The sequence below is a fragment of the Leptolinea tardivitalis genome, assembly GCF_001050275.1.
GTDB classification, from domain to species: Bacteria; Chloroflexota; Anaerolineae; order Anaerolineales; family Anaerolineaceae; genus Leptolinea; species Leptolinea tardivitalis.
In genome coordinates this window covers 519,043-634,385 of the sequence record NZ_BBYA01000010.1, presented here as the reverse complement: position 1 = coordinate 634,385, position 115,343 = coordinate 519,043, and the positions used below count along the sequence as shown (strand labels likewise).

Genomic DNA, 115,343 nt, shown 5'->3' with positions numbered 1-115,343 from the left:
GGCTGATCAGTTGCACCCGATTCCACTGGGTGATTCGGATCAGGTGAAGGTGGGGCAGACGGTGGTTGCTATTGGCAATCCGTTTGGTCTGAACAACACGATGACCATGGGTATTATTTCAGCCAAAGGCCGCACCATGGATTCGCTACGTCAGACGAATGATGGCAACTATTATTCCACCGGCGATATGCTGCAAACTGATGCGTCCATCAATCCTGGCAATTCCGGCGGGCCCCTACTTAATTTGAATGGAGAAGTCGTCGGCCTGAACCGTTCTATCCGGACAACCGGCACCAATTCAGACGGGGAACCGGTTAATAGCGGTATTGGATTCGCCGTTTCGGTCAATATCATCAAACGGGTGGTTCCGGTACTTATTCAAAATGGATATTACGATTACCCCTATCTGGGGATATCCACCCCTCCGGGCGGTGACTTGAGTCTGCTCGAACGGGAGGAGTTAGGGCTCACATCTACCTCTGGCGCCTACCTGATTGACGTAATTTCCGGCAGTCCGGCAGATCAGGCTGGACTGATCGGGGGGCACACATCCACCCGCATTCGCGGATTGCAGGGCGGCGGCGACCTGATCATTGCCGTAGACGGTCGCCCGGTTAAGGTATTTGGCGACCTGATGAGCTATATTATGACCAACAAATCACCCGGCGATACGATTACCGTCCGGATCATTCGCGATAACCAGGAGAAGGAGTTAACGTTGACTCTGGGCAAACGCCCCTGACATATTGAGTGCACGCCGCACCCGATACAACTCAACCATCTCATTAAGAGGAGGCTGTCATGTTTACGGATAATCAATTGAAGGAATTGGCAGGAGTAACCACCAAATCACCCGCATTGACCGTGTACTTGAACACCGATCCTGCCATGGGAAGCGCAGAAACTATCAAGTTGAGGCTGCGCACTTTATTAAAAGAAGTAGAGTTGGAACAGGATGTCGCTGCTGTTCTGGATTACTTTGAAACTCACCACCCCTTTACCGCCAGGGGAATTGCTGTTTTTTCGTGTAAAGGTGATGGAATTTTCAGGACGATTTCACTGGGTGTTCCGGTTCGTGACCAGGTTTTTACCGGTGACCGTTTCAGTATCAAACCTTTGGCCGATATTTTTGATGTTTTTGGTGGGTATGGTGTTATTCTGGTAGACCGCCAGGGTGCACGGGTATTCCATTTTCACCTCGGTGATCTGGTGGAGCAGGAAGGCGTACTGGGGACTCTGGTAAAACACACCAAACGTGGCGGCGCTTCCAGCATTGCCGGTCAGCGCGGCGGAACAGCCGGGCAGACTGGCTACGAAGATGAAGTTGTTGAACGGAATATGAAAGAAATTGCCGCCTTTGCTGTGCATTTCTTTGAAGAAAAACATATCCGGCGTATCTTGATAGGCGGTACGGATGATAATATCTCGATGTTCAGGGCACAATTGCCAAAAACCTGGCAGAGTCTGATCATTGGGACTTTTGCCATGAGTATGACCGCCACACACGCGGATGTTCTGGCGCGCGCCATGCAGATTGGCAAAGAAGCGGAAGCCGCCCGCGATCTTAAGATGGTACGTGATATTCTCTCGCAGGCTGGCAAGGGAGTTGGTGCGGAAGTAGGTTTGGAAAAAACTCTGCAGGCAGTTTCCCAGAGCCGGGTGCAAACCCTGGTGGTGACCGAAGGCTTCCGGCAGCCGGCTCACCGCTGTACAGGCTGCGGCCGTTTGACCGTACACACCAATCCTTTGTGCAAAGATTGTGGCAGCAAAATCGTTCCGGTGGATGATGGTGTCGAACTGGCTGTTAATGCTGTCATGCGATCTGGAGGTGAGGTGGAGATTGTGGGAAACAATCCCGATTTTGTTAAAGCCGGTAATATTGGCGCCATCTTGCGGTATTAAGATCGGTGATTTATGAGCAAAATCCCCCGGGAGCTTTTTCCGGGGGATTTTTTTTGATAACAATCATGCGACTGCAAATCTTGTGCTGGTTGTTGGTGCGAGATTCTGGCAATCAGGGTCGTTGATATGAAACATACCGGCGATCAGTTTTTCCGATATGCTGGATGATCCAGGTGTAGGTGTCAGTCAATGCGGCACGAAAGGCAGATTCATCCAGAGAATCAATTTTGGGCAGGATTTCCTGCATGGTCTGTTTAAATCTCGCATGGATCAGCCGGTGTTCTTCCACTTGTGGAAAACCGATTCTTTCCATATAAGCTTCTTCATGGGTGAAATGCTCGTCAACATAATTTGCCAGCGTTTCTTTGAAATAGCGACGGGCTTCTTCTTTACTGCCAGAGCTGATCAGGTTATGAACGGTGTTAATCATATTCACCAGACAGGCATGTTCTTCATCAATTTCTCGAATACCCAATCTGAATTCCATTTCAAAATTGAAAAGATCACCGGGCATATAAATCTCCTTGATACCGCTAAGAATTATAGAGATGTTTGTAAGCAGCCATTATAACAATAACCATTTTCACCTCTAAATTGTCCGATTATGTAAAGATACTAAAAACCCTCTCAATCATGCAAGAAGGTTGAAAGCTATTCTTATATCTGTACGTTTCGAGCCATCAACCAGTCGAGCTGAAGATCATTCCCCAGTTGGTAGTCTTGCTCTCCAACTTTGACGAAGCCCCAACGCTCATAGAACGCAATGGCACGCGGGTTCTTTTCCCACACATCCAGCCAGATGACATCACATTCCCGGCGGCGGGCTTCTTCCAGGCAGGCGGTCATTAGAGCGGCGCCAATGCCGTGCCCGATCATATCTTTCACTGAATACAGGCGGACAATTTCAATGGGGTGCCGGCCGGTAATGCAATCGGGGGGTGGATCCTGCCGCAGGCGGGTGTATCCCACCGGCCGTCCATCCAGCTCGGCGATCAGAAACAGACTCCCCGGTTCAGCCAGTTCGGTTGACTGAATCTCAGGGCTGAAGGCTCCCGCCAGATACGCAGCCATGTCTTCGGCGGTGTTACCGGCGGCAAAAGTATCTGCATAGGTGCGGGCCCCCAGCTCTGCCAGAAGCTGACTATCAGATGGAGCGGCTTTACGAATGGTGACCTGTGATGGGATTTTTCCCTCCTGCGGAAGATCGTTTTTTAGGATTATAGTATTTCCGGTCCTTTTTTCCAGAACATTCGGATCAGGTTTTGGATCAGTTCAATACCGGTCACCACGATCAGCACAATGAACAGGGCTTTCAAACCGATACCGATTCCGGTGAAGATTCCGGCAATCTGTTGGCCGGTATACCCCATTTGATTCAGTTTGTCGGATGCATCCAATACAATGGAACGCCCGGTGACCATGACAAAAAGTAGAATGATGGAAGCGGTGTCTAGGGCTATCTGGAACCATCTGCTCCACGGCTGCCATTTTCCGGTACGGATCAGGGCAAAATTCAAACCCAGGCTGAGAACCCAGATGAGGTTGAACCAGGGCAGGTACGTGAAAAAGACGGGTGACAGGGCAGCCACGAACACAGGTTGACCGGCGGCATCGTTGAAGTAGGCGCCGAACTTCTGGGCGAACACATTGAATATCAGCAGGGCGACCAGTGTCAGAACGATATCGGGCACCTGGCTCCACGGTTTGACAATATCTCTGGAGGCTTCCCCAGAAAGACTGCGGGGGTCCCAGGTGTCTTCGTTTTCGGTTTTTGCCTGCGATAACGCCCATTCCACAATGGCAAAGACAAATACAAGATTCCCAAAAACAGACAACAGAGAACCAAGCAATTCAAGGAGCCTTTTCAGGGTAAATTCGATCCCGGATTCAATGGTGAACGGCTGCTGAGTCAATGCCACGGATGTGGTGATAATCCCTACAAGTGCCACAATCCCGAGGATGACCCTGGCCGCCAGGATAAATGTGGGGTACAACCGCGGGCCAATCAGATAGCGCGGAGGCAGGTAGGAAGCAGCCACCTTTCGCGGAGTGCCGAATTCTCTTAATACCTCAGCGATCATTTCATCATCCACAGGGCGGCCGGCGCTCTGACTGCGGTTTTCAAGGGTATCTTCCAGGATCGAGCGGATTTCTTTCTGGATATCGGCTCGATCCCGGGCGGGCAGGTTTTCCCCCACCCGTTCAATATACGTATCAATGAGACTCATTCTGACCTTCCAATCTTTGGTTAATTCGCTGCAGGGCCGAGACTATGTTGTTCCATTCTTCCTGCAATTGTGGCAGGGCTTTGCGTCCCTGGGAGCTGATCACATAGTAGCGGCGGGGACGAGCTTCTTCGACCCGCCAGGTGGATTCGAGCAAACCCTGACTTTCAAGCCGGCGTAACAGAGGATAAAGTGTTCCCTGGTCAACTTCCAGCCCGTTTTCGGAGAGGAGTTTCAGCACGGAATAACCGTATTGTTCTTCCTGGAGCAGGCTGAGAACGGCGAGTACGATAATGCCCCGGCGCATCTCGAGTGTGATATTTTCTGATCCAATATCATTCATCATATTGTATCCTTTATTGCATTATAGTGTGTATTACACAGTATGTCAAGTACATAAGTAAATTTCGATAAATTTGTAGATTACATTGTCTAATCGGAACTGTGTTTAGTCACTTGTTTCGACCATACTCTGGATGTATCAAAACCAATGCAGGGTTGAAGCAGGCGGTGATGATCATGGGAAACAGCATATTGAGCCTCCGCCTGCTTCAACCGCAGACATGTTGTACTTTCTGCCTGGTATTCTGCAGGTGAGAATTTGCCTGTAAAGTCATGACAGGAAAGCAATAATCTCAGTATTTCAATTCGTGTTTAAAAACTATACAATGGGAAAATGATTACCCATAAGGAGCAACTATGAAACAATTTGTCATGTGTTTCCTCATAGTCTTGATCCTGTCTGCCTGTACAATAGAAAATCCAACATCCGCCCCGGTGCAGAATACCAAACCATCTATGGCCACGTCCATCCCGGCCAGTTCAACGTCTGTCATGACCGGTGAACAACTGCTGACCGATCGTTGTGCTGACTGTCACAGCCCGGACAAAGTGAAACAATCTCCGCAAAACCGTGACGGGTGGGTTAAAACTGTTTCCCGCATGATGTCAAAAGGCGCTCAACTGACTGATACAGAAAAGCAAATTCTGGTTGATTACCTGGCCGCTACATACGGTAAATAATCTTTTCTAGCGGTACGTTTTTTTGAAGAATTAGCTCAACTCCCTCTGGAGGCTGAGCCAGTCGAAGTCCCGGAGGCTGAGCCGGTCGAAGCCCCCCGGACCGATGCCCTCGACAGGCTCGGGCAGCGGAATATGCTTTTTTTTCTTCCACAAATTACCCTTGCAGGGTTGAAGCAGGCGGGGAGGATCATTGGAATCAGCAAGTCGAGTCTCCGCCTGCTTCAACCGCTGACTGATGCAGGTTGAATCCATGCCTGCAAAGGCAATTCAAAATATCGCATCTCGAAGGCTTCCACCCTGACCGGGCATCTTCAAAAAATACGCGGTTGTTGAAATCATTGTCTTTGCCTGTTGCAGGAAGATACCCCGGCTCTAGACCGCATCCGGTAAATCCTGTTCCACATAACGAAGCGGCTTCATGGAATAACCCACAATACTGGTCACCAATCCGCCCAGAGCCGTACAGGCAAACATCAACCCCATGCCGGCGCCCGGACCAATCCCACTGATCCATCCGAATATCCCGGCAAGAGAGCCACCTGCTGCCATTCCCGGCTCAAATACATGGTCAGCCAGCGGACCAGCCGCCAGATACCCGATGGGAATAGTGATCATCTGCAGCATCCCGCGCAGCGCGAAAACCCGCCCCTGCAGCTCTGGTGGAGTTTTTGCCTGCCAGATAGCCTGGTTTGGTCCGCTGATAAACGGTACCGATAGATTCGAGATAAATCCGGCCAGCACCCAGAATGGCAAAGATCGCCCGAAGGCAAACGTACCATCCCCCATGATGAACGAAAGCCCCGTTATTAGCAGAAGGCCTTTGACCTTTTGCTTTGGTCCTCCCCACGCAGACAGGATCAACCCGCCGGCAATACCACCCAACCCCAGCGAGGCTTCCACCCAGCTTAATGCCAGGGTGCTGTTGCCTGACCGCGCCAGGATCATCGGGGAGATGATCGAATAATACGTCAGACCGGCAAAGAGGTTGATCAGGGCAAACAGAAATATCAGACAGATCAACCCGGGGCGAGTACGGATGAAATCCCAACCCGCCCGCAGACTGACTTGATTCTCCTTGAGATCCGATCCGTCTGCCTGCTCTGGCTGCGGAATGTGCGAAACGAGCAGCGTCCCAAAAGCAGCGAAGAACGTCAGCAGGTCCAGCATCAGCACGACCTTGAGGCCGGCAGCGGGCAGCAGCAAACCGGCCAGTACAGGTGCAATCACCCGGGCCGAAGATTCTGAGAGGCTATTTAGACTGCTGGTGCGGGTGAAGTCACTGCGAGGAACGAGCAATGTAATTGCTGCCTGATAAGCCGGGTACTGGAACGCCTCGAACATCCCGGTCATGGTCTCCAGAAGATAAAGATGCCAGATTTGCAGACGGCCTACGGTAAACAGATACAGGATAACGGCGCTCATCAGAGCGGCGCACGTATCAGAGAGCAGCATTACCGTTTTACGTTTTATGCGATCCACCACAACACCTGAAAAGGATGAGCAAAGTACGATGGCACCAAAGTTAAAGAATCCCAGCAGGGCCAGGGTGGTGGCGGAGCCGGTCTGCTGGTAAGCCCAGATCATCAGGGCAAAGCGGCTCATGGCTGTACCGACCAGCGACACAGTTTGTCCGCCCCAGATTCGATAAAAGGTTTTCCAACCCGAAGATGATGGAATATGGTTCATGATGTAATTCCTACGGCAACGATCGCCTGGTTATTTCAAAAAATGGACAAAAAAAGCGGGCGAATGTGATTTCGCCCGCTTTGTAATAGCAGAATAAAGACCGAATTCGTCTAATACTCAAAACGGGCACGTTTGTTCATCCCCTGTGCCCTGCTCATATTAATGGCGGCCTTCAAAAAATAAAAGAAATCCAACATGCGGGCGATTTTACCTTTCACCTGCCAGCCTGGCAAGGTTACAGATCCTCTTCCGTTTTGACAGACAGGCCGTTTTCCCGGCAAAGGGCGGCGAAGATACCATCTCCGGGTATCAGCCGGCCGGTGAAGGTGCCGTCATACACGCGGCCAACCCCGCAAGAGGGTGACCTGGCTTTCAATATGGCTGATGTTGCCCCGGCGAGCCGTGCCAGGTTTATTGCTTCCTGTGCCCCGCGTGTAAATGCCCCGGTGACGTCAGTTCCGTCGCGCATCCATACCCGTCCGTTTACAATCTCTGAAGATTGACGGGGTGTGGTCAACCCGCCGAGCTGCTCGGGGCAGACCGGAATGGCTTTACCTTCCGCCACCAGACGGATGACGGCTTCGCAGGGTTTGGCGTTGCCGTCGTACCGGCAGTGTACACCGGCCAGGCAGGCGCTTACGATAATCATGATTCGTTCTCCTTCTGAGAGCATAACGTTTTTTTATCCTATTTTCAACCTGATGTTTCATCCATGGTCATTGGTACATACGGAGAGGGTAAACAGGTATAGAATCATCTGGGAAATCAGTGTTTTAAGGGGAGAGAATAAATCCATGTGTTCCACTTTCATATTGGCAGTAATTTTGATTATTGCCATAATAGGTTGGGGTCTGCGCCGGGATGAACCTGATGAATCTGATGCCAATAACGAGGATCTCACGATAGAGGATATCGTTATGCTGGATATGATCGATGACGAATGGGATGAAGACCGGTAAACTCTCTTCATCCAACAAATCTCACACCATGTCCGCCCAATCTGACCAGGCCTCGTCCGATCCGGCGTAGGGGCGGACGGCCGTCCGCCCCTGCCATACCTGACACGAACCCTATCCACCCAAGTGTACGGCTTTAACTTCCTTTTTCCCGTGCAGCTCGTCCAATGATCCCAACACTTGACGGCCGAAGCGTGGATACGGGTTTAAGATACACATCATTCGACCAAAAAACATTATCCCGGTCCGGTTACGAACTTACTATGAGTATGTCAACCGCGATCAAATGGTTTTTTAAGGTTAATTTCCGATCTTTTTATCATTTCTTCCGGTAAACCTGACAATCCAGACTGATCACCTCACCCGCCTTTTTCCAGTGCAGACACCCGTTCCATCAACCGCGCGACGATACCGGCCAGTTCGTCAGCCTTCAGACCGCCTTTTGCCAGAACCGTCATGTCAGATTCCTCCTGCCGATGTTCACCTTCGCCTGCTGGTTTCAATCGGAAAACACCGCCGCTTTTCTCGATGGCAGACATCGCGGCTATTTTTACCGGCTTCATTCTTCCACCTCCACCACGCAGACGGCTTCACCGGCGGCGCAATAGGTTTTCCGGTCGACCGGCGCCAGGACGAATGTTCCGGCTGTCTCGCAGCTTAATGTCACGGCGCCCAGACCGTCTGTCAATGGGACGGATTCCACCATACCATTGATATTAATCTGCACAGATTCCTGCCCGGGGCATTCCACCTGCACGATCACCGTGCCGATGCCTGCCCGGGCTTTCACCAGTTCTCCGCCTCGGCCGTCCACCAGTAGACGCAGCCGATGGGCGTACTGCGTAAAGGGTGTGGCTATCTCCTCTATCGTCTCGCCGGTTTCCAGCACCGTACCGGCATCTTGTTCCATGAACGTTTTAATGTCTCCCTGTGCGTTGCGTATCACCACTGTCATTCTGCCTCCTTCACCGCCAGGCCTGTAAACGCCAGTAGCCAGAGCTGGATCCCCGGCGCATGTTCAGGCATGTGCCGTATCCGCTGTATGTTCCACTCTGGGCGTAAATATTGGTACTGTTCCAACCCAGGCACGATACGCCAAAACTGATGCTTACAGTGTTGACCAGAACCAGCTCATCGTTCACGCCCGGATTTGAGCTGGTAGCATGGAGAAGCACCACCAACCGCGGTGTCTGACCGAGATTATGCGCCTTGGTATAGGTGTTGCTGTCAGCCACAGCAAACCAGCCGGAATCATAGTCCGGCAGACCCAGTCCCTGGGCGGAGTAGGTGTTGACGGATGCCGCACTGACATTGCTGCCGTCCCAGTAGCATTGACCGATCAGACGCTGGTCGGTGCCTTCCACCGGACTGGTGTTGATTTCCAGTGTGAAGCTGGACGAACCGGGATTGCGCCGGGCAAAGATATACCATGTTGCCGCCAGCCCGGAAAAACAGCCTGCCGGCAGGTCCACATTGGCCGATGCCTGGCACATGTATCCGTTGATCATCAGGGTTGGCGGATTGGTGGTAACAAAGGGGATGCGCAGCCGGTTTGTGGCCAGGTATTCCAGACGCACCCCGCTGATGAAGCGGGCAAAAAACTGTCCGATCGTCCGAGCGTCTTCGGGAGCCGCCCCCAGGGTGAGGGCATCTTTACGCAGGTTGTTGTACTGTGAACTGGCGGTTGGCTGCCCGGGCGAAACCTCGCCGGATGATGGGTAAACAGGTGCACTCATAAATCACCTCCAGTAGGTGGTGGACCAGGTCATCTCGCCGGTGTAGACGGTTTGATCCACCCAGAAAGATTGGATGAAGCGGGTGACATCCACCGGATCAAACGCGCTGCCGGTGTTGCTCATCTGCACCGTTACCAGGGTGAGATCGGGGTAATGCACTTCAGTGGCGTAATGCCCTGAAGCGAACAACCCGCTGAACGTGCCAGATGATGTCAACAGAGCCAGCCCCGAGTGGCAGTTCAGATAACGCATCAGGGCTGCGTACATCTCCACCGCCGATTCTGTATGGATGGTGTTGTCGGGGTTGGGTAAACGGTCGCCCAGAATGACAGTAAAAAAGTACTTCTGGTTGTCAATGTACGAACCATCATCCTGTTGAACGGCTTCCCGTTGGATGGACACAGCCGGGCCGTCTTCTTTGCTGTCATCCAGCAGGAAGCCGCAGGGCAGGCCGTTGTTGATCTGGGGATGGCTGAGGGCAATATGACAATTAATTCCGGGAATGGCGGTGCTCATCAGTCCACTCCGTGAACCGGCTTATGGAACGGCCGGGTGTCTTTTTTAGGTGCCTCCCACCACAGGTGCCGGTCAGAGGCAGCAGACCGCGGCAGGCTGGCAGCCGGGCAGCGCGCAGGAAGGCGGGCACCCGGCCGTGGAACCAGGCGGTCTTCGGTGTAATCCACCCGCCACCGGCGCAGACCGTCTTTGTACATCATTTTCCGGAACAGGGCAGCATTGACCTCCAGGGGTAATTGAATGACAAATCTGGTTGGCAGATTGAGAGTGGGCTCCAGATGGCAGCGGCACCTGCCGCCGCATTGTAGACGGCTCGATCCGGGCATCACCGAATTTTGCCATTCGTCCAGTGTACGCACCTCTCCTTCCAGAGACAGACAGTCAGGGCAATGGCAGCCGTATCCATGACTGCCCAATACCCAGCGATGCGGGATGGCGTTTTCATCCAACCCATTGATCTGCAGCCACAGTTCATTGGTCATTGGCAGCGTCAGCAGCAATCCCATTGGTCCATCCTCCAAACTGTCCTGCCGGAGACAGGTAACTTTTGCCGGCGTAAACCCTCCAACTCCTGTTGAAAGCGTTCGAGAACGGCATTCCCCCAGGTTTGCAGCAGGGCGGGGTCGATGCGCCGGCTGCCGTAGCTGCGGTTTTCCACCTTATCGATCGCACGGAACAGGGCGGCGTATCCGGCAGCACCCCGTACCAGCAAGGCAGTATGCAATGGTGTGACGGTGCTGATGACAGCACCGTCCAATCCGTTAATGCTGTGACCGGTGGTGTAACGCACCATCAACCTGCTTCCATCGGTTGGCAGACTGCCGGGCAGGGTGCGCAGTTCGAGCACTGGTTTATCAAGGTCGCGCCAGCAGCGCCAACCGGTCACATGATTGATTGGCTGCAGGGCTTCTGCTTTCCCTTCGCTGTATGGCCAGCGGACAGCGACCACATCGACGAGCCCCGGCAGGCTGCTCAGGTTGATATCTCCTGTGGCAGGCATGTCCAGCACGGTTTCGTGCAGACAGGGAAAAGATTGTGAATAAGCAGACAGCGCCTGCCGGGTGGCTTCATCCAGCACATCCGTGGGCCAGATCTCTTCGCCGGTATCCATCAGCATCAGGGTGATACGGGTGTGTAATTCCGATAATGTCAGGGCCATAAGGCGGGATGCGCCCTCCAGAGGCGCTCAACTTTTTCTTGCAGGGTGGCAGCACGCTGGTTTTCCACCCGGGCGGCAGTCAGGCGGGCAAAGGTTTCCTCGCTGCACAGGTTCATATCCACCCCGCGTGAAGCACAGCCATAGTAACCGCCGTCACCGCTGTTGGTATGCTGCCAGAAGTAATACTCCGACCACGGCGAGGGGATGATCGGCTGGTTGATCCGGTAATTGGCGATCCACAGCGGGTAATCCGCCCAGGTTGGGTCGGCCGAGCCGTAGTTTTTCCAGAAATCCGGGCTGGTATAGACGGCCGGTTTGACACCCAGTCTATATTCCACAGCCTGAAGAAAACGTTTCAGCCGGTCTGCGGCATCTGCCGGAACACCGCTGCGTTCTTCAAAATCAGCGGCCGGAGGCAGTTCGCCGGGATCGTCTTTCAACAGGGAGCAGAAGGTATCCGCCTGTTCCAGAGGGTCGCGGTCCCACACCAGATAGTGGTATCCACCGCGAAGTAAACCGGCTGACCGGGCTGCCGGCCAGTTCTGCGGAAAGAGTTTGTCGGCATACAGGCGCTGGCTGACTTTGATATAGGCAAAACGTACACCGTTTCTGGCCGCCTTGGCCCAGTTGACCGTTCCCTGCCAGGCAGAGACATCCATACCGGTGATCATAGGCTGCGCTCCGTCCGTTTCTGAACCATCGGTTGCTGAGCCTGTCGAAGCAGTCTATCTTTCTCCGAATCACCAGATTCTGCCTTCAATCCAAATGAATCACGGGCATTCTCTAATTCCACGGGAGAGAAGATAAATTTCATGCCGTTGGGAGCCACTACAGCCAGGCTGCCGTCAGCCCGCAGGGAAGCTCCCCTGAGTTCATACGGCCGGCAATTCAAGATCAGCCCGGCCAGTTTGCGGTTTTGATCATCCATTATGATCTTCTCCTTTCCAAAAATAACCTTTGCAGGGTTGAAGCAGGCGGTATATGCTTCTTGACGTGATAGAACCCTGTCTCCGCCTGCTTCAACCGATGTGTCCGATCGGAACCATGTCATTCCGAAAGAGCTCCGGTGGGTGAGCTCGTCGAACCCCGGCGCATTGGCCCTCGACAGGCTCGGGCACCGGAACCAGCCCGGTGGGTGAGCCTGTCGAAACGCTCGGTCGTTGAGCCTGTCGAAACGAATACCTACCGGCTGATGGACTTCAACCCATCAGCGGCATTTGAAATGGCCGTCCCCAGAATATAGGCCGCCAGAACCGCCACCAGGTTGGTGATCTCCTCTTCACTGACGGGAAAATCCGGCCGGTAGGCCTTGAGGATGATCACTGCCAGCCCCACCAGGGCTGCCCAGAATTTCCGGGAAGACAATAAGTCGATCATTTTCTGCATCTGTTTCTCCTTGTTGTTTCTTTTATGGATGATTCAAGTTTTCTTGAACTCCAAGGGTCTCAAAGACCCTTGGAGTTTGGCAGAGGGAGAATTTCAATTACCCGGCTACATTTGACTTGTGCAGCGGGCGGAAGTCGTTCACCCACACAGCCAGGAAATGGCGCACTTTAAGGCGGTGTTCGTCATGCGTGAAGACGGCCGGACTGAGCTCATCACCCGCCAGGAAAATTTCAGGCATGATCCCGAACCGCTCGCCGATGAAAATTGCCGGTGCAATACGCGGGTCGCAGGCGGCCGCCCAGTTGGTGGCATCTGTCCATTCCGGCACGGTGATCACATCACCCGGTTGGCCGCGCTGCATATTCTCGCTGTAAATATTGGCGGTATTTTCCAATGATGGATAGAGAATCTTCATGGCGGCCAGCTGCAAAGCCCGGGGCACCAGCAAATACCGGGGGTTGACGGCCATGCGCGGACCAGCTCCGTAGGAGCCGGACGCGTTTTTAATCAGCATCGGCTGGTTGTAGACCGCCGTGCAGACGGCATCCCATTCGGCGGCAGTCAATGCACCGGTCAGCAGGTTCTTATGTCCGCCCGCCGTGGTAACAGCCGTGGCGTTGAACAATGCCCCGCCGTCAGCCAGGTTTGGACCGATTCCGCTGTTGGCCGTGAATACAGCTGAAACCAGGCTGGATATCTTGCGCAGACCCGCGGCGGCCAGTTCGCGCGGATAGGCTTTCAACTTGCGGGTTTCATCCCGGTCAATGAGTTCAAGCGTCAGCGGAATGTAACCGCCGTACTTCTTCCAATCGGCGGTTTCCGGTGAATCACCCACCACCAGTTCCTGGTACTCACCGCGTTCCGCCACCTCAGGCAGGTCGCCCACCGTACCGACCAGGGTTCCGGTGATCTGCTGCAGGCTGTCAAAGTGCTCCACACAGGAGATGCGCTGCCACCAGTCGTAACCGGCTTCACCCAGCTCCCGCCAGCGGTTGGCAATCACCTTGTTCATAGAATTCTTGACCAGCCCTGAAAAATCAGCGGTGGTGGCCAGACGGGTGCGTTCAGGGTAATACCCGCCGTGCATATCCACATCTCCGGTGAGGGTGAGGTACAGTTCACGAATACCGCTCAGGCGTGCAGGATTCAGCCCGGTCAGGCTTGGATCACGGTCGGCGCCGAACAGATCATCGGTGGCAGCCTGAAGCTGGTCACGTGTGTCATACATGGCGGTGATGCGCCCCGGTCCCTGCACCACGCTTCCACCGGATAATCCGGCCACCAGCTGCCGGGCGGATTCCACGGCTTCGTTCAGCTCTGCTGGATTGTAAACACGGTCTGCAAAACGCATGCGGATCTGTTCACAGGCCAGCATGGGCAGGGAACTGGCTGAAAGGCGGGCCTCCAGAAGGTTGCCGCAGAGATCAGTCAGGGTTGGCACAATGTCCGCCGGTTGGTTTTCTACTGCTGGTTCTTCTTTGTTCAAATTGACTCCTTCCTCCATACAGGATATAGGTAATCCCCCGCCGCTCAAGACTTGAAGAAATGCTCCTCCGCGCGCAGGGTTGTGGACCAGATCAACAGACAGAATTTTGATGATTTCCTGCACCTCCCTGATGCCTTCAAGATTGGCATCGCGGTTTCCACGCAGCACCAGATCAGCGGAAAAGCCGACCCTGGGTACTGTGACTCCGGGATGCTCCACCATCTCCCGCCCAACCGAACGGACCACACCAGCCGCCGGTCCGATGGGAGTTAATGTCAGACGGATGCCCTGTCGGGAATCTTCCCAGGCGGGGGACGAAAATACACCTCCCAGGTCGCGGATGGACCGGCTGCCAGATGGATCATCCCGGCTGGCATGGTCAATGAAGCACTCCACACCTTCCCACAGGGGGATTGACCGGCGGAGTACATCCGGGGGAAAATTCCATCCATTTCCCACACCTGCTGAAATGGCCAGAATAAGAAATCCCTCTGGTTCAGCCGATTCCGCCATTGGATTGATAATTTCCAGTGTTACGCGGGTTGTTTGATCTTCCTTTGGTGAAGGCATCTTCCTCCTTTTCATGAACGTTTTACACAGGTTCTCAACAAGAATTCCCCGGTTATGAACCGAATTCTGATTGTTTATCAACAGGGTTTTCCACAGATTTTGGATGGTTATCCACAGCCTGCTGTAATAAAGCAGGGATATCAACCACCTCACCGGCAAACCGATAGGCAAGCCGCAGCAGCTCGGCATCGTCGATCAGCCCGCGCGAATGCAGTTCGCTGAAAGCGGAAACAATCTGGGAGGCGGCTCCGGCCAACTCGCTGTTATCACGTGCCGAAATATCCGTCCCGCGAATTTCGATGGCGGCTTTCGGGTCAAGTGAACGACCGCAGCGTACGGCTCTCAGGCACACAGCCTGAAGCACGTCACGCAGCATCCAGAGGACAAATTCCTGTCGCTGCTCATAATGACGGAAAGTCGGTCCGCCGGCGCTTTCCGCCGTTGTGCGGGTGGAGCTTTCCGGCTCAGCCAGAAAGTGCAGTGGAATACCCGCTCCAGCCGCGATCATTTTCTTTAGAGCCAGTCCGTCTTCATTGGCGTCGGAAGATTCCAACCGCGGTGATAACGTCTCCCAGGTCTCCGCCTCATCCTTCACCAGCAGACTGCCGGGTGACGGCGGATTAAGATTGAGTTCGGCCTGCCGCTTGCGGCGCTCGACACTGGTAGAACCTTTCAATGTGACGGCATAGAGGAAAGTTGTGCGAAACCGATTTAACCGGGCGCGGTCTTCCAGCCAACCTGAATAACGCGCCAGCCACTTCAACAGGGGAGCCAGGTCGCTTTCTCCATGTAGAGCCCCCACCGGCCGGTTGATGGCGTAGTGTAGAATGAAAGGGGGTAATCCATTTGTGTCTGTCAAGGCAGATCGGCCTCTGTAAGAACGGCCGTCCTGCAGTACATACCTGGTTTCCTGCTCAAGGTCATTTTCTTCACAGGAGATTTCTGCCATATCTGTGGCTGGAATGGCGCGCACATAACTCATACCTGCCGGGTCGGTGGTGATCAGAATGAAGAGCTCACCGGAACGGGTCAATTCATCACACCATTCGATGATGCGGCTGTCCATGCGGTTGAGGGGATGTTCCCAGAATTCCTGCAGGAATAGCCGGGTGGTCTGATGCCGGCAATCAAGGCCAATTCCGCCGCCAACTACGTACTGTGAAGTCAATTCAACGATCCGCCGGGCAAGAGGATTGGTGCGCCAGGCTTCGAGCGACTGGCGGAGAAGGTCAAGCCGTTCGCCGTCAGGCCGGTCACGTGTATTACTTAAAGGTAGTGCGGCAAATATCGGTCTGAGCAGTCGGTCGCGGGTATCATCCAGGGCTGCCAGAGCCAGATCCACCCGATGGTTGATCTCACGATCGAAAAGACGGGCGGCCAGCCGGGAGGCAAGGGTAGTTCGGGGTTCTGTCATCAATATTCTCCTGAATCCAGATCAAATAGCGGATCCTGCCCTGGCACAAGCAGCGCCGGCTGCGGATCAAACCAGGCATAACCATCCAGTACGGCACACAGGGCGGCACTGATCAACAGGTCATCATGCAGCGGTTCACCGGTTAATGGGTCACGAGTGCCATCGGGCACGCTCCATTTCATCAGGCGGCCGGGACTGTCATCCACCCTGTACTGCGCGCCTTCCACCTGCCGCCAGAACAGGGCCTGCAGGGCAGACTGATCGTCAATCCCGCCGGTGTTCGGCTCCTGCCAGCGGCCGGAATCGCACACGCTGAGGAAATCCCATCCCAGCTTTGATTTGCTGACGTGGTTGAAAAGGAAAGGCAAGACCTTGTTGGGAAAGCGTTTTTGAAGAAAAGACGCCAGTCCTGCCCCGATACCGGTGGCGTCCATCACCACCACCTGCGGCTGCCAGGTTTCAATTAGCGCATGCAGTTGGCCGTACAGGGCGGTGTGTTTGATGCCGGTCCACAGACGGCGATGGACACAGCGATACGTGGGCGCCCGCAGAAGATCATCCTGCAGGGTCGAAAGATCCACCTGTACGATCGTCAGAGCGGTGGAATCCCGCCGCCGGTTGACCTGCCCGCTGCTGTCAGCTGATGCTGATTCGTCTTCGCCGGCCACATCGAGCAGCATGGCATAGATGCAGCCCGGCTGCGGCATTCCGCTGGCCGCATGCCTCCCGCCGCGCATCACCTGGCGGCGGGAGGGAGGGAACATGCCGCCTTCGGCATCGATCTCTTCAGAAAAAAACTGGGTTTTTACCAACGGATGGTCGCGTCCAAGGCGGGCGGTCTGTTCAGCTACGAAACGACCGTAGGCTTCCACTTCGGCTGCCACTTCACGAGCTGTGAGTACAAATGCCCGGCGAATGCCATCTGCCTGTTCAGACTGGCGGGCAGCTCGCAGCTCTCGTGCCAGCAGTGTTTTGCTCGTCCAGGCGGTGCCCCAGAAAACACGAGTGGCATTGGTCGAAGCGGCCATGGGGGCAATATCTTTGTCATATTTGATAATGGAAACATCCTGGGCTTCATCCACTTCCAGCAAGGTACTGGCGGTGGCTCCCACAATATTGGCTTCCGGAGCACCAGAAAAGAACATCATGCGGGCTGAACCCACCCGGTAGATGTAGCCGTTTTCCTTGCGCCATTGCCGTTGGACGATGCGATTCTGCTGCAGGACCCGTTCAAGCCGGCGCATGGCATTCTGCGATTGGGGTTTCCAGGTGGGCGATATCTTGACCAATTCTGCCGGTGTTTGTGAAAGAAGGGTCAAGAGGTAACATTCCAGTTGTGCCTGTAGTTCATTCTTGCCGGATTGACGCGGAAACATGATCACAAAGCTGAGACCCCGGTGAGCGAGCACCGATTTCAGTATGGCCAGCATGGGGCTGCATTGATATTCGCGCAGACGAATCCCGCCGGTGTATTCTGTAAAAGCTACCGGGTTGCGCAGCAGGGCTTTCAATGTATGGAGCGTGTGCGGCCGGATCATTATCCGCCTCCCAGAAAACTGCGGATCAGTGCCGCCAGGGCCATCAACCCTGATCCACCAGATGCCAGCCCTGCCCACATCTTGAATTGGGTTACCCCGTCTGTGTCTGCCCGAATGCGCATTTCATGGTCGTGCACAGCGGTTTCCAGACCGGTTAAGCGTAGATTGGCCATGTCGCGGTCATGGTTGTTTTGAACACGCAGAGAATCTACCTCCGCGCGGAGCAGGTCAAGTGCATGGCGCATTTGTTCAGCGAACAGGGCAGCCTGTTCTTCGGTGGAAATTTCAGGAGGATTCATGGTTTCCTGCTTTCTTTTTCGAAAGGGGCGGGTGTGAAACCCGCCCCTTTTATCGGCCGGTGCTGGCAGCGGCTCAGCGGGGATGGCGCAGGGATCCGTAGAAAGATGTGACATCCATCATGGTTCCGGTGAGCGGCCTGTCAATGTGCCATTTGGCCGGCGGATTACACAGCGGCATTTTTTCTCTTTTCTGTGCCGTCTCCCATCTCTTGAACGACTTCAGCCAGTGCCTGGTTGAGGAAATCTGCCAGATTCTCCCCTCCACCCAGCTGCTTCTGATTTTTCAACAGCAGGCTCAGGCGGTTGGATGTCTTGCCGACAGTTTCGAGAATTTGCAACAATTCCTTCAGGTTCTTGCCTTCATCTGCCAGGGCGACCACTCGTACCAGCAGGTCTTGCATCAATGTGATGGACGAATGCAATGCCTGGGCGGCGTTATCCTCGATAGATTCGTTCTTAAGAGCCGGGTTGCGCTGTGTTTTTGATCTGGGCATATTTTCTCCGCGAATGGAATATATGTTCTATATAGCACTATACATCCATCCAGAGAAAATTCAACCTGCCATTTTTGGAAGGTTTTAATGGGCAAAACTACCAAAATAGGTGGATACAACTAGAATAAATTGATATAAAATTAAAGGACAACAGGGAGGCTTTGCACTTTTGTTGGGTTCACGGTTTTTTTATTGACAATTCCTATAATCCGCTTTATCGTAGGATTGGACAAATTCCATCTTTTTCGGTTGTCGTTCCAGGGTAACCATGCGGTTATGTTAATTCAAAAATGGCGTGTGATCATTCAGGATAGGCAGAAAGCCCAATCGTTCGTAGAATTGGCGATAGTTTTGCCTGTTCTTTTATTGATTCTGCTGGGTCTTGTAGAGATTGCTTTTTTCATTGCCCGCTATCTGGATGTAATGGACCTTACGCGTGAAGCAGCCCGTGCCGCTTCTCTGCGTGATCCTCAGGTCCAGCAGGCGTATACATATACAAACGGTGCCTATCAATGCAACCGGACTCTTCCTTATAGTTTTTATTACACTTCCGCCTGTGTTTTTGCCCCGCCTGAAGGGTCAGCCGCCTGTTCGGCAGATCCGAAATTCTGCGGAGGTTTAAATCCGTTAATTTATGTAGATCATACGGTTGACGATGTACTCATTGAAGTGTTTACAGTCAAGGGGCATACGGTCGTAGATAAAGTGAATCCGCCGGCCGGTTACTGGGCGCTTTCCGATCACGATAGTGACTTGAGTCATAATGACAACTGGAAGAAAGATTGTAAAGGGAATCTCCTTTCACCTACTCCCCAACCTTACTATACGGCGGCAAAAGTAGAATCTGAATTAATTTCAACGTCTCCCATGAATAAGGGGTTTGTGGGTGTGGAATTTTATTATTGTTACCATCAGGTACTGGCAATACCATTTGCCAACCTGTTTGTTTCTGATCCTGCGAGGGTTCATGCGTATACGATTATGCCTCTCCCAATGGCTGTGCCCACCCCAACACCGGAACCCTGAAAATTCCTCGGGTCGGGGTCAGGTCATCGTTATTTTTGCGGTGACCCTGTTGGCCATGATCTTTTTTGCCGGCCTGGCAATCGACGCCGGTTCTTTGTATGTTACCTACGGTCAGCTTCGCCGTGCCATTGATGCTGCTGCTGTGGCGGCATCGAATGAGTACAAGGCAGAAGGTGTGAAAACCGCCGCTCACCCCACGAACCCTCCCCCATATAACCGGATGTTGGCTGCAGCCAAAGAAGTCATGGAATTGAACAACATTCAATTGTCAGCCAACCCTGATGATTTTCGGATGTATGTATGCGATAAAGATGGTGATGGATTGCGAGATCCAGAATCTACCATGCCGTCGGAATTTTACGTACAATGCCCGGATACCAGCCTGGCGCCGGATGGTTTTCCCAAAGAAAATGACCGCAAACTGGTGTGGATTGATGCCCGTGTTCCAGCCCCCCTGTATTTCTTATTCCTGCTGGGTTTCCAATCGGTCCCGCTGCGTGCTCACGCCATATCAGAAGCGGCGCCTATTGATCTGGTAATTGTGATTGATACATCTGAATCCATGGCTCACAGCGCAAATACCGTCCCAGCCTACACTGTTCCATACGATCCATCGTCATGTAATGCGGCAGATACCTGTTACCCATTAAAATCTGCCAAAACAGCAGCCAAAGCCCTTATCGATACGTTGTATGATGGCTATGATCATGTGGCTGTGGTTGGTTTTGATGTAACAGCTCCTGATCCCAGTACGGTTCCGATGCATATTAAGCTTTCGGAAGCCAAAGATGCAATTGATGCACTTAAGGTGCATGATGATCCGCCGTCAAATCTGATAAGAAACGATTGGTTTTCCCCAAGTCTGGTTACTATTGACGGTCTCCCAACTCTGGGGTTGAAGTTCAATCCCGTCTATCCAGAAGACCGCGACGGCGATGGGAAGGATGTGGATTCGACTCTCGGATCCTGTACGCCGGATGAATACCGTATGGATGGAACCACTCCATGCGACTCAAATAAACCCAATGCAGATTATCTGGATTCTTATGACTGGAATCCAAACAATGTTTACGATGCTGCTGACCAGACATATGCACGTAACTATCTAAATGCCAGAGGCTGTAATCCGGATGGCGACTATGATTCCTGTGCCTGGAAATACCTGACCCCGAACTCCACCTGCACAGGCTGTGGTATCAAGACCGGCGCAGATGTTCTGAAAAAGAACGGGCGTCCAAACTCCGTCTGGGTAATGGTTTTCCTCTCTGATGGTCTGGTCAACCTGAGCACCCCGACAACCGAGTTTCCTAACGGTTACTGCCAGGGTGGTTTGGGAAGTTTTATGTGGAGCAACGACTGTATCGATAGTAAAAAAACCTGGACACATATCCAGATCGATAAAAATGGCGACGGCGATTATGTGGATACCGGTGAGCGCGATTACTACGGTTTTGGCTCAACGCGTACCTGCCATAAAGACAAGCGGCCCAATATCTTAAATGGATTTAAAAACCAGTGTCCGCCTGATTCCAGAGGGAGCACAGATGCTCCTTCCGGTTGGAATATGGTGAATTATTCTGTCTATGATTATGCATTGGATATGATCGATGAAGCTGCCTTGTTGAAATCAGCCAACGATAATGAAGATATTAAAGGCTCTGATATGGCTATTTATTCTATCGGCCTCGGCGATGCTGGTGATTCTCCTGCCGGAGTCACCAACCGCCCGATCGGTGAATATTTGTTGCGTTATATGGCTTCAGTCGGTGATGATGGCAATCGTCTAACGGATGAATGCAGCAGCAATCCGGCAACTGGTTTGCCTTATCCCACCAAGCAATCCTGCGGCCAGTATTATTACACGGATGATGGGACGGATCTTCAGTCCATTTTCATTGATATTTCTTCTCGTATTTACACCCGGTTGACCAAGTGAGGCAATTATGAAAGCGAAAGATCGTAGCCTCGGATATAGAATTGTACGCCGATTTAAAAAGGCTCCAGCGCAGAGTATGGTGGAATTTGCCATGGCTCTACCGGTTCTCTTGCTGGCCACATTCGGCGTAGTAGAATTCGGCCGTTTATTACAGGCCTGGCTTGCCCTGGAAAATGGAGCCCGTATGGCTGTGCGTTATGCAGTCACCGGTGAATACAATCCAGACTACTGTGATGAGGCAGATGAAGCACTTGGTCTGACCGCAGAAGATGGCAACCATGACTGCAAGGTAGATGCGTTGGCCACGGCCTCCGAAGCAGAAAAGAAATTGGCACGCGACCGAACCCAGGCATTGCAGGATTGGGCCCGGCTTCCATCCATCCGAGATGCTGCAAAGTCGGGGGCCAGTGGAATTGCCTATGACGATTCTGTTTCTGGCAATTATCTGTTATACCTGAAGAATGCCCCTGCAAATGGGGCCACACTTGATACGTCAAATATGGGCGATCCGAGTAAGCCTGGTTTCTTCTATGTATCCATCTGTTCATCACGGTTTGTGGAAGATACCACCCGGCAGGCGGCACCCTTAAATGAAGCGAAGGATAAACAACATTTTTATACACAGATGTCTGATGTAAATCCTTACTATTTAACCGGTCATACTGGTCAGGCGAACTACCTGTATTATCCGTCAGTCTGTTCCATGTATACCAGTCCGGTTAAAGCTTTTATGGATGATGCCGGTGGGCCTGGCGACCGGGTGCGCATCACCATCACATATCGGCATAATATGATCATGCCGCTCATCAGCGAATGGTGGCCAACATTGCGCCTGAATACCACCCGCGATGGTTATGTGGAAAAATTCCGGATTTCGCGTGTCACCGGTCTGTCTGAAGGCAACCTGATCCCGGATACACCTACGTCTACATCCTCAAAGACTCCCACAAATACATTAACGCTTACTCCCACGGAGACGTTGACACCAACACCAACAAATACGCCTACTCATACCAAAACCTCAACGGCAACACTGGTTCCCTGCGAGAGCAACGGAAATGGAATCAGGGCGGAATATTTCAACTACACCAATTACCTTGATCCGTTTACCGGCAACAGTCCCATCACCGTATTAAATCTGAGTTATGTGGATGAAAATTGGGGTTCGGGTGGTCCGGCTAATGTGAATATTGATGCATTTGCCGGCCGCTACACAGCCCAGATTATGCCGTTGTATAACGAAGAATATACTTTCTATACAAAATCGGATGACGGAACAGTTTTATATGTCAATGGAAAGAAAGTGATTGACAACTGGGTTTACCAGGATGCTAAAGAAAAGTCTGGAAAAATAACGCTTGAACGTTGCAAGAAATATGATCTGGAACTTCAATATTTTGAAGGCGGTGGTAATGCGGTTAACAGATTGTCCTGGAAGAGTGCAAGTCAGGTTAAGGAGGTTATACCTAAGGCGGTTTTGTACCTGCCGACAAGCCCGGTAACCACAATCACGCTCACCAGAACATCTACGGTTACCATAACATCTACAATAACCCAAACACCGACGAGAACGCTTACCCCGACGAGAACGCTTACCCCGACGGTCACCCGCACGCCGACAATCACGCTTACCCCGACGGTCACCCGTACACCGACGGTCACCAGGACACCAACTAATTCACCTGTACCTCCTTCGCCCACGCATACCACACAGCCGCCACCTCCTCCAACACCCACTACGCCGGTGGCGCCGCCTACGGTGAAGCCGGCAACCGCTACGACCGAGGCGCCTCCAGCTCCTACAACGACACGAACGCCTTCAATAACTCCAACGAAGACGCCAAAGACCCCGATCGTAATCCCAACCCTGGGCGGATGATGTAAAAGAAAGAAACAGTAAAGTAGAGGTCAACCTTCTCAGGTTGGCCTCTATCTTTATCCCTTCTACGTGCTTCTTGCAGATCGGCAGGGTGAACGATAAAATCGGGGTATGAACTTTACCCTGCACACCGAATTCTCTGACCGCCTGAAAGTGGACTGGGATCAGCTTCTTGAGACAAATCTCGTTCAGGCTCCTTTTTTGGAATTTGATTATCAAAAACTCTGGTGGGAAACCCGCGGCGGGGGTGAATGGACTGACGCAGAATTAATGATCCTGGAAGCGCATCAGAATGGGGTTCCGGTCGGCATTGCCCCATTGTTCACCATACGCCAGCCAGATGGCTCAACGGCAGTTTTGAATGTGGGTTCTGTGGAGGTATCTGATTTCCTTGACCTGCTGGTCAGGCCAGAATTTCAGGAAGCCTTCATAGCAGCCCTGTTGAACAACCTTATCGCAATGCATATCCCAGGTTTAAAAATAGTTCAACTGTTTAACTTGCTGGATTCATCGCCGACTCTGCCGGTTTTACATTCCGCGGCCGGGAAAGCCGGATGGACCCTTTCGGTTGAACGATTGCAGCACAGTCCCTGTATTACCCTGGCGGGAGACTGGGAAACTTACCTCGCCGGGATTGATAAAAAGCAGCGCCATGAAATCCGCCGGAAAATGCGCCGGGCGGAAGAAGCGGATGTTTCGGTCAAGTGGTATTTTGCAGAAGATGAATCATCTTTGGATGCTGAAATTGATGGTTTCCTTGAATTGATGAAAAATGACGGTGACAAAGACTCTTTTCTTAAACCCCCCATGCAAGGTTTTCTCCGCCGGGTGGTTCATAACGCTTTTAACCACAAAAACCTTCAACTGGCTTTCCTGGAAGTGGATGGACACAAAGCGGCATCCTATCTGAGTTTTGATTACAGAAACAAGATCTGGGTCTACAATTCAGGTCTCAACCGTGATTTTCAGGCGCTTTCCCCTGGCTGGGTTTTACTCGGTCACCTGATTCAATGGTCCATTGAACACGGACGAACGGAATTTGATTTCATGCGCGGTGATGAAGAATACAAGTATCGCTTTGGTGCGGTAGACCGGTTTGTGATGCGGGCCGATCTCACCCCGCCGGCGTCATGATAAAGAGAAAAATCATTGAAATAACAGGCAGGAGGATTATTATGGAACTGTTAGCCATTCCCGTAGAAAAACCAGAGAATATCAACTTTATTCTCGGGCAGTCGCATTTCATCAAGACAGTGGAAGATATTCATGAAACCCTGGTAAGTGCAGTCCCAGGCATCCAATTTGGCCTGGCGTTTAATGAAGCCTCCGGAGCCTGCCTTGTTCGGTTCTCTGGTACGAACCCTGAAATGATTGAGCTGGCCAAAAAGAATGCCCTGGCTATTGGAGCCGGGCACAGCTTCATCATTTTCCTTGGGGAAGGATTCTTCCCCATCAATGTTCTGAATGCCGTGAAGAATATACCGGAGGTTTGCCATATCTTCTGTGCCACAGCCAACAATGTCAAAGTTCTGGTGGCTGATACCGGTGACAGTCGTGGGATCATCGGTGTGGCAGATGGAGCGAAACCTTCAGGTGTGGAAGCAGAAAAAGATATTGCCTGGCGCAAAGACTTCTTGAGGATGATCGGGTACAAAGCCTAGTCACGCGCAATCGGCATTAATCTTGCAACAACGCCTCTGGACGAATCTATTTGCCCCGCCCGGGAGGCAACTTATGCGAAAAGTACTTATCTTCATTACTCTTGTCAGTGTCATGATGGCCGGATGCAGTGTTATTCCAGCCGTTAAGCCGACCATGACCACATCGGAGATGGCAACCAGGGTTGCCCTCTTGTTGACAGCCATGCCTACAAACACTGGGGAACCGGCAACCGAAACTCCAACGGAAGATCTTAATCTTGCCACCCCCACCACGCCGCCTCTGGAAGAAGAGGAAATTGGTGCACTTGTAACACCCACTTCCGAAAATCCGGATGAAGGTTCTGTAACTCCAACAACCCAGGGGAAGACCGGCGATTTATCCACCCCCACGACGGATGTTACAGCTCTGGCTACTCTATTAAGCGCGGCCGCCACACAACTGCCCACCGTGATCACCAGTGCCACCTCCACCCCGCCGATTGCCATGCCGAGTGCTACACCAACAGCCACCGTGCCTCCAACACTTACCCCCGGTGGTACTCCACTTCCATCCATTCAATTGACGGCCACCTTCACAGCAGATGATCCGCGCAACAGGTTGCCTGTTCCAACCTGGACAGATACCATGGATAATGGCAAGAACTGGCCTCTTGGACCGGATGCTTATACAACGGTAGATTTTCAGAACGGCTACATGGTGTTAACCGGTCTGCAAAAAGATAATGGCTGGCGTTTAGCAAGCAACGAAGCGGATAATGTCTATATTGAAGCCACGGGCATGTTTGGTAATACCTGCCACGGTATGGATAAATGGGGCCTCATGTTCCGGTCTCCCGATCGTTCTACGGCCGATAGGGGATACTGGTTCAATATCACCTGTGATGGGAAATTCGCCTTCCAAAAATGGAATGCCAAACCGGGTGATAATGAGACGGCAGTCACCAATATCATTGCCTGGACGTCCAATTCCAATATCAAACCCGGCGCAAATGCCATCAATCGGATTGGTGTTCTAGCCAAAGGGAATCACTTTACCTTCTATATTAATGGATCCCAGATTGCCGAATCCACCGATGGAAGTTATGATAGCGGCGGCTACGGATTGTTGATCGGCGCCCGTGAAACCAGTCATCTGGTTCTTTATGTCGACGAACTCAGTGCCTGGTTGAATCCTCCGTTATAAATCAATCTTTGCTGTTTATGGTTATTGACAGACCCCGGGTATCTTCAACGGTACCTGGGGTTTCCTTTACTCATTTGAAGAAAATTTCCTTGAAAAAGAGTTATCTGGCAAGTCTCTTGCATCAATACGCAGATGAATACAAAACAGTTACTTTCATGCAGGGAGCCGAATCATGGTTAAACCTGTAACCAGAGTTGTAAAAAATGTTTCCAGCCCGGTTCGTCCCGGAAGGGCTACAAAAAAACCGGCACCACAGGTAAAAAAGAACAGTCACCGCCAGCCGCATGCTACAGTTCGCATGGTAAACGGTATGAAATCAGGCCGGTTATGGAATGGCATAAAAACGATCTGGGCTCAAATTCCAAAATGGAAAGACCTATCTCCAGATCGGCGTCTGGATATTGTCGGGGCAAGCTGTATTGTCATCGGTCTCCTGACATTGGTGTGTTTGATCACAGAACAGGATGCCGAAGTCTCAGCACAGTGGGTGGTGGTGATCAGCCGGTTGACCGGCTGGGGAATGTATGCCCTGCCATTCGGTCTGCTGATAGTTGGTTTCTGGCTGGTTCTTCGCAGTCTTGAAACCCTGCCGCCGCTCACAACCAGCCGCGCGGCGGGAATATTCTTTTTGTATATAAACCTGCTTTCATGGATACATCTTCTGGCCGGTGGTGGCTGGGAAATGGCTTTTGAAGGGCAAGGCGGTGGTTACCTCGGTGCGTTTTTTGAACGCTTGTTGACTGCCGGACTGGGACTTCCCGGTGCTCTATTGATTCTGATGGTCTGGATGCTGGTGGCCGGTTCTTTTGCCTTACAGCTTCCACCTCCTTTGTTCAAAGAAGTAATCTACCGGCTTCGCCAGCAGGTGCGTGATACCATCGATGCTTCACCCGTTTCTGCTGTTATGGAATCCGCCGGACTATCATCACAGCCGCAGCCTACCGTTGGATCCTCTGGACCTTTGCCTCCGGGTTTTCATCCTCTAAACAATCTGCCAAACCGAAAACCGGCTGTAAAAAAGGCTGTGACTCTAGCGGTCCGTCAGGTGGAAGAACGTGAGGATCACACACCGCCGCCGATGACACCGGTTGAGGCCTCAAAATCACCCTGGGTTTTGCCAAGAATTGATGATATTCTCGACCCGGCTGAACCGGTCTTCATCCAGGGTTATATTGATACAGATCGTGCGAACAAAATTGAAGAGACATTGCGTCTGTTCAGCGCCCCTGTGCATGTGGTCGATATTCAACGCGGTCCCACTGTCACCCAGTATGGTGTGGAACCCGATTTCATCGAAACTCGAAACGGCCGTACTCGTGTACGCGTTTCCAAAATCGTCAGTCTGGCTGATGACCTGGCACTGGCTCTTTCTGCCCAGCGTATCCGCATTCAGGCGCCGGTTCCCGGCCGCGGCTTTGTGGGGATAGAGATTCCGAATGAAGAAACCAGCAAGGTAGCACTTCATGAGCTGGTGGAAAGCGATGCCTTCAAAAAGATGCGCAGTCCATTGCGGATTGCCCTTGGAAAGGATGTTTCCGGCAAACCCATTGTTGCCGATCTGACATCCATGCCTCACCTGTTGATTGCCGGTACTACCGGTTCAGGTAAATCTGTCTGTGAGAATTCTATTCTCACCTGCCTGCTGTTGAACAACACTCCAGAGACCCTCCGGTTGGTATTGGTGGATCCAAAACGGGTGGAAATGAGCGGTTATAACCACCTGCCACATCTTCTTGCGCCAGTGATCACCGATGCTGCCAAGGTTCCAGCCGTCCTTCAGTGGATGATCCGCGAGATGGAAAGCCGTTATGAACGCTTTGCCAAATGCCGGGTGCGCAACATTGCCGAATATAACAACACAAATACCGATAAACTTCCGTATATCGTGGTAATGGTGGATGAACTGGCTGATTTGATGATGATCGCCGGTGAAGAAACGGAAAAAAGCATCACCCGGCTGGCACAACTGGCCCGTGCAACCGGAATTCATTTAATCCTGGCGACCCAGCGTCCATCTGTGAACGTAGTGACAGGTTTAATCAAGGCCAATTTTCCGGCCCGTATCGCCTTCACAGTGACATCAAATACAGACAGTCGGGTCATTTTGGACCAGCCCGGCGCCGAGCGTCTACTGGGCCGCGGTGATATGCTCTTCCTGGCTCCTGATGCTCCTGCGCCTGTTCGTTTGCAGGGTGTATATACGGCCGATGCCGAGATCAACCGTCTGGTGGATCATTGGAAGATGGCAGCCGCCGATGCGGCTGTGGAAGGCAGGTCAACAGCCCCGCTTTCTGTACCCATGCCGACTCTGCCTACCACTCCCCTTCGCCAGCCTGATTTATGGGATGATGGCAAGACACCATCATCCGACCCAATGTACGATGAAGCGGTGGATCTCGTTCGCACTCTCGGACGGGCATCCATATCCATGCTTCAGCGGCGATTGCGCATTGGTTACGGCCGGGCTGCCCGTCTGATTGATACCATGGAAGAGAGCGGCATCATCGGCCCTTCCCAACCAGGTAGTCAGGTTCGCGAGGTACTCGATTATGGACAGGCGGCTCCTCCGGTGGACGAGGAAAAGGACTGATCAAATGAAATTTTCCTCCATCTGCTGTTATTAATTTCGTGAATCCCACAAAAAAGACGTATAATACGCGGTATTAAGGATAAGGCGGATGCAGCCTGTCTGCATCCGCTTTCTTGTATAGAAAACAAATGCATAAAAATCCCATACAGATAAAATCTCTTACCCATACCCTGAAAGTCGCTATTCCTGTGCTGGTACTGCTTTCATCTTGCCAGCCGGCATCTACCCCGATTCCAACTTCTGTTGCGACAATCGGTGTTATCCCGACCTTCGTCATCCCAACAGCCACAGCAGCCGCACCAGCTGAGAAGAAACTGACAGTATGCCTGGCTCAGGAACCGGCTTCCCTTTATCCATATGCCAGCCCGGTACAATCAGCCTGGAGCGTCCTTGAAGCAGTTTACGATGGCCCCATAGATACCGTAAAATTCACGCCCACTCCGGTCATTCTGAAGAAATTGCCGTCTGTGGCAGATGGTGATGCGGTTATTGAAACCGTCACGCCAGTGGAAGGTGATCCAGTTTTGACCACCTCTAATGAAGTCAAGGCTCTGACCAAAGGGGTAACCGTTTATCCTACCGGCTGCCATTCAGCAGAATGTACAGTTACCTGGGACGGCCTTACAGAATTAAAGATGGACCGGTTGACAGCTACGTACCAGTTGAAGGACGGTCTGACCTGGTCAGATGGCACTCCCCTAAAAGCGGAAGATTCAGTATATTCCTACCAACTGGCGGCTGATACCTCCACTCCGGTAGACCATTATGTCACTGACCGTACAGCCACGTATGAAGCTGTGGATGCTTCCACAGTCAAGTGGACGGGTATCCCCGGTTATCTGGATGCCCTCTATCAGCAAAATTTCTTTCTTCCGTTGCCCAAACATGCCTGGGAAAATATCAAACCAGCCGATTTGCTTACCGCCCCTGAATCTTCTGAGAAACCAATGGGTTGGGGACCGTATGTAATTTCTGAATGGATCAAAGGTGATCACATCACCTTGAAGAAGAATCCGAAGTATTTCCGTGCTTCGGAAGGGCTTCCTAAATTTGATACCTTGACGTATAAATTCCTGGGAACTCAGGCGGATAACAATCTGGCGGCTCTTCAGAAGGGTGATTGTGACCTGGTTGATCCTTCTGCCGGCCTGGAAGCGATGCTCGAACAGGTTCTGGATGCCCAGAAAGCCGGCAAAATAAAAGCGTTTGTCGGTCAGGGTCCTGAATGGGAACAAATTGTCTTCAATATCGTTCCGGCTTCGTATGCCGATGGCATTTCCATAGCCACCGGCGACCGTGCAGACTTTTTTGGCGATGTTCGCACCCGGAAGGCTTTTGCCTACTGTTTTAATCGCGATAAGGCGGTTAACAAACAACTCCTGGAACAATCCATTATTCCAGATGGATTTATGCCGCCGGATAGCCCCCTGGCTGCCAAAGATCTGACACATTATCCGTATGATAGTGACGCTGGCTCCAAACTTCTTGATGAGGTTGGTTGGAAGGATGATGACTCGAATCCGTCTACACCGCGGGTGGCTTATTCCATTCCGGGTGTACCGGATGGCACCAAGTTGTCAGTCAATTATCTGGTGACCAATGCCTATCTCCGTCAAGAAATTGTGAAGGTACTGGCTGAATCGGCATCTGCCTGCGGTATCCAAATCAATGTGAAGACTGTGTCACCTGAAGAAATGTATGCAACAGCCCCCAATGGCGAATTATTTGGACGCAAGTTTGACCTTGCGCAAATCGCCTGGCAGGCTGGCCAACGTCTCCCATGTGATCTGTTCACCACCTCTCAGATACCCACAGCGGCAAACCAGTGGATGGGGATTAATTTAGGCGGTTATTCAAATACCACATTTGATACGAACTGCCAGATGGCGCGTTCAACCGGTACTGACCAGGCTGAAATTCAATCTGCAGTGGCAGCCGTTCAAAAACAATTCTCCGATGACCTTCCGGCCATTCCGTTATATTTTCATTTGAAGATTGCCGCCGCCCGCCCGGATTTTTGCGGGTTGGATATGGATGTTTCTTCCCGGTCTGCTCTGTATGGCATCGAATCATTTGATTATGGGCAGACTTGCCCCAGGTAAGGGAACAATATGGAAAATTCTGACCCTCTTTTACAGGTCAAAGACCTTCACACTTACTTCTACACAGATGATGGCGTGGTGAAGGCTGTTGATGGTGTTGATTTCGAAGTCTTTCCGGGGGAAATTTTAGGGTTGGTCGGGGAATCAGGTTGCGGCAAAAGCGTCACATCATTTTCGATTATGCGTCTGGTAGGCGTTCCTGGCAAAATCGTGTCTGGAGAAATTCTTTTTGAAGGCCAGGATTTGCTGAAAATGCCCGAAGCTGAAATGGTGAAAATGCGCGGCAACCGCCTGTCCATGATCTTCCAGCAACCTCAAACCAGTCTGAATCCGGTCTTTACGGCGGGTGATCAAGTATCTGAAGTCTTGGAAATTCACCAGAACATGCCCCATGAAAAGGCCTGGGAACGAGCCGTTGAACTTCTGAGGCTGGTTGGTATACCCGATCCGGCAAAAAAAGCCAGCGCTTTTCCTCATGAGATGTCAGGTGGACAGGCACAGCGCGTGATGATTGCCATGGGTCTGGCCTTGAATCCGCGCCTTTTAATTGCTGATGAACCCACAACGGCACTCGATGTAACCATTCAAGCGCAGATCCTTGATCTTATGCTTGATCTTCGTAAAAAGACCGGCGCATCCATCATTCTGATCACCCATGATCTGGGCGTAATCTCAGATATGGCTGATCGTGTGGCTGTCATGTATGCCGGTCAAATCGTTGAACAATGTAAAGTGGATGTACTTTTTGAAAAGCCATATCATCCATACTCTCAGGGATTGATCGGTTCCATTCCGGTGCTGGGAAGGGTGGCAGATCGCCTGGAAGTGATTCCTGGAAATGTTCCCAACCTGATTGATCTGCCGGCCGGCTGTCGTTTTGCCCCTCGCTGCCGCTTGAGAGAAAAATACAACCTGGATATTTGCTCACAACAGAAACCATCGTTGGAAGAAATTCAGCCAGGTCATCTTGTCCGCTGTTGGTTGTATCAATCTACAACCGGTCATCAAGCCCCTATTAAGATCAGTTAATTTGGAGAGACACATGGCAGAGCAGTCATATGCCGAAAGGCCTGATTTAATCCGGGTCGAGCATTTAACCAAACATTTTCCTGTACGGGGCGGAATCCTGCAACGTGAAGTTGCCTGCGTTCAGGCGGTAGACGATGTATCATTCACGATCAAACAGGGTGAGACTCTGGGTATGGTCGGCGAATCCGGCTGCGGGAAGACAACCATCGGACGTACCATTCTGCGTCTCACAGAACCAACTTCCGGCAGTATGTTTTTCAACGGTAAAGACGTTTTCAGCCTTAAAGGCCGTGATTTAAAAGAAATTCGGCGCAATATGCAGATCATCTTCCAGGACCCGTATGGTTCTCTCGATCCGCGTGTCCCCATTGGTGACTCTGTGATGGAGGGCTTGAAAATCCACAACATTGGTTCTGCCAAAGAGCAGTACGATGCCACCATCACCATGTTAAAACGGGTTGGTTTGGAAGAATATCATGCCCGCCGGTTTCCGCATGAATTTTCTGGCGGTCAACGCCAGCGGATTGGCATCGCCCGCGCTCTTGCACTTAACCCTCAATTTATTGTCTGTGATGAACCGGTTTCTGCGCTCGATGTGTCAATCCAATCGCAGGTATTAAACCTATTGCGTGATCTTCAACAGGAATTTGGTCTGACTTACCTGTTCATTGCTCATAATCTGAGTGTAGTAGAACACATTTCTGACCGCGTGGCGGTAATGTACCTTGGGAAGATGGTGGAACTCTCTGGCCGTGAAGACCTGTATCGTAGACCTTTGCATCCATATACCCAGGCATTACTTTCCGCCATCCCTATTCCGGGCGCCCGCGGCAAACGGGAGCGAATCATCCTTAAAGGTGATGTTCCCAGTCCGTTGAATCCGCCAACCGGGTGCCGATTCCATCCGCGCTGCCAGTTTGCCAAAGAAATCTGCAAAGAGAAAGAGCCTGCTTTTATTGAAACTGAACCAATGCATTGGGCAGCCTGCTGGCATGTAAACCCTTAATAAGGAAGTTCCAATATATAATTAAGATATGCAAACAAGGCGTATCCTCATAGTTGATGACGCTCCAGAATTCGCAAATCTGGTAAAAGACGCTCTTGCGACTATGCAAATCCCCCTGCAGGTGACGGTTTACCTCTCAGGAGAGGAAGCCTGGTTGGAAGTTCTGAAAACCCGTTTCGACCTGGTGATTACAGACCTGCGTCTACCAGGCATTTCCGGCACGGAATTAATCCGTCGTATTCGACAGCGTTTCCCGAAAATCAAGATCATCGCTGTGTCTGGTCTGGCCGAAGCTGGATTGACGGAGCGTACGCGCGCCGCTGGTGTTGATGCGTTCTACCGTAAACCAATTGAACTGCCACTCCTTATGACGAAGATAGACAATCTCTTATCTGACCTCAGTCAGGAGGAAACGGATGACCGCCCAACAAAGGCGCAGCTCGTCTCCCGCCTGGTAACAGCTCCGATTGGTCTTACACCTCCAGCCAGGGAATCTGCCCCCGAACCACAAAAACCTCCGAAAATTCCGGATGTTCCCAAGAGCCGAATTTCACCTGAAGATCTGGCATCCATGAAAGACCTGGAACAGCGCCTGCTTAAGCTTTTGAAGGAAAGCGGCGCCCAGGGCATGGCATTAACCACGATGACGGGTCAGATTCTGTATTCAAAAGGGATTGTGGAAGATTACAAATTCTCATCAGAACTGATCGATGCTTCTACAATTCTGATTGAATCGTTAAAACGGGTTGCCCACCAACCGGAGGAGACAACCACGCTGGGTATGCTGTCACTTTCGGGCCGGCTGGCAGATATGTTTATGATGCATATCGGCAAGTTTTTTGTCTGGTTGTTTTTCGCGAGTGGAATTCAATCGGCGGAAGCTGGCAAGGCTGCTGCTGCTTTCTATGGTTCACGAGACAGCCTTCAATTTATCCTGAATCTACTCGCCTTATTGCCGGTGCCGACAATTCCTCATCCACCGGTGGAAACAGAAGAAACGAGAAAAGAGAGATTGGCAACATTGAATACGGATGAATTAAAACTGGAAAAAGCCGCAAGTAAGCCGGCTGATAATAAATCTGTGGATGACTTCTGGGAAGCCGGAAGTGCAGAAAAAACAAAGGCGGAAAACCCGGAAACAATTGATTTCGATAAAGCCGCCAGTATGGGACTGATTCCATCTGAGCATCCCAAAAAATAGAAACTGTAAGGTTCGCATATCAGCTTTCCAGGCAGGCAGCCTAAACTTGTGATAAAATCCAGCCTACCGGGTAACCGGGCTGAATTGGGGCATAGTGCAACGGCAGCACACCAGACTTTGGATCTGTGGATCTTGGTTCGAATCCAGGTGCCCCAGCTAAGAATTTCCCATCAGCGCTTCGCGGTTGCCGCGGGGCATTTTTGACTTAAAAGGCAGACATCATGTGCAAATCAACAGTCATATCAGCGGTCATCCTGGCGGCAGGTCAGGGAACCCGTATGCGTTCCAGCCTTCCGAAAGTGCTTCATCCGCTTTCTGGAACACCGCTCATTAAATACTCGCTTGATGCTGTAGCTGGCCTGACGTCCAATCCACCTGTTGTAGTGATCGGTCACGGTGCAGATTCTGTTCGTGAGGTCGTTGGCAGCGCAGCCCGGTTTGTGGTTCAACAACCGCAGCTCGGAACCGCCCATGCTGTGATGACAGCGGAGCAATTGCTCAAAGAGGAAGCCGATTATCTCGTCGTGACCACGGCCGATATGCCGCTGATTCGTCCTGAAACACTAAAAACCCTGGTAGATGCTCAGATGTCCAACAATGGTCCCATCACTATGCTGACCGGATTCGCTGATGACCCGCGGGGTTTTGGCCGCATCATTCGAGCAAATGATAATTCTGTTCAAGCCATTGTAGAAGAAGCGGCTGCCACTCCAGCTCAATTGGCCATCCATGAATTAAATCTGAGTATTTATTGTTTTGAGGCTAAATGGCTTTGGGGTGCTTTGAAGCGCGTGAAAGTCTCTGCCAAAGGTGAATACTATCTTACAGATGTGGTGGCTATTGCCCGCGAAGACGGCCTTTCTGTAAAAGCCATTGTCCTGCCCGATTTTAGTGAAGCCATAGGTATCAATACCCGGGTTCACCTGGCTGAAGCGGAAGCCATATTACGCCAGAGAATCAACCGGCAGTGGATGGAATTTGGCGTTACTCTCACAGATCCGGCTTCCACCTACATCGGTCCTTCTGTAAAAATAGGACGTGATACAACGATTGGCCCTAATACCCACCTGCGAGGAAACACAGTGATTGGTGAGGAGACGGAGATTGGTCCAAATTGCATCATCGAAGATTCTACAATAGGCAGTCATTGTAAAATTCTGGCGGCTGTAATCGAAAAGGCTGTGGTAGAAGATAACGTCAGCATGGGGCCGTTTGCTCACCTGCGCAAGGGCGCCCACCTGATGAAGGGCGTCCATATGGGAAATTTTGGTGAAGTCAAAGATTCCACCCTTCACCCGGGTGTAAAAATGGGGCATTTCTCATATATTGGAAATGCGGATATTGGTGACGACACCAATATTGGCGCAGGGACGATCACCTGTAATTTTGATGGTGTACATAAAAATCCCACCGTAATTGGTAAAAATGTTTTTATCGGGTCAGATACCATGCTGGTGGCACCATTGAATATTGGTGAAAATGCCCGCACGGGGGCGGGTTCAGTGGTCACACATGATGTCCCCGCCGGAGAGGTCGTTGTCGGAGTTCCGGCAAGGCCGCATCATAAAAAAGTAGAGAAAAGTGGTTGAGTATTTCTGTATTGGCATAATTCTTCTTTTAGGGGCTGACTTTTTGGTCAGTGCTGCACTGGCGGCAGAATCATCTGCCAGTGTTTATTCTGTAAGTGATCCACAGGAAAAATCCGAATCGGTCATCAGCCTGACAAAAGGGGCGGATGAAACCGTATATGCTCTGCATATTTCACGCAGCTTCCTGTATTTTTTCCTGTCTGCCTTGATAGTTGGCTGGTTGATCTCTGAAAATGTAATGATCTGGTGGTCCGTTGTCCTCACAGCTGTTGTAGGGGCGGCTCTGGTTAATTTGATGGAAGTGATCACCAGCATCCTGGTCAGACGTAAACCATATATCTGGCTGGCGCGGCTTCAATTTGTGAGCCGGGCTGCTTTGTTTTGTTTCAAACCTCTGGTGATATTTAACCGGGGTGTTAAACCCGTTGATCCGCCTGATGAGCCGAGACAGACCCCGGTAACGGCGGAAGAATTGAAAACCTGGGCGGCGGCTGCCAACGAAACTGGTGGACTGGAACCTGAAGAACGCCGTATGATCCAATCGATCTTTGAATTTGGCGATATTCTTTGTCGAGAAGTTATGGTCCCACGCTTGGATGTCCGCTCGTTGGATGTTAATACGACGGTAAGCGATGCCATTGATGCCTTCATTCGCACCGGTCATTCTCGTATTCCGGTGTTTGAAGATGATCTGGATAACATTGTGGGTATTCTCTATGCTAAAGACCTTTTGCAGCATACCGATGAAATGGCACGGCAAAAATCTCTGGCCGGACTTGTACGCCCGGCATTCTTTGTCCCTGAAACAAAAAAAGTGGATGAATTGTTGCGCGAGATGCAGGAACGCGGAATTCACATTGCCATGGTAGTGGATGAATACGGCGGACTGGCTGGACTGGTTACCCTCGAAGATATTCTCGAAGAAATTATTGGTGAAATCCGAGATGAGTATGACCCGGCAGAAGAACGTCCATACCAAAAATTGGACGAAGACTATTATCTTGTTCAGGGTTGGATGCCGGTGGATGAATTCAATCCAGTTTTTGAAACACACCTGGACCCTGATCTGGCGGAGACCATTGGCGGTGTGATCGTTGCCCAACTGGGAAAAGTACCGGTCGGAGGTGAAAAACTGGATCTGGAACACTGGCAGGTTCAAGTAGAGCAGGTGAGCGGCCGCAGGGTACGAAAACTGCACCTTCACAGACTGTCGGAAGAAAAATCTGATACGGAGGCTGACTGATGGTATTAGATCAGGCAACAAAACTCAACCTGGTAAAACAGGCGAATGAGGTGCGTCGGTTTGCATATGCACCGTATTCCAAATATCCTGTGGGTGCTGCATTGTTAACCTCAACCGGTAAGATTTATACCGGAGTAAATATTGAAAATATCGATTTTACTGACGGTATTTGTGCCGAGCGGACGGCCATTTTCAAAGCGATATCAGAAGGCGAAAGATCATTTGAAGCCATTGCCGTAGTGACCAATAACGGCGGTACGCCTTGCGGTTCATGCCGTCAGGTAATGGCCGAATTTAATCTGAAAATGATAGTAATCATGGGCTCAGCCGATGGGGAAATTCTCAGTGAGATGACTGTGGAAGACCTCCTTCCTGCGGCTTTTGACCCTGGTAATTACCGATTGCCATAGGCTGTGCCCGTTCAGGCGCGTTCCCTAAAAACAGAGGCGGTTGTGCTTCGCCATAGCGAAATGGGCGAGGCTGATCGCTTATTAACCCTTTTCAGCCGCGAAGCCGGCATAATCCGCGCTGTGGCAAAAGGGGTGAGGCGGATCCATTCAAAAAAAGCCGGTCATCTTGAACCATTTACTCGTGTCAGCCTTATGCTGGCCAGGTCACATGAATTGTGGATTGTGACGCAAGCGGTGGCTCTTGATCTGTTCCTGCCTTTACATGAAGACCTGGTCTTAACCGGTGAAGCAGCCTATGTATTGGAATTGGTTGACCGATTTTCGTATGAAGAAGGTGAAAACCGCGATCTATACATGTTGCTGGTAGAAACGTTGGAACGGCTATCGCGCGGCGATCCGATTTTTCCAGCCGTCCATTTTTTTGAAATGCATCTGCTTGACTGCGTGGGCTTTCGTCCCCAGTTATTTAATTGCGTTCGGTGTAAAGAAGAAATCAAGCCAACTGATCAGTTTTTTTCGGTCGTGCAGGGTGGGGTAGTCTGTCCACGGTGCGGTAGTCAGGTTCCTGATGCCCGCCCCATCACAATGGAAGCCTTAAAATACCTGCGAAATTTCCAACGAACACCGTATCCCCGCCTCCTGCAGGCGGTTCCTGCAGCGCATGTGGAACGTGAAGTGGAAATCATTCTGCAGTATTACATCACATTCCTGTTGGAACGGAAATTGAACACACCCCAATTCATCAATGAAGTAAGAAAAAACCAGAAAATCTGAACGTTGTGCTTTTTCTGCCTATTTCACGTCTGTCTCTTCGTAGCGAAGACTTAAGGTCAGATTATCCGTTGAAATGACAGTTCCCTGGATAACCAGCTCTTTTTCCTGGTTGGGGACCCGGAAGGCCATGCTGAAGATTGTATCGGTGATATTTGTGAGCAAGTCATATTCGGTCAATCCGTTGGATTTGGCGTAATCGCGGTAAAACTTAACGGCATCATTGATGGTCAATGTAGTGGATGCAATTGTCATTTCTGGTGTGGATGAAATTATGTTGGCATCATCCGGTAGAGGGAAGGTAGATTCCAGCTTTTTTTCTGCGGATACTGTGGGTGCTTTACCCTGATTCACCTGCGCGACGGCTACCTTGCTTGGTTCAAGAATTGGTGCTTCAGCTTCTTTATTTTTTCCTCCTATAGAATTGCAGGCTGTAATAAGCAAGGCAATCACAAACCACACGGTAAATAACCTTCTCAAATTCATCATATTCCCCTTTCTTAGACTGAGGCTTTCCGATAATTTATTATCCTTTAAGTTCAACTCTCATACAACACACACTGACCTGACATACGAAAATTATTTCTTGAAAAAATCAGAAAACGCAGAGGCGATTCGAGCGGTATAATTCCCAGCCAATAATGTATTTATCTGGAGTCTGTATGTCAAAACCCCTCGATTTCCAATCGATCATGCTCGCCCTCGAGAAATTCTGGGCTGAAAAAGGCTGCCTGGTCTGGCAGCCGTATTACACCCAGGTGGGAGCGGGTACCATGAACCCGGCCACATATCTGCGTGTGTTGGGCCCTGAACCCTGGAATGTTGCCTATGTGGAACCTTCCGTCCGACCTGACGACGGCCGGTATGGAGAAAATCCCAACCGCCTGCAGCAGCATTATCAATTTCAGGTCATCCTGAAACCTGATCCAGGTAATCCACAGGAACTGTACCTTGATTCACTGAAAGCGTTGGGGATTGACCCTGCTGAACATGATATCCGTTTTGTGGAAGATAACTGGGAGTCACCCGCACTGGGTGCCTGGGGTTTAGGCTGGGAAGTCTGGCTTGACGGGCAGGAAATCACCCAGTTCACTTACTTCCAACAGGCAGGCGGTATAGTGCTCGACCCGAATGCCGTTGAGATCACCTACGGATTGGAACGTATTGCTATCGCATTGCAGAACGTCCGCAGTTTCCGTGAAATTCAGTGGAGTGCAGATCGTACATATGGCGAAGTGAACCTGCAGGCAGAACGGGAACACAGCAAGTATTACTTCGAAATTGCCGATGTTGACCGGCTGCGCCAGATGTATAACCTGTTTGAAGCCGAAGCGGAAGCGTCTCTGGAACAGGGTTTGGTATTGCCGGCGCATGATTATGTACTGAAGTGCTCACATACCTTCAACATTCTGGATACCCGCGGTGCCGTGGGTGTGACCGAACGTCAGGCGCTTTTTTCTCGTATGCGCGATCTTGCCCGGCGTGTGGCAGAAGCGTATGTCGCCCAGCGTCAGGAACTCGGTTTCCCCTGGGGCAAGGCAGACAGTGCTTCTATTAATAGCCAGAAGAAAACGTCTGTCATCGCATTGGATGCTGCAAAAGCGCCAGAAAAACCAGAGACTCTGTTACTTGAAATTGGTACCGAAGAATTACCCGCCGCCGATCTGCAGTTTGCTCTGGCCCAGTTAACCGAACGCATGCCGGCAGTGTTGAATGACCTGCGTCTGGAACATGGTGATATTCAGGTAACCGGTACTCCCCGCCGTCTGGTTGTTCGGGTGGAAAAAGTTTCCCCCCGCCAGCCGGATAAGACAAGCATCATCAAGGGCCCTCCGGCAGACCGCGCATTTGATGCCGATGGCAAACCCACTCCAGCCGCCACAGGATTTGCCCGTGGTAAGGGTTTGAAGCCGGAAGATTTGAAGGTTATGGAAATTGATGGCGGCCGTTATGCGGCAGCCGAAGTGCATGAAATCGGCAAACCGGCCGGTCAGGTTCTTCAATCAGCCCTGGCAGATCTGGTGGCTTCCATCAAATTTGATAAAACCATGCGCTGGAATGAAAGCCAGATTGGTTTCTCACGGCCGTTGCGCTGGTTCGTGGCTCTGATTGGCAGTCAGGTGATTCCCTTCCAGTATGCCGGTTTGACGGCTGGAAATATCACGCGTGGATTGCGGTTTGGTACAGCCCCTGAAGCCGTTGTCAATTCGGCAGACGCCTATGCCGATGTCTTAAAATCGCAGGGAATTCTACTTGATCCTGTCAAACGCCGGGCGGTTATTGCCGAACAGGTTTCCAGGCTGGCAGTCTCTGTAGGCGGAAATCCCGAGGTTGACGCGACTCTACTGGATGAGGTTAATAATCTGGTGGAACGTCCTACGGCATTGCTTGGTAAGTTTGACCCCGAATCGCTGAAACTTCCGGCTGAAGTATTAATTTCGGTTATGAAGAAACACCAGCGTTATTTCCCGGTGATTAAACCGGATGGCAGTCTGCTGCCGTATTTCATTGCGGTGCGCAATGGCGATGATCAAAAGATCGAAACGGTCACAGACGGCAATGAACAGGTTATCCGCGCCAGATTTGCCGATGCCGCTTTCTTCATTAATGAAGATATCCGATTCAAATTGGAAGATTTTGTTCCCCAGCTTTCCACCCTTGTTTTCCAGTTCAAATTAGGTTCCATGCTTGACCGCACCAACCGGATTGAAAAACTTGTTGCTGGATTAACAGGAACATTGGGTTTATCGCCGGACGATCAAAAAATATCCCGGCGTGCGGCCCATCTATGCAAAGCTGACCTGGCCACTCACATGGTGGTTGAGATGACATCGCTTCAAGGTGTGATGGGCGGATATTATGCCCGCCGCTCCGGTGAAGAAGAAGCGGTGGCCAAAGCCATTGTGGAGCATTACCTTCCCAAGAACACCGGAGATGCCGCTCCGTCCAGCAAAGCCGGGCTGGTTGTCAGTCTGGCGGACCGGTTGGATTTGCTGGCGGGCTTGTTTGCCGCCGGATTGGCTCCTACCGGAACAAAAGATCCGTATGCCCAGCGCCGGGCTGCCCTGGGTTTTGTGCAGTCTTTAATTGCCTGGAATCTTGACTTCGATACGATGGAAGGTTTGAAATTGGCGGCGGCCAACCTTCCAATTGCCATGTCGGAGGATTCATTGAAAGCGTGCCAGGAATTTATCACCGGCCGCCTCAAAGGTTACCTGACAGACCAGGGTTACCGTTATGATGTGGTTGATGCAGTCCTCGCCCGGCAGGGGAATAACCCGGCTGGAGCCGCCCGTGCCTGCCAGCAGCTCACTGCCTGGGTTCAACGCGATGACTGGAACACCATCTTGCCGGCTTTTTCTCGGTGTGTACGCATCACCCGCAGCCTGAAAGAAACCTTTTCAGTGCAATCGGACACTCTTAAAGAACCTTCCGAAAAAGACCTCTTTGCCCAGATCACCCGCATGGAAAGTGCCTTACAGGGTAAGGTGGCGGTGGATGATTTCCTCAATACATTCCTGCCGGCCATACCTGCCGTCAATGCGTTCTTTGATGCTGTTCTTGTCATGTCTGAAGATCTACAGGAAAAAGCCAACCGGTTAGGCATGCTTCAGCGCATTGCCCGCCTCCCGGAAAATATTGTTGATCTGTCTTTGCTGGAAGGCTTCTAGGCCAGGATAAAAATCGGAATGATGAACAGGGCAGCTTTTTAAGCTGTCCTGTTTGATTCTCCGGGCAGCCTGTCTCTCTCCAACCATCCCCATTTTGATTCCGAAAAAAAGAGGAAGCATAGTACTCGTTGGTAAATAAATATATTGTTTTCCCATGAAAGATGGGAAATGCGGGCATGGATTACTTTTTCTCCTTCTCAATCCTTCTAAATTGCCTATAATTCCCATCCCGAACTTTTAGCACCTTTCCTGAAAAAAGATAGAATCAGATTGATCCATGACTGCAGTTGATGAAATCAAAACCCGACTTCATATTGAAGATCTCGTCAATGAGATTCCTTCTGTAAAGTTGCGGAAATCCGGTAAAAACTATACCGGATTTTGCCCGTTCCATGAAAACAAGCGGACTCCCGCGTTTGTTGTTTTCCCTGATTCGGGAACCTGGCGCTGTTTTGGTCAGTGCAACGAAGGCGGTGACATTTTTAAGTTTGTCATGAAGCGCGATGGCTGTGATTTCTCGCAGGCGTTGAAAACACTGGCTGCCAAAGCCGGTGTAGATCTGGAACCTCTCACACCCCAGCGAAAAGAAGAGGATGAACACCAGAACCGGCTTCGGCAATTACTGGAAGAATCGGTTCTTTTCTATCAGCATTTCCTTACCAAAAATGAAATTGGTAAACCGGCATTGGACTATCTTGTCAAACGGGGCCTTACGATGGAAACATTGGCCTCCTTTGGTCTGGGGTATGCTCCGGAAGGCTGGGACACCCTGATGACCCATTTCACGGGCCGCGGATACACCGTGGATGAGCTTAAGGAAGCCGGTCTGGTCTCTGAAAATCCAGAAAAAGAACATATCTATGATCGTTTCCGCAACCGGATCATGATTCCGATTCGCGATGCGCAGGGACGTATGGCCGGATTTGGCGCCCGCATTCTGAATCCGAATGACAACCCGAAATTTCTGAATTCCCCACAAACCACCCTGTTTGATAAGGGCCGTCTGCTGTTTGGCATGGACCATGCCCGAAAATCGATACGTGAGAAAGATCAGGTGGTGATCGTAGAAGGCTATCTTGACGTGATCATCCTGCATCAGGCCGGGTTCACCAATACGGTTTCTCCTATGGGAACGGCATTGACGGAAGACCAGCTCCGTCAGTTGCAGCGGCTTACGCGCAAAATGATTCTGGCATTGGATGCCGATGCAGCCGGAGCCAAAGCTACCATGCGGGGCCTTGAAATTGCCCGCCAGTCATTGGATCGTGGCGATGAAATGATATTTGATGCCCGCGGCCTGCTGCACGAAGAATCACGTCTGCGGGCAGACCTGCGTGTGACAGCCATTCCCGAAGGTATGGATCCTGATGAAGTGGTTCTCCGTAATCCCGCTGAATGGGAATCTATACTCAAAGAAGCCCGCCCGATCGTTCAGCATGTGATGGATACACTGACATCCGGCCGGGATCTGGATGATCCCAAGGTGAAGGACGAAATCGCCCGCCAGATCATTCCGCTTATAGAAGACCTGGCCAGCCCCATCGAACGGGATACCTATCGTTCACGGTTGGCTGTGAAATTGCACATAAATGAAGAGTCTCTGATGCAATTGCAGAGTGGCGGGCAGATTAAAGGTCGGCAATCGCCACGCCGGCAGACAAAACCGGTCCGGCGTGAACCAGAAGGAACCGCCGGCTGGAAGGATCCTCTACGCCTGTTGGAGAATCATTGCCTGCGTCTGCTTTTATTCAAACCAGATTTGTTTTCGGTTGTGGAAGACGAATTGAAACAGAGGAACTTTCCGTTATTGAGTGTTGATGATTTCCAGTCTACAGAAGCACAGGAGGCATTTTTATTGCTGGTGGATGCCGTACAACAATTAGAAACCAGCGTCCATGATTACCTCCTTGACCATCAACCCGAATCACTTAATGAATTTATGCAGGCGGTTAATGCCGGGATCAGTCTGGAAAACACTCCGGATGATCGTATATTTGATGACCTGTATGACACGATCACCCGCTTACGGCTTATGCAAATTCGCGAAGCCATTGACACCATCCGCTTTCTGGTCACCGATCTTTCTCAATGGAAGGAGCAGCAGGTAGACGAACGAGAATCCCTGCGTGAATATAATAAAAAGATGACAGATCTAACAGGTGAACGTTTCAGGCTTGAAAAAGCCCTGCAACCGGAAATAAATTTCCAATAATCTCCTTATGGTATAGTTAACCCATGTCTCCTCGCCCAAAAATCTCGAAAGAAATGCCTGTATCAAAACCGGAAGGTACTTCAAAGACGCGTGCGAAGAAACCGGCAGTAGCGAAACCGTCCAATGGACGGAGAACCCGCCGAAATGGGGCGGATGATGGATTAGAGAAACCTATCCTCCAGCCTGGCGATGAAGATTTGATCAACCAGGAAGAACCGGATGATTCTGTGCTGGCTCAGACAGGTGATGAATGGTCTGAGTTTGCCCTTGAAGATCCGCTGAAAATCCTGGAAGATCCGGCGGTTGCGGTTGAACTTTCAGAAGATCCGGTTCGTTTGTATTTAAAAGAAATCGGTCAGATTCACCTGCTGGATGCCGACAGTGAATTTCGGCTGGCTGCTATGATTGAAGCGGAACGGCTGATGGAAACATTGCAGCAGCATGTCGGTTCTACAGACGCTGCATTGAACTGTGACGCCCTGTTTACCTGCCTGGCCGAACGGTCGATATTAAGCTGGAACCGTCTGATTGAAGATGCCCGCAGTTTCAACCAGGGCGATCCCCCCGATCTCAGCCTTATACTGGCGGAAGCCCAGCAGCTCAGACGCGGCTGGCAAATCGCTGAGCCTTCTTACCTGCGTCATTACCTCGACAACGGCCAGTGGGGCAAAGATTCTCTCTGGGACGCTCTGGCTCGTAATGCCTTTAACCTGTTTCTAACGTTGAATCTGATGCCAGGGGAAGAAGCCGCAAAATTGCTGGATGAAATCCGCAAGACCGGCCAGATGCCCTCCATCGATTTCTTTATAAACAACCTGCCACCTGTGGAAACCCTGAATGAAGAATTGGAAGGTATCAAGAACCGGGCGGAAGAAGCCAACCAGCAATTGATCCGGGCTAACCTGCGCCTCGTGGTCAGTATTGCCAAGCGGTATCTGGGACGCGGCATTTCATTCCTTGATCTGATTCAGGAAGGTAATCTGGGTTTGTTGCGTGCGGTGAACAAATTCGACTCCACCCGCGGTTTCAAATTCAGCACCTATGCCACCTGGTGGATTCGTCAATCTATCAGCCGGTATATTGCTGAACAGGCACGCACCATCCGCATTCCGGTGCATCTGTTTGAAGCCATCACCCGGTTGTTACGGGTGCAGCGCTCGCTGGTGCAAAAATTGGGCCGCGAACCAACCAATGAAGAACTGGTATTGGAATCAGATCAGTTGGATAAAAAAGATGTGGATGCCATCCGCAAATTCCTGGGTGGTGATGGTGCACTTGATCCTGATATCATGCGCCGCTGGGTGGCGGCTACTGCCAAGGTTCAACGTATATTGCAATCTGCCGAAGAACCAGTCTCTCTAGAGCGCCCGGTGGGTGATGAAGAAAGCAGCCAGCTGGGTGACTTTATCGAAGATGATGAAGCATTGGAACCTATGGATGCAGCCGCCCGCGAGATGCTCCGCGAACAGGTGCAGAGTGCCCTGGCGGCTCTTTCGGAGCGTGAGCGGCAGGTGTTGGAATTGCGTTTTGGTCTGATTGATGGCAAAGATCATACGCTGGAAGAAGTCAGCCGATATTTTAATGTGACCCGTGAGCGCATTCGTCAGATTGAAGCCAAGGCTTTGCGGAAATTGCGTCACCCAACCCGAAGCCGCAACCTGCGCGAATATCTGTCATAACGTCACGGTGATCTGGATATATCCTTAACGTTTCGTCAGGGACGGGTTTCAAACCCGCCCCTGTTGCTTTTTATATCATCCTGCTTCAACCCTGCAAGGAAAATTTCCAAACACCTTCTACAAACCTTGTGAAAAAACACACATACTTTTCCTGTATGCTATACTTACAAATAAGACTGAACTTGTAGGGATTAGCCATGCTCAATGATTACCTTCCCATAATCATCCTCCTTGTTCTGGCAACTGTGCTGGGTTTTCTGGTCCTGATTATTGGTGCCCTTTTCGGCCCCCGGCGGCCAACCCAACGTAAGGCGGCCCCTTATGAATCTGGAATGATTCCCTATGGCCCAGGCACCCGCCGCATATCCGTCCGTTATTATCTGGTGGCGGTTCTTTTTATCCTTTTTGATATTGAAACTGTGTTCTTCCTTCCCTGGGCGGTGGTATTCCGCCAGTTGGGTTGGTTTGCCCTTATCGAGATGCTGGTATTTATCGGTATTCTGCTTATCGGTTTTGTCTATGTTTGGAAGAAAGGAGCACTCGAATGGGAATAGAGCAAAAAGCCGGCAATCTGGGGATCGTTACCACCACGCTTGAACAGGTGGTCAACTGGTCAAGAACCGGTTCGATGTGGCCGATGCTTTTTGGACTGGCGTGTTGTGCCATCGAGATGATGTCAGCCCAGGCGGCGAATTATGATATGTCACGGTTTGGTATGGAGCTCATGCGAGCCAGCCCCCGTCAATCTGACCTGATGATTGTGGCCGGACGTGTGAGCCGTAAAATGGCTCCTGTCTTGCGCCAACTCTATGACCAGATGCCCGATCCAAAGTGGGTGATTGCCATGGGCGACTGTGCCTCATGCGGGGGCGTTTTTAATAACTACGCCATTCTGCAGGGTGTGGATGAAATCGTTCCAGTGGATGTTTATGTAGCCGGGTGCCCTCCGCGCCCCGAAGCATTGATCCACGGGGTGATGACGTTGCATGAAAAAGTTCGCGGTGAAAAACTAAAGACTTGGGCTTGAGATCTTCATCCGGGTCAGTTCAGGACGATAAAAACATGGATTCCCGTCTTCAAGATGTTGTGAATAACTTGAAAGCCCGTTATTCAGGGGTTGTTAGAGAGTTCCGTGGTGAAGTGACAGTTTTGCTTGAGCCGGAACATTTAATCCCAGCATTTACATGTATAAAGGATGAATTCGGGTTCGATATGCTGGAAGCGGAAACGGCTGTGGATTACTGGCCGCAAACCTCTCCACGTTTCCATGTGGTCTACCAGTTGTATTCCATGGAAAAGAATATCCAGCTTCGTATCCGTGTACCTCTGGATGGCAACGCTCCGACATTACCGACAATTGAGAGAATCTTTCCCAATGCCAACTGGCATGAACGCGAAATTTGGGATATGTTCGGCATCCGTTTTGATGGTCATTCTGACCCGCGCCGGCTTTTAATGCCGGCTGACTGGCAGGGGCATCCACTCCGGAAAGACTACCCCCTGGGTTACGAAGAAGTGCAATTTGACTTTAATGCCGAAGAGATCATGGTTCATAAACCCCGGCCGGAAAAATGAAAACAACCGGCATGTTCCACTATTTTACGATAGTCCTCTTTCAGGATTTGCTTTGAAACATAACCGTGTGATCCAACTATCAATGATTCTTACCATGTTCCTGCTGGTTTGCAGTTGTAAAACGTTGTCTATGGCTGTAACGCCGACAGATTTGCCTGCTGTTCCCACCGAAAGTTTTCAGGAGACTGCTCAGATACTTACTGACAATCAGGTAGGATCACAAAATCCACCGGGAAATGGAACTGTGGTTGAAAGTGCCCATGCATCTGTTCCTGTGAAATATGCGTCGGATGCCTGTCTGGTTGAATTGAAAAAGGATTTAGATGAAGCTTACGGTAATGAAGAATCTCCATCGAACGACAACCGACGCTCGATAAGCCGGAGTAAATCAAAACCAGATTCCGATGATGGATCAGTCACACTGGTTACGTATACGGTAAAAGGTGACAAAATCTCCTCCCCGGTTTTGGGGAAGAAGATTCCTTCTGAATATAAGAAGTACACAAAAGATTCAGAATTGCACAACCGCATCTGGAAATTGATTACAGATATCATTCCGCTTGATCAGCGAAAAGACCTCGATCAGTTTATTCTGTTCACAGATGGCCAAGACTCAATCACTGGCTCGGTCGGCGAAGGCAGCACTCCCGATACCTGGTCAGTCGAAATAGATGTGCTGGATTCTGAAAATCTGGCCACCCTGTCAACCACCCTGGTATATGAATTTGGACATATGCTGACGTTGGGTGCTTCACAGGTCAAGTATTATGCCGACACCTGCCAGTATTACATGGCTTCAGATGGATGCAGCAGGGAAGATTCTTATATCAACGGGTTTTATAACCAGTTCTGGTGGAATTTGTATGATGAGTGGAAATCCTACGCCAAACCCGATGAGAATGGCGAAGTCAATGAAGATGGCGCCTATGCCTTTTATGAAAAATACCCTGACCAGTTTGTCTCTGATTATGCTGCCACCCACCCGGAAGAGGATATTGCCGAATCATGGACGTATTTCATTTATTCTGATGTGCCAAAGGGCGATACGATTGCCGAACAGAAGATCCAATTTTTCTATATGTTCCCGGAGCTGGTCGAGATGCGCCGGCAAATGCAAAATAACCTGTGCAATTATTCAAAAGAATGACAGAGAAAACTTCCAACTACCGCGAAACGAATATTGATGAACTTCGGCATCTGGTAACCGGCCGTGCTCTAACCGGCGAGACGATGCTCCTCAACATGGGGCCGCAGCATCCCAGCACGCATGGTGTTCTCCGCCTGCTATTGGAGCTCGACGGCGAAATTGTTCTGAATTGCATACCGGATATCGGCTTCCTCCATACCGGTGTGGAAAAGAACATGGAATCGAAAACATACCAGAAAGCCGAAGTGATGACTGACCGGCTGGATTATCTTAACAATGTCGGGAATAACTTTGTGTACTGTATGGCCGTTGAAAAACTGGTGGATCTTGATGTGCCCGAACGGGCGCAGGCTGTGCGTGTCATTCTGGCTGAATTGACCCGCATCTCTTCACACCTTTTGTGGATCGGCACATCTGCACTGGATCTGGCGGCTATGTCTGTTTTTATGTATGCCATGCGCGAACGAGAGATGATCCTCGATATCATGGAAATGTGCTCCGGTCAGCGCATGATGACGACGTATATTCGTCCGGGTGGATTGTGGCGCGATGTTCCGGCTGAATTTGACGGTGCGGTGCGTAACTTTGTCAATATTTTTCCCCGTCGTTTGGATGAGTATGAATCTATGCTTACCAAAAATGCCCTTTTCCTTGAACGCACAGTGGGGATTGGCCCCATCAGTCAGGAAGATTGCATCCGGTATGGCATCACCGGACCGGTACTGAGGGCTTCAGGCAGAGCATTTGATTTGCGAAAAATTCGTCCATACAGTGGTTATGAGAAGTATGACTTTACCGTCCCCACTCAGACAGCCGGCGATGTGTATGCCCGTTATCTCGTTCGGGTTCAAGAAATGCGCGAGTCAATCAAGATTATTGACCAGGCCATCAACAAATTGCCGGGTGGACCAATCCGCAGCAGTAACCGAAAATTTGTCCCGCCACCGCGTTCAGAGATCGGCGTCAGTATGGAAGCACTGATCCATCATTTCAAACTCTGGACGGAAGGTTTCCCGGCTCCGGCGGAAAGTGTTTACGTTACAGCCGAATCCCCGCGCGGCGAGATCGGCGTATTTCTCGAAGGCGACGGTGGACCCAAACCCTGGCGCATTCATTACCGAACACCTTCATTGTTGAACCTGCAGGTGATGCCATTAATCACCCGCAACCATTTTGTGGCTGACCTGGTGGGTATTATTGGAAGCCTTGACGTTATCCTGGGAGATTCAGACCGGTGAACGAGTTCTTTGTGCAAAACACGGAAGCTATTCAGAAGATACTGTCTGCCTACCCGGCGGGCAATAAACGTCCGGCTGTTATGCCGCTGCTTTATCTGGCCCAGCGGACAAACGGCTTCATTCAGAAAAAAACGTTGGATGAAATTGCAGAAATTCTGGAAATCACTCCAACCGAAGTGGCATCCATAGTCGGGTTTTACACGTTGTATCATGATGAACCCGGCGGCCGTTATCATCTTCAGGTTTGCACAGATTTACCCTGTGCCCTGCGCGGAGCAGACCGTTTTCTTCAGGATCTTTGTGATAACCTGGGCATTAAAGTTGGGGAAACCACCGCCGATGGTTTGATTACCATCGAAGAAGTCAAATGCCTGGCCGGTTGTCATCATGCCCCGCTCTTTCAGGTTCAGGGCGACGGGGATATTTCATATCACGAAGATCAAACGGTGGATGCAGCGATGCAGCTTATCGCTGAGTTGAAGAAGAAAGCGGCGGAACGGGAGGGGACAAACGCATGAGCGCTTACATCCTGTACCGTCATCGTGATATTCCCAACCTGAACCAACTGGATGTGTATCAAAAGAACGGCGGATTTGAAGCCATTAAAAAGGCTATTAAAACCATGAGTCCGGCTGCCGTATTGAATGAAGTAAAAGATTCAGGATTGCGTGGACGCGGTGGGGCGGGGTTTCCCACTGGAATGAAATGGAGTTTTCTTCCCGGCAACCTGTGGCCGCATTATGTGGTGGCCAATGCCGATGAATCAGAGCCTGGTACGTTCAAAGACCGCGAAATCCTTGAATCTAATCCATTTCAGTTTCTTGAAGGTCTCATGCTCGCCGCTTATGCTGTGCAGGCCAATGATGCTTACATTTATCTGCGTGGAGAATTCTGGCAAATTGCCCGCCGGTTGGATACATGCATTGAAGAACTTTACGCTGAGGGATTGCTCGGTGATAAATTGTTTGGCACAAAATATTCACTGCGTTTGCACACTCATCTGGGTGCCGGAGCATATATCTGCGGTGAAGAGACTGCCCTGTTGGAATCTATAGAGGGGCATCTGGGACAACCGCGGCTGCGTCCGCCGTTTCCAGCAACCTTCGGTCTGTTTGGCAAACCAACCGTAATCAATAATGTAGAGACGCTCACCAACCTCCCGCCCATCATCGAAAAGGGAGCTGCCTGGTTCAAAACCCTTGGTACTGAAAAATCTCCCGGTGTGAAGATTTTCAGCCTTTCCGGTTGTGTCAATAAACCGGGTAATTATGAGCTTCCGCTCGGAACCACTTTTCGTGAATTGATTTTTACGCACGGCGGAGGAATCCCGGACGGGCGCACCATCAAAGCGATCATGTCGGCTGGAGCATCATCTGTCATCGTACCCGCCGATGACCGGGCGTTGGATACACCTATGGATTATGAATCCACCCAGGCAAACTTGAATGCCCCGTTGGGATCCGCTTCTGTCATCATTCTGGATGATTCGGTCAACATGGCCTGGCTGGTGAATAAAACGGTGCATTTCTTCCGGCACGAATCGTGTGGAAAGTGCACGCCCTGTCGTGAAGGCACCTACTGGATGAGCCATCTGACCCGGCGGATTGCGGCCGGAGAGGCTGCTCCGGATGATATTGATCTGTTGAACATCGTTGCCCGGCAGATGCAGGGTAAATGTCTGTGTGCTCTGGGTGAATTTTCCACCATGGCTGTCACTTCGGGTATTGAAAAATTTCGGGCTGATTTTGAGAAGCTGGTTAATCATTAGGGTCTATTGTTATTCGTGAAGAAGGATTTTGGAGCGCATGCCAAAAGATATTACCCTCACAATTGATGGACAGACAGTCACCGCCCCGGCAGGCACTTTGGTGGTGGATGCGGCAAAACGTATTGGGATTAATATTCCAGTATTTTGCTACCATCCCAAACTGGAACCGGTGGGGATGTGTCGTATGTGTCTGGTGGAAATCGGCCGCCCGGTGATTGACCGCACCACCAATAACCCTGTTTTTGAAGCTGATGGAAAGCCGAAGATCCAGTTTGGACCCAAGCTGGAAACGGCCTGTACCACACCCATCAGTGAAGGGATGGTGGTGGTAGGTTTGAGTGACAAAGTCAAAGCTGCCCGCAAGGATGTGCTGGAGTTTTTACTGACATCTCATCCACTTGATTGTCCGATTTGCGATAAAGGCGGGGAATGCCCGTTGCAAAATCAGACTCTGGAATATGGTTCTGCAGACAGCCGGTTTTTGCTGGATGAAAAAATGCGTCTGTCGAAACATGTTCCACTCGGCGATTTGATCTTCCTTGACCGTGAACGCTGTATCCAGTGTGCCCGTTGTGTGCGTTTTCAAACGGAAATTGTCGATGATCCCGTCATTGGTTTTTATAATCGCGGCCGCAAATTGGAGATTATCACTGACTCACAGCCCGGGTTTGATTCAATTTTCTCTGGCAATACCACGGATATCTGTCCGGTGGGTGCTTTAACCACGGCAGACTTCCGCTTTGGGGCGCGTCCCTGGGAGATGAACAATGCCGCCAGCCTCTGTACCCACTGCCCGGTAGGCTGCAACACCACCATTAATGTTCGTCGTGAAGCGAAAACCGGCGGAAATGTATCTATCAAGCGCATCATGCCGCGCCAGAACGAGACAGTTAACGAAATCTGGATGTGCGATAAAGGCCGTTTTGCCTATCATTTTGCTGACAGCCCTGACCGGCTGAAAAATCCGCTGATCCGCAAAGGCTCTGAACTATTTCAAACAACCTGGACCGAAGCCCTCTCGGCAGCGTCAGAAAAAATCAAGCAGGCCGGCAGTGGACTGGTCACCCTGGCCAGCGGCCGCCTGACGAATGAAGATATTTACAACCTGCGCAAACTGACCGAAACCCAGGGTGGTACTTTCATCGGGTACAGCCGTATGGCTGGCGGAGAGATCGTCAACCGGTTCGGCATGCTGCCCGGCAGCAACCTTGGAGACCTTGGAAAAGATTCAGTCATTGTTGTGGTTTCCAGTGATTTACATGAAGAAGCCCCAATCTGGTGGCTGCGAGTACGCGAAGCGGTGAAACGAGGTGCAGTCTTAATCAGTATCAGTATCCGTCCCACCCGGCTGGATAAAATTGCGGCAAAGACCCTTCGCGTGGAACCCGGCCGTGAAGCTCTGGCGGTAGATGCCATCCTTACTGGCGATATGGCGGATATTGTCAAACAGGCGAAACATCTGCTGGTTTTTTACGGCAGCGATGGTCTGGGGAGGAAAGCCACCGGACAGCTTGCGGCTGCCTGTGCCCGTCTGCTCGAAACCAGTGGCCATGCCCGCCGGATCAACAGCGGTCTGATCCCTGTCTGGGAACGGGGAAATACCCAGGGTCTATGGGATATGGGTGCCCATCCGGCGGATCAGATAGTGGAACGGATTGCTTCAGCCAGGGTGCTTCTGGTAGCCGGTGCTGATCCGGCCAATGACGATCCAATGATGGAACGGGCATTGGAAAAAACGGAATTTTTAATTGTGCAAGACCTTTTCGCCACTGCAACCGCCAGAAAGGCAGATATTGTTTTTCCGGTGTTGGCTTTTACCGAACGTGAGGGGACATATACCTCGGGTGAACGCCGGGTGCAGCGTTTCTATCCGGCAGTTCCGGCACCTGAAGGTCTGAAGGCCGATTATGAAATTGCCGCTGAGATGGGTGCGGAACTGGGCCTGGCTCTGGAATCGTCAGCGGCATCGTTGGTGTTTCAACAACTGGCAGCCGAGATACCCCAGTACAGCGGATTGACCTACCCATTACTGGCTAAGACATCCGATCAGTGGCCCATCGTTGGCCGCCCGGATGTGTATTTTGGCGGGACGTCTTATGCCAACAGGCAGGGATTGGGAATTCATCTCCCACTTCTTCCTCTGGAAGATTTCGAGATTCCATCTGGCGATCTTGACATGAGTTTGCATCCTGATGCCCATGAGTTGGCGGTTTACCCTGTAACCCGTTTGTTGGACCGAGGAATTACAGTAACCACGTCTCCGCTGCTGGCATCACGACTGGCGCAGGCAGACCTGTTCATCCATCCGGCTACGGCTCGAAAAATGTTCCTGAATGCGGATATGCAGGTGATGCTGCCTGTGGATGGTGCCGCCTACCCTGTGCGCATCGTTTTGGACGAAACGGTTCCGGAAGGAGCTGCCCTGATCCCGCGCTCTGCCGGGGTGCCCATTCATGAGCCGCAGGTGGCGCAGGTTGCCCCGCCGGTCGGCGATCATGCGTCGCGGGTGAGGTCATAATATGGATGCTGCATTGATCTGGGAATGGATTATCAAGTCGGTCGTCATATTGCTGGTGATGACAGGCGGTTTTGCTTATGTAACGCTGTATGAACGGCGGGTATTGGCAAGAATGCAGGTGCGCATCGGTCCCAACCGGGTGGGCTGGCAGGGTTTACTGCAGCCAGTGGCGGATGGAATCAAATTGATCTTTAAAGAGGAGTTGACTCCGGTTGGCGCTGACAGACTCATTTTCATCCTTGCCCCGGTGATCACTGTCATCCCTGCGCTCATCGTTACGGCCGTGGTCCCCTGGGGAACCGAGGTTAATCTGTTTGGACGCATCGTCCCGCTCCGGTTGGCTGATATCAATGTTGCCGTTTTATACATCCTTTCTGTTACATCCATATCAGTATATGGCATCACCCTGGCTGGATGGTCAAGCAATAATAAATATGCCATGCTGGGTGGACTGCGTGCCACAGCTCAGATGATCAGTTACGAGCTGGCTTTGGGTATGGCGTTTGTCGGCCCCATTTTGTGGACGGGTTCAATGAGCCTGGGTGACATTGTCAGTGCGCAAAAGAACCTGTGGTTTGTTGTCATCATGCCGCTGGGATTCATTATTTATGTGATCGCCAGTCTGGCAGAGGTCAACCGCTCTCCATTTGATATGCCCGAAGCCGAACAGGAGCTTACAGCCGGGTATCATACCGAGTACTCCGGGATGAAGTTCGCCCTCTTTTTCATGGCGGAATACATCAAAATGATCGGGGTTTCGATGATTGGAGCCACCCTGTTTTTGGGCGGCTACCAGGGTCCGTTCGTGGATGCGTATCCCTGGCTTGGTCCCATCTACCTGTTCATCAAAGTCGCCCTCTGGCTGTTCTTTATGATCTGGGTGCGTGCCACACTGCCACGGTTCCGCTATGACCGGCTGATGGCGTTTGGTTGGAAGGTGCTTCTTCCGTTATCCCTGCTGTATATTGTGGTTACAGCCGTATTGCGTTTACTGGTTGGAGGTTAATCCATGTTCCGCGGATTATGGACAACATTCAAGTCTATGTTTGAGAAACCGGTCACGGTTGCTTATCCTGAGCAAAAACGCCCGGTACGTGAACGATTTAAAGGGCGTCATGTGCTCAAACGTTATGATAACGGCCTTGAGAAGTGCATTGGTTGTGCGCTGTGTGCAGCTGCCTGCCCATCTGACGCCATTTTTGTGGAAGCCTCGGAGAATACCGATGAGCAACGCTATTCCCCCGGTGAACGGTATGCCAGCACATATGAGATCAACATGCTGCGCTGCATCTACTGCGGATTCTGCGAAGATGCCTGCCCCACAGAGGCCATTGTGCTGGGCGATAATTATGAGCTCTCCTTCACAGGTCGTAATCAGGCGATTTACGACAAAAACATGCTGCTTGAACCGGTTCCTTCAGGCGGGCTGCCTACCCCGCAGGTGACAGAACCTGGCCGTTTTACCCGGTCAGTGCCGGAAATGAAAGATCCTGTGGATTGACGAGGCGCAGATGATAACAGGAATCCTCTTTTTTGACGTTATGGCGGTTCTGGTAATTTCCACTTCCATTGGAATGCTGGTCAGCCGGAATGCTGTTTATTCTGCTCTGTTCCTGGTACTGAATTTTGCCAGTGTGGCGGTTTTGTATGTCACCCTGGGGGCGCCGTTTATTGCCATGGCACAGGTGACTGTTTACGCCGGGGCGATTATGATCCTCTTTCTGTTTGTTATCATGCTGCTGGGCGCAGAACGACTTGAAGGGGAGAGCACCATCCGTGGACAGCGTCTATTTGGTGGGTTGTTGGCTGTGATTTTGCTGGGCGAGCTCACCTGGATGGCTGTATTCCAGTCAGGCTTATCTCCTGCGGCGCTGACCATGCCAGCCAGTGATTTTGCCGGTCCAACACAAATTGGTCTCACACTTTTTAATACATACCTGCTACCGTTTGAGGTAACCTCATTCATCCTGCTGGTAGCCATTATCGGTGCCATTATATTGACGAAAACTGACAACATCGGAAAACGTATTATCCGGCCTGGAAAGGACTGAATCATGGCACCCATTTCATATTATCTGGTTCTTGCCATCATTATGTTTTTTATAGGCATTCTGGGAGTATTGATTCGCCGAAATGCTCTGATTGTCTTCATGTCCCTCGAATTGATGTTTAATGCCGCCAATCTGGTTTTCGTGGCTTTTTCCCGCCAGTATCAGGCATTAAATGGGCAGATTTCTGTCTTTTTTGTCATGACGGTAGCCGCGGCAGAAGTAGCCATCGGACTGGCATTGATGGTGACTATTTTCCGCACCAAACACAGTATTGATGTAGACCAGATGAACAACCTGAAAGGCTGAATGGTGAGCCGGTATGTTCTTGAGTGAAATATTTTCTGACCCTGCATTCTCCCTTGTACCCTGGGTGGTATTTTTTCCTCTCGCCGGGATAATCTTGAATTTGATTTTTAGCCGCCGGTGGGAAGAGAAGTTGACAGCTCTGACCGCGTGTCTGGCGGCAGGTGGAAGTTTTGTTATTTCCCTTCTGCTTATGTTGGCTCTCACACATCATCCAGAGGGCGCCACTATCACACTTCTGGAATGGATTAATACAGGGTCATTGCAGATCAACTGGGCTTTCCGGGTGGATACCCTGTCAGTTACCATGATGCTGGTGGTTTCAGGTGTGGGGACATTAATCCACATCTATGCCGCCGGGTATATGCACTATGATGTTCGGATTAACGGCGATCCATCCCGATACAGCCGGTTCTTCATATTTTTCAATCTTTTCATCCTGGCCATGATGCTTCTGGTTTCGGCAGACAACTATCTGATGTTGTTTGTCGGCTGGGAAGGGGTGGGGCTGTGTTCTTACCTGTTGATCGGATTCTGGTTTGAGAAAGGCGCTGATGGCATTGCCAATGCGCGTGCGGCAAAGAAAGCCTTCCTGGTCAACCGCATTGGCGATGTTGGACTTTTGATTGCCCTGTTCCTGATGTTTTGGAACTTCGGCAGCCTGCAATTTGATACGGTCTTTGCCCGGGCTCCCGAAGTGGCTGCAGCCACCCCCGCCGTTTTACTGGCGATGACTCTTTTCATGCTGCTGGGTGTGGCGGGAAAATCCGCTCAACTTCCACTGTATGTCTGGCTGCCCGATGCCATGGCCGGTCCAACCCCTGTTTCGGCGTTGATCCATGCGGCTACCATGGTAACGGCTGGTGTGTATCTGGTGGCGCGGTCTCATACCCTTTATTCCCTGGTTCCGGCTGCGCAGACAACCGTGGTGTGGCTGGGTGCTTTAACGGCACTCTTTGCTGCAACCATCGCTGTGGCACAGAATGACATCAAGAAGGTGCTGGCGTATTCCACCATCAGTCAGCTTGGTTTCATGGTGGCAGCCGTGGGCATGGGCGCTTTTACGGCTGGTTTGTTTCATCTGACCACCCATGCCTTCTTCAAGGCTTTGCTCTTTTTGGCCGCTGGTTCGGTCATTCTGGGTATGGAAGATGTCCGCAAACTCGATGAGACAAATCTGTCTGATAGTTTTCACCACAGTCATGTGGATCCACAGGATATGACCCTTATGGGCGGATTGCGGCGGAAGATGCCGGTCACTTTCTGGGTCTACCTGATGGGTGCTCTGGCTCTGGCGGGAATTGCACCGCTGGCCGGTTTCTTTTCAAAAGATGAAATCCTTGCGGCAGCCAGTCAGAACGGATTGCTTGTATTTCTGGTACTGCTGGCGGCGGCTTTCCTCACCGCTTTTTACATGGGACGTCAATTGTGGTTGGTATTCTTTGGAAAGCCCCGCAGTGAAAATGCTGAAAATGCCCGTGAGAATACGGCTTTGATTGTCCTGCCGTTGATTCTTCTGGCCGGTTTGACGGTTCTGGGCGGCCTGTTGAATTTCCCCGGAAGCCTGGCCCTCGAGGGATGGCTGGAACACACCCTCGGCAAAGGGATAAACGGCGAATTCAATAGCATGGTAGCCGGAATTTCTCTGATTGTATCAATAACAGGTCTGGTCACAGCCTGGTTTGTTTACAGCCGCTATTCCGGTGAAATTAAAAAACTGGATCCGTTGGAAGATATGTTCGGAGCGGTTTTCATTGGTGCAAGAAACAAATGGTATGTTGATGAACTTTATCACGCCATAATAGTTCGTCCTCTTGAAGGATTGTCGCAGCAACTGGCCCAGCCGGTTGATCAGGGTCTTATAGATGGAATTGCCGTTGGTTTCGGCTCATTGACCAAAGCAATTGCCCAGAGCTGGCGAAGTATTGAAAATGGATTTGTCCGCTCCTATGCCCTGGCACTTTTACTGGGGATCGTACTCATCTTTTCCTATCTGGTTATTCGATGATCAGGCGCTTTCTCATTAAGGAACACCTATGATATCTGGGATACATCCATTGTTGTTGGTAACCTTCTTCCCGCTGGCAGGGGTTTTATTCATTACCTTTTTCCGCGAAGAACAAAAAGGCGCAATCCGCTGGACAGCGTTGATCACCTCGCTGATCACGTTTGGCCTTTCGCTTATGGTGTTGGCCGGTTTTAAGACAGCCAATCCGGATATCCAGATGGAATTGCGGATCCCCTGGGTGAATATCAGTGGCCTTCCCATCGATTTCCATGCGGGAATTGATGGCATCAGTCTGCTGATGGTTCTCTTAACCACCCTGTTATCCTCTGTGGCCATCCTGTCAACCTGGACGGCAGTTCAAGACCGGGTAAAGAGTTTTATGCAGGTTTTCCTGCTGCTGGAAACTGGAATGCTGGGAGTGTTCATTTCCCTGGACCTGGTGCTCTTTTACATTTTCTGGGAATTTACATTAATTCCGATGTATTTTTTGATCGGCATCTGGGGTGGTGAACGGCGGTTATACGCTTCTTTCAAGTTCTTCCTGTTCACCATGGCCGGGTCGCTCATCATGCTGCTGGCCATCTTGTACATTGGTCTGACCGCCCATACCTTTGATTGGACGGAACTATCTCAATTATGGGCATTGTTTATACCGGCACAGACCTGGCTGTTTCTGGCATTTGCTCTGGCTTTTGCCATCAAAGTTCCCATGTTCCCCCTGCATACCTGGCTGCCCGATGCCCATGTGGAAGCTCCTACAGCCGGTTCTGTCATTCTGGCCGGTGTGATGCTGAAAATGGGCGCTTACGGTTTTCTGCGCTTCAACCTGCCGTTATTCCCGCAGGCGGCTGTACAGCTGGCACCGTGGATGGCCGTTCTGGCCGTGATCGGCATTATCTACGGTGCACTGGTAGCCTTTGCTCAGAAGGACGTCAAGAAACTGGTGGCGTATTCTTCTGTCAGTCATATGGGTTTTGTCATGCTGGGAATCTTTGCTTTCACACCGCAGGCACTTTCTGGTAGTGTTTTGCAGATGGTCAACCACGGCATTAGTACCGGAGGATTATTCCTGATTGTTGGTATGCTTTACGAAAGGCGGCACACCCGGCTGCTGGCTGACTTTGGCGGCCTGTGGAAAGTGGTTCCAATCCTGTCTGCCCTCACGTTGATTGTGGTACTTTCTTCTGCCGGTCTACCGGGCACCAACGGGTTTATCGGCGAATTTACCATTTTGCTGGGTTCCTTCGGGTCATCCGTACTCAAATCACCCTGGTTTGGCGGTCTGGCGGCTCTTGGTGTAATTCTGGCGGCGGTTTATCTGTTGACGATGTTTGAAAAAGTCTTTCTTGGACCGATTAGCGCGGAAGAAAACTTAAACCTTAAGGATATGTCCATTCGTGAAGTGTTTACTCTTTTACCCTTGATTATCCTGATTTTCTGGATCGGCTTGTACCCGGCGTTTTTCTATTCGCTGATTAACCCCACTGTTGAAAAACTGGCCAGCACCGTTTTAACGGCAGCGCAGGCTGTACATTAGGAGAGGATGACCATGCCCACCGTAAATGATTTTCTCCTCATCCTTCCTGAAGTTGTTCTGTTGATCTGGGCGCTGCTTATTTTGCTTATTGACCTGTGGATACCGGATACCAAGAAATATTACACGGCTGTTCTTTCGGCAGCCGGGCTGGTAATTTCCGCAGGATGTGCGTTTGCCCTTCTAGGGCGAACCGGTTCAGCATTCTCCAACATGGTTGTTCTGGATGGTTTCTCCAGTGTTCTTTCCATCCTGTTCCTGTTGAGCGGTCTGGCGGCTGTGGCTCTGGCCTATGATTATTTGAAACGTAATGCAGCCCAGCGCGGCGAGTATTACACTCTTCTGCTTTTTTCCATAGCCGGTATGATGTTGATGGCCTCAGCAAACGACCTGATCATGGTCTTCCTGTCTTTGGAACTGCTTTCCATTCCTTTGTACATTCTGGCGGGTTTCTTCCGTCCGCGGCTGGCATCTGAAGAAGCGGCCTTAAAGTATTTCCTGTTGGGGGCATTTTCATCCGCCATTTTGTTATTTGGCATTGCCTGGATCTATGGTTCCACCGGGCACACCGATTTTCCCGGTATTGTTGCATCAATTGACGGCGGACGAGCCAATTATTTACTCCTGTTGATCGGTGCGGGCTTGCTGCTGGTGGGATTCGGATTCAAGATCGGTGTTTTCCCCTTCCACATGTGGGTGCCTGATACCTACCAGGGTTCACCATCATCCATTGGCGCCTTTATGACGGTGGCTACCAAAGCGGCTGGTTTTGCGGCCTTGTTGCGTGTGTTTCTTGTTTTGTTCCCGGCGGAAGCGCCAATAATGGCAGGCATACTGTGGGGGCTTTCAGCAGCCAGCATGATATTTGGAAACACGGTGGCCATCGCACAGATGAACATGAAACGTTTACTGGCGTATTCCAGCATAGCCAATGCTGGGTACATCCTGATGGCTTTTGTACCTTACGGGAATCCTGTAATAGCACAGGAAGCTGTTTCCTCTGCATTGTTCTACCTGTTGGCCTACGCTCTCACCAGTTTCGGCGCCTGGGCGGTGATGATTGCCCTTGAACCCGCAGAGTCAGACGGTCTGCTTTTGCAGGATTTCTCTGGATTAGGCCGCAAGTACCCCTGGCTGGGGGCGGCGCTGCTGATCAGTATGCTGTCGTTTATCGGTGTGCCCCTCACCATGGGATTCTGGGGAAAATTTTATCTGTTCAAGACAGCCGTTGACGGCAGTCAGATTCCACTGGTGTTGATCGGTCTGCTGACTTCGCTGGTATCGGCATATTATTACCTGCGGATTGTAATGTTTGCTTATTTCAAACCCGGTGAACCGCAAATTCAACCGGGCAGATGGGCTTCTGTTGTTGCCGTCATTTGCGCTGCTGGAATATTTGTATTGAGTTTTATTCCAACACCGGTTTTTCAATTTGCCGCGCAGATGATAATGGGAATGAAGTAAGACCGAAGAATCCCATCCTAAAAGGTAAAATAAAGGGACGGGTTTCTTAACCCGTCCCAATTTATGTTTGAAATTATCACAATGATCAAAACTAATATTCAACCAAACCTCGGAAAGATACTTCGTATACCGCTGGCATTTCTGGTAATGGCAGCCACTTTTATCTTTTCCGCCTACAGTCATGTGCCGGTGGAAATTCGATCCCTCTCGGTTACCATACGATACAGCTTTGTATCCACATCAATATGTATTCTTTTACTGACCTATCTTGTTCTTCGATTGCCTGAACCTTGGCGATTGCCGGCTTCATTTACACTGGGCGGTGCACTGTTTGGCCTGGCATTGGGTGGATTGTGGGCCAGCGGTCAGAGTGAACCCTACGTGGTCAGCGGGTTGATCCCCTACAATGATGCGGCCACGTATTATGTTGATGCCAGCCGTCTTCTGGATGGTTCCGTCCTGTCTGATATATCATCCCGCCGGCCAATATCCATAGGTTTGCTGGGGGCATTGCTTGGCATTACCGGAAGAAATTTACAGAATGCCACGGCAATCCTGGTTTTCTTAGAGGCGGTAGCCTGTCTGTATCTGATGCTGGAAGTCCGCCAGGCTAAAGGCGCATTTGCCGGGTCCATCACGTTTTGGATTGTTTTTTTATTTGCCCGCCGATTCATGGGAACAACCATGACAGAAACACTGGGCGTTGCACTGGGCGCACTGGCACTGGCTTTTTTCTGCCGAGGCAGTTTTCGTAAATCGCTTCCATTTATCTTGCTGGGGTTGTTTGTACTTACCACAGCGTTGAATGTACGTGCCGGGGCTTTCTTTATCCTGCCGTTACTTGTATTATGGGTCGGCTGGTTATTCCGCGGAAAAGGCTGGTTGGCCTGGAAACCGACTTTACTGGCTGCGCTGGTGGTGGCGGCAGGTTTCGGTTTGAACTCACTGGTTCTGCGGTTGATTGGCAATCCCGAAGGGCTTTTGTTTGGCAACTTTGCTGAATCGCTCTACGGACTGGCTTCCGGCGGGGAACGCTGGTCGTATGTCTACACTCAATACTCTGAAACGCTCTCCCTGCCAGATAAAGAGCGCATGCAGCAGATCTATCAATTATCTTTCGACCTGATCCGCCAGAACCCGATGGGATTGGTCAGAGGGATTCTCCACCAGTGGGAATTGCTGTTTTCTGATACCTGGTTCAGCGTTTATGCCTATGTGGGCGGTGAAGATGTGGCTGCAAATCGTCCCCTTCATCTGGTTTTATATGCCCTTTGTCTGACGGCCCTGGTTCAACTGGTGCGGAAATGGAAGACACCTTTTTATTCCTTCCTGTTGATCGCCACCGTCGGGATCTTCCTTTCAGTACCGTTTGTGCCGCCGGGTGATGCCCACAAGATGCGCGCCTTCGCGGCGACCATTCCCATAATGGCGCTGCTGCCGGCTGTGGGTGTATCCGAATTATCCCATCTTTTTCCGTGGAAGCCTGCCAGAGATTTGCCCGTAGAAGAAAGATTGCCTGCCGGCCTTACCGGGTATACAACCCTGCTGCTCTTATTTATTGTGATCGCCCCTTACGTGGCTCTCAAAACAGCCGTACCCCCGGTAATAAAACCACCGGTATGCCCGGCTGGTGAAACAGCAGTCACCATGCACTACAATGCCGGTACATCTGTCCGCCTGATTCGTGAGAGCGTCTTGCAGCTTGACTGGCTGCCTGAGTTTCATTATGGGCGGTATAAGATTTTCATCCATAATTTGCCAAATGATGAGGCTATCAACATTTTAAGTCAGGTGGAACCACCCGCCACTTTGATGCTGGGATATGACATCACCACAGGCAAACGGGTCTGGCTGCTTTCACCCACCGACTTGATGCCCGGTGATTACGGCATCCTGCAGATATGCGGCAAATACTATGAAACGGACGATCCCGATATCAAACGCTACTGGTTCTTTTATCCGCAAGAAATCAAATTGCAGCCCTGATCAAGATCAGGGGGTGGTTGTTGGCGTTACTGATTGTGGAAGATTAGTGTAGGCATCTTCATTATCGTAAAAGACGCCCCACAGCCCCAGCCGGTTGGGTGTGGCTGTCAAAATACCGGTGGTGGTGTCCAACCGGGTGGACACATCTTTCCGCCATCGCTTGATGTCTGTGTCCCAGTAATACAGACTGAGTGCGCCGATTTGCCGTGTTGTCAAACCGGCGGTGTTGGCCTTAACTGTAATCGCATAGGGTTTGGCTGGTTTGATAATTGTTCCGTCATTCCAGGCACTGTTGCGGAAGAACGGTCCGACCTTTACAAGGGTAGGTTCCGGTCCTGTGGGTGTATTTATCCCCGGCAATGGTTCATGTTTAAAGTTGATTTCACTCTCAAATCCGTTTGACGGAATGGTCACACTGACCGCATCAGCCGTGGATTCAATAGAACCGCCTTCGGGAGGGATAGATTTCTCCACCGGTGGGTTGTACCGAAGCACAATCAACCCGTAAGGATAATCGGCCACATAAATATTGTTATCTTTTACTGCCACATCCCAGGCACCGCCGTAGGTATTATAGACTGCCAACGGTTTGGGATTGGAAGGATCGGCAATATTGACAATCCGGATTCCGGCATCTCTTTCGCATAGATATGCCAACCCGTCTTTAATTACAACACGCCGCAGGAAATCGCGGGTATCCAGGGTCGAGAGAATGGATGGTTTCGCCGGGTCTTTCAGATCTACAATCTGCATTCCACCCAGACCGAGCGCCAGATAACCGGTGCTGCCTTCGATAGCGGCGTTTTCTGCCTCTGCAGGTGTTGTGATTGTGGTGATCAGCCGGGGTGCTTCAGGAGTCGAAATATCCACCACGTGAACTCCAGCTTTTCCGGCCGCTACCAGAGCTATATTGCCGGAAACAGAAACCTGCTTTGAGAAACCATCCAATGCCAGTTGACCTATCACCGGCATATCGTAGGGTTTGGAGGTATCCAGTATGGTCAGGCCGTTTAAACCTGTAGTCACCAGTAAATTACTGCCTGAAAGGGCAAGGCCGTAGGCTCCACCCGAAATATCATGACTTGAAAATACGGTGGGAGTGGCTACCGTGATGTCAAAAACCCGTAATCCATTGGATTGTTGACCGGCAAACGCATACTGGCCCTTTACAACCAGGTCAAAAATATAATTGGTACGAAACTTATAAAAAAGCTTCAACGATTCGGGGTTCAGGTCAACCACACTCAGTGAACTGAATGTAGGGTACAGATACTGATCATCCATGGCCAGGTTATCTGCCTGGTAATTCGCGCTGGCCACCAGCCCGATGGTATCAGTAGCCGGTTGATTTTGAGGAGAAACGTCTGCTGCTTCCGCCGGATGAATGGACGAACCCAATAACACGGCTGCCGTGAGCAATGATAGGAAAAAGCCGGTAAATTTATTTCGTTTCATACTGTAAATTTTACTCCGGTATGCAAGAACATTTTATTGTTGTACAGCCTGTAAATTTGAGCTTGACTCCTGATGGATTTATGTCATAATAGAACATATATACTATATTCTGACACCTTCAATGACCCACCTTATCCTCATTCAACCTGATCAATCTTTTTCTTACCAACAGATCTCGATACCGGCCAAACAGGTTCAGCTTGATTTTCTGTTGAACGACCGTCTGCCGGATTATATCAAGACAGATGATCTGTTCCGTAATGCCGATGTAAATTATGCTGCGGTGGTGTGGCAGGATTGGGTGATTGCTCATCCGATGGAATCGGCGAATCGTCCTGTTTCATCGTCGCGCCTCACCAGGCGGCAATTGGATGTGTTGACGTCTTTTTCAGAGGGTATGACCGGAAAACAGATTGCCAACCGGTTGAATATCTCGCAGCGTTCCGTGAGTCTGCATGTCGCTGCCCTTAAGCAAAATTTACAGGCCAATACCATCGCAGAATGTGTTCAAAAAGCCGCCCGGCTGGGGATCCTCAAACCGGGCGGACGATGATTCTGTCTGATCGGGCTTAATGACCCAAACGCTTGCGTTCTTCTTCGATAATACTGGCATCCAACTTCTTGAATAACGGCTGCGGATTGACCAGTTCTTTCCCTGGTTCCAATTTGGATGGTTCCCATTTTCCTGATGCGCCGTCCGGGTCGTATCGCAGAGCGGCATGGGTTCCCAGATCATCTGAAATCGTATCAATATACTGTTTTCCAAATAATGGCCTGTCATTGCCAAAGAACCCGTTCAACCGTTCGCTGGTGAAGGGCAGGAAAGGCGCCAGCAGGATTTTCAACGAATCAATGGCTTTCAATGCGGTGTAGACAGAACGGGCAGCGGCAGCCTTGTCTGTCTTGATGGCGCTCCAGGGGGCTGTTTGATCAAGATACTTGTTGACCTCGGTAGCCAGCCGCATGCCTTCTGCAAGAGCAGCCCGCAGATGCACGGCATCCATTTCCGCTGCCACGGTTTCAAACCCCTTTTCCACCTGGGCGAGCAGGTCCTTATCCATATCCGTCAATTCTCCCGGATCGGGGACTTTGTTTTCCCAGTGTTTGCAGGTGAACGAAAGGACCCGGTTGGCCAGGTTTCCCCAGGTAGCCACCAATTCGTCGTTATTTCGGTGGAAGAAATCTTCCCAATCCCAGTCAGTATCCTTGGATTCCGGCATGTTGACCGTCAGATAATAGCGCAGAGGATCGGGATCATAACGGGTCAGGAAATCCCGTCCCCAGACTGCCCAGTTTCGGCTGCCGGAAATTTTCTGGTTTTCCAGATTCATGAACTCATTGGCCGGAACATCATATGGCAGGTTCAGGGGAGCCGGATTGGGTAATCCCATCAATTCATCAAATGCCTTGCCGCTTCCTGTCAACTGGGCCGGCCAGATGACGGCGTGGAAGGGAATGTTATCTTTGCCGATAAAGTAATACGCCTGAGATTGCGGTCCATGCCACCATTCCGTCCAGGCATCCGGTTTTCCAATAAGTTTGCTCCATTCGATGGACGCAGACAGGTACCCGATGACGGCTTCGAACCAGACATACAGGCATTTGCCGTCCCAGCCTTCCAGCGGAACGGGAATGCCCCAGTCAAGATCGCGGGTAATGGCCCGTCCGTGGAGATTATCCGCCAGGATCTGCCCGAGACTCTGGCGCAGCACATTCGGCCGCCAGTACGATTCGCGTTGTTTTAAGAACTCAACCACAGCTGGCTGCAATTTACCGAGATCCAGGTAGGTGTGTTCGGTTTCACGCAGTTCAGGAGTGGAACCGTCCACCTTGCTGCGCGGGTTAATCAACTGGGCAGGATCTAGCAGGTTGCCGCACTTATCGCATTGGTCGCTGCGGGCATTTTCAAAGCCGCAAATGTAGCAGGTACCTTCAACATAACGGTCAGGTAAAAAGCGTTTCTGGCTGGGAGCATACCATTGCAACTCGCGGTCGGTATACAGGTAGCCGTTCTTCTGAAGGGAAAGGAATATCTTTTGAGAGACATCAAAATGATTGGATGTATGTGTGCTGGTGAACAGGTCGTATGTCAGGCCAAGTTCCTTGAACAAATCGAGAAAGCTGTTATGGTAACGCTGGTAAACCTCAAGAGGCGTGGTCTTTTCCGCATCAGCCCGTACCGTAATGGGGGTACCATGAGAATCAGAACCGGAAACCATCAAGACTTTACGTCCGCGCAGGCGTTGGTAGCGGGCAAAAATATCTGCCGGCAGATAGGCGCCGGTGATGTTTCCCACGTGAATTTCAGCATTGGCGTACGGCCAGGCTACAGATACCAGTACATTTTCGATCATATTGTTCCTCGCGTGCTAAATATCAGGCGGATTGTAACACACAGCCGCGATCAATTATCAGCGGCTTGCCATACCGTTGCCTGATCCAGAATTTGAATTTCTTCCGGTTGAAGTCGTAATCCGACGGCGCCCAGGTTATCTGTCAACTGATCGATGGTTCGCGGTCCAATGATCGGGCAGGTAACCACCGGCTGGCTTAACAGCCATCCGAGAGCGACCTGTGAAACACTCTTGTCATGGTTTTTTGCCACGGTGTCCATAATATCAAGTAAATTCCAACTCCGATCATTGAAGTACTTTGACACATTCCGCTGGCTGCCGGTATCGGTTTCTCCCCGGCGGTATTTACCGGTAAGGAATCCTCCGGCTAATGGGCTGTATGGCATGACTCCCAGGTTATACCCTCTGCATATATCGGATAATCCTGATTCGAATTCTGCCCGCTTTAACAGGTGGTAGTGCGGCTGAAGGCTTTCATAGCGCGGCAGGTTGTAATGCTCCGCCACCCACAGAGATTCCATTAACCGCCAGGCGGGAATGTTGGAACAACCGATGTAACGCACCTTCCCCATGTGGATCAGATCGCCCAGGGTGGAGAGTGTTTCTTCGATAGGTGTGTTTTCATCAAACCAGTGTGACTGGTAGAGATCAATATAATCGGTTTGAAGCCGGCGCAGTGAATCGTCAACCGCTTTCATGATATGAACACGCGACAAACCTTCGTCATTCACACCGGGGCCCATGGAACCGCGTACTTTGGTGGCAATCACCAGATCGCTGCGGGGAATGCCCGTTTTCTTGAGCCAATCACCGATGATCTGTTCGGAGACTCCACCCGGATTCCCTTTTGCCCAGCGTGAATAGATATCGGCTGTGTCAATAAAATTAATCCCAGCATCCACAGCAGCTGTAAGGATTTGAAAAGCCGTGTCTTCATCAGCCGTCCAGCCGAATTGCATACTTCCCAGGCACAACTCAGAGACTCTTAATCCGGTTCTTCCCAGGCTCCTGTATTCCATGGTGCCTCCATAATCATCAATTTGTATTCAACCTTTATTATATAAACCCCGTACAAACCTGCTCTGTTCTATGATTTTCCCCAACGGGTTGATTTTGATACAATCTATCTTGGTGTCCAATGGTTATTCAACTTCTGATTGCCTTCACCATCCTTCTATTATTCATGGCCGCCGTCATGTTGATTGCGGCTGTCCGTTTTGCCCGTCCGCTGCCCGATTACCCCGTAGTGGAACTGGAAGAGGTGGATGGAGATGTGTTGGCCGAACATCTTTCAGAGGTGATCCGCTGCCGAACCATTGCTGCCGACGAACTGACCACTACCATGCGGGACGATTACTTCAACCTTCACCGTGTGTTGTTGAAACAGTTTCCCAGGGTTCACACCACACTGGAGGTCCGCTCAAGTCAGGATCTTTCACTGTTGTATATCTGGCCGGGACGTAATCCCAAGTTGCCCGGTGTTTTATTAAGCGGGCATTATGATGTGCCGCCGGTTGACCCGAAAACTGTGGATAAATGGAAGGTTCCGCCGTTTTCAGGCCAGGTGAAGGATGGATTTATCTGGGGTCGGGGAACACTACAGGGTAAGGGCCAGATGGTGGCCATCCTTCAGGCGGTGGAGACAATGCTGCGGAATGGGTATAAACCGGAAAGGACAGTTTACCTGTCATTCGGGCATGACTGCCTTACCGGCGGCAAGATGGGAGCCTGCCGTACGGCAGCATACCTGAAAAAAGCGGGGGTCCGGCTTGAAGTGGTGTTGGATGAAGGCGATTGGATCGCCGGAGATTATTTCCCTGGAATGACCGGTTCGGCGGCTGTCATTGGTGTATCAGAACGCGGACACATCCGATTTGATTTCACAACTCAAAACACCAAACGTACCGATAACAAACTGGATATCCTTTCACATGCCCTTTCCCGTCTGGCAGATCATCCTTTGCCAGCTTCCTTAAAAGAAATCCGCGAGTCATACAGGGGACTGGTCGGGGCAATCAGTTATACTCAGCAGGTCATTTTTGCCAATACCTGGCTGCTTTCCTGGCTGGCGCATTCTTTGATATTAAAACACCCCGAAGCTCAGATGCGTTCCACCACACAGTTTATCCCTGTGCTGTTCAATGGATCGCTTGAACAGGCACATGCTGAGGTAGATGTATTCCTCATGCCGGGTGAATCCATTGCAGCCGTAAGCGACCATATCCGCAAGGCTGTTCAGGATGAACGGGTGCTTTTTCAGGCGGAATCTGACCGTGCCTGGGAGGCGCCCAAACCATCCTCTCCAGATTCAGCGGCGTATCAGACCATCGAACGGGCTGTGTTAGAAGTGTACGATGGCATTCCTGTTGCCCCGGTAGTGCAGCCCTGGCCGGGCGATGCCCGTTTTTACACGTCTATCTGTCGAAATGTTTTCCGCTTTACCCCGCTGCTGGTTCCACCAGAAGACGACCTGGAACTTGATGGGATTAATGAACGCATCCGGGTGAAATCCCTGGTCAAGATGACACAGTTTTACATCCGGTTGCTGCAGATATGGGGTGTATCAACGATCAGTTGAATTCCCAGAGTTCCACATTTTGGAATGTGCAACGGGTCCCAAAACTATTGTTGGAACCGGAAGCCACGGCAAAAGCCAACCCGCCGCCATTCAAATGGTCATCCTTGAACCGCAGGATTTGTTTGCCATCTACAAAAAAGGTGATCCACTGGTAATCTACCACCAGCATAATTTTCGCAGAATCAGCCGGATAGTCAAATTTGCCGGCGTAATTGGCTTTCAGGTCAGAAATGACTCTTTTCTCCATACGGTAATTTCGTACATACCCGTCCATCGATAAGAAGGATAGGTGGAGGTTGTCGGGGCCGTTTTCATGAAACACAAAGCCACATCCGGCTTTGGATGGATTGGCATTGGGTATTGCAGTTTCCCAGTTAACATCCGCCCGGATAGCAAAGTTAGTCGGTTTACGATTTAAAGGCCACCAGTGGTAATATGCCAGTTTGGCCCATTCACCCGTAAAATCCTGTACGGAGTAATACTTTCCTGCGGCGCTGCTGACCAGTCTATCGTACGCCAGTTTTTCCATATCCTTCTGCATGCTTTCAATTTTTGGGGAAATCGTTGGCGTTGGTAATGGTGTCGCTGTTTTCATAACGAAAGTATTAAATTCTTCCGTTTCCGAAATCAGAGTACTTTGAGGAGTATCGGTGGTTTGGACGGATACAGTGGGTGACGCAGAAGTACAGGCAGTCAAAATGCTTACTGCCATTAAAAAAACGAGAAGAAATCTATAAATAAAAGTGGTTTGCATAAAAAAATCCCGACTGTTCTGTCGGGATGATTATAACCAATCCGTGGACGTTTTCGACTATTCCGGTAATTCCCAGAGTTCCACGTTTTTCATAATACAGCGGGTTCCGAAATCTTTGTTCGTTCCCGATGCGAGTGTAAGGGCCAGTTTTCCTCCCTGGAGCTTTGTATCTTGAAAGTGAACGACCTTCTTTTCATTCACATAAACAGTAATCCACTGGTTGTCAACAACCAGAGTCATATGAGCTTTATCTTTGGGTGTGTTGAACCGGCCGGCATTCCCACCTTTTAGTGTGGTCCAATTGTTGTTTACCGCCCGGTATGTTTGAACTTTGCCATCCATCATCAGGAAAGTGGCATGATGGTCGCCGGCGTCTTCGGTGTGGTAAACAAAACCGCATCCCGAATCACCAAAATTGGCTGTTTTACTGGCCGATTCCCATTCCATATCTGCCTGAATTATGAAATTCGACGGACTGTAATCGGTATACCACCATTGGTAATAATACAATTGCGCCCATTCTTCATCGAAATCGTCGAGATGATGATATTCTCCTTCTGTACTCGTAATGATTTTGTCTTCGTAGAGCTTTTTTACCAGTTTTTCCATCCCCGCCGATTCGCTTGTGGGCGTAAGCGTTGGAATCGCTGTCTGGGTGGGTACCTGGGTCTCTGTAGGCTTGAGAGTCTCCGTAGCGGCCGCGGTTGGTGCAACTGTTGTCATTATTGCTTCAGGCGTGCTGGTGGGTGTGGGTGCCGGATTGGCGGAGCAGGCACAGGCCATGAAGACCCAGACCATTAATATGGCAATTGCGGTTCTATGGTGTTTCACATTCCCTCCTAGGTGTGATGAAGTTTTTTTTATTATGCATCATTTTTTTAAGTATTGGAAGGAAAGAAGTGCTAAAACCATTGGGAATAATTAGACGCAGTTTTTCTAGGGTAAAATTGAATGTCACAGTTGAAAGGGTCATTTATTGTTTGAGATAATCTTCCTGGGCACATCGGCATCAGCACCGTCAGCCCGTAGAAACTTGCCTTCCCTGGTTGTAAAGCATGATGACCAGCGTTATCTGGTGGATTGTGGTGAAGGGACCCAGCGTCAGATACTTCAGAGTGGAATTGGTTTCAAACGGCTGAACCGGATACTGATCACTCACAGTCACCTTGACCATATTCTCGGTCTGGCTGGTCTGCTTTCCACCTATATGCGTTGGGAAACCATTGACCAGCTGGAAATTTACGGGGGCAAGAATGCCCTCGACCGCATTCACGATTTGCTCTATAGTGTCGTTCTGCGTGGAGCTTCCGCGCCCATGCCCATAAAATTCATCCCGGTGACCAGCGGTGTAATTATTGAAGAAAATGATCTGACCGTATCGGCTTTCAACGTTCAACACCGTGGTCCCGACTGCCTGGGTTTTGTGTTTGAAGAAAAAGGCCACAAGCCGTTTCTACCTGAAAAGGCAGAGGCGCTGGGAATTCCTCCTGGTCCGTGGCGGCGGGATCTGGTGGCCGGTAATCCTGTCACCTTGCCGGATGGAAGAACGATTGACCCTGCCAGTGTACTGGGTGACTATAAACCGGGTACTCGTCTGGTGGTGGTGGGGGATGTCGGCGAAGTAGACAGTCTGGTAGACATCTGCCGGGGCGCCGATGCTCTGGTGATTGAAGCCACCTATCTGGAAGAAGAAGCAGACATGGCCCGTGAGTTTTCTCATATGACCGCCAAACGATCGGCTGAATTGGCCTTGAAAGCCGGGGTACGCTCTGTTTATCTAACACATATTTCCCGGCGCTACCGGGAAAAGGATGTCATTGCAGAGGCACAATCTGTCTTTACAGAAGCCGTTGTTGCCCGTGATTTTGATACCTTTCAGGTAAAACATTTAGAGTAGATTGGAGAAACATTATGGAAATGGTGATTGATTTTTCCGGCGGCACAAAGGTAGACGCGCATTTCAGCGGGTTTACCATTCCAACCGACCAACCGGTTGCCGGCGGTGGTGAGAATTCAGCTCCATCCCCGTTTCTGGTTTTTCTGGCGTCACTCGGAACCTGTGCCGGGTATTATGTCATGAGTTTTTGCAAACAGCATAACCTGCCGGTTGAAGGTATCCGCCTGGTGCAAACCATGGAATCTGATCGAGCAACCGGTCATCTCGAAAAAGTCTCCATCGAAATCCAGGTTCCGCCGTCTTTTCCTGAAAAATACCACGACGCTCTTATTCGTTCAGCGGATCAATGCAAAGTGAAAAAGACCATTGAAAACCCGCCGGTGTTTGATGTTCACACGAAAGTAGTTGGATAAAACAATAAAAAAGAGAAGCCTCGGCTTCTCTTTTTTGTAATTTGGCTGAATGATTTATTTAATCGCCATGCCGGATTTTAATTGGGTGAGCACCTTGTTTTCGGCTTCTGTGAGCGTTTGTCCGCCGGGGCCTTTGTATCCACCTTCTTTATTGGCGCAGGCGGCTTTTTCAGCCGCAAAAGCCACAAGATAGCGGTATTGTTTGGCTTCCGCAGAGCTGGCGATGGCATCCACCACTCTCGACTGCCACTGGACATTTTGCACCAGGCGGCCGGGTTCCTCCACGAAGGTTACTTCGCCACGGTCATACTGCAATTTTCCATCGGCCAGAGCCTTGAATCCATCTGCCAGATCACGGATTGTAGAACAGGGAAATAATTCACGGGCCTCTTCGAGAGATCCGATGGTGGCAATGACGTCTTTTTCATTGATGGCAGATTTCGCTGGATCGGAGGCGCGCATCATCAGGTAACCGGCGCCAAGTACAGGCAAAAGCAAGTTCTTTAATTCATCCGAGGGATACTGTCCCATGATATTTCCTTTCAATACGCTAATCGAATGATAAGTAACATTTTTTACTACAGTAAATTATTTTACTGCGACTTGCTTCAGGGCGCTTCCATATTACTGATGATTCTTCCGATCTTTTTTCTGATTGTATTCTCGTAATTTCTGCCATAGCGATATGTTATCAAACGAAAATCAGCCATTTTTCTGCTCTGAGGTAATTGCATACTGGTAACACGGGTTGCTATCTTGAGAATTTCTGCATTATGATTGGTGATGTATGGTGCCTGGAATGAACAAAGTAGAAGGAGTCAGGTATGCCCGTCCGATTTTGTGAAGATAAAGACCTTCCAGCTGTTGTTGAGCTCATTAATCAGCTTTCAGAAGCTTCCGGCATTCAGAAGGAATTTCAACTAAGCCATTTTTGGAAATTATTTAATACCATGATTGACCATCCAGATATGTATGCCAATTTTGTTTACGATTCTGATGGCAAAGTAACTGGATTTATTTCAATTGTTTTTTACAAAACGTTTTTCCACCGGGTCGGAACCGCCCAGGTGAATGAGCTTGTGGTAGACAAAAACTATCGCGGGCAGGGAATCGGGCATGCATTGATGAAAGCAGCCGAAGAAGAAGCCCGCCGCAGAAATATGGATGAACTTGAGGTGGGAACAGAAAATGAAAACCACCTTGCTCAAAAATTCTACCGGAAATATGGCTTTAACGAGGAGTACGTTCTTTTCGGGATGGAATTTGAATAACCTGAATTAACCGCCGGCCAGAGGAGAGAAGAAATCCAGCGTATCCTCTGCCGTAAGAAGGGTCTGCAATCCCTCCGGGTAGGTGTAAATATCCTTACCATTAAGCACCACAAAGACGTGTTCAGACAATCCGTTATCCTCTGTAATCCAGTATTTTCGTAATGCCGGATACAGGGCAACGATTTGCAGAATTGCTTTTCCGGCTGGTGTTCCTTCAGGAATATCCAGTCGAAATTTCTTAACCCCGGTTTCCACGCTGAAAACGGCATGGAGATTTATATTGACCATCCTGTTATTATAAATTTGCCGGAACGATGAACGGACTCTTATCCTGTCCATCCAGCGGGATAGACCGCAGGGGAACATTAAAGGCCGGACTAAGAGTATCGGGTGTCATTACATCCATCGGGGTTCCCACAGATTGGATACTGCCTTTGACCATTACAGCCACCTGGTCGGCATACCGGCCTACCAGATTCAAATCATGCAGGGTAAGGATCACGGTCAAATGAGCGTCAGAATTGGCCAAACCGCCGTGGTTGACAAGGTCACGGATCAGATTAAGCAGGTTTAACTGGTATTGCAGGTCAAGATGGGTGGTTGGTTCGTCCAGCAGTAATATTGGAGCGGTTTGAGCAAGGGCGCGCGCCAGCAAGACCCGCTGTTGTTCGCCGCCTGATAGCTCGCCGATCAAACGGTCCGCCATATCCAGTGTGCCGGTGCGCCGCATGGCTTCAACAGCCAGGCGACGGTCACGTTCTTCAAAATGTCCCAACCAGTTCAAATGGGGAGTGCGACCCATCAATACAGTTTCTTTGCAGGTATAAGCTCCCGGCAACCGACGGGCCTGTTGAACTACAGCGATTTGCCTGGCCCGTTCCAATATCGATAATTTAGACAGATCTTTTCCACGAAATGTGATCTTCCCATCTGATAGTGGTATCGTTCCGCTGATCGCCCGCAACAGGGTGGTTTTACCGGCGCCATTTGGACCGATAACCCCCAGTATTGATTCTTCGGGAACAGACAGGTTGACCTGTTTTATGATTGATTTGCCCCCCAGGCGGATGGATACATCTTCCATGGTCAGCATAATTACCACACATTCTGGCGCCGGGATCGGCGCAAAACGAATAAAAAGAAGGGAGCTCCGGTAAGGGCGGTGATGATTCCCACCGGAACTTCCTGCGGGGCGGCTATCCGCCGGGCAATGATATCTGCTGCGAGTAGAAATGCGGCGCCCCCCAGGATGGAAAGTGGAATGAGTTTTCTATAATCGGATCCCCACAGCATACGGATGAGATGCGGTACGATCAGTCCGACAAATCCGATGATACCGCTGAACGAAACGGCTGCTGCTGCTGTAAGTGTGGCGGCAAAAATCACCAGCAGACGGATGCGTTTGACATCCATCCCCAGCTGTTGGGCCTGCTCTTCTCCAAACTGCAGCACATTCAGGGCGTATCCACAGGTTAATAAAATACCCAACCCGATCACGGTATACGGCAGCATGGCTGTCACCGGGTCCCAGCCGCTCATAGAGGCGCCGCCCATCAGCCAGGCCAGTGCCCGGTGGAGTTCACGGTTGGAATACAGCATTAGATATGACGTAAGGGCGGTGGCAAAACTGCTGACGGCCACACCCGCCAGGATCAGATTGGTGGACGGCAGACTGTTGCCTGATTTAGCCAGAAAGTACGCCGTCCATACAGTGATCAATGCTCCGGCGAAAGACGCCAGAGGAATGAACAACATGCTGCTAATTTGTTGCGGCCATGAAATGGTCATGGCCATCACAGCTCCCAGACCGGCACCGGATGCGACGCCAATCAGGTACGGGTCTGCCAGTGGATTACGGAAGAGTCCCTGATAGGCAGCCCCGCTTCCGGCTAGGGCAGCACCTGTTAAGGCGATAAGAACGGTTCTTGGAAACCGCAGGGAAAAGAGAATGGTCACCAGCGGCTGTAATGTCAGGGGTACTGTCTGACCGCTCAATACCGAACCGATGATCGTGAAAAAGGATGTCAGGTCAATGGAAACACTACCTATCACGGCTGAAAGCATCAGGCAAACGGCTAAAACAAGACTGGCGATCAGGAAAGGCGAAGTTTTGCGCATTCTATTTAAAAAGCTCGGGATGAATGGCTTGAGCCAATGCTTCCAACCCATCCACCAGGCGTGGACCAGGCCGGCTGGCCAGGTCGTCGTTAAAAGAAATAATATTATCGTTCTTGACAGCTTTAATGGCTTCCCATCCGGCACGTTTCTTCACCATTTCAGCAGACGTTCCATATTTGGCATCTCCCAGAAGAATCAGATCAGGATCCTGAACAATCAATTCTTCCTGGCTGATCTGTGCCCATTGAATCGGTAGACCAGCGCCGGCGTTCTGGCCGCCCGCACGGATGATCATCTTATCCATAAATGAACCCGGACCGGTCGTCCAGGGTTTGGCGGGATCGGTTCCGTCCACTTCATAAAACACTTTCGGTTTGGATGCCGCTTTGGCTATTTTATTATCAACGGCCGTCACCCGGTTTTTCAAGGATTCCACCAAAACGGCGGCTTCCTTTTCATGACCCGTCAATTGGCCAACGGTTTCCAGGTTGGTATACAGGTCGGTAATCTCTTTAGGATTGGTCAAGTAAAAAATGGTAAAACCGAGTTTTTCAAATTCTGCCACCTGTTCGGCTGAATTAATCTCTGCAGCCAGGATCAGGTCGGGTTGCAATTTGGTGATCATCTCCATGCTGCTGCCAAAGGAGGGACCGCCGATATCCTGAATAGTCTTGGCTTCCTCTGGGTAATCGCTGTAACTGTCTCGTCCTACGATCAAACTTCCAGCTCCAATGGCAAACAAAATCTCAGTATTTGAGGGTGCCAGGGAAATAATGCGGTTCGGGGTGTGTGGCAGTGTCACTGTACGACCCAGTCCGTCTTTCATGGAAATGGAACTGGCTGTTGGCAAGATGGTTGGTGCTGGGGTCAGGGTCGGTTGTGCAGGTGCTGCAGGAGGGGTGGTAACCGCAGGCGAGCAGGCAGATAACAGACTGGTGGCTAGTAAGAAGAGGGTGAATAATCGCCGGTGGAAAAATTTCATTTTGTTCGCTCCGTAAAAATAAAAAAAGACCTGCCGCAATGGCAGGTTAGAGAAATCAAACGGGCTTGTCAGCCAGTTCACGTATCCTATCTGCGAGGTTGCGGTGAACAATTCATGGACGGCGACCTGGCTTGTCAGAATCACTGACCTACAGTTGCGCAACAGCACCGGACTGGCTCGTAAGCGTCACCGGTTTCGCTTTTTCAGCCTGCCCATCCGGGGGTCAGGCTTCCATGAAGTACACACCGATTCTAGTGTGACTTGATTGAATAGTCAATCATCCAGAACATTATCCAGAAATATTAAGAAATTCTTCATTGACTCTACAAATCCGATTGCCTATACTACAAATAGGAAAATTCATATCATTATGCGAGAAGTTTTTTTCATCCCGATGTAGTGAACCAAAGGCACGCCTGATTTCGCGTGCCTTTTTCTTATCCTGTTTGTCGAAAGGATTTGCCCCATGGACTATGGAATGATCGGAAAAATTGAAAAAGCCAAACGATATGCGCAGGAACGAACTCGCATACATTTTGATGCTCTTACTGTTACACTTGAAGGTGAAAACAATCCGCATACCGTGATGTATGATCACGGTACCTGGACATGCGATTGTGATTTCTTCCACTCTCGCGGCCGCTGCAGCCACACGATGGCCATTGAAATGGTCCTCGAAGGCATGCTTCCGGTTACCGAAAAAGTATAAATTCTTCTAATAAACCGAATTATTAATTCTTCCATGAGAGGTGAGTCTATTCACCTCTGGTTTTCCATGGAAGAATTTCTTCTTAATATTTGAATCTGTTCAGAAAAATGTTGATTAACCTGTCAGGCAGGGGGATTTTGTTTTGAAATACAAACGCTTCACAGGTGAAAAGGAATTGGATTCCCGATAGCAAAATCTGGTTCTGAAACTATTTCATCCTTGACATAGTATGAAATAGATGCTATTATCAAGTTACTACTACCAAGTAATCAATAGTACGGTTTTCAAATACTGGAGATTTTCTGCTGTAACTTGATTTTATGAAAGGAAAAGAAATTGTCAGAATTGGATTCATTGGATAAAAAGTTCCAAAAAGAATTGCACGCCGGCATTACCTCGTTGATTCTGCTTGCCGTATTGGACAAAACGCAAGAACCAATGTATGGGTATCAGATTGCCAAAGTTCTGGGTGACGAACAAAGCGATACAACGGTCAAACAGGGTGTCTTGTATCCGGCATTGAGATCGCTTGAAAGCAGCGGATTGCTTTCAAGCCTGGTTGAGCCATCTGTCTCCGGGCCGCCAAGACGCTATTACCAGATCACAGATATGGGACGGGAGGCATTGAACCGGTGGAGACAAATATGGGGAAAAACCCGTATATATGTTGAGAATATATTGCAGGAAAACAGGGACGTTTCTCCTGGAGACTCCAGGAAGTAGAAGGGTATTGGAATGATAACAAGTGTGGATGAATATCTCTATCAATTAAAGAAAAATCTGGAAGGCTGTGATTCTGCCACTGTGCAGGATGCGCTGTCAGATGCCGAAGAATATCTGCGTAACAGCCTTGAAACAATCCGGCAGAGTGGAGGCGGAAGTAATGAAACTGATGCTCTGGCCGGTATCATTGAAGAATTCGGATCGCCAGAGGAATTTGCGGCAGATTACCGAAAAATCGAAGCGCGTGTGCATCCTGCGTATGTACCGAAGGTGTCTTCATCAGGGAAGAATTCATTCTTCAATCGGTTTTTCGGCGTATTTGCCGACCCATCAGCCTGGAGCTCACTGGTGTACATGCTGGTTTCGTTGATTACCGGTATCCTGTATTTCACCTGGGCTATGACCGGCCTGTCTCTTTCTGCCGGATTGCTGGTATTGATCATCAGTCTGCCATTTATTGGTCTGTTTTTACTCTCCATACAGGGCATCGGTCTGGTGGAAGGTCGGATTGTGGAAGCGCTTCTGGGTGTGCGAATGCCGCGCCGGCCAGTTTTTGTTGATGCCAATCTTGGCTGGTGGGCACGTTTTAAAATGCTGGTTTCAAGCCGGCACACCTGGTTGACAATCCTCTATATGATCCTGATGCTTCCGCTGGGGTTGATTTATTTCAGTCTGTTTATTATCTTGATTGCCCTCTCTCTGGGGTTAATTGCAGCTCCGCTGGCTCAACTTTTTATTCCCTTTCCAATCATGACCATTGGGTATTCACAGTACTATGTCGATCCTGTATTGGGACTGGTTTCCAGCCTTATTGGAATTCTGATAGCGATTGGAACGTTGAATCTGGCCAGAATAATTGGCCGTTGGCACGGGGGATTGGCCAAAACCATGTTGGTTATTGAATAAAGAAATTTTACTTAAGCAGGAGATAGTTTGTGAATAAAAAATTGATTTCGGTATTTTGTCTTATTTTGATGGCATTCGGTCTTTCCGCCTGCGGGACAACGATCGTCAGGGGTTCTGGAAATATAATTACAGAAAATCGAGATGTCAGCCACTTTAATTCAATGGCTTTTTCCGTTCCGGGCGATTTGATTATCACCCAGGGAAACGAAGAATCATTGAAAATAGAAGCGGAAGATAACCTGGTTCCCTATATCATCACGGAAGTACGCGGCAATACGCTTCATATCTATGCGGATCCCAGAAAACTGGCGTTCCTCAATCCCAGGAAACCGATGCGTTTTGAAGTGACTCTCAAAGAATTGAAAAGCTTAGACCTTTCAGGATCGGGATCCATTTCATCAAAGGAAATCAAAACGGATACGCTAGACGCCAACATCAGCGGCTCAGGTCGCATGGATTTTGAGAACCTGACTGCAAATACATTAAATATCGATTTGTCTGGATCGGGCGTTGTTGCACTCAAAGGAAACGTTGAAACAGAAAGCCTCGATGTGAGTGGCTCTGGAGATTGTGATCTGAGTGGATTGACCAGTAAGTCGGCTTCCATCAATATCAGCGGATCAGGAAAAACGAGTGTCAATGCCACCGATAATTTGGATCTAAATATATCCGGCAGCGGCAACCTGACGTATACCGGCAATCCACACATCACTCAGTCCATTTCTGGTTCAGGAAAGATCATTTCGAAATAATTACTTCAGCCAGGGTACATTCCAGTAGTCATTAATATAAAAATCCCAGGAGTTTTTAAAACCCCTGGGGTTTGTTATTTAATCAGAGGATGAAGTCTGCCCGCGCTCTGAAAGAGTGGGATTCAAACCCGAAAAGAGTATTTAACAAAAGGCGGAGAGGGCTGCCCGCGCTCTGAAAGAGTGGGATTCGAACCCGAAAAGAGTATTTAACAAAAGGCGAAGAGGGCTGCCCGCGCTCTGAAAGAGTGGGATTCGAACCCAAAAAGAGTATTAAACAAAAGGCGGAGAGGGCTGCCCGCGCTCTGAAAGAGTGGGATTCAAACCAGAAAAGAGTATTAAACAAAAGGCGGAGAGGGTGGGATTCGAACCCACGGTGACCACAAGGGCCACAACGGTTTTCGAGACCGCCCCGATCGGCCACTCCGGCACCTCTCCGCAAGAATGCCAATTATAGCAGGAAAAAACTACGGCAAATCAATGAATGAACCTTCCATCGGGTATTCCACCGGGGCAAAATTATTTTCTGTAAATTTCTGCACCAGTGCACTTTCAGCATCCTGCTCGCCGTGCACCAGAATAATCTTTTTGACATTTGATCCGGCAGCCCGGGCATACCGCACCAGCATATCCTGGCCGGCATGGGCAGACAGGCCGCCAATGGTGGCTATTTCTGCCCGGCGTTGATACTCTTCCCCGAAAATCTTCACCTCACGTTCACGGTCAGCCAGACGCCTTCCCAGGGTGTAGGGTGCCTGCCAGCCGACAATCGTCACGGTGTTTTTGGCGTCTTCGATATTATTGGCCAGATGATGCAGAATGCGGCCATTTTCTGCCATGCCAGATGCACTGATAATGATCATCGGGTCGCGGCGTTCATTCAGTTTCTTGGATTCATCCACCGACTGGATATAAGTCAGCATTGGAAAATCCAGCGCCGGGTGGTTGCCCTGATGGATGAACTTCTGGGTTTCATCGTCAAAGTATTCTGTATGTTCACGGAATATCTTGGAGGCATTCACAGCCAGCGGGCTGTCAACAAACACCGGTACGGGCTTTAACTCGCCGTCACTGAACATGCGGTTAAGGCTGTAAACAATTTCCTGGGTGCGGCCAACAGCAAAAGCCGGAATAATTACTTTCCCGCCGCGTTTGATGGTTCGAGCCACAACATCGCGAAATTCACGGTAGGCTTCTTCCGGGTCAGAATGGGGTTTATCGCCGTATGTGCATTCCATCATCAGGTAATCCGGATTGTCTGGCATAACCGGATCGTTAAGAAGGGGCAGATTATCACGGCCGATATCGCCTGAGAACCAGAAGCGGTATTTTTTCCCGTTTTCTTGAACATCCAGAACCACAGCCGCTGAGCCAAGAATGTGACCGGCATCCACCAGATGGGCGGTTACACCATCAATGGGAGAAAAGGATTGATTGTATTCTTTCACCTCAAAATGGCTGGCAACGTGTTTAGCTTCTTCCTGTGTGTAAATGGGTTCGATGGGCGGTTCACCTTTACGCGCCCGTTTGGTATTCACATATTCGGCGTCAGCTTCCTGAATGTGCCCTGAATCCTGCAGCATGATATCCGCCAGCAGGCCAGTGGCCGGAGTGGCATAGATTTTTCCTTCATAGCCTTTCTTGATCAGGTTAGGAAGGTTACCGCTGTGATCAATATGGGCATGGGAGAGGATCACCGCATCCACTGTGGTGGGATTGAAAGGAAACTTGAGATTCTTTTCATAGGTTTCTCCACGTTTCCCCTGGAAGAAACCGCATTCCAGTAATAAATGCCTGCCATTTACCTCAATCAGATATTTTGAACCGGTTACGGTTTGAGCTGCACCAAAAAAGTGGATTCTCATTCGAGCTCCTTGGGCTTCAATGTTTCTAAGATGTCTTTTCCATAGCGTTGCAGCCGCCACGGAAAATTGGCCATCAGGGCAGCCAGTTCACTGTATGTTCGGGGATTAACACCGGCGATCTGTTCCACGATTTCTCGCGGCAGCACCACATCTGATTCTACATGCAGGTCTGCCGCCGTCTTTTTTCGCCAGCTTTTTAATGAATCGAGACGCTGGATCAACTCGTCATCCTTCCGGCCGTTAGACGGCCTCCGGGGCGGGTCGCTGTGCAGACCATGGGATACGCTTTCTAATAAGCCTTTTCCATACCGGTCGATCAACCGCGGTGAAAGTCCCTTGATGTCGGTCAGTTCTTCCATTTTTGAAGGGCAAACCTGGGCAACAGCCACAAGTGTGTCGTTAGACATGATCTTGAAAGGGGGTAGATTGGCACGCCGGGCCTGTTCTTCACGGTAATCGCATAACCGGTACAGCACAGATACCTGTTTGTTGCTCATATCCTTCCGGTTTGCCAGTTTCCAGCAGTTCTCTTTTTCTGTGTTTATCTGTGGGATGGGGGTACGTTCCAGGCGGTGAAAATCTTCATCCGCCAGTTCAAGACGGTCAGCATCCTCCAATTCCTGTCTTAAACGGTTCCGGAGAGGGATCAAGAAATGCGAATCCATTCGGGCATATGCCAATTGGGCTGGCGGGATGGGGCGGATGCCCCAGTTGGCTCGCTGCCATTTTTTATCCAGCGTAATTCCAAATTCCAACTCCAACATGGCAGAAAGTCCAATTACCTCTCGACCCAGAATGCGTCCGGCAATCATTGTGTCGAAAAGGTTGTGGAATTCAAATCCATAATCCCGTTTAAGACAGATCAAATCATACTCACCGGCATGGAAAACCTTTTCAATTTTTTCACTGGCAAACAATGGACCCAGAGGAGACATGTCATGTAGAACGAGTGGATCAATGATGTAATCTTCTTCGAGGGTCGAAATTTGAATAAGGCATACCTGCTCGCGATAAGCAAACAGGCTGTTGGATTCGGTATCAACAGCAAAAACAGGTACACCGCTCAATCTGGCGGCCAGAAAACTCAGCTTTTCTGCTGTATCCACATATATTGGATCTGGTAAATCATTGGTTAACATGCCGATGATTATAGCCTCAATCAGTTAAAACGCCTTCTCCCTGACTGCGATCAGGGAGAAGGAAAGCGAGGAAATAAGAAGAAGGTGGTAGGTATCAGTATTCAAAAATCATTTGATGCAGGAGTCTTCCAACGTGATTGTTGGGACGCGGTGACAGAGTATTTATCCTCGCATATTTTAGCGGTTTGGCTGGATTCTCATTCCAAACAGCCCATCCCAGCATTCTCAGGAGGTATCGGGGTATATAAGACGTCAGTACCTGCATTCCTCCCAGGTTTTTATTCATCACCACTCGCGTTTGCCGTTGCTTTAACGCCAGACGCAAATCCATCACAGAACCGCCAGGGTAATATGTGGCTCCCTGACCGATCATTGAAAGGATATGGGCATCGCTGTTGCCCAGACAGGCAAGCGGGAGATTGTTTGATTCAACCGCGGCTGGAATATTGCTGCGGGTATATACCAGTCCGCCATTGAATGCTTCAACCCCTACCAGAATCTGGCTGGCAAAGGGATGATTACAGGCTTCTTGAATATCCTTATATGTTAGACTGCTGGTTCCACGGGCTTCCGGATGGGCGGCAACAGCCAATCCCCCCTGTTCACCGATGAGAAGAAGCGTATCAATCAATGAAAGCCCGGTTGGAATGCGATTTTTAATGAACAATGCCAGTACATGCCCCTGCGCAGAGGTGACTTCGCACCCCGGGATAACATTCAAACCATAAAGTGGAGCCAGTTCTTCCGCCTGCTTTACGCCTTCCATACTGTCATGGTCGGTGATGGCAATCATGTCGAGATCGGTGTTATCAGAAACATGTTTCAAAATGGCCGGTATGGTTGATGTACCGTCGTAACTATGAATGCTGTGAATGTGAAGGTCAGCGAGTCCCATTTGATTTCACCTTTGGATAAAAATCTTCCATTAGAGGGTACATCGCGAATGTTTACTGCTTAATAAGGCTGTGTAAAGATTGTGTTATCCGGGTGCATCAAAATGTTAACAGGAACTGCTGCAGTAATGTAAGAAAGAATGTAAGCTGTCATGAAATAGAGGTGACATACGTCATAAAGTACTTGACTCTGGTTTTAAAAAAACTATACTAAGTATGAGAGCGCTCCCAATTGGATGCATTGCTGAATCTCATAAGGTTTACCACTTTACCCGCAAGGGTAAAATTTTGCCCACTTTATGAGAGCGCTCCCAACCCCCAAAAAACCATGACACTCACCCTAGAAGACATTGCCAGAATAGCCGGTTGCTCCCGTTCCACGGTTTCCCGTGTGATCAACGGTGATGTCAACGTGAGTGTTTCCACCCGGCAGCGGGTAAAGAAGGTGATTACGGAGCTGAATTTCCAGCCCAATCTCGCGGCCCGCGGTCTGGCCTCCGGGCAGACTCACATTCTCGGCTTGATCATCCCCCTGGGAGTTGTCTCCCTGTTTACAGACCCGTTTTATCCACAATTGATCCAGAGTATCTCTTCTGCCTGCAGCCAGCGTGACTATTCCATCATGCTCTGGCTGGCGACTCCAGAATTTGAACGCCGCATGATCCATCAGATTTTATTCAACGGCCTGATTGATGGGGTGATTGTTGCGTCCATGTCACTGAATGATTCGATCATTCAATCGCTGGCGGAAAGCAAACTCCCCTTTGTGGCCGTTGGCCGAAATCCCAATGATGAGACTACCTGTTATGTAGATGTGGATAACTACAATGGGGCCCGCATGGCTATTGAGTACCTGTATAAAATGGGACGCCGCCGCATTGCAACCATCGCAGGTCCCAGCGATGTGATTGTGGGTGTTGACCGCCTGCGTGGTTATAAAGCTGCCCTGGCTGAACTCGGCCTGCCCTATGATCCCTCCCTGGTTGTAACCAGCGATTTCTCGGATGAAAGCGGCTATGCGGCCATGCAGAAGTTGATCGAATACAAACCAGATGCTGTTTTCGCCAACAGTGATGTCATGGCGGTGGCGGCCATTCGAGCCCTCCACGATGCCGGTTTTTCTGTACCCGAAGATGTAGCGATTGTTGGTTTTGATGACATTACCCTGGCTGCCCGTTCCACCCCTCCGTTGACGACTATTCGGCAGCCAATTGATCTGATAGGTGCTGGAGTGGTCAATATGCTTATTGATTTGATAGAACATCCGGCCACAGCACAACGAAGTCTTGTTTTACCCACAGAATTGATCATCCGATCTTCCTGTGGTGAAGATCTCCTCAAAAATTCAGAATGATGATTTTCAAAGTGATCTTCAAGAGATTGTTTGAATTACCAGAGATATCCGCATTTTTCTTTATTTGGAGACAGGCATTAAATGGCAATTGATCCAACCTTACATTTCCTTCCCTGGGAAGACCGTCCCGCCGGCTGTTCAGATGTTGTCTGGCGTTACAGTCAGAACCCGATCATTCCCCGTGATCTGATCCCTTCGTCCAATAGCATTTTCAACAGTGCCGTTGTTCCGTTTAATGGAGAATTCCGGGGTGTCTTCCGCGTAGACAATAAAAAACGCGAAATGAACCTGCACAGCGGTTCCAGCAAAGACGGTCTTCATTTCACCCTTAAAAACGATCCCATCGAATGGATTCATACTGATCCTGAACTGGCAAAATTCGAATACCGTTATGATCCCCGGGTAACCTGGATTGAAGACCGCTACTATGTGAGCTGGTGCAACGGATTCTACGGCCCTACCATTGGACTGGGTTATACCTACGATTTTGAAAAATTCTATTTTCTTGAAAATGCCCTGCTGCCATACAACCGAAATGGGGTGTTATTCCCCCGCCGGATCAATGGCAAATATGTCATGTTCAGCCGCCCCAGCGATAACGGTCATACACCCTTTGGCAATATTTACCTGAGCCAGAGCCCCGATATGATCCACTGGGGGGAACACCGTTTTGTCATGGGGACGAAAGACGGCTGGCAGAGCACCAAAATTGGCGCTGGTCCGACACCCATTGAAACAAAAGAAGGCTGGCTGCTCTTCTATCATGGTGTCATCACATCTTGCAACGGCTTTGTGTACAGCTTTGGGGCTGCTTTGCTTGATCTTGACCAACCCTGGAAAGTCATTTATCGCAGCGCCCCCTATCTGCTTTCACCGCAGACGATCTATGAATGCGTGGGTGATGTTCCCAATGTGGCTTTCCCCTGCGCGTCGCTTTACCAGGAAAGCACCGGCAAAATTGCCATTTACTACGGTGGAGCCGATACGGTAACAGCCCTGGCTTTTTGTAAAGTTGACGAGGTTCTAGATTTTCTTAAGAAAAACTCAGAACTATAAAATAATCTGGTCTAAAAGGAGGTGGTTATTTTAGTCCCGTAGACATTTAGTTCGGGCAATGGTAAGAGAAAAGGATAAGGAAGAGGGATACATGTTGTGTAGAAAAAAGGCGCTGAATTCCTCTGGAAAAGAATCAGCGCCCCGTCGGCGGAAACCTGACCAGGCCGAATCCTGAGGTCGGGTCTCCAAAATAATCATACTATAGATGATTTATTTGACTATAGGAGAAGATGTGATGCAGAAACTACCGAAGACTTTGATTTTCATCGTTGTAGCGCTTTCCATGGTTTTGACCGCTTTCCTCCCGGCTGCTCCCGCCGCGGTTGAATATCCTCGCAATGAGACCCTGTACACAAGCGGTACTCAATGGGGCGCTCCCTCCAGCTGGAACCCGTTGAATGGTGGCGGATATGCTACCGGTACAATCGGTTTGGTTTATGAAACCCTGTTCATCTATGATCCTCTGGCTGATAAATTCACTCCCTACCTTGCTGAATCAGCCAACTGGACTGATGCGACCACCTACGAAGTGAAAATCCGCCAGGGCGTCAAATGGACCAATGGACAGCCTCTGACCGCTGATGATGTTAAATTCACCTTCGACATTGCCAACCCCAATGGCGATACCAAAGCCGGCCTCGGTTACTCCGCTTTGTGGAAATTCCTTGATAACATCGAAATCAAAGATGCCAACACGGTTGTCTTCAAATTCAAGGAAAATCCTGCCTACCAGGAAATTGGTTTCTACTTCTACTTTGCCCCCATCCTCAACAAAGCCATCTGGAGCAAGATGAAGTTGGAAGATATCACCGGTGGCGCCAACAAGAATCCCGTTGGTACCGGCCCCTACAAATTCCAGGCTGCTGATCAGGACCGCATGGTCTGGGTTCGCAATGATGCCTGGTGGGGTAAAGATGTCTTTGGCAAACTGCCCGCCCCGAAATACATTGTGGATATCGTCAATGGCAGCAACAACGTTGCTTTAGGTAAAATGCTTCAGGGTGGTCTAGACCTCAGCAACAACTTCCTGCCCGGTGTGGCTTCTCTCGTGAACGGTGGTTACGGTATTAAAACCTACTACAAAGAAGCACCGTACATGCTCTCTGCCAATGTTGCCTCACTGTTGATCAACGAACAGAAGAAACCCATGGACGATGTTAAATTCCGCACCGCCCTGGCCTGGATGATCAACATCAACGACATCGTTGAAAAAGATTACACCGGTATTGTTAAAGCCGCCGATCCCACCGGTCTGCTCCCCATCTGGGATAAATACATTGACAAGGACCAGGTGAAAGAACTCGGTTGGTCTTATGATCCCGAAAAAGCCAAGAAGATCCTGGCCGATGCCGGTTACAAAGATGTTGATGGCGATAAATTCCTGGAAGCCCCCGATGGTTCCAAGATTGCTCTGAAAGTCACCTGCCCCTCCGGCTGGACTGACTGGATGGCTGCCATTCAGATCATCTCCCGCGATGCCAAAGCCATTGGACTGAACATCGAACCCGATTACCCGGATTACGGCCCCTGGCGCGATGCCCAGTTGAAGGGCACCTTTGATCTGACCCTGCAGAACGAAGCCCAGATGAGCTCCACCGTCTGGTCATACTACAGTTGGATCTTCCAGAATCCTCTGGACAAAATCGCCACTGCCCAGTACGGCAACTACGGCCGCTACGACAACAAAGAAGCTTTCGCCCTGGTAGATCAGCTTGACAAAGTCAAACTTGGTGACGATGCTGCCATCAAAGAAATCACCACCAAACTGCAGAAGATCACCATGACCGAAATGCCGACCATCCCGTTGTGGTACAACGGTTTGTGGGCTCAGTACAATGAGTCTGTTTGGACCAACTGGCCTTCCGCTGACGGCGAGAATCATGCTCTGCCCGCCATGTGGCGCGGTTATGTGAACATGTCTGGTATCCAGATGCTCCTCAATCTCGAACCCGCTGCAAAGAAGTAATCTCTAGCTTTTACACCCCTCCTTCATCGGTGTTTCAGGGTGAAGGAGGGGTGGTTTTTTATACGGTTTCAGGAGATAAGAGGAGGTTCCGTGAAGCGCTATTTTGGAAGAAAACTGCTGATCTATGCGCTCACCTTTTTTATAGCGGTGACGATCAACTGGATGATTCCGCGTTTTATGCCAGGCAACCCGGTGGATATTATGATCTCACGGGCCGGCCTGCGTGGATCAGCCGTAACGCAGATGTATTCATATTATATGGATGCTTTCGGGTTGGATCAGCCCATCTGGAAGCAATACCTGAACTTTTGGATTGCCATTTTCCACGGGGATCTGGGTACCAGTATCTTCCTTTTCCCCACACCTGTGATTCAAGTCATCAAAGACGCTCTTCCGTATGATGTTGCATTACTGTTGCCCTCAATTTTATTGAGCTGGTTTGCGGGCAATAAATTCGGAGCTCTGGCGGCCCGGAATAAAAACCTGGATAACACTCTGTTACCCATCGGGTACATTCTTACAGCAGTACCGTACATGTGGCTTGGTATTCTTTTGGCCTGGGTTTTTTGTATTGTCATTCGCATATTCCCGCTTGGCGGCGGATACGATTTTTCCATGCAACCCAGTTACACGTGGGATTTCTATTGGAGTCTTTTCAATCACTGGGTTCTGCCATTCCTTTCATTATTTATCGTTCAATTTGGCGGCTGGGCGATCGGCATGCGCAACCTGATTATTTATGAACTCGAGGCAGATTACTCTCATTTCCTTGAAGCGCTGGGCGCCCCCCGAAAGCTGATTCGCAATTATGCCTACAACAATGCCATTCTGCCGCAGGTAACCGGTGTGGCTTTGCAGATTGGGGTGATTGTCACCGGCGCTCTGGCAACCGAGGTTGTATTTGCTTATCCCGGTATTGGATACCTGATCCTTCAGGCTATTCATAACCAGGATTATTTCCTTCTTCAGGGATGCTTCCTCTTTGTGGTCATCGGTGTATTGATAGCCAACTTTGTAGTAGATATTGCCTATATCCTGATTGATCCGCGCACCCGCGCCGGCATGACTGGAGGAGCGGAATGAAAAAGAAAAACGAGCTTCTCTATTTTGCCTTACGCAATACAAAACTGCGCATCGGCATGGCCGTCCTTTTATTCTTCTTGCTGCTAATGATCATCGGCCCGCATCTTACCCCATACAAACCGGCGGATTTTGTAGGTCCGTCTTCTGCTCCCCCATCGAAGGAATTCTGGTTCGGAACCACAACCTTTGGTGAAGATGTATTTACCCAGTTTGTCTATGGTCTGGCTCCCACCTTCCTCGTAGGGATCGTGGGCGGCGTTATTGGCACATTGCTCGGAATGTTGATCGGATTTGTAGCCGGTTATCGCGGCGGTGCCGTGGATGAAGTCCTTAACATCTTGACAAATGTTGTGCTGACCATTCCCGTACTGGCCTTGCTCCTCGTTCTGGTGGCGTACATTCCCGTGCGCGGTGTACTGATTGAAGCAGTGTTCATCGGCCTGACCTCCTGGCCGTGGGCGGCGCGCGCCATCCGTTCACAAACGTTTTCCTTGCGGACGCGCGACTTTGTCGGGCTGGCAAAAATGAGCGGTATGAGCTCGATGAAGATCATCTTCACAGAGATTGCCCCCAACATGGCATCCTACCTGTTCATGACCTTCATCCTGATGTTCGGTAATTCCATCTTAAATGCTGCCACACTGGACTTCCTCGGGCTTGGCCCGACGGAAGGCGTTTCCATGGGTACCATGATGAACCTGGCAGTTCAGTGGAGCGCTCTGATGCTTGGTGTCTGGTGGTGGTTCATTCCACCAGGTATTGCCATCACGTGTATTGTTGGGAGTCTGTATGTGATGAACGTAGGGCTCGATGAAGTGTTCAACCCCAAACTTCGGGAGATGTAATCATGAGCCTGAAAATAGAAAATCTCACGATTTATTATCAAACAATCGCCGGAAATGTACGTGCGTTAGAAGACGCCAGCTTTTCTCTGGCAGACGGTGAAATCATGGGTGTGGCCGGTGAATCTGGCTGCGGGAAATCCACCCTCAGCAACAGTCTGATTTACCTCCATGCTCCCATGAAATACATCCGTGGACGTGTCTTCCTGGATGGGGAAGAGCTTCCCATTCATGATACCCAGAAGATGAATCCCTTCCGCTACAAAAAGATTTCCGTCATTCCACAATATGCCATGAATGCCATGAATCCCACCAAGAAGATTGGCCGCATGGTGGAAGATTTATTAAAATCCCGCGGTGAGAACTATAAAGAAATCCTCCCCGAAGTTAAAAACCGCCTTGAATTGGTTAAGCTTTCTCCGGACGTTCTGAACATGTATCCGTTCGAACTTTCCGGCGGTATGAAACAACGCATGGTCATGGTGATTTCGACGCTGCTCGATCCTTCTCTTTTACTGGCGGATGAAGTCACCTCGGCGTTGGATGTTTCGAGCCAGAAGGCTGTGGCTGAAATGCTGGTTGGTTTCCGCGATAAAAAGATCGTTAAAAGTATCATGCTCATCACCCATGATATTTCCATCCTGTATCAAACCGCCAATACCATCATGGTCATGTATGCCGGTCAACTGGCTGAAAAGGCTTCGACAGAAACTATCATTAAGGCGCCGCGGCATCCATATACAAAATTGCTCATTTCTTCTCTTCCTACAGTGGGAGTAAGGATCAGTGAGAACCGATTGGCGGGCATTCCAGGGAATCCTCCTTTGCTCCTGAACCCTCCCACAGGATGCCGGTTCCGCGACCGCTGCCCGGTGGCATTTGCCAAATGCGCTGAGGTTCCGCCGTTTGTCGAAATTGAGAAAGGTCACTTCCTTGCCTGCTGGAAGGAGGGAAAAGCTCATGCTTAAAATCGAAGATATCACCAAAACCTACAAAACGGGAACGTTCGGCGGCAAAGATTTAAAAGCAGTCAAAAATGTCAGCTTTGATATCCATGATGGCGAAATTGTCTCCTTGATTGGAGAAAGCGGCAGCGGAAAAAGCACTATTGGAAAGATGATCCTGCGGTTGATCTCCACCACTTCCGGAAAAATCTATTTCAATGATAAAGATGTGTCACTGTTGAAAGACAGTGAATTGAAAGAATACTACCGCCATGTTCAGGGTGTCTTCCAGGATCCGTTCAGCACCTATAACCCCATCTTCAAAGCGGATCGAATTTTCTCCGTTTTGCATGAAGAGTTCTTCCCGCATATTCCGGCATCGGAATGGAAAGGCAGGGTGGATACTGCCTTGAAATCGGTGGGTATGAATCCGGCACATGTGCTGAATAAATTCCCCCACCAGCTCAGCGGCGGACAGCTCCAGCGTTTCCTCATTGCCCGTGCCCTTCTTCTGGATACCAAGTTCCTGGTGGCAGATGAAATCATCAGTATGCTGGATGCATCTACCCGCATTGATGTGTTGAATCTACTGTCTGATTTACGCTCCAAAGGATTGTCTGTTCTCTTTATCACCCATGACCTCTCGCTGGGGTATTACATCAGTGAAAGGGCTGTTATCCTGTATAAGGGGAGCGTCGTCGAGATCGGTGAGACCAAGAAAATCTTTGACAACCCGGTGCATCCTTACACCCGTATGCTGATGAGCTGCGTTCCAAGGCTCGATAAGAAATGGCAGGATGTGGAAGTTGAATTGACCGAAAAGAAACCGATGACCGCCAATGGATGTGTTTTCTATGAACGCTGTCATTCAGAGTACAAGCTGGATGAATGCGCCCATCAATCACCGGCGCTGGTTGAAGTGGAACCGAATCATTCGGTGGCGTGCGTTTGTTGTAAGGGATAGCGCCATCTTTTTTTGAACTCTGGAGTCTGACTGAAACAGGCTCCAGAGCTCTGCACTTATTCCATCATTTTAGAAAAACTCTGAATTTGAAAGGGCTGAATATCCCATAGAGTAAAAATTGCGTTGGTATAAAAGTGATCGTTGTGATATCTATGCTGCCGGAACACAGGCCGGTTTATGGTTCAACAGATCGGTTAATCCCGATACTGTGAGTAGAAGTTGACTCAATTACACTTCACCTGTAGAAATCCGAGGAGGACTTCATGCGTTACGGATATTTTGATGACAAAACCCGTGAATATGTCATCACTCGTCCAGATACTCCCTTGCCGTGGTTTAACTATCTGGGCTGCGAAGAATATTTTGGTTTGATATCTCATACCGCCGGCGGCTATTCTTTTTATAAAGATGCCCGTTTGAGACGCCTCATCCGCTATCGTTATAACAATGCGCCCATGGATATTGGCGGCCGGTATATTTATTTACGTGATAAAGCCACCGGAACCTATTGGTCTCCCACCTGGATGCCGGTTCGCAGACAGCTTGATACTTTCACCTGTCGGCACGGCATTGGAACAACCACCATTGCTTCCACCTTTGTTGGAATCTCTGCCGAAGTGCTTTACTTTGTTCCGATGGGGCAGAACCTTGAAATCTGGCGTCTGCGGGTAAAAAACCTGCGTGATACTCCAGCCAACCTGATGTCATTTGCTTCAGTGGAATTCTGCCTGTGGGATGCCAATGACGATGCCACCAACTTCCAGCGAAATTATAATGTAGGCGAAGTCGAAGTCCTCGATAATGTGATTTATCACAAAACAGAATACCGCGAGCGCCGCAACCATTTTGCCTATTTCACCTCATCGGCACCCATGAAAGCCTTTGACACTCAGCGTGAAAACTTCCTGGGTGTTTTCAATGGCTGGGATTCCCCTCAGGCTGTGGCCAAAGGAGCCTGTTCCAACAGTATTGCTCACGGATGGGCACCGGTGGGTGTCATTCAGAGCGAACTCATTCTGGCCCCCGGCGAAGAGCGTGAGGTGATCTTCCTGCTCGGCTATATGGAAAACCCGAATGAAGAGAAATTTGAAGACCAGGCAAAACAAGTCATTAACAAGAGCCGGGCATTACCGCTGATCAAACAATTTACCCAGGCTGGTGAAGTTCAATCCGCGTTGGAAAATCTGCATCATTACTGGGATGCCCTGTTCTCCCGCTTCCAGGTGACCACTCCAGATGAACATGCCAACCGCATGATCAACATCTGGAACGCCTACCAGTGCATGGTTACATTCAACATGTCTCGGTCAGCCAGCGGATTTGAAACCGGAATTGGCCGCGGAATGGGTTTCCGTGATTCGACCCAGGATCTGTTTGGATTTGTCCACATGGTTCCCGAACGCGCCCGCCAGCGTCTGCTGGACATTGCCGCAACCCAATTGGAAACTGGAGGTGCCTATCACCAGTATCAGCCGTTGACCAAACGCGGCAATGACGCCGTTGGCAGCAACTTCAATGATGATCCATTGTGGCTGATATTGTCTGTATGTGCCTATATCAAAGAGACCGGAGACCGCGGCGTTCTGGACGAACTGGTTTCTTATGACAGCAAACCCGGCAGTGAGCAACCACTTTACGAACACTTGCAGCGCGCCATTCAATACATCCTGGAACGTACCGGGCCGCATGGTTTGCCGTTGATCGGTCGGGCGGACTGGAATGATTGCCTCAACCTGAATTGCTTCTCCTCAGAACCGGGAGAATCTTTCCAGACAACCACAGGAAAAGACGGTAAGGTGGCTGAATCCGTTTTTATCGGCGGTATGTTGGTTCTGGCTGCCCATGAAATGGCTGAATTGGCCGACTATCTGGGCAACAAAAAAGACGTTGATTTCTATAATAAGGTAGCTGCCGACATGGAACCCATCGTGACCAGCCACGGCTGGGATGGTGAATGGTTCCGTCGAGCCTATGATGACTACGGTAATCCCGTAGGTTCTGCTACCTGCAAGGAAGGTCAGATTTTCATTGAACCGCAGGGTATGTGTGTAATGGCGGGTATTGGCCTGAAAGATGGCAAAGCGGAAAAAGCCCTGCAATCTGTCGAAAAACGACTGGCTACCGAACACGGAATAGTGGTCAATAATCCCGGGTATACGCAGTATTACCTGCATCTGGGTGAAATCTCCTCTTACCCGCCCGGCTATAAAGAAAATGGCAGCGTATTCTGTCACACCAATCCCTGGATTATGATTTCAGAGACAAAACTCGGGCACGGTGACAAAGCTTTCGATTATTACAAACGTATCTGCCCATCCGTTCGAGAAGCCATCAGCGAAGTGCATCGTACGGAACCGTATGTGTATGCCCAGACGATAGCCGGAAAAGAAGCTCCGACAAAGGGAGAGGCTAAGAATTCCTGGCTGACCGGAACGGCAGCCTGGAACTTTGTGGCCATCACCCAATATATTCTGGGTATCCGTCCGACCTTCACGGGTCTGTCTGTTCAACCGGTATTCCCCGAATCTTGGAAAGAGGTTACTGCCTCACGCCTGTTCCGCGATGTGAAATATGACATCCATATTCAGAGAGTTGGGCCGGGCAATGCCGTAGAAACCTTTGTGGAAGGCAGGAAGATCGAAACACCTGTCATCCCCCTGCCTCCACCGGGAACGGCCTGTGTAAAAGTTGAAGTAAAAGTTGGTAGTCCGAAATAATTGGATGTGATGATCGTTGGCAGCACCAGGCTTCACGGAAGGCACAATTCCGGGAGCCTGGTGCTGCTATTTAATCTGTTTGAATATGCATGGAAATTGGTTCAGATGTTAGCACGAAAGTTGCTCTCTTTATGAAACGCATGTCCCGAAAAACAGTAGAATAAAAGGAGCAACTCTACTAAGAGGAAAATATGACAGAAGAAGATCCCCGCATTACTCGTCTCAGAGAATGGCGCAAGAAAGCATTACAGGCAGGCGGAGCGGATAGGATTTCCCGTCAACATGCCAGAGGCAAGATGACGGCACGAGAACGTCTGGATTTGCTTCTCGATGCCGGAACTTTTTCTGAATTGGAACCTTTTATCACGGCACGACCGGATGGTGGCACAGAATCCCCAGAGGTTTTCCTGGGAGACGGCGTGGTGACCGGCTACGGCCGGGTGGATGGCCGCCCTGTGTATGTATACGCCCAGGATTTCACCATTCAAGGCGGAGCGCTGGGTGAAATGCAAAGTCATAAAATATGCCGGGTGATGGATCTGGCTGCCCAGAGTGGTGCACCGATCATCGGCTTGATCGATTCTGGTGGTGCACGTATTCAAGAGGGAGTGCGCAGTCTGGCTGGTTACGCCGAAATCTTCCGACGAAATGCCCTGTATTCCGGGATCATCCCGCAGATCAGTCTGATCATGGGTCCATGTGCCGGAGGGGCAGCCTATTCGCCTGCTCTGACAGACCTGATCATTATGGTAGAAAAACAATCTTTCATGTTCCTCACCGGACCTGATGTCATCAAGTCAGTCACTGGCGAAATTGTGGATTCAGAAGTGCTGGGTGGTGCGGATACGCATTTGAATATCAGCGGTCTGGCTCACCTGACAACCCCGGATGAACGGTCTGCCCTGGACCTGTGCCGCCGCGTACTCGGGTACCTTCCCTCAAATCATTTGGAAAATCCACCGGTTGGTAAATCGGACGATCCCTTGCGGTTATGTCCGGCACTGAACTTGCTTGTACCAATGGATGCTTCAGAGCCCTATGTGATGCGCTCGGCGATTGAACAGATTGTGGACGAAGGATCATTCCTGGAAATGCAAACTGGATTTGCCCGCAATGTAATTGTCGGCCTGGCCCGTATGGGCGGTCAGGTGGTCGGAATCATTGCCCAGGAGCCGTCTGTCATGGCGGGAGTTGTGGATATCGATGCGGCGGATAAAATGTGCCGCTTCATCCGTTGGTGCGATTGTTTCAATATCCCATTGGTGACACTGGTCGATTCCCCTGGTTTCCTGCCGGGGCTCGATCAGGAACATCGTGGGATTATCCGGCATGGGGCAAAAGTACTGTATGCCTATTCTGAGGCAACTGTCCCGAAGGTGAGCATTATCACCCGCAAGGCTTATGGCGGTGCCTATGTAGTCATGTCCAGCAAATATCTGGGTACGGATATCACCTATGCCTGGCCGAGTGCTGAAATTGCCGTCATGGGTCCTGAAGGTGCTGTCAATATCCTTTACCGCAAACAGGTGGAAGCGGCGGATGATCCGACCGCTGAACGTAAACGTCTGACACAGGAATACCGCGAGACATATCTGAATCCCTACACCGCGGCTTCTCTCGGCACAATAGATGAGGTGATTGAACCTCAGGAAACCCGGCAGAAAGTAATTGCCGCATTACAGGCTCTGCAAACGAAAGCTGTCAGTCACCCGATCCGGCGTCACGGCAATATACCGGTATAGAAGGACGACCATGGCTAACGATATCATTCCCGGATTAATTATTACGGCTATTGGAATGGGACTGGTTTTTGCGGCCATCGTTCTTCTCTGGGGTTTGATGGCCGGGATGGTCCGTCTGGATGCCCGATTCCAGCCAAAAGAAGAAACAACATCGGTCGTTGAATCTTCTGAAGAAACAGACCATTCTGCATTAGATAATCACCGCAAAGCGGCTGCGGCAGCTCTGGCCGTGGCATTGGCACAACGTGATTTACGCAAGAAGACAAATACCCGGCCGGTGATTCAACCGGGCAATTCCTGGCAGTCTGTGCAACGGGCACAGGTATTGCAGGATAAATCGCGGATAATTTCACACCGCTCCTTGCGGAGGGACTGACGTATGCGCTATTCCATCAAGATTGGTGAACAAACGTACTCGGTTGAATTGGACAATCTGGAGGCACGTCCGGTTGTGGCAATGGTGAATGGCGAGAAAATCGAGGTCTGGCCTGAAGAAGAAACGCCGGTTGCCTTGCCCGAAAAACCAGCCGATCAGTCATCCTTACGTCAATCGGACAATCGTCCGTCAGAAATACCTTTGGGTATGCCACCGGCTTCTTCCCGCGGCGTTGCCGCGCCTATTCCCGGTGTGATCATTGAGATTAAAGTAGCTGCCGGGCAGTCCGTCAACCGGGGTGATGAGTTGTGTGTGCTGGAAGCCATGAAGATGAAGAACTCCATCCGGGCCGGACGCAGCGGCGTGATTGGCCATATTCTGGTCAGTACTGGAGATCAGGTACGCCACAATCAGATTCTGATGGAATTCACTGATTGACGGGGTCATATGGACTTAAGCGGACTTTTTGCTGAAATTTCCCGCGGTTTTGGCTCATTTACCATTGGCAATGCTGTGATGATTACGGCCGGTGCCATATTGATCTATCTGGCTGTAAAAAAGGAATATGAACCAGTTCTCTTACTGCCGATTGGTTTTGGCTGCATTCTGGCCAACCTGGGTATGTCAAACGAGAACGGCATGTTCAAAATTCTATATGATGCCGGAATCAAAACAGAACTTTTTCCGTTGTTAATTTTTATCGGTGTAGGTGCGATGATCGATTTCAGTCCTTTGCTGGCACAGCCGAAAATGGTTTTGCTCGGGGCTGCCGGTCAATTTGGTATTTACGCCACTCTTCTTCTGGCCATTCTTTTGAAGTTTCCATTAAATCAGGCAGCGTCCATAGGTGTAATTGGGGCCATTGATGGCCCCACAGCCATATTTGTGGCAACCAAATTGGCACCGGAATTGCTGGCTCCCATTGCCGTGGCGGCCTATTCGTATATGAGCCTCATTCCCATCATTCAACCGCCTATCATGAAGCTGATGACCACACGCCGTGAACGGCTTGTACGCATGGAATATGCTCCCCGGCCTGTTTCACAACGTGTCCGGGTCATTTTCCCGATTGTGGTAACGGTAATTGTCAGCCTGTTGGCTCCGGATGCCGCACCTTTGATTGCCACTCTGATGTTAGGCAACCTGCTTCGCGAGAGCGGTGTGGTTGACCGGCTCAGCAAGGCAGCCCAAAATGAGATCATCAACATCGCCACTCTGTTCCTTGGTCTGACGATCGGTTCAACCATGACGGCTTCCAGCTTTCTGAATGTTCAAACCGGTTTTGTTCTGATTCTGGGTCTGCTGGCCTTTGTAATTGACACAGTGGCTGGTTTGTTGTTTGGAAAGCTGATGTGCTGGATCAGCGGATATACAATCAATCCGTTAATTGGCGCTTGCGGAATCAGTGCATTCCCCATGGCTGCCCGTTTATCTGCCAAAATGGCACAGGAAGAAGATTTTGAAAACTTCATCTTGATGCATGCAATGGGTTCCAATACAGCCGGTCAACTTGGCAGTGTTATTGCAGGGGGATTGCTGTTGGCTCTGGTAATGGCGTTTCATTAGTGTAAGGGGATCTGTATGCCCGTTTTACCATCAGGAAAAAGTATTGAACTCATCCCGCAGATGCGGCAGATCAACTTCATCAATTCTCTGCCCGCCCCTGGCTGTTTTTGGATTGATTCTTCCCGAGATTTACAGGATTATTCCACCTTACCGGGTGAAGTGGAAAACAGCCGTCCTATGAAACAGGTGCCGCTTCCAGAATCGCTGGAAGATTTTAAAAAATATATTTCCATTGTAGTCGTGGATGAGTTTGGATATCCTGAAATTACCGATTTCAACTTAAAAAGTTTTCCACCAGATGGATACCTTAATTCTCAAGACCTGGTCACCTGGAACAATTGGATAACCAGTGAACCGGTTCAACTCTATCTCGAATTACGTATGCAAGATTGTTTCGATCAGGTAGATTACCTGACAAGGTTGAGCCGATGGGAGGCGGAAAAGAACTTGAAGGAGTTGGAACAATCCAGCTTTATCAAACGATATGATCTCTTCTTACAAAATGAACCACCTGATGAAAAGAAAAAACGCCATGAGCTGAAAATTCAGCATGCCCAACAAGCAATTAACCGTCTGACAGCCATGACGGTCAAGGACCCCAATGCCCAGGTCACCTGGGTGGATCTTCTCCTTGAACAATTTGATGTGACAAAAAAATGGTCTGATGGAGAGGAAATCCTGTTCCAACGGTATGCCAAAGACCCAGAACAGACAGCGTATCATGTAGGTTATCTGAAATGCCTGTTCAATCAACAGAAATATGCAGATACAGAGACTCAAGCGTGGGAAGCCGTCAAACAATATCCGCAGAATATTGAATACTGGTTGATATTAATCAAGGTGTTTTATTACCGGCAGCAATATGACGAGGCTTTGCAGATCGTAACCAGTGCATTAGCCATCAATCCCGGTAATCAAGAATTACTGGACTTTCAATTCAAAATCGAGACAGCTATCAATAAATAGGAACAATAATGATCGCTAGAATTTGGCATGGTTATACTACACAGGAAAACGCAGATATTTATGAAAAACTACTGAGAGAAGAGATCTTTGTTGGAATTGGTGAACGTCAAATCACCGGTTATCAGGGAATTCAACTCTTACGTCGGAATGTTGGGGAAGACGTGGAGTTTATCACGATCATGTGGTTTGATCACCTGGATGCGGTACGGGTATTTGCCGGCGAAGATTATGAAGTCTCTGTGGTCCCACCTAAAGCCCGGGCGGTTTTGAAACGGTTTGACGATCGGGCGCAGCACTACGAAGTAAAGGCATCACACTAAAAAAACACCACCGGTTTGGATAGTTTCATCCACCGGCGGTTTTTTTATCTGACAGAGACAGGCTGTTTCTTTGATAAAACTTGACGCAACTTTTTGAAACCTGCACGGAAGAGCACAATGACAAAAGTGATGGCAGCAATTATTCCCATATTCTTGAGAACCTCAATCGAGCCAATTACCCCTGGATTTTGCTGATCGTGTTCTCGAAATCCTTCAGGTGGTAGATTCGTTCCCGGCTGTGTTGTTGATGGGCTGGTAGAGAATGATGGGTTTGGTGCAATCCCTTCGGATCTGTCATCTGATGATATCAGGGAATATCCTGCGGAAGTGTTTACTATGGCGATTAATGCGGCCGCCAGTAACCCGATGATGGCTGTGAGTATCAGAATTCTTACGATTACTTTTTTCATTTTTCTGTCTTCCTCTCAATCATTCATTCCTGGATGATCTGCAACGGAGATTGACCGGGCAGAGTTCTTTTGAAAAATAGACAATACCGGTTTGATAACATACGTCTTGATCATTCGGACGACGAGGCTCCAATTCAGGGCGAAGTGGATCCCGGTCAAAATCACAGCAGCATTCGAAGTTATGGAATGGATTGGTTTCCAGGCATGAGAGGGTGTTAATGGTATGCCCAGCGTGCTCATTACGATTTTAGACATCATCAGTCCGCTGGTAATCAATATCAGGAAGGCGGTAAAAACACCGACATCCACAATGAATTGAAGACGCGACACTTGCCATAATTTCTTGAAATAATTTGCTCCAACAGAAATGATCCATTCCCAGTGCATTAAGATATGAACAATCAATGTTACCGCCAGTGCGGTACCCAGCCATTCGTGAATGGTGTTGCCGGTAAAATGAGGTGCGGTAGATAGTAAGAAACCAATCAGAATGGCGGTATCTACCAGCAAGTTTTTTCTTTTCATCAATCCATCTCCTCTAAACCTGAACTTGATTAGAACTCCCGCGTTTAAATTTTCGGAGGTTACAGGTCTATATTAGTAAGTATTTGTTTACTATTTATTCAGGTTTCATAATGAGAGGGAAAAGGTTTTCGGAAAAATGTAAAGAAATTTGTTGAACGATCTGAATAAAATCTATACAAATGCGTGATAATCTAATCACCGGATATAGAATGGGTTCAGGTATCTGTTTTGGAGTAAGAGTATGTCGAATAAAATTCTGGTAGTGGATGATCAGGCCAGCGTTCGTCAATTGTTGCAGGATTATCTATCAGAGCAGGGATTTAAAGTAATCACCGCGACAGATGGACAAAATGCTATTTACACAGCTCGCCATGAAGAGCCGGATTTAATTTTGCTGGATATTATGATGCCGCGCATGGATGGCTATGACTTCTTGCGCCAGTACCGGCAAGAGCGCCAGACTCCGGTCATCATCATCACTGCTCGTGAAGAAGAAACGGATGCGGTGGTTGGTCTGGAGCTGGGTGCAGATGACTATGTCATCAAACCATTTCGTATGCGTGAGCTGGTGGCACGCATCCATGCTGTGTTAAGACGCAAAGATGAAGCCTCAGAGAAATTTGCCCTCTACCGTGAAGGTGATCTCGTTCTGGATGAGCGAACGCATACCATTACCATGAAAAATACCCCTGTTTCTTTGACCCCGATTGAGTTTGACCTTTTGCGCATGCTGATGCGGTCTCCCGGGCGGGTATTTTCGCGTTCCGAGTTGATCGATCAGCTGGCCGACAGCGGATTTACAGGACTGGACAGCACATTGAATGTTCACATCCGGAATCTGCGTACCAAAATTGAACCGGATCCAGCCAAACCTTTATATATTGATACCGTTTTTGGGGTGGGGTATCGCTTTATGAAAGCCGAATGAACGTAACAAGTAAATCTCTTTATTGGAAGTTGACACTGGCTTTTATCGTGGTGGCTTTTTCGGCTACTGCCATGGCAGCCATTTTTGTGCGGGTGACAACCAACAACAGTCTGGCTCAATTCATCATTGATCAGCAGCGCAGCAACATGGTGCAATCCCTCAGTAATTACTACATCGAACATGGTTCATGGGACGGTGTGGATAAAGTTTGGGAAGACATGCAGAGGCAGACCATCCCTACACCCAATCCTTCTGAACCCACCAAGGTGCCGGGTCCGGAACCTGGTAAACCGTATGAAGAGCGTTTTCACAGGAATTTATTCGGCCTGGCCGATCCGAACGGGGTTGTGATTGTCTCTGTGGATCAGGATTTTCCAGTGGGGGCTCAATTGCCGTCAGAATTGTATTCGAATAATGACGTTATTAAAGCCAATGGCGCTGTTGTCGGCACCATCCTGACGGCCAAACGTATTTCCCGGTACAGTCCGGAGGAATCTCTCTTTCTGGAGCGCACTAATCAGGCGCTTCTTATAGCCATTGTCACCGGATTGCTGGTGGCGGTGATCATCGGTATCATACTGGCTCGCACACTCACCCTGCCATTGCGGGACCTGACCCGGGCAGCCCAGAGCATTGCAGAAGGTCATTTAGAACAGGAAGTCAAAGTTACATCGCATGATGAGATCGGGCAACTGGCGGAAGCATTCAATGAAATGAGCCGTGAAGTATCGCGGGTTAATGCCTCACGAAAACAGATGACGGCCGATATAGCCCATGACTTGCGAACACCGTTGACCGTAATTGCCGGGTACATTGAGTCAATGCAAGAAGGGGTATTGCAGCCCACCCCGGAACGCTTTGCCCTGATCTACAAAGAAATTGAACGGCTGCAAAATCTGGTAGGCGACTTGCGAATGCTCTCTCAGGCCGATGCCGGTGAGCTTACTCTTCACCCACAGAATCTCAATCCAAAAACTTTACTGGATCAGGCATCCGCCCTGTTCCAGCATCATGCCGCCCGGCAATCTGTTACTATTGGCGTGGAAGCCGGGGCTGACTTGCCCGAAATTCATGTGGATGAAGCCCGCATGTTGCAGGTATTTGATAACCTTATCAGCAATGCCCTCCGGTATACACCGGAAGGCGGCCGGATTACCCTGAGAGGAACAAAGGTAAATGGGCAGGTTGAATTAAGTGTCGCCGACAATGGCAGCGGTATTGTCCCGGAGGAATTGCCTTTGATTTTTGATCGTTTCCACCGGGCAGATAAATCCCGCCACAACGACACGGATGAAGGAAAATCCGGCCTGGGGCTGGCTATTGTCAAGGCACTGGTGGAAAGCCAGGGAGGCAAGGTTTGGGCAGAATCTGAAGTGGATAAGGGAACGATCATCAAGATGCGATTTTGATCTAAATCTCGCAAAGATCAAAACATTTCTAAAAGAATCTTGTAAAGGGAAGAAGCAGTTGGCAGTGATTTTGGCAAGTAATTGAACCAGTTCTCCACCTGGTGTCTTCCGGCTTTTGTTATTTGAAGCCTCGATTATCTCGGCACAAAATAGCCCTGATCATGGTAGAAATGAAGCAAGGCACATTCTTTAGACGAAACAAATTAAAAAAAGTGTTACGTTCTGTCTGAACTTCTCTTGAAATGAGAAAGATTAGAGTGGTAGATTAGAAATCTTAACATTTCAGATAATTTAAACTTAGGATCAAGTTCAATTTGTTGCAGATGATTATAATGTTCTAAAGCCTTGTGGAACCAGCCTGTCGTAGGCGGTTGAAATAGCAGGGAAAGTCCAGTGCAATTCTGGCACTGTCGCGCAACGGTGAAAGTCCGAATGCCTGTCCACAAGTTATCACACCCTTCGCGTCAAAGGGTTGAGCAACCTACGAGTGGTACATCTCTTTTTCGTAAGTAGCTCATCCTGTTTCAAGGGTGAGCTTATTTTTTACGAAAAGGAGATTTGATATGTCTGTCACAGCTTTACCGGGTTTCCCCCGAATTGGGGCGCATCGTGAATTGAAATTTGCCCTTGAGAAATATTGGAAGGGTAAGATTTCTCAACAAGAGCTAATCGCTACAGGGGTGCAATTGCGGGGCGAACATTGGCGGATGCAAAAAGAGAGAGGGATTGAGGTCATTCCATCCAACGATTTTTCTTTTTATGATCAGGTTTTGGATATGACCTGTATGGTGGGAGCAATTCCCGAAAGATTTGAAATCTTGAGATCTCATCTCAATGATCTCGATTTGTATTTTGCTATGGCTCGCGGTTACCAGAAGGGTACTGAGCAAATCCCTGCCATGGAAATGACGAAATGGTTTGATACAAATTACCACTATATTGTTCCTGAATTAAGTTCCGATCAGCATTTCACCCTTCGGTCAACCAAACCTGTTGATGAGTTTATTGAGGCCAGAGAAGCAGGGTTAATTACGCGCCCGGTCTTATTAGGGCCTGTATCATATTTACTTCTTAGTAAATCTTCAGCGCCTGCAACGAAAACGATTTCCTTATTAACAAACCTTCTTCCAGTTTATGCTGAAATCTTGGAAAAGTTGATTTCCGCAGGAGCAGAATGGGTTCAAATGGATGAGCCATGTCTGGTTACGGACATTGATTCTGACGTCCAGGGAGCATACCAGACAGCCTATCAATACTTTAAAAATTATCAAATCAAAATTATGTTGACAACATATTTTGACGGATTGACCGACGTGCTTGATATGGCGGTCAAATTACCTGTGGCAGGATTGCACATTGATCTGGTTAAATCACCAGAACAGCTTGAGAGAGTACTATCTGCAACTGCACCTGATAAAGTTCTTTCATTAGGGTTGATAGATGGACGAAATGTCTGGAAAGCAGATTTAAATTCGGTTCTTCAAATAGCACAAAAAGCCGCTGCCCGATGGGATACAACAAAGCTCCAAATTTCAACAAATTGTTCACTTCTTTTTTGCCCATATGACCTGACTCAGGAAGAAAACCTGAATCCTGAACTAAAAACATGGTTATCGTTTGCCATTCAAAAACTTGATGAACTCACAGCCATCAACATGGCAGTCAACGGGAAAATTGACCAGGTACAGGAATATTTTGCAAACAATACGAAAGCCTGTGAAGATCGAAGAACATCAAAGGCAATCGTTGATCAGAATGTCCAGAAAAGGGTAAAGAGCATCCAATCTTCTGATTACAACAGACAGAGCGATTATTGCCTGCGGCGAAAAAAACAATCGCAGGTAGTGCCTCTGCCCGTTCTTCCGACTACAACGATCGGATCATTTCCTCAAACAATCGAGGTTCGAAAACAACGAGCTGCATTCAATTCAGGAATGATTCTTGAGAATCAATACAAAGAATTTGTCAAACGTGAGATTTCAAATGCAATCCAAATTCAGGAAGAATTGAATTTGGACGTTCTGGTGCATGGTGAATTTGAACGTACTGATATGGTTGAATTTTTTGCCGAAAAATTGAATGGATTCGCGTTCACTGAAAATGGATGGGTTCAGAGTTATGGATCCCGATGTGTCAGACCGCCAATTATTTATGGAGATGTTTCCCGGCCAAAACCCATGACCGTTGAGTGGACTACCTTCGCACAATCATTAACAAAAAAACCAGTCAAAGGGATGTTGACCGGACCAATTACTATATTATTCTGGTCATTTGTCCGGAATGATCAACCTCTAGATGTCACTGGTACACAAATTGCACTTTGTCTGCGTGATGAGGTTAATGATCTTGAATCAGCCGGAATCAAGATCATTCAAATCGATGAACCTGCTTTGCGAGAAGGTTTACCATTACATAAATCTGCCCAAAACCAGTATCTTCAATGGGCTGTCAATTGTTTTCGATTGGCATGTGGGGGAGCAGACGATCGAACACAAATCCATACCCATATGTGTTACGGCGAATTTGCCGACATTATGAAGGCAATTGTCCAGATGGATGCGGATGTAATTTCTATCGAAGCTTCGCGATCTGGAATGGAATTGCTAAAACATTTTAGTGATTTTTCATACCCGAATGAAATCGGTCCGGGTATCTATGATATTCACTCACCTCGTATTCCAACCGTAGAGGAATATATAAACTTGATTACAAAGGCTCTTAAGGTTCTTCCAGCGGAGAAATTATGGATCAATCCGGATTGTGGATTGAAAACCCGGAATTGGGATGAGGTAATTCCGGCATTAAAGAACATGATTGAAGCGACAACACAAACCAGGAAAAAGTTATTTCAATAAAAAAAGCATCCAATTTTGGAACGAAAATCACTCGGAGAAATAATGAAGATTGCGTACTATTGGGAAGACATTAAAGGAAAAGAGGGAAAAATATGAACTCAGATATGTCACGTTCGATTCTTGTGGATGAAACACATCCAGAGACGATAAAACCAGTAAACGCTCATTATTTCAAGTCCATCCAGAAACGGGATGGACGGGTAGATGATTTTGACCTTGAAAAGATCGTGATGGCTATTTACAAAGCGGCCGAAGCCGTAGGCGGGCATGATATGGATACAGCCCGCCGCCTCGCTAACCTGGTGGTGGTCTACCTGCGCGATGAGAAGAAAATTGTATTGCCGGCTGTGGAAGAAGTGCAGGATGCTGTTGAAAAGATACTGATCGAAAATGGACATGCCAAAACAGCCAAGGCATACATCCTCTACCGCGACCGCCGCACCCGTATCCGTGAGGGGAAATCAGAACTGATGGACGCCGTGGCAGAGACACTGGTGGAAACCAACCGTGAGAATGCCAATGTGGGCAATTCTCCCTCTGCCAAGATGTTGCAAATCGCTTCGGCCGCCAGCCGACAGTACTACCTGTCTCGGCTCATCCCCGAAGATATCGCCCAGGCGCATATTAATGGCGATATCCACATTCATGACCTTGACTTTTATGCCAAAACGCTGACCTGTGTTCAAATCCCGCTCGGACGGCTGCTGCATACCGGGTTTGATACCGGGCATGGTTATATCCGTCCACCCAAACGGCCCTCATCGGCGGCGGCTCTGGCGGCCATTATTCTGCAAAGTTCACAAAATGACATGCACGGTGGTCAATCGTTTGCCTTCTTTGACCGTGATATGGCAGACTTTGTCGATGGCGCCGACGAAAATGAGGTCTATCAGGCAATGGAAGGACTGGTCTATAACCTGAATTCTATGCACAGCCGGGCCGGGGCACAGGTGCCTTTCAGCTCGATCAACCTGGGGTGTGACACCTCGGAAGCCGGCCGGCTGGTGACCCGTAGTCTCCTTCAGGCATATGCCAGAGGATTGGGCCGGGGTGAAACACCCATTTTTCCCAATATCATCTTCCGGGTGAAATCAGGCGTCAACCTTAACCCCGGTGATCCAAATTATGATCTGTTCCAACTGGCTATTCAGACAGCCGCCACACGGATGAACCCGACCTTCTCCTTCATGGATGCGCCGCACAATAAACCATTTAACGGCGAGGTGGCGTATATGGGCTGCCGCACCCGTGTGATTGCTGACCGGCACGGTAATGCCGTCAGTGATGGTCGGGGCAATCTGTCATTCACGTCCATCAATCTGCCGCGCATCGCCTTGAAATCCAATGGTGATGTCAACCAGTTCTACCGTCTACTGGAAGAAACCCTCACCCTGGTTGCCCGTCAATTAATGCATCGTTACCAGATTCAGGCACACCTTAAAGTAAAAGATATGCCCTTCCTGATGGGGCAGGCATTGTATGTTGAATCGGATCAATTGCAGCCATACGATGAAATCGCCCGGGCTATCCGTCATGGCACCCTTTCTATCGGGTTCATTGGCCTGGCGGAAACCCTTACTGTCTTGACCGGCGCCAATCAGGCTCAATCACAGGCTTCCCGGCAGTTGGGGCTCGAGATCGTCCGTTTTATGCGCCGTATGACCGATTTCTTTGCTGATCAGTATGACCTGAATTTCACCCTCCTGGCTACCCCGGCAGAAGGTCTGTCCGGACGCTTCCTGGGCATTGATAAAAAAGTCTATGGAATTATCCCCGGAGTTACTGATAAAGATTACTATACCAACAGCTTCCATGTGCCGGTGAGCAGCGATGTGACGGCGTATGAAAAGATGTCCATAGAAGCCCCGTACCATGAAATGACCAACGCCGGTCACATCAGTTATGTAGAATTGGATGCACCTCCGGTCAACAATCTGGCTGCCTTTGAAACTGTAATTCGCACCATGGGACAACTGGGTGTAGGCTATGGTGGAATCAACTTCCCCATTGATGAGTGTCGTATCTGTGGATACAGAGGTCTGATTGATGAGGAATGCCCCACCTGTGGTTCACAGGATATCCGCCGCATTCGCCGCATTACCGGTTATCTTTCAACAGTCGACCGGTTTAATGCCGCCAAACAGTCTGAATTGCATGACCGGCATGCCCACTTGCATTAACCGATTGACTCAATGAACGTCAGGCTGGCTGGTATTACCCGTGAAAGTGTCACCGACGGACCGGGCATGCGCATCACCGTCTTTTTTCAGGGCTGTGAGCATCATTGCCCGGGCTGTCATAACCCCGAAACCTGGGATCGTGAAGGCGGGGTGGCATATGAACTGGACGACGTCTTTAGGCTCATGCATGATTCCCCGTTGATCACCGGTGTGACCTTGAGCGGCGGCGAACCATTCCTGCAGCCTGATGCAGCGGCGGTCATAGCGGCAGAATTTCATGCCCGGCAAAAATCAGTGTGGGCATACACCGGTTTTTTATGGGATTTTCTGTTGAAAGAAAACGACCCCTTGCGCATGAATTTACTCCGCCAGTGTGATGTTCTGGTGGATGGCCCCTTCCGGCAGGAGGAACGCCAGCCGGGCCTGTTTTTCCGCGGCTCAGCCAATCAACGGTTTATTCGGGTTAAAGACAGCCTGGAACAGGCACGTGTGGTGGAATGGTCTGCACCGGCAGGTTAAGATCAGATCTGAGCGACGTTTTTTTCTTACAACGTCAGACTGCCTTCCAGGAATTCCAGATAATCCTGCGTGGCGTTTTCCAGATTGGCGTAGTATCCCCGATAGGCTGGCGGTAATAATGCGGCAATCTGGTACATGATCTCCGCGGTCATTTTGCTGCGTTCGTCGCGGGTGGGCAGTACCCCGTCATATTTCAGGCGGAACGGCCGTCCCACACGGATCGTAAACGGCGTGCGGTTCAACCCGCGGATATTCTTCCAAAAACCTTCGGCGCCAAAATATGCCACCGGCAATATGGGAGCACCTGATTTGATGGCCAGCGGCACCATTCCCGGCTGCCCTTGCTGTAAAATGCCGGTGCCGCTGCGGGTTCCTTCCGGTGCAATAGCCAGCATCTTGCCTTCTTTTAGAACACGCAGCGCCTCTCGGAAGGCATTCATATCAGCTTCCCCCCGGCGGATGGGTATGGATTTCCAGGTGCTGAACAGCAGTCCCAGCGCCGGGTTGTTCCAGGTCTCATATTTGACCAGTGCCACCACCTGCCGCGGCTGCAAATGGGAAAGCAGAATGGGAGCGTCAAGAAAGTTTACGTGGTTGCCTACCAGGATCAACGGCCCGTGGGATGGAATCCGCGACAATTCCATGTCATCCACCTGGCAGATGGTGCGGGTAATCCCGCGAATCGTGAAATTCACTATCCCGGCTACGGTCATTTCAGTTTCTCAATCCCGGCTGGTAGACCATTTCCAACTTCTGGGGGATAAGTTCAATGCGGATGGAGGACCCTTTTTCACAAACCGTTTCGCCGTCTGCATGCGCCGGAATGGTACCATCCACCGCATGTATTTCAAGTTGATGGGTATGCAGAAAAGTAACAGCCGGATCGCCCTTCTGGGAACCTTTTGTAAATTTGTTAACCAGAGGAAGCAATTCACGCCTCTTTACCTGATTGACCACACAGAGGTCAAAGTGGTTGTCGGTTGGGTTACCCTCCGGCGCCATATAAAAGCCACCGCCCATGCGGATGCCATTCATGATAGAGACCATCAGATAGCGGCCGTTATGTTCACCTTCCGGAGTCACCAGTCGAAGTTTCGGTGCATCGAAATACAGCAATGTGGTTTTTAAGGCAGCCACGATATAAGAGGCAAAACCGGTCAGCAATTTCATCTTGAGCGATTCAAAACCGACAACGGCATCAAACCCCACGCCCACCCCGTTGCCGAAATATCGGCCGTTTGGAAAGTTCTCACCGTACACCCGTCCGGTATCCACTTTGCGGCGGTGATTGGCTGTGATGCACTGGCACGCTTCGGGAATGCTTGCCGGTATGCCCATGCTGTAGGCAAAGTCATTCCCCCGTCCAACAGGGATGACCGCCATGGCGGGCTGGGAACCGTTTTGATGGTCCGCTTCCAGTATGCCATTCAAGACTTCGTTTACCGTACCATCGCCCCCGGCAGCAATGATCACATCAAAACCATTGGCCTGACGAGCCAGTTCCATAGCATGACCTGAGTATTCTGTCCGTCGAATCTCATAGTCCAGGTTGGCTGCTTTAAATTGAGCTTCAATTTCAGGAATTGACCGTTCACCATGTCCACGCCCGGAAATGGGATTGACTATCAGATAATATTTCAAGATCGTCTCCGTTGGAAACTGGAATGGTGTATCTATTTTATTAAATAATACGCGGGATACTCCATTATACAGGGATTGTCAGATTTTCTCTTTTATTAATATTTTTAACCCCTCAAGTTCATCTTGGTTTCAATGAATCTGATTGATAAAAACTCCCTCTTGTAATTGAATAATGAATTTCGTACAATAATGCCTAAATACATACCCGAAATTCAAATTGTCTATTTGTGTGACGGGTACTCTCTATCCCCCTGCATTCATAAAAAATAGAAACAACTCCAGGATTGGTTGCTATGCATTATAGACCAATTGAATTTGCTGTACCTGCTTCCGGCGTATTCTGTTCATCAGTTGAATCTGGCATGGAGGTCTTTTACCAGATCATCAGTTTTATACATGAACCAGTTTCCTCTGTGGAAACACCAATAAATATTACCCATTTGGGTACTATGGAAAACGGACAGTCTGGATATAATGCGACCACTGGTTTTTCAACCAGCAAGGGTTTTATTTACCCAATTGGTCGTAAATGTTTCGTCCTTATGCTTCCTGATGCCGCAAGTTCCTTTCTGAAAATTCGCAACCTTCCTGTTGTTTTTCGTGGCGGTGGGTTCGCCGGCCGTGCCGGGTTACTTTTTCAAGGGCTGCGGTTCCTCTCGTCTTCCAACTGACGTTCCCCAAACCGAGCCATAGTTCATCTGACTGTCCACTGGCGGGCAGTTTTCTTTCCTCTTTTCGTCTGACAGCCTGGAGGCTGTCTTTGGTACAACTGTATCACCAGGATGTGAACCATGATCGAACCCACCCAACAACCCCAAATCGGGCTTCCCCCCAGACAAGGCCTGTACGATCCATCATTTGAACACGATTCTTGCGGCACAGGTTTCGTGGTCAACATCAAGGGGATTCCCTCTCATGAGATCATTTCTTATGCTTTAACAATTCTGGATAATCTGTATCACCGTGGTGCCAGTGGTTCAGAATCGAATACCGGCGATGGAGCCGGTGTGTTGATTCAAACTCCGCACAGGTTCCTGCAACGAGAGTGTAGATACGCCGGGTTTAACCTTCCCGGTCCCCGGTATTATGGTGTTGGGATGCTTTTCATGCCTGTGGATGACGCCCAGCGCGACGCCATGGAAAGGCGTTTTGAAGAAATTGTTTTAGAAGAGGGTCAGCAGGTGTTGGGTTGGCGGACGGTTCCAACAGATGGCAGTCTGCTGGGTGCTACGGCTCGGGCTGCCCAGCCGGTGGTAAGGCAGGTTTTTATCGAACGCAGTCCATACCTTAAAGACCGCATGTCTTTTGAACGCAAGTTGTATGTCATTCGCAAACGTGCAGAACAGATTCTCCGCTATGGAGACATGCCCGGCCACCAGCAATTCTACATATGCAGCCTTTCGTACAAGACTCTGGTGTATAAAGGCATGTTGACCTCTACCCAGGTGCGCCATTTTTACCCTGAACTCTCCGATCCGCTTATGGAAACCGCCCTGGCTATGGTGCATTCCCGTTTTAGCACCAACACCTTCCCTTCGTGGGATCGCGCTCACCCTTGCCGCTATCTGGCACACAATGGAGAGATCAACACCCTGCGTGCGAACATGAACAGTGTAGATGCCGAACAAAGCCATTTTCAGAGCCCCTTGTTTGGCAGCGACATGCCCAAAATTCTGCCTGTTATCAATGCCGATGGGTCAGACTCGGCCATCTTTGACAATGTTCTTGAATTGCTGGTACTCACCGGCCGTTCACTGCCGCATGCCATCATGATGATGATCCCCGAACCCTGGTCACGCCATGAGACCATGAGTGAAGAAAAAAAAGCATTTTATGAATACCACAGCTCCATGATGGAACCGTGGGACGGCCCGGCTTCTATGGTATTCACCGATGGTAACGGCATCGGAGCCACCCTGGACCGCAACGGATTGCGACCTTCCCGGTATTATGTCACCAACAACGATCTGGTCATTCTGGCATCCGAGGTGGGTGTGCTGGACCTGCCCCCTGAATCCATCATCAAAAAAGGCCGATTAGAGCCGGGGCGTATGCTCTGGATTGATACAGAAGACGGCCGCATTGTCAGTGATGAAGAGATCAAACATGAAGTGGCCACCATTCGGCCGTACCGCAAGTGGTTGAATAAATACATGGTGGATCTGGAAGATCTACCTGATCCACAGATGCCGCCCCTAAGCGGCATCGGATTGGAACAGCAGGAAAAGGAACGCCAGCGAAAAGTCCGCCAGTATCAACATGCCTTTGGATATACCTTTGAAGACTTACGCACCATTCTGGCGCCCATGGCCCGCAACGCTATGGAACCGATTGGTTCCATGGGAAACGATACTCCGCTGGCGGTCCTTTCGGATAAACCGCAGTTACTTTACAACTATTTCAAACAACTATTTGCCCAGGTGACCAACCCTCCCATTGATGCCATCCGCGAGGAAATCGTCACTTCCACGGAAGTGATGCTGGGTTCGGAACAAAACCTGTTGGAACCGCGGCCTGAAAACTGCCGCATGATCAAGCTGAAATCTCCCATCATTGATAATGAGGAATTGGAAAAGATCCGCCAACTCAACCGGTTGTATTTCCGAACCGTCACTTTGCCTATCCTGTTCAATCCGGAGGAAGATGGACGGGGTCTTGAAAAGGCATTGGATGACCTGTATAAACGGGTGGATGAGATAATCGCCAATGACGAAGCTAATATCGTCATTCTCTCTGACCGGGGGATCGATGAAAGCCATGCCCCCATTCCGGCCTTGCTGGCTGTTTCCGGGCTTCATCACCACCTTCTGCGCCGGGGCACCCGCACACAGATCGGTCTGGTGGTTGAATCGGCCGAACCGCGGGAAGTACATCATTTTGCCATGCTGATCGGCTATGGAACACTGGCCATTAATCCCTATCTGGCGTATGCCAGTATTGAAGATATGATCAGTCAGGGATTGCTGAGCGGAATCGATTACCACACGGCAGCCCACAATTACACCAAAGCCATCGTTAAAGGTGTTGTCAAGGTAATCTCCAAGATGGGGATTTCGACTATTGCCTCCTATTTTGGATCACAGATCTTCGAAGCCATCGGTCTGAGCAGGGAATTTGTTGACCGATACTTCACATCCACACCATCACGGATTGGCGGTATCGGTATTGACGTGGTTTCGCGCGAAGTGGCCATGCGGCATGCCCATGCCTTCCCCGATCGGGCGGTAAACGGGCGCACTCTGGATTCTGGAGGAAATTACCAGTGGCGGGCAGATGGAGAGCATCACCTGTTCAATCCAGAGACAATCTACAAACTCCAGCAGGCGGTCCGCAATAATGATTATGCCGCTTATAAGGCATATGCCGAATTGATCAATAACCAGGCTGATGGTTTGGCCACATTGCGAGACCTGCTGAAATTTAAATTTGCGGATCAGCCCATACCGCTGGATGAGGTCGAGCCTATTGAATCGATCGTCCACCGTTTTAAGACCGGAGCCATGTCTTACGGTTCCATCAGCAAAGAGGCACACGAAGCATTGGCCATTGCCATGAACCGCATTGGCGGCAAGAGCAATACCGGTGAGGGCGGAGAAGACCCGTCCAGATATGAACCGGACGACTCGGGAGATTCCCGCAACAGTGCCATCAAACAGGTGGCTTCTGCCCGGTTCGGGGTGACCAGCAACTACCTGATCCATGCTAAAGAATTGCAGATTAAAATGGCGCAGGGCGCCAAACCCGGTGAAGGCGGTCAACTGCCGGGAAAGAAGGTTTATCCCTGGATTGCAAAGGTACGTCATTCCACTCCCGGAGTAGGTTTGATATCCCCTCCACCGCATCATGATATCTATTCCATCGAAGACCTTGCTGAATTAATCACTGATCTGAAAAACGCAAACCCTCAGGCGCGCATCAATGTCAAGCTGGTTTCGGAAGTTGGCGTGGGTACCATTGCCGCTGGAGTGGCAAAAGCCCATGCCGATGTCATTTTAATCAGCGGGCATGACGGCGGTACAGGAGCGTCGCCGCTCTCCAGCATCAAACATACCGGTCTTCCCTGGGAATTGGGGCTGGCGGAAACCCACCAGACTCTGGTAATGAACAATTTACGCAGCCGGGTGGTGCTTGAAACAGATGGACAGTTAAAAACTGGCCGCGATGTGGTCATGGCAGCTTTGCTGGGTGCGGAAGAATTCGGTTTCGCCACCGGTCCGTTGGTGGCTCTTGGTTGTGTGATGATGCGTGTCTGTCAGCAGGATACCTGCCCGACGGGTATCGCTACTCAGAACCCTGAACTCCGTAAGAATTTCAAAGGCGATCCACAGCATGTGGTTAATTTCATGTATTTCATTGCCCGTGAAATGCGCGAGATCATGGCGCAGTTAGGCTTCCGCACCGTAGATGAAATGATTGGACGGGTGGATAAACTGGAACCCCGGAAAGATATCAATCACTGGAAAGCCAAATATGTTGATCTCTCTCCACTGCTGCACATGCCTCAGGTTTCTGTAGACACGGATCGGTATGGAACTATCGAACAGAAACATAATCTGGAAAAAGCCCTGGATCGCAAGGTTTTGCTCGATCTTTGTCAACCGGCACTGGAAAAAGGAGAGCGGGTCACGATAGATATGCCCATCCGCAATGTCAACCGGGTTGTGGGAACACAGGTCGGCAGTGAGGTAACCCGCCGGTATGGTCCAGATGGCTTACCGGATGACACCATTCATATGACCTTCCATGGTTCAGCCGGGTTAAGTTTTGGGGCGTTCATCCCGAAAGGGATTACGCTTGTACTCGAAGGAGATTCCAATGACTATATCGGCAAAGGACTTTCCGGTGGAAGGGTGATTGTGCGCCCGCCTGCCGGTTCGCCGTTTGCGCCGGAAGAAAATATCATCATTGGCAATGTGGCTTTCTATGGTGCCACATCGGGCGAAGCGTATGTGAGCGGAGTTGCCGGAGAGCGGTTTGCCGTGCGCAACAGCGGTATGACAGCCG

General features: G+C 50.0%; 106 protein-coding genes, 2 tRNA genes and 1 riboswitch (2 of these 109 only partly in view). Of the genes, 69 read left to right on the top strand and 39 right to left on the bottom strand.

Translation table 11 applies throughout. The features are described from left to right. Nucleotides 1-742 carry the 3' portion of a trypsin-like peptidase domain-containing protein gene (locus LTAR_RS12395; protein WP_062422551.1) on the top strand. The gene continues 431 nt to the left of window position 1, outside the view, so 742 of the gene's 1,173 nt are visible here — the last part of the coding sequence; its start codon lies off the left edge, out of view; it ends in the stop codon at nucleotides 740-742. 59 nt (nucleotides 743-801) lie between these two features. Further along, nucleotides 802-1,902, top strand: coding sequence for a baeRF10 domain-containing protein (locus LTAR_RS12390; protein WP_062422550.1), 1,101 nt, complete (start codon nucleotides 802-804; stop codon nucleotides 1,900-1,902). 112 nt (nucleotides 1,903-2,014) lie between these two features. Here the strand turns inward: LTAR_RS12390 and LTAR_RS12385 are convergent, their stop codons facing one another. From LTAR_RS12385 to LTAR_RS12370, 4 genes are all read right to left on the bottom strand, one after another. Further along, nucleotides 2,015-2,416 carry a bacteriohemerythrin gene (locus LTAR_RS12385; RefSeq protein ID WP_062422548.1) on the bottom strand — a complete coding sequence of 134 codons (402 nt, stop codon included), beginning with the start codon at nucleotides 2,414-2,416 and terminating at the stop codon, nucleotides 2,015-2,017. Between the two features lie 143 nt (nucleotides 2,417-2,559). Then, complete coding sequence (locus LTAR_RS12380; protein ID WP_062422546.1) at nucleotides 2,560-2,973, bottom strand: GNAT family N-acetyltransferase; 414 nt, start codon at nucleotides 2,971-2,973, stop codon at nucleotides 2,560-2,562. Between the two features lie 146 nt (nucleotides 2,974-3,119). Continuing rightward, nucleotides 3,120-4,130, bottom strand: a complete 1,011-nt coding sequence (locus tag LTAR_RS12375; protein WP_062422545.1) for an HAAS signaling domain-containing protein — start codon at nucleotides 4,128-4,130, stop codon at nucleotides 3,120-3,122. After that, nucleotides 4,117-4,473, bottom strand: a complete 357-nt coding sequence (locus tag LTAR_RS12370) for a PadR family transcriptional regulator (protein ID WP_201775986.1) — start codon at nucleotides 4,471-4,473, stop codon at nucleotides 4,117-4,119. Before LTAR_RS12370 ends, LTAR_RS12375 begins: the two co-directional genes overlap by 14 nt. 353 nt (nucleotides 4,474-4,826) lie before the next feature. Between LTAR_RS12370 and LTAR_RS12365 the strand changes: the two genes are divergently transcribed. After that, nucleotides 4,827-5,150, top strand: a complete 324-nt coding sequence (locus LTAR_RS12365; RefSeq protein WP_062422544.1) for a hypothetical protein — start codon at nucleotides 4,827-4,829, stop codon at nucleotides 5,148-5,150. Between the two features lie 372 nt (nucleotides 5,151-5,522). On the opposite strand, the gene LTAR_RS12355 is transcribed toward LTAR_RS12365, so the two are convergent. Together LTAR_RS12355 and LTAR_RS12350 are read right to left on the bottom strand one after the other, a co-directional pair. Further along, nucleotides 5,523-6,836: an MFS transporter gene (locus LTAR_RS12355; RefSeq protein WP_062422542.1), complete on the bottom strand. Its 1,314-nt coding sequence runs from the start codon at nucleotides 6,834-6,836 to the stop codon at nucleotides 5,523-5,525. 235 nt (nucleotides 6,837-7,071) lie between these two features. After that, nucleotides 7,072-7,485: a 2-thiouracil desulfurase family protein gene (locus LTAR_RS12350; protein ID WP_173426732.1), complete on the bottom strand. Its 414-nt coding sequence runs from the start codon at nucleotides 7,483-7,485 to the stop codon at nucleotides 7,072-7,074. A gap of 145 nt (nucleotides 7,486-7,630) precedes the next feature. On the opposite strand from LTAR_RS12350, the gene LTAR_RS17160 reads away from it, so the two are divergent. Continuing rightward, nucleotides 7,631-7,795 carry a hypothetical protein gene (locus LTAR_RS17160; protein ID WP_158423441.1) on the top strand — a complete coding sequence of 55 codons (165 nt, stop codon included), beginning with the start codon at nucleotides 7,631-7,633 and terminating at the stop codon, nucleotides 7,793-7,795. A gap of 356 nt (nucleotides 7,796-8,151) precedes the next feature. Here LTAR_RS17160 and LTAR_RS12345 read toward each other — a convergent pair whose 3' ends face one another. From LTAR_RS12345 to LTAR_RS12280, 14 genes are all read right to left on the bottom strand, one after another. Further along, nucleotides 8,152-8,355, bottom strand: a complete 204-nt coding sequence (locus tag LTAR_RS12345; protein ID WP_062422541.1) for a hypothetical protein — start codon at nucleotides 8,353-8,355, stop codon at nucleotides 8,152-8,154. After that, the gene (locus LTAR_RS12340) at nucleotides 8,352-8,747 is read right to left on the bottom strand and encodes a hypothetical protein (RefSeq protein WP_062422540.1); all 396 of its coding nucleotides are present in this window, start codon (nucleotides 8,745-8,747) and stop codon (nucleotides 8,352-8,354) included. Before LTAR_RS12340 ends, LTAR_RS12345 begins: the two co-directional genes overlap by 4 nt. A 10-nt stretch (nucleotides 8,748-8,757) precedes the next feature. Then, nucleotides 8,758-9,528 carry a hypothetical protein gene (locus tag LTAR_RS12335; protein WP_062422539.1) on the bottom strand — a complete coding sequence of 257 codons (771 nt, stop codon included), beginning with the start codon at nucleotides 9,526-9,528 and terminating at the stop codon, nucleotides 8,758-8,760. Nucleotides 9,529-9,531: 3 nt separating this feature from the next. Then, nucleotides 9,532-10,044 carry a hypothetical protein gene (locus LTAR_RS12330; RefSeq protein WP_062422538.1) on the bottom strand — a complete coding sequence of 171 codons (513 nt, stop codon included), beginning with the start codon at nucleotides 10,042-10,044 and terminating at the stop codon, nucleotides 9,532-9,534. Beyond that, complete coding sequence (locus tag LTAR_RS12325; RefSeq protein WP_062422537.1) at nucleotides 10,044-10,550, bottom strand: hypothetical protein; 507 nt, start codon at nucleotides 10,548-10,550, stop codon at nucleotides 10,044-10,046. Before LTAR_RS12325 ends, LTAR_RS12330 begins: the two co-directional genes overlap by 1 nt. Next, nucleotides 10,535-11,203: a hypothetical protein gene (locus LTAR_RS12320; protein ID WP_062422536.1), complete on the bottom strand. Its 669-nt coding sequence runs from the start codon at nucleotides 11,201-11,203 to the stop codon at nucleotides 10,535-10,537. Before LTAR_RS12320 ends, LTAR_RS12325 begins: the two co-directional genes overlap by 16 nt. Next, entirely contained in the window at nucleotides 11,194-11,874 is a 681-nt protein-coding gene (locus LTAR_RS12315; protein ID WP_062422535.1) for a glycoside hydrolase family 25 protein, read from the bottom strand. Before LTAR_RS12315 ends, LTAR_RS12320 begins: the two co-directional genes overlap by 10 nt. Further along, entirely contained in the window at nucleotides 11,871-12,254 is a 384-nt protein-coding gene (locus LTAR_RS12310) for a hypothetical protein (protein ID WP_062422534.1), read from the bottom strand. Before LTAR_RS12310 ends, LTAR_RS12315 begins: the two co-directional genes overlap by 4 nt. 131 nt (nucleotides 12,255-12,385) lie before the next feature. Further along, nucleotides 12,386-12,589, bottom strand: coding sequence for a hypothetical protein (locus tag LTAR_RS12305; protein ID WP_062422533.1), 204 nt, complete (start codon nucleotides 12,587-12,589; stop codon nucleotides 12,386-12,388). 97 nt (nucleotides 12,590-12,686) lie between these two features. Continuing rightward, nucleotides 12,687-14,645, bottom strand: a complete 1,959-nt coding sequence (locus LTAR_RS12300) for a phage major capsid protein (RefSeq protein WP_062422532.1) — start codon at nucleotides 14,643-14,645, stop codon at nucleotides 12,687-12,689. 52 nt (nucleotides 14,646-14,697) lie between these two features. Then, nucleotides 14,698-16,059 (bottom strand): hypothetical protein, encoded by a 1,362-nt coding sequence (locus tag LTAR_RS12295; RefSeq protein WP_062422531.1) that lies wholly within the window; start codon nucleotides 16,057-16,059, stop codon nucleotides 14,698-14,700. Beyond that, nucleotides 16,059-17,597, bottom strand: coding sequence for a phage terminase large subunit family protein (locus tag LTAR_RS12290; RefSeq protein WP_062422530.1), 1,539 nt, complete (start codon nucleotides 17,595-17,597; stop codon nucleotides 16,059-16,061). The genes LTAR_RS12295 and LTAR_RS12290 overlap by 1 nt, the downstream gene beginning before the upstream one ends. After that, nucleotides 17,597-18,010: a hypothetical protein gene (locus tag LTAR_RS12285; protein WP_062422529.1), complete on the bottom strand. Its 414-nt coding sequence runs from the start codon at nucleotides 18,008-18,010 to the stop codon at nucleotides 17,597-17,599. The genes LTAR_RS12290 and LTAR_RS12285 overlap by 1 nt, the downstream gene beginning before the upstream one ends. 50 nt (nucleotides 18,011-18,060) lie before the next feature. Continuing rightward, nucleotides 18,061-18,390 carry a hypothetical protein gene (locus LTAR_RS12280; RefSeq protein ID WP_062422528.1) on the bottom strand — a complete coding sequence of 110 codons (330 nt, stop codon included), beginning with the start codon at nucleotides 18,388-18,390 and terminating at the stop codon, nucleotides 18,061-18,063. A gap of 276 nt (nucleotides 18,391-18,666) precedes the next feature. Between LTAR_RS12280 and LTAR_RS12275 the strand changes: the two genes are divergently transcribed. The 16 genes from LTAR_RS12275 (at nucleotide 18,667) to recO (ending at nucleotide 38,019) form a co-directional block, all read left to right on the top strand. Further along, nucleotides 18,667-19,416 carry a TadE/TadG family type IV pilus assembly protein gene (locus LTAR_RS12275; protein ID WP_062422527.1) on the top strand — a complete coding sequence of 250 codons (750 nt, stop codon included), beginning with the start codon at nucleotides 18,667-18,669 and terminating at the stop codon, nucleotides 19,414-19,416. Next, nucleotides 19,358-21,352, top strand: coding sequence for a TadE/TadG family type IV pilus assembly protein (locus LTAR_RS12270; protein ID WP_081419965.1), 1,995 nt, complete (start codon nucleotides 19,358-19,360; stop codon nucleotides 21,350-21,352). Before LTAR_RS12275 ends, LTAR_RS12270 begins: the two co-directional genes overlap by 59 nt. Before the next feature lie 7 nt (nucleotides 21,353-21,359). Further along, a complete protein-coding gene (locus LTAR_RS12265; protein ID WP_062422525.1) occupies nucleotides 21,360-23,231 on the top strand; it encodes a PA14 domain-containing protein in 1,872 nt (623 codons plus the stop codon). 111 nt (nucleotides 23,232-23,342) lie between these two features. Then, nucleotides 23,343-24,365 carry a GNAT family N-acetyltransferase gene (locus LTAR_RS12260; protein WP_062422524.1) on the top strand — a complete coding sequence of 341 codons (1,023 nt, stop codon included), beginning with the start codon at nucleotides 23,343-23,345 and terminating at the stop codon, nucleotides 24,363-24,365. A 41-nt stretch (nucleotides 24,366-24,406) separates the two neighbouring features. Continuing rightward, complete coding sequence (locus LTAR_RS12255; RefSeq protein ID WP_062422523.1) at nucleotides 24,407-24,892, top strand: adenosine-specific kinase; 486 nt, start codon at nucleotides 24,407-24,409, stop codon at nucleotides 24,890-24,892. Between the two features lie 73 nt (nucleotides 24,893-24,965). After that, entirely contained in the window at nucleotides 24,966-26,075 is a 1,110-nt protein-coding gene (locus tag LTAR_RS12250; RefSeq protein WP_062422522.1) for a hypothetical protein, read from the top strand. Between the two features lie 172 nt (nucleotides 26,076-26,247). Then, a complete protein-coding gene (locus LTAR_RS12245) occupies nucleotides 26,248-28,665 on the top strand; it encodes an FtsK/SpoIIIE family DNA translocase (RefSeq protein WP_062422521.1) in 2,418 nt (805 codons plus the stop codon). 128 nt (nucleotides 28,666-28,793) lie between these two features. Continuing rightward, nucleotides 28,794-30,767, top strand: a complete 1,974-nt coding sequence (locus LTAR_RS12240; protein WP_062422520.1) for an ABC transporter substrate-binding protein — start codon at nucleotides 28,794-28,796, stop codon at nucleotides 30,765-30,767. A 9-nt stretch (nucleotides 30,768-30,776) separates the two neighbouring features. Next, entirely contained in the window at nucleotides 30,777-31,796 is a 1,020-nt protein-coding gene (locus tag LTAR_RS12235) for an ABC transporter ATP-binding protein (protein WP_062422519.1), read from the top strand. 13 nt (nucleotides 31,797-31,809) lie between these two features. Further along, nucleotides 31,810-32,802, top strand: coding sequence for an ABC transporter ATP-binding protein (locus LTAR_RS12230; protein WP_062422518.1), 993 nt, complete (start codon nucleotides 31,810-31,812; stop codon nucleotides 32,800-32,802). Between the two features lie 28 nt (nucleotides 32,803-32,830). Then, on the top strand, nucleotides 32,831-34,003 hold the full coding sequence (locus LTAR_RS12225; protein WP_062422517.1) for a response regulator: 1,173 nt from the start codon (nucleotides 32,831-32,833) through the stop codon (nucleotides 34,001-34,003). A gap of 85 nt (nucleotides 34,004-34,088) precedes the next feature. Further along, nucleotides 34,089-34,159: transfer RNA gene (locus tag LTAR_RS12220), tRNA-Gln, on the top strand. Between the two features lie 65 nt (nucleotides 34,160-34,224). Further along, on the top strand, nucleotides 34,225-35,592 hold the full coding sequence (glmU, locus tag LTAR_RS12215) for a bifunctional UDP-N-acetylglucosamine diphosphorylase/glucosamine-1-phosphate N-acetyltransferase GlmU (protein ID WP_081419964.1): 1,368 nt from the start codon (nucleotides 34,225-34,227) through the stop codon (nucleotides 35,590-35,592). Continuing rightward, on the top strand, nucleotides 35,585-36,835 hold the full coding sequence (locus LTAR_RS12210) for a hemolysin family protein (RefSeq protein ID WP_062422516.1): 1,251 nt from the start codon (nucleotides 35,585-35,587) through the stop codon (nucleotides 36,833-36,835). Before glmU ends, LTAR_RS12210 begins: the two co-directional genes overlap by 8 nt. After that, nucleotides 36,835-37,245 carry a cytidine deaminase gene (locus LTAR_RS12205; RefSeq protein ID WP_062422515.1) on the top strand — a complete coding sequence of 137 codons (411 nt, stop codon included), beginning with the start codon at nucleotides 36,835-36,837 and terminating at the stop codon, nucleotides 37,243-37,245. The genes LTAR_RS12210 and LTAR_RS12205 overlap by 1 nt, the downstream gene beginning before the upstream one ends. 3 nt (nucleotides 37,246-37,248) lie before the next feature. After that, the gene (gene recO / locus LTAR_RS12200; protein ID WP_269079270.1) at nucleotides 37,249-38,019 is read left to right on the top strand and encodes a DNA repair protein RecO; all 771 of its coding nucleotides are present in this window, start codon (nucleotides 37,249-37,251) and stop codon (nucleotides 38,017-38,019) included. Nucleotides 38,020-38,037: 18 nt separating this feature from the next. Here the strand turns inward: recO and LTAR_RS12195 are convergent, their stop codons facing one another. Further along, nucleotides 38,038-38,505, bottom strand: coding sequence for a hypothetical protein (locus tag LTAR_RS12195; protein ID WP_139044541.1), 468 nt, complete (start codon nucleotides 38,503-38,505; stop codon nucleotides 38,038-38,040). A 173-nt stretch (nucleotides 38,506-38,678) separates the two neighbouring features. On the opposite strand from LTAR_RS12195, the gene glyS reads away from it, so the two are divergent. The 19 genes from glyS to LTAR_RS12100 all read left to right on the top strand — a co-directional run bounded on the left by glyS (nucleotide 38,679) and on the right by LTAR_RS12100 (nucleotide 63,170). Then, nucleotides 38,679-41,687 (top strand): glycine--tRNA ligase subunit beta, encoded by a 3,009-nt coding sequence (glyS, locus tag LTAR_RS12190; RefSeq protein WP_062422512.1) that lies wholly within the window; start codon nucleotides 38,679-38,681, stop codon nucleotides 41,685-41,687. A 277-nt stretch (nucleotides 41,688-41,964) separates the two neighbouring features. Then, nucleotides 41,965-43,899, top strand: a complete 1,935-nt coding sequence (gene dnaG, locus LTAR_RS12185) for a DNA primase (RefSeq protein WP_062422511.1) — start codon at nucleotides 41,965-41,967, stop codon at nucleotides 43,897-43,899. Nucleotides 43,900-43,952: 53 nt separating this feature from the next. Continuing rightward, nucleotides 43,953-45,578: a sigma-70 family RNA polymerase sigma factor gene (locus LTAR_RS17595; protein ID WP_158423440.1), complete on the top strand. Its 1,626-nt coding sequence runs from the start codon at nucleotides 43,953-43,955 to the stop codon at nucleotides 45,576-45,578. A gap of 197 nt (nucleotides 45,579-45,775) precedes the next feature. Continuing rightward, nucleotides 45,776-46,132, top strand: a complete 357-nt coding sequence (locus tag LTAR_RS12175; protein WP_062422509.1) for an NADH-quinone oxidoreductase subunit A — start codon at nucleotides 45,776-45,778, stop codon at nucleotides 46,130-46,132. Beyond that, nucleotides 46,123-46,605 (top strand): NADH-quinone oxidoreductase subunit B, encoded by a 483-nt coding sequence (locus LTAR_RS12170; RefSeq protein WP_062422508.1) that lies wholly within the window; start codon nucleotides 46,123-46,125, stop codon nucleotides 46,603-46,605. The genes LTAR_RS12175 and LTAR_RS12170 overlap by 10 nt, the downstream gene beginning before the upstream one ends. A 35-nt stretch (nucleotides 46,606-46,640) precedes the next feature. Beyond that, a complete protein-coding gene (locus tag LTAR_RS12165; RefSeq protein ID WP_062422507.1) occupies nucleotides 46,641-47,153 on the top strand; it encodes an NADH-quinone oxidoreductase subunit C in 513 nt (170 codons plus the stop codon). A 52-nt stretch (nucleotides 47,154-47,205) separates the two neighbouring features. Next, entirely contained in the window at nucleotides 47,206-48,300 is a 1,095-nt protein-coding gene (locus tag LTAR_RS12160) for a hypothetical protein (RefSeq protein ID WP_062532003.1), read from the top strand. After that, nucleotides 48,297-49,538, top strand: coding sequence for an NADH dehydrogenase (quinone) subunit D (gene nuoD / locus LTAR_RS12155; RefSeq protein ID WP_062422505.1), 1,242 nt, complete (start codon nucleotides 48,297-48,299; stop codon nucleotides 49,536-49,538). Before LTAR_RS12160 ends, nuoD begins: the two co-directional genes overlap by 4 nt. Further along, on the top strand, nucleotides 49,535-50,056 hold the full coding sequence (locus LTAR_RS12150; protein WP_062422504.1) for an NADH-quinone oxidoreductase subunit NuoE family protein: 522 nt from the start codon (nucleotides 49,535-49,537) through the stop codon (nucleotides 50,054-50,056). Before nuoD ends, LTAR_RS12150 begins: the two co-directional genes overlap by 4 nt. Continuing rightward, nucleotides 50,053-51,306, top strand: coding sequence for an NADH-quinone oxidoreductase subunit NuoF (gene nuoF / locus LTAR_RS12145; protein ID WP_062422503.1), 1,254 nt, complete (start codon nucleotides 50,053-50,055; stop codon nucleotides 51,304-51,306). The genes LTAR_RS12150 and nuoF overlap by 4 nt, the downstream gene beginning before the upstream one ends. A gap of 37 nt (nucleotides 51,307-51,343) precedes the next feature. Further along, nucleotides 51,344-53,824 (top strand): NADH-quinone oxidoreductase subunit NuoG, encoded by a 2,481-nt coding sequence (nuoG, locus tag LTAR_RS12140; protein ID WP_062422502.1) that lies wholly within the window; start codon nucleotides 51,344-51,346, stop codon nucleotides 53,822-53,824. A gap of 1 nt (nucleotide 53,825) precedes the next feature. Beyond that, entirely contained in the window at nucleotides 53,826-54,830 is a 1,005-nt protein-coding gene (nuoH, locus tag LTAR_RS12135) for an NADH-quinone oxidoreductase subunit NuoH (RefSeq protein ID WP_062422501.1), read from the top strand. Nucleotides 54,831-54,833: 3 nt separating this feature from the next. Beyond that, nucleotides 54,834-55,325: an NADH-quinone oxidoreductase subunit NuoI gene (gene nuoI, locus LTAR_RS17280; RefSeq protein ID WP_062422500.1), complete on the top strand. Its 492-nt coding sequence runs from the start codon at nucleotides 54,834-54,836 to the stop codon at nucleotides 55,323-55,325. A 10-nt stretch (nucleotides 55,326-55,335) separates the two neighbouring features. After that, a complete protein-coding gene (locus LTAR_RS12125; RefSeq protein ID WP_201775985.1) occupies nucleotides 55,336-55,875 on the top strand; it encodes an NADH-quinone oxidoreductase subunit J family protein in 540 nt (179 codons plus the stop codon). A 3-nt stretch (nucleotides 55,876-55,878) separates the two neighbouring features. Then, entirely contained in the window at nucleotides 55,879-56,181 is a 303-nt protein-coding gene (gene nuoK / locus LTAR_RS12120; protein ID WP_062422499.1) for an NADH-quinone oxidoreductase subunit NuoK, read from the top strand. Between the two features lie 13 nt (nucleotides 56,182-56,194). Then, nucleotides 56,195-58,186, top strand: coding sequence for an NADH-quinone oxidoreductase subunit L (gene nuoL, locus LTAR_RS12115; RefSeq protein WP_062422498.1), 1,992 nt, complete (start codon nucleotides 56,195-56,197; stop codon nucleotides 58,184-58,186). A 28-nt stretch (nucleotides 58,187-58,214) separates the two neighbouring features. Then, nucleotides 58,215-59,723, top strand: a complete 1,509-nt coding sequence (locus LTAR_RS12110) for a complex I subunit 4 family protein (protein WP_062422497.1) — start codon at nucleotides 58,215-58,217, stop codon at nucleotides 59,721-59,723. Nucleotides 59,724-59,735: 12 nt separating this feature from the next. Next, the gene (locus LTAR_RS12105; RefSeq protein ID WP_062422496.1) at nucleotides 59,736-61,184 is read left to right on the top strand and encodes an NADH-quinone oxidoreductase subunit N; all 1,449 of its coding nucleotides are present in this window, start codon (nucleotides 59,736-59,738) and stop codon (nucleotides 61,182-61,184) included. Between the two features lie 81 nt (nucleotides 61,185-61,265). Continuing rightward, on the top strand, nucleotides 61,266-63,170 hold the full coding sequence (locus tag LTAR_RS12100; protein ID WP_139044539.1) for a hypothetical protein: 1,905 nt from the start codon (nucleotides 61,266-61,268) through the stop codon (nucleotides 63,168-63,170). A 6-nt stretch (nucleotides 63,171-63,176) separates the two neighbouring features. Here the strand turns inward: LTAR_RS12100 and LTAR_RS12095 are convergent, their stop codons facing one another. Beyond that, nucleotides 63,177-64,625: an LVIVD repeat-containing protein gene (locus tag LTAR_RS12095; protein ID WP_062422494.1), complete on the bottom strand. Its 1,449-nt coding sequence runs from the start codon at nucleotides 64,623-64,625 to the stop codon at nucleotides 63,177-63,179. 121 nt (nucleotides 64,626-64,746) lie between these two features. On the opposite strand from LTAR_RS12095, the gene LTAR_RS12090 reads away from it, so the two are divergent. Beyond that, nucleotides 64,747-65,178, top strand: coding sequence for a LuxR C-terminal-related transcriptional regulator (locus LTAR_RS12090; RefSeq protein WP_062422493.1), 432 nt, complete (start codon nucleotides 64,747-64,749; stop codon nucleotides 65,176-65,178). A gap of 16 nt (nucleotides 65,179-65,194) precedes the next feature. Here LTAR_RS12090 and metG read toward each other — a convergent pair whose 3' ends face one another. Then, nucleotides 65,195-66,979, bottom strand: coding sequence for a methionine--tRNA ligase (metG, locus tag LTAR_RS12085; protein ID WP_062422492.1), 1,785 nt, complete (start codon nucleotides 66,977-66,979; stop codon nucleotides 65,195-65,197). A 50-nt stretch (nucleotides 66,980-67,029) separates the two neighbouring features. After that, nucleotides 67,030-67,998, bottom strand: a complete 969-nt coding sequence (locus tag LTAR_RS12080; protein WP_062422491.1) for an aldo/keto reductase — start codon at nucleotides 67,996-67,998, stop codon at nucleotides 67,030-67,032. 119 nt (nucleotides 67,999-68,117) lie between these two features. Here LTAR_RS12080 and LTAR_RS12075 point away from each other — a divergent pair, with 119 nt between their 5' ends. Further along, the gene (locus LTAR_RS12075) at nucleotides 68,118-69,557 is read left to right on the top strand and encodes a M20/M25/M40 family metallo-hydrolase (protein WP_062422490.1); all 1,440 of its coding nucleotides are present in this window, start codon (nucleotides 68,118-68,120) and stop codon (nucleotides 69,555-69,557) included. Here LTAR_RS12075 and LTAR_RS12070 read toward each other — a convergent pair. Both LTAR_RS12070 and LTAR_RS12065 read right to left on the bottom strand, forming a co-directional pair. Beyond that, nucleotides 69,550-70,311, bottom strand: coding sequence for a hypothetical protein (locus LTAR_RS12070; protein ID WP_062422489.1), 762 nt, complete (start codon nucleotides 70,309-70,311; stop codon nucleotides 69,550-69,552). The genes LTAR_RS12075 and LTAR_RS12070 overlap by 8 nt on opposite strands. 57 nt (nucleotides 70,312-70,368) lie before the next feature. Continuing rightward, nucleotides 70,369-71,142, bottom strand: a complete 774-nt coding sequence (locus LTAR_RS12065) for a LamG domain-containing protein (protein WP_062422488.1) — start codon at nucleotides 71,140-71,142, stop codon at nucleotides 70,369-70,371. Nucleotides 71,143-71,287: 145 nt separating this feature from the next. Here LTAR_RS12065 and LTAR_RS12060 point away from each other — a divergent pair, with 145 nt between their 5' ends. Together LTAR_RS12060 and LTAR_RS12055 are read left to right on the top strand one after the other, a co-directional pair. Beyond that, the gene (locus LTAR_RS12060) at nucleotides 71,288-72,208 is read left to right on the top strand and encodes a ribonuclease Z (protein ID WP_062422487.1); all 921 of its coding nucleotides are present in this window, start codon (nucleotides 71,288-71,290) and stop codon (nucleotides 72,206-72,208) included. Nucleotides 72,209-72,222: 14 nt separating this feature from the next. Continuing rightward, nucleotides 72,223-72,621 (top strand): OsmC family protein, encoded by a 399-nt coding sequence (locus LTAR_RS12055; RefSeq protein ID WP_062422486.1) that lies wholly within the window; start codon nucleotides 72,223-72,225, stop codon nucleotides 72,619-72,621. A gap of 54 nt (nucleotides 72,622-72,675) precedes the next feature. Here the strand turns inward: LTAR_RS12055 and LTAR_RS12050 are convergent, their stop codons facing one another. Continuing rightward, nucleotides 72,676-73,152: a hypothetical protein gene (locus tag LTAR_RS12050; RefSeq protein WP_062422485.1), complete on the bottom strand. Its 477-nt coding sequence runs from the start codon at nucleotides 73,150-73,152 to the stop codon at nucleotides 72,676-72,678. A gap of 293 nt (nucleotides 73,153-73,445) precedes the next feature. Between LTAR_RS12050 and LTAR_RS12045 the strand changes: the two genes are divergently transcribed. Further along, complete coding sequence (locus LTAR_RS12045; RefSeq protein WP_062422484.1) at nucleotides 73,446-73,892, top strand: GNAT family N-acetyltransferase; 447 nt, start codon at nucleotides 73,446-73,448, stop codon at nucleotides 73,890-73,892. A 6-nt stretch (nucleotides 73,893-73,898) separates the two neighbouring features. On the opposite strand, the gene LTAR_RS12040 is transcribed toward LTAR_RS12045, so the two are convergent. The 4 genes from LTAR_RS12040 to LTAR_RS12025 are packed head-to-tail and all read right to left on the bottom strand — an operon-like array spanning nucleotide 73,899 to nucleotide 76,992. Then, the gene (locus LTAR_RS12040; RefSeq protein WP_062422483.1) at nucleotides 73,899-74,180 is read right to left on the bottom strand and encodes a MoaD/ThiS family protein; all 282 of its coding nucleotides are present in this window, start codon (nucleotides 74,178-74,180) and stop codon (nucleotides 73,899-73,901) included. 7 nt (nucleotides 74,181-74,187) lie between these two features. Beyond that, entirely contained in the window at nucleotides 74,188-74,985 is a 798-nt protein-coding gene (locus tag LTAR_RS12035) for an ABC transporter ATP-binding protein (RefSeq protein ID WP_062422482.1), read from the bottom strand. Between the two features lie 2 nt (nucleotides 74,986-74,987). Continuing rightward, nucleotides 74,988-76,010, bottom strand: coding sequence for a FecCD family ABC transporter permease (locus LTAR_RS12030; RefSeq protein WP_062422481.1), 1,023 nt, complete (start codon nucleotides 76,008-76,010; stop codon nucleotides 74,988-74,990). A gap of 1 nt (nucleotide 76,011) precedes the next feature. Further along, nucleotides 76,012-76,992 carry an ABC transporter substrate-binding protein gene (locus tag LTAR_RS12025; RefSeq protein ID WP_139044534.1) on the bottom strand — a complete coding sequence of 327 codons (981 nt, stop codon included), beginning with the start codon at nucleotides 76,990-76,992 and terminating at the stop codon, nucleotides 76,012-76,014. A gap of 466 nt (nucleotides 76,993-77,458) precedes the next feature. Between LTAR_RS12025 and LTAR_RS12020 the strand changes: the two genes are divergently transcribed. The 4 genes from LTAR_RS12020 (at nucleotide 77,459) to LTAR_RS12005 (ending at nucleotide 80,082) form a co-directional block, all read left to right on the top strand. Then, a complete protein-coding gene (locus LTAR_RS12020; protein WP_062422479.1) occupies nucleotides 77,459-77,701 on the top strand; it encodes an SWIM zinc finger family protein in 243 nt (80 codons plus the stop codon). Nucleotides 77,702-78,037: 336 nt separating this feature from the next. Next, on the top strand, nucleotides 78,038-78,424 hold the full coding sequence (locus tag LTAR_RS12015; protein WP_062422478.1) for a PadR family transcriptional regulator: 387 nt from the start codon (nucleotides 78,038-78,040) through the stop codon (nucleotides 78,422-78,424). A gap of 12 nt (nucleotides 78,425-78,436) precedes the next feature. Continuing rightward, entirely contained in the window at nucleotides 78,437-79,330 is an 894-nt protein-coding gene (locus LTAR_RS12010; RefSeq protein ID WP_062422477.1) for a sensor domain-containing protein, read from the top strand. 29 nt (nucleotides 79,331-79,359) lie between these two features. Next, nucleotides 79,360-80,082: a head GIN domain-containing protein gene (locus LTAR_RS12005; protein WP_062422476.1), complete on the top strand. Its 723-nt coding sequence runs from the start codon at nucleotides 79,360-79,362 to the stop codon at nucleotides 80,080-80,082. Between the two features lie 347 nt (nucleotides 80,083-80,429). Here LTAR_RS12005 and LTAR_RS12000 read toward each other — a convergent pair. The 4 genes from LTAR_RS12000 to LTAR_RS11985 all read right to left on the bottom strand — a co-directional run bounded on the left by LTAR_RS12000 (nucleotide 80,430) and on the right by LTAR_RS11985 (nucleotide 83,978). After that, a tRNA-Ser gene (locus LTAR_RS12000) sits at nucleotides 80,430-80,517 on the bottom strand. Between the two features lie 29 nt (nucleotides 80,518-80,546). Continuing rightward, nucleotides 80,547-81,944 (bottom strand): MBL fold metallo-hydrolase, encoded by a 1,398-nt coding sequence (locus tag LTAR_RS11995; protein WP_062422475.1) that lies wholly within the window; start codon nucleotides 81,942-81,944, stop codon nucleotides 80,547-80,549. Next, entirely contained in the window at nucleotides 81,941-83,083 is a 1,143-nt protein-coding gene (locus LTAR_RS11990) for a ribonuclease D (RefSeq protein WP_062422474.1), read from the bottom strand. Before LTAR_RS11990 ends, LTAR_RS11995 begins: the two co-directional genes overlap by 4 nt. 94 nt (nucleotides 83,084-83,177) lie before the next feature. Further along, nucleotides 83,178-83,978, bottom strand: a complete 801-nt coding sequence (locus LTAR_RS11985) for a PHP domain-containing protein (protein WP_062422473.1) — start codon at nucleotides 83,976-83,978, stop codon at nucleotides 83,178-83,180. A gap of 326 nt (nucleotides 83,979-84,304) precedes the next feature. Here LTAR_RS11985 and LTAR_RS11980 point away from each other — a divergent pair, with 326 nt between their 5' ends. The 14 genes from LTAR_RS11980 (at nucleotide 84,305) to LTAR_RS11915 (ending at nucleotide 99,872) form a co-directional block, all read left to right on the top strand. Next, complete coding sequence (locus tag LTAR_RS11980; protein WP_062422472.1) at nucleotides 84,305-85,330, top strand: LacI family DNA-binding transcriptional regulator; 1,026 nt, start codon at nucleotides 84,305-84,307, stop codon at nucleotides 85,328-85,330. A gap of 81 nt (nucleotides 85,331-85,411) precedes the next feature. Further along, the gene (locus tag LTAR_RS11975; protein WP_062422471.1) at nucleotides 85,412-86,386 is read left to right on the top strand and encodes a glycoside hydrolase family 130 protein; all 975 of its coding nucleotides are present in this window, start codon (nucleotides 85,412-85,414) and stop codon (nucleotides 86,384-86,386) included. 235 nt (nucleotides 86,387-86,621) lie between these two features. Next, nucleotides 86,622-88,352 (top strand): ABC transporter substrate-binding protein, encoded by a 1,731-nt coding sequence (locus tag LTAR_RS11970; RefSeq protein ID WP_062422470.1) that lies wholly within the window; start codon nucleotides 86,622-86,624, stop codon nucleotides 88,350-88,352. Between the two features lie 90 nt (nucleotides 88,353-88,442). Next, complete coding sequence (locus LTAR_RS11965; protein WP_062422469.1) at nucleotides 88,443-89,435, top strand: ABC transporter permease; 993 nt, start codon at nucleotides 88,443-88,445, stop codon at nucleotides 89,433-89,435. After that, the gene (locus LTAR_RS11960) at nucleotides 89,432-90,280 is read left to right on the top strand and encodes an ABC transporter permease (RefSeq protein WP_062422468.1); all 849 of its coding nucleotides are present in this window, start codon (nucleotides 89,432-89,434) and stop codon (nucleotides 90,278-90,280) included. Before LTAR_RS11965 ends, LTAR_RS11960 begins: the two co-directional genes overlap by 4 nt. A 2-nt stretch (nucleotides 90,281-90,282) precedes the next feature. Further along, entirely contained in the window at nucleotides 90,283-91,245 is a 963-nt protein-coding gene (locus LTAR_RS11955; protein ID WP_062422467.1) for an ABC transporter ATP-binding protein, read from the top strand. Beyond that, on the top strand, nucleotides 91,238-92,185 hold the full coding sequence (locus tag LTAR_RS11950) for an ABC transporter ATP-binding protein (RefSeq protein WP_062422466.1): 948 nt from the start codon (nucleotides 91,238-91,240) through the stop codon (nucleotides 92,183-92,185). The genes LTAR_RS11955 and LTAR_RS11950 overlap by 8 nt, the downstream gene beginning before the upstream one ends. Nucleotides 92,186-92,448: 263 nt before the next feature. After that, nucleotides 92,449-94,902, top strand: coding sequence for a glycoside hydrolase family 94 protein (locus LTAR_RS11945; RefSeq protein WP_062422465.1), 2,454 nt, complete (start codon nucleotides 92,449-92,451; stop codon nucleotides 94,900-94,902). Between the two features lie 191 nt (nucleotides 94,903-95,093). Continuing rightward, nucleotides 95,094-96,644, top strand: a complete 1,551-nt coding sequence (locus LTAR_RS11940) for an acyl-CoA carboxylase subunit beta (RefSeq protein WP_062422464.1) — start codon at nucleotides 95,094-95,096, stop codon at nucleotides 96,642-96,644. 10 nt (nucleotides 96,645-96,654) lie between these two features. Further along, nucleotides 96,655-97,020: an OadG family protein gene (locus LTAR_RS11935; RefSeq protein WP_062422463.1), complete on the top strand. Its 366-nt coding sequence runs from the start codon at nucleotides 96,655-96,657 to the stop codon at nucleotides 97,018-97,020. 3 nt (nucleotides 97,021-97,023) lie between these two features. Further along, nucleotides 97,024-97,458 (top strand): acyl-CoA carboxylase biotin carboxyl carrier protein subunit, encoded by a 435-nt coding sequence (locus tag LTAR_RS11930; RefSeq protein WP_062422462.1) that lies wholly within the window; start codon nucleotides 97,024-97,026, stop codon nucleotides 97,456-97,458. 9 nt (nucleotides 97,459-97,467) lie between these two features. Next, on the top strand, nucleotides 97,468-98,586 hold the full coding sequence (locus LTAR_RS11925; RefSeq protein ID WP_062422461.1) for a sodium ion-translocating decarboxylase subunit beta: 1,119 nt from the start codon (nucleotides 97,468-97,470) through the stop codon (nucleotides 98,584-98,586). 15 nt (nucleotides 98,587-98,601) lie between these two features. After that, nucleotides 98,602-99,552, top strand: coding sequence for a tetratricopeptide repeat protein (locus tag LTAR_RS11920; protein WP_062422460.1), 951 nt, complete (start codon nucleotides 98,602-98,604; stop codon nucleotides 99,550-99,552). A gap of 8 nt (nucleotides 99,553-99,560) precedes the next feature. Beyond that, nucleotides 99,561-99,872 (top strand): hypothetical protein, encoded by a 312-nt coding sequence (locus LTAR_RS11915; RefSeq protein ID WP_062422459.1) that lies wholly within the window; start codon nucleotides 99,561-99,563, stop codon nucleotides 99,870-99,872. A 44-nt stretch (nucleotides 99,873-99,916) separates the two neighbouring features. Here the strand turns inward: LTAR_RS11915 and LTAR_RS11910 are convergent, their stop codons facing one another. Together LTAR_RS11910 and LTAR_RS11905 are read right to left on the bottom strand one after the other, a co-directional pair. Beyond that, nucleotides 99,917-100,282: a hypothetical protein gene (locus LTAR_RS11910; RefSeq protein ID WP_062422458.1), complete on the bottom strand. Its 366-nt coding sequence runs from the start codon at nucleotides 100,280-100,282 to the stop codon at nucleotides 99,917-99,919. Nucleotides 100,283-100,297: 15 nt separating this feature from the next. Continuing rightward, entirely contained in the window at nucleotides 100,298-100,807 is a 510-nt protein-coding gene (locus tag LTAR_RS11905; RefSeq protein WP_062422457.1) for a DUF4405 domain-containing protein, read from the bottom strand. A gap of 241 nt (nucleotides 100,808-101,048) precedes the next feature. Here LTAR_RS11905 and LTAR_RS11900 point away from each other — a divergent pair, with 241 nt between their 5' ends. From LTAR_RS11900 to nrdG, 5 genes are all read left to right on the top strand, one after another. Beyond that, on the top strand, nucleotides 101,049-101,735 hold the full coding sequence (locus LTAR_RS11900) for a response regulator transcription factor (protein ID WP_062422456.1): 687 nt from the start codon (nucleotides 101,049-101,051) through the stop codon (nucleotides 101,733-101,735). Further along, nucleotides 101,732-103,144, top strand: coding sequence for a sensor histidine kinase (locus tag LTAR_RS11895; RefSeq protein ID WP_062422455.1), 1,413 nt, complete (start codon nucleotides 101,732-101,734; stop codon nucleotides 103,142-103,144). Before LTAR_RS11900 ends, LTAR_RS11895 begins: the two co-directional genes overlap by 4 nt. 368 nt (nucleotides 103,145-103,512) lie before the next feature. After that, nucleotides 103,513-103,590: riboswitch (adenosylcobalamin-variant (AdoCbl-variant) riboswitch) on the top strand. Nucleotides 103,591-103,707: 117 nt separating this feature from the next. Next, a complete protein-coding gene (metE, locus tag LTAR_RS11890) occupies nucleotides 103,708-105,999 on the top strand; it encodes a 5-methyltetrahydropteroyltriglutamate--homocysteine S-methyltransferase (protein ID WP_062422454.1) in 2,292 nt (763 codons plus the stop codon). 104 nt (nucleotides 106,000-106,103) lie between these two features. Further along, nucleotides 106,104-108,179 carry an anaerobic ribonucleoside-triphosphate reductase gene (gene nrdD, locus LTAR_RS11885; protein ID WP_081419973.1) on the top strand — a complete coding sequence of 692 codons (2,076 nt, stop codon included), beginning with the start codon at nucleotides 106,104-106,106 and terminating at the stop codon, nucleotides 108,177-108,179. A 12-nt stretch (nucleotides 108,180-108,191) separates the two neighbouring features. Next, complete coding sequence (gene nrdG / locus LTAR_RS11880; RefSeq protein ID WP_062422453.1) at nucleotides 108,192-108,698, top strand: anaerobic ribonucleoside-triphosphate reductase activating protein; 507 nt, start codon at nucleotides 108,192-108,194, stop codon at nucleotides 108,696-108,698. Nucleotides 108,699-108,724: 26 nt separating this feature from the next. Here nrdG and LTAR_RS11875 read toward each other — a convergent pair whose 3' ends face one another. Continuing rightward, entirely contained in the window at nucleotides 108,725-109,411 is a 687-nt protein-coding gene (locus LTAR_RS11875; protein WP_062422452.1) for a lysophospholipid acyltransferase family protein, read from the bottom strand. A 1-nt stretch (nucleotide 109,412) separates the two neighbouring features. After that, a complete protein-coding gene (locus LTAR_RS11870; protein WP_062422451.1) occupies nucleotides 109,413-110,339 on the bottom strand; it encodes a diacylglycerol/lipid kinase family protein in 927 nt (308 codons plus the stop codon). 293 nt (nucleotides 110,340-110,632) lie between these two features. Between LTAR_RS11870 and LTAR_RS11865 the strand changes: the two genes are divergently transcribed. Both LTAR_RS11865 and gltB read left to right on the top strand, forming a co-directional pair. Then, nucleotides 110,633-111,010 (top strand): hypothetical protein, encoded by a 378-nt coding sequence (locus LTAR_RS11865; RefSeq protein WP_062422450.1) that lies wholly within the window; start codon nucleotides 110,633-110,635, stop codon nucleotides 111,008-111,010. A 120-nt stretch (nucleotides 111,011-111,130) separates the two neighbouring features. After that, nucleotides 111,131-115,343: the 5' portion of a glutamate synthase large subunit gene (gltB, locus tag LTAR_RS11860; protein WP_062422449.1), read on the top strand. It continues 437 nt past the right edge of the window; 4,213 of the gene's 4,650 nt are visible here — the first part of the coding sequence; the start codon lies at nucleotides 111,131-111,133; its stop codon lies beyond the right edge, outside the window.

Coding starts and splice junctions, on each gene's coding strand:
- LTAR_RS12390 (WP_062422550.1), top strand. CDS start 802: ATGTTTACGGATAATCAATTGAAGGAATTGGCAGGAGTAACCACCAAA.
- LTAR_RS12385 (WP_062422548.1), bottom strand. CDS start 2,416: ATGCCCGGTGATCTTTTCAATTTTGAAATGGAATTCAGATTGGGTATT.
- LTAR_RS12380 (WP_062422546.1), bottom strand. CDS start 2,973: ATGGCTGCGTATCTGGCGGGAGCCTTCAGCCCTGAGATTCAGTCAACC.
- LTAR_RS12375 (WP_062422545.1), bottom strand. CDS start 4,130: ATGAGTCTCATTGATACGTATATTGAACGGGTGGGGGAAAACCTGCCC.
- LTAR_RS12370 (WP_201775986.1), bottom strand. CDS start 4,473: ATGATGAATGATATTGGATCAGAAAATATCACACTCGAGATGCGCCGG.
- LTAR_RS12365 (WP_062422544.1), top strand. CDS start 4,827: ATGAAACAATTTGTCATGTGTTTCCTCATAGTCTTGATCCTGTCTGCC.
- LTAR_RS12355 (WP_062422542.1), bottom strand. CDS start 6,836: ATGAACCATATTCCATCATCTTCGGGTTGGAAAACCTTTTATCGAATC.
- LTAR_RS12350 (WP_173426732.1), bottom strand. CDS start 7,485: ATGATTATCGTAAGCGCCTGCCTGGCCGGTGTACACTGCCGGTACGAC.
- LTAR_RS17160 (WP_158423441.1), top strand. CDS start 7,631: ATGTGTTCCACTTTCATATTGGCAGTAATTTTGATTATTGCCATAATA.
- LTAR_RS12345 (WP_062422541.1), bottom strand. CDS start 8,355: ATGAAGCCGGTAAAAATAGCCGCGATGTCTGCCATCGAGAAAAGCGGC.
- LTAR_RS12340 (WP_062422540.1), bottom strand. CDS start 8,747: ATGACAGTGGTGATACGCAACGCACAGGGAGACATTAAAACGTTCATG.
- LTAR_RS12335 (WP_062422539.1), bottom strand. CDS start 9,528: ATGAGTGCACCTGTTTACCCATCATCCGGCGAGGTTTCGCCCGGGCAG.
- LTAR_RS12330 (WP_062422538.1), bottom strand. CDS start 10,044: ATGAGCACCGCCATTCCCGGAATTAATTGTCATATTGCCCTCAGCCAT.
- LTAR_RS12325 (WP_062422537.1), bottom strand. CDS start 10,550: ATGGGATTGCTGCTGACGCTGCCAATGACCAATGAACTGTGGCTGCAG.
- LTAR_RS12320 (WP_062422536.1), bottom strand. CDS start 11,203: ATGGCCCTGACATTATCGGAATTACACACCCGTATCACCCTGATGCTG.
- LTAR_RS12315 (WP_062422535.1), bottom strand. CDS start 11,874: ATGATCACCGGTATGGATGTCTCTGCCTGGCAGGGAACGGTCAACTGG.
- LTAR_RS12310 (WP_062422534.1), bottom strand. CDS start 12,254: ATGACATGGTTCCGATCGGACACATCGGTTGAAGCAGGCGGAGACAGG.
- LTAR_RS12305 (WP_062422533.1), bottom strand. CDS start 12,589: ATGCAGAAAATGATCGACTTATTGTCTTCCCGGAAATTCTGGGCAGCC.
- LTAR_RS12300 (WP_062422532.1), bottom strand. CDS start 14,645: ATGCCTTCACCAAAGGAAGATCAAACAACCCGCGTAACACTGGAAATT.
- LTAR_RS12295 (WP_062422531.1), bottom strand. CDS start 16,059: ATGACAGAACCCCGAACTACCCTTGCCTCCCGGCTGGCCGCCCGTCTT.
- LTAR_RS12290 (WP_062422530.1), bottom strand. CDS start 17,597: ATGATCCGGCCGCACACGCTCCATACATTGAAAGCCCTGCTGCGCAAC.
- LTAR_RS12285 (WP_062422529.1), bottom strand. CDS start 18,010: ATGTCACATCTTTCTACGGATCCCTGCGCCATCCCCGCTGAGCCGCTG.
- LTAR_RS12280 (WP_062422528.1), bottom strand. CDS start 18,390: ATGCCCAGATCAAAAACACAGCGCAACCCGGCTCTTAAGAACGAATCT.
- LTAR_RS12275 (WP_062422527.1), top strand. CDS start 18,667: ATGTTAATTCAAAAATGGCGTGTGATCATTCAGGATAGGCAGAAAGCC.
- LTAR_RS12270 (WP_081419965.1), top strand. CDS start 19,358: ATGCGTATACGATTATGCCTCTCCCAATGGCTGTGCCCACCCCAACAC.
- LTAR_RS12265 (WP_062422525.1), top strand. CDS start 21,360: ATGAAAGCGAAAGATCGTAGCCTCGGATATAGAATTGTACGCCGATTT.
- LTAR_RS12260 (WP_062422524.1), top strand. CDS start 23,343: ATGAACTTTACCCTGCACACCGAATTCTCTGACCGCCTGAAAGTGGAC.
- LTAR_RS12255 (WP_062422523.1), top strand. CDS start 24,407: ATGGAACTGTTAGCCATTCCCGTAGAAAAACCAGAGAATATCAACTTT.
- LTAR_RS12250 (WP_062422522.1), top strand. CDS start 24,966: ATGCGAAAAGTACTTATCTTCATTACTCTTGTCAGTGTCATGATGGCC.
- LTAR_RS12245 (WP_062422521.1), top strand. CDS start 26,248: ATGGTTAAACCTGTAACCAGAGTTGTAAAAAATGTTTCCAGCCCGGTT.
- LTAR_RS12240 (WP_062422520.1), top strand. CDS start 28,794: ATGCATAAAAATCCCATACAGATAAAATCTCTTACCCATACCCTGAAA.
- LTAR_RS12235 (WP_062422519.1), top strand. CDS start 30,777: ATGGAAAATTCTGACCCTCTTTTACAGGTCAAAGACCTTCACACTTAC.
- LTAR_RS12230 (WP_062422518.1), top strand. CDS start 31,810: ATGGCAGAGCAGTCATATGCCGAAAGGCCTGATTTAATCCGGGTCGAG.
- LTAR_RS12225 (WP_062422517.1), top strand. CDS start 32,831: ATGCAAACAAGGCGTATCCTCATAGTTGATGACGCTCCAGAATTCGCA.
- glmU (WP_081419964.1), top strand. CDS start 34,225: ATGTGCAAATCAACAGTCATATCAGCGGTCATCCTGGCGGCAGGTCAG.
- LTAR_RS12205 (WP_062422515.1), top strand. CDS start 36,835: ATGGTATTAGATCAGGCAACAAAACTCAACCTGGTAAAACAGGCGAAT.
- LTAR_RS12195 (WP_139044541.1), bottom strand. CDS start 38,505: ATGATGAATTTGAGAAGGTTATTTACCGTGTGGTTTGTGATTGCCTTG.
- glyS (WP_062422512.1), top strand. CDS start 38,679: ATGTCAAAACCCCTCGATTTCCAATCGATCATGCTCGCCCTCGAGAAA.
- dnaG (WP_062422511.1), top strand. CDS start 41,965: ATGACTGCAGTTGATGAAATCAAAACCCGACTTCATATTGAAGATCTC.
- LTAR_RS17595 (WP_158423440.1), top strand. CDS start 43,953: ATGCCTGTATCAAAACCGGAAGGTACTTCAAAGACGCGTGCGAAGAAA.
- LTAR_RS12175 (WP_062422509.1), top strand. CDS start 45,776: ATGCTCAATGATTACCTTCCCATAATCATCCTCCTTGTTCTGGCAACT.
- LTAR_RS12170 (WP_062422508.1), top strand. CDS start 46,123: ATGGGAATAGAGCAAAAAGCCGGCAATCTGGGGATCGTTACCACCACG.
- LTAR_RS12165 (WP_062422507.1), top strand. CDS start 46,641: ATGGATTCCCGTCTTCAAGATGTTGTGAATAACTTGAAAGCCCGTTAT.
- nuoD (WP_062422505.1), top strand. CDS start 48,297: ATGACAGAGAAAACTTCCAACTACCGCGAAACGAATATTGATGAACTT.
- nuoF (WP_062422503.1), top strand. CDS start 50,053: ATGAGCGCTTACATCCTGTACCGTCATCGTGATATTCCCAACCTGAAC.
- nuoG (WP_062422502.1), top strand. CDS start 51,344: ATGCCAAAAGATATTACCCTCACAATTGATGGACAGACAGTCACCGCC.
- nuoH (WP_062422501.1), top strand. CDS start 53,826: ATGGATGCTGCATTGATCTGGGAATGGATTATCAAGTCGGTCGTCATA.
- nuoI (WP_062422500.1), top strand. CDS start 54,834: ATGTTCCGCGGATTATGGACAACATTCAAGTCTATGTTTGAGAAACCG.
- LTAR_RS12125 (WP_201775985.1), top strand. CDS start 55,336: ATGATAACAGGAATCCTCTTTTTTGACGTTATGGCGGTTCTGGTAATT.
- nuoK (WP_062422499.1), top strand. CDS start 55,879: ATGGCACCCATTTCATATTATCTGGTTCTTGCCATCATTATGTTTTTT.
- nuoL (WP_062422498.1), top strand. CDS start 56,195: ATGTTCTTGAGTGAAATATTTTCTGACCCTGCATTCTCCCTTGTACCC.
- LTAR_RS12110 (WP_062422497.1), top strand. CDS start 58,215: ATGATATCTGGGATACATCCATTGTTGTTGGTAACCTTCTTCCCGCTG.
- LTAR_RS12105 (WP_062422496.1), top strand. CDS start 59,736: ATGCCCACCGTAAATGATTTTCTCCTCATCCTTCCTGAAGTTGTTCTG.
- LTAR_RS12100 (WP_139044539.1), top strand. CDS start 61,266: ATGATCAAAACTAATATTCAACCAAACCTCGGAAAGATACTTCGTATA.
- LTAR_RS12095 (WP_062422494.1), bottom strand. CDS start 64,625: ATGAAACGAAATAAATTTACCGGCTTTTTCCTATCATTGCTCACGGCA.
- LTAR_RS12090 (WP_062422493.1), top strand. CDS start 64,747: ATGACCCACCTTATCCTCATTCAACCTGATCAATCTTTTTCTTACCAA.
- metG (WP_062422492.1), bottom strand. CDS start 66,979: ATGATCGAAAATGTACTGGTATCTGTAGCCTGGCCGTACGCCAATGCT.
- LTAR_RS12080 (WP_062422491.1), bottom strand. CDS start 67,998: ATGGAATACAGGAGCCTGGGAAGAACCGGATTAAGAGTCTCTGAGTTG.
- LTAR_RS12075 (WP_062422490.1), top strand. CDS start 68,118: ATGGTTATTCAACTTCTGATTGCCTTCACCATCCTTCTATTATTCATG.
- LTAR_RS12070 (WP_062422489.1), bottom strand. CDS start 70,311: ATGCAAACCACTTTTATTTATAGATTTCTTCTCGTTTTTTTAATGGCA.
- LTAR_RS12055 (WP_062422486.1), top strand. CDS start 72,223: ATGGAAATGGTGATTGATTTTTCCGGCGGCACAAAGGTAGACGCGCAT.
- LTAR_RS12050 (WP_062422485.1), bottom strand. CDS start 73,152: ATGGGACAGTATCCCTCGGATGAATTAAAGAACTTGCTTTTGCCTGTA.
- LTAR_RS12045 (WP_062422484.1), top strand. CDS start 73,446: ATGCCCGTCCGATTTTGTGAAGATAAAGACCTTCCAGCTGTTGTTGAG.
- LTAR_RS12040 (WP_062422483.1), bottom strand. CDS start 74,180: ATGGTCAATATAAATCTCCATGCCGTTTTCAGCGTGGAAACCGGGGTT.
- LTAR_RS12035 (WP_062422482.1), bottom strand. CDS start 74,985: ATGCTGACCATGGAAGATGTATCCATCCGCCTGGGGGGCAAATCAATC.
- LTAR_RS12030 (WP_062422481.1), bottom strand. CDS start 76,010: ATGCGCAAAACTTCGCCTTTCCTGATCGCCAGTCTTGTTTTAGCCGTT.
- LTAR_RS12025 (WP_139044534.1), bottom strand. CDS start 76,992: ATGAAATTTTTCCACCGGCGATTATTCACCCTCTTCTTACTAGCCACC.
- LTAR_RS12020 (WP_062422479.1), top strand. CDS start 77,459: ATGGACTATGGAATGATCGGAAAAATTGAAAAAGCCAAACGATATGCG.
- LTAR_RS12010 (WP_062422477.1), top strand. CDS start 78,437: ATGATAACAAGTGTGGATGAATATCTCTATCAATTAAAGAAAAATCTG.
- LTAR_RS11995 (WP_062422475.1), bottom strand. CDS start 81,944: ATGAGAATCCACTTTTTTGGTGCAGCTCAAACCGTAACCGGTTCAAAA.
- LTAR_RS11990 (WP_062422474.1), bottom strand. CDS start 83,083: ATGTTAACCAATGATTTACCAGATCCAATATATGTGGATACAGCAGAA.
- LTAR_RS11985 (WP_062422473.1), bottom strand. CDS start 83,978: ATGGGACTCGCTGACCTTCACATTCACAGCATTCATAGTTACGACGGT.
- LTAR_RS11980 (WP_062422472.1), top strand. CDS start 84,305: ATGACACTCACCCTAGAAGACATTGCCAGAATAGCCGGTTGCTCCCGT.
- LTAR_RS11975 (WP_062422471.1), top strand. CDS start 85,412: ATGGCAATTGATCCAACCTTACATTTCCTTCCCTGGGAAGACCGTCCC.
- LTAR_RS11970 (WP_062422470.1), top strand. CDS start 86,622: ATGCAGAAACTACCGAAGACTTTGATTTTCATCGTTGTAGCGCTTTCC.
- LTAR_RS11960 (WP_062422468.1), top strand. CDS start 89,432: ATGAAAAAGAAAAACGAGCTTCTCTATTTTGCCTTACGCAATACAAAA.
- LTAR_RS11955 (WP_062422467.1), top strand. CDS start 90,283: ATGAGCCTGAAAATAGAAAATCTCACGATTTATTATCAAACAATCGCC.
- LTAR_RS11950 (WP_062422466.1), top strand. CDS start 91,238: ATGCTTAAAATCGAAGATATCACCAAAACCTACAAAACGGGAACGTTC.
- LTAR_RS11945 (WP_062422465.1), top strand. CDS start 92,449: ATGCGTTACGGATATTTTGATGACAAAACCCGTGAATATGTCATCACT.
- LTAR_RS11940 (WP_062422464.1), top strand. CDS start 95,094: ATGACAGAAGAAGATCCCCGCATTACTCGTCTCAGAGAATGGCGCAAG.
- LTAR_RS11935 (WP_062422463.1), top strand. CDS start 96,655: ATGGCTAACGATATCATTCCCGGATTAATTATTACGGCTATTGGAATG.
- LTAR_RS11930 (WP_062422462.1), top strand. CDS start 97,024: ATGCGCTATTCCATCAAGATTGGTGAACAAACGTACTCGGTTGAATTG.
- LTAR_RS11925 (WP_062422461.1), top strand. CDS start 97,468: ATGGACTTAAGCGGACTTTTTGCTGAAATTTCCCGCGGTTTTGGCTCA.
- LTAR_RS11920 (WP_062422460.1), top strand. CDS start 98,602: ATGCCCGTTTTACCATCAGGAAAAAGTATTGAACTCATCCCGCAGATG.
- LTAR_RS11915 (WP_062422459.1), top strand. CDS start 99,561: ATGATCGCTAGAATTTGGCATGGTTATACTACACAGGAAAACGCAGAT.
- LTAR_RS11910 (WP_062422458.1), bottom strand. CDS start 100,282: ATGAAAAAAGTAATCGTAAGAATTCTGATACTCACAGCCATCATCGGG.
- LTAR_RS11905 (WP_062422457.1), bottom strand. CDS start 100,807: ATGAAAAGAAAAAACTTGCTGGTAGATACCGCCATTCTGATTGGTTTC.
- LTAR_RS11900 (WP_062422456.1), top strand. CDS start 101,049: ATGTCGAATAAAATTCTGGTAGTGGATGATCAGGCCAGCGTTCGTCAA.
- LTAR_RS11895 (WP_062422455.1), top strand. CDS start 101,732: ATGAACGTAACAAGTAAATCTCTTTATTGGAAGTTGACACTGGCTTTT.
- metE (WP_062422454.1), top strand. CDS start 103,708: ATGTCTGTCACAGCTTTACCGGGTTTCCCCCGAATTGGGGCGCATCGT.
- nrdD (WP_081419973.1), top strand. CDS start 106,104: ATGTCACGTTCGATTCTTGTGGATGAAACACATCCAGAGACGATAAAA.
- nrdG (WP_062422453.1), top strand. CDS start 108,192: ATGAACGTCAGGCTGGCTGGTATTACCCGTGAAAGTGTCACCGACGGA.
- LTAR_RS11875 (WP_062422452.1), bottom strand. CDS start 109,411: ATGACCGTAGCCGGGATAGTGAATTTCACGATTCGCGGGATTACCCGC.
- LTAR_RS11865 (WP_062422450.1), top strand. CDS start 110,633: ATGCATTATAGACCAATTGAATTTGCTGTACCTGCTTCCGGCGTATTC.